The sequence below is a fragment of the Treponema denticola ATCC 35405 genome (assembly GCF_000008185.1).
Classification (GTDB): Bacteria; Spirochaetota; Spirochaetia; order Treponematales; family Treponemataceae; genus Treponema_B; species Treponema_B denticola.
In genome coordinates this window covers 2,591,998-2,707,340 of sequence record NC_002967.9, presented here as the reverse complement: position 1 = coordinate 2,707,340, position 115,343 = coordinate 2,591,998, and the positions used below count along the sequence as shown (strand labels likewise).

At 38.5% G+C, this 115,343-nt stretch carries 95 protein-coding genes, 4 tRNA genes and 1 pseudogene (2 of these 100 only partly in view); 44 read left to right on the top strand and 56 right to left on the bottom strand.

Features of this window, described 5'->3' with window-relative positions; genetic code table 11:
- The 4 genes from TDE_RS12575 to TDE_RS12560 all read left to right on the top strand — a co-directional run.
- Positions 1-284 carry the 3' end of an MraY family glycosyltransferase gene (locus TDE_RS12575; RefSeq protein WP_002680715.1) on the top strand. 784 nt of this gene lie to the left of the window's left edge, so only the last 284 of its 1,068 coding nucleotides appear in the window; its start codon lies beyond the left edge, outside the window; it ends in the stop codon at positions 282-284.
- 23 nt (positions 285-307) lie between these two features.
- On the top strand, positions 308-1,090 hold the full coding sequence (locus TDE_RS12570) for a CDP-alcohol phosphatidyltransferase family protein (protein ID WP_002680714.1): 783 nt from the start codon (positions 308-310) through the stop codon (positions 1,088-1,090).
- A 94-nt stretch (positions 1,091-1,184) separates the two neighbouring features.
- A complete protein-coding gene (locus TDE_RS12565) occupies positions 1,185-2,705 on the top strand; it encodes a glycine hydroxymethyltransferase (protein WP_002680713.1) in 1,521 nt (506 codons plus the stop codon).
- A 151-nt stretch (positions 2,706-2,856) separates the two neighbouring features.
- On the top strand, positions 2,857-3,588 hold the full coding sequence (locus TDE_RS12560; RefSeq protein WP_002680712.1) for a carbon-nitrogen hydrolase family protein: 732 nt from the start codon (positions 2,857-2,859) through the stop codon (positions 3,586-3,588).
- Between the two features lie 81 nt (positions 3,589-3,669).
- Here TDE_RS12560 and TDE_RS12555 read toward each other — a convergent pair whose 3' ends face one another.
- On the bottom strand, positions 3,670-5,184 hold the full coding sequence (locus tag TDE_RS12555) for an IMP dehydrogenase (protein WP_002680711.1): 1,515 nt from the start codon (positions 5,182-5,184) through the stop codon (positions 3,670-3,672).
- Between the two features lie 148 nt (positions 5,185-5,332).
- On the opposite strand from TDE_RS12555, the gene ileS reads away from it, so the two are divergent.
- Genes ileS through TDE_RS12535 form a run of 4 tightly spaced genes read left to right on the top strand, consistent with a single transcriptional unit; the run spans position 5,333 to position 10,093 of the window.
- The gene (gene ileS, locus TDE_RS12550; protein WP_002680710.1) at positions 5,333-8,635 is read left to right on the top strand and encodes an isoleucine--tRNA ligase; all 3,303 of its coding nucleotides are present in this window, start codon (positions 5,333-5,335) and stop codon (positions 8,633-8,635) included.
- The gene (locus tag TDE_RS12545) at positions 8,619-9,464 is read left to right on the top strand and encodes a hypothetical protein (RefSeq protein WP_245522428.1); all 846 of its coding nucleotides are present in this window, start codon (positions 8,619-8,621) and stop codon (positions 9,462-9,464) included. Before ileS ends, TDE_RS12545 begins: the two co-directional genes overlap by 17 nt.
- 14 nt (positions 9,465-9,478) lie before the next feature.
- Positions 9,479-9,727 (top strand): FmdB family zinc ribbon protein, encoded by a 249-nt coding sequence (locus tag TDE_RS12540; protein WP_002667146.1) that lies wholly within the window; start codon positions 9,479-9,481, stop codon positions 9,725-9,727.
- 6 nt (positions 9,728-9,733) lie between these two features.
- Complete coding sequence (locus TDE_RS12535) at positions 9,734-10,093, top strand: zinc ribbon domain-containing protein (protein WP_002667147.1); 360 nt, start codon at positions 9,734-9,736, stop codon at positions 10,091-10,093.
- A gap of 4 nt (positions 10,094-10,097) precedes the next feature.
- Here TDE_RS12535 and TDE_RS12530 read toward each other — a convergent pair whose 3' ends face one another.
- From TDE_RS12530 to TDE_RS12495, 8 genes are all read right to left on the bottom strand, one after another.
- Entirely contained in the window at positions 10,098-11,351 is a 1,254-nt protein-coding gene (locus tag TDE_RS12530; RefSeq protein WP_002673537.1) for an HD domain-containing phosphohydrolase, read from the bottom strand.
- 66 nt (positions 11,352-11,417) lie between these two features.
- Positions 11,418-12,707, bottom strand: coding sequence for a cobyrinate a,c-diamide synthase (locus TDE_RS12525; RefSeq protein ID WP_002680706.1), 1,290 nt, complete (start codon positions 12,705-12,707; stop codon positions 11,418-11,420).
- 3 nt (positions 12,708-12,710) lie between these two features.
- Positions 12,711-13,379, bottom strand: a complete 669-nt coding sequence (locus TDE_RS12520; protein WP_002680705.1) for a precorrin-2 C(20)-methyltransferase — start codon at positions 13,377-13,379, stop codon at positions 12,711-12,713.
- 1 nt (position 13,380) lies between these two features.
- Complete coding sequence (locus tag TDE_RS12515) at positions 13,381-14,136, bottom strand: sirohydrochlorin cobaltochelatase (RefSeq protein WP_002680703.1); 756 nt, start codon at positions 14,134-14,136, stop codon at positions 13,381-13,383.
- Positions 14,137-14,281: 145 nt separating this feature from the next.
- On the bottom strand, positions 14,282-15,526 hold the full coding sequence (locus TDE_RS12510; protein ID WP_002680701.1) for an MFS transporter: 1,245 nt from the start codon (positions 15,524-15,526) through the stop codon (positions 14,282-14,284).
- Between the two features lie 10 nt (positions 15,527-15,536).
- Complete coding sequence (locus TDE_RS12505) at positions 15,537-16,310, bottom strand: ABC-2 family transporter protein (RefSeq protein WP_002680699.1); 774 nt, start codon at positions 16,308-16,310, stop codon at positions 15,537-15,539.
- Positions 16,311-17,066: an ABC transporter permease gene (locus tag TDE_RS12500; protein WP_002680697.1), complete on the bottom strand. Its 756-nt coding sequence runs from the start codon at positions 17,064-17,066 to the stop codon at positions 16,311-16,313.
- The gene (locus TDE_RS12495) at positions 17,063-18,052 is read right to left on the bottom strand and encodes an ABC transporter ATP-binding protein (protein WP_002680695.1); all 990 of its coding nucleotides are present in this window, start codon (positions 18,050-18,052) and stop codon (positions 17,063-17,065) included. Before TDE_RS12495 ends, TDE_RS12500 begins: the two co-directional genes overlap by 4 nt.
- A gap of 80 nt (positions 18,053-18,132) precedes the next feature.
- On the opposite strand from TDE_RS12495, the gene TDE_RS12490 reads away from it, so the two are divergent.
- From TDE_RS12490 to TDE_RS12475, 4 genes are all read left to right on the top strand, one after another.
- A complete protein-coding gene (locus TDE_RS12490) occupies positions 18,133-18,585 on the top strand; it encodes a GntR family transcriptional regulator (protein WP_002680693.1) in 453 nt (150 codons plus the stop codon).
- 17 nt (positions 18,586-18,602) lie between these two features.
- Positions 18,603-19,472, top strand: a complete 870-nt coding sequence (locus TDE_RS12485) for an ABC transporter ATP-binding protein (protein WP_002680691.1) — start codon at positions 18,603-18,605, stop codon at positions 19,470-19,472.
- Between the two features lies 1 nt (position 19,473).
- Entirely contained in the window at positions 19,474-20,169 is a 696-nt protein-coding gene (locus TDE_RS12480; RefSeq protein ID WP_002680689.1) for a hypothetical protein, read from the top strand.
- An 84-nt stretch (positions 20,170-20,253) separates the two neighbouring features.
- Positions 20,254-21,249: a lipoate--protein ligase gene (locus TDE_RS12475; protein ID WP_002676110.1), complete on the top strand. Its 996-nt coding sequence runs from the start codon at positions 20,254-20,256 to the stop codon at positions 21,247-21,249.
- A 1-nt stretch (position 21,250) separates the two neighbouring features.
- Here TDE_RS12475 and TDE_RS12470 read toward each other — a convergent pair whose 3' ends face one another.
- The 4 genes from TDE_RS12470 to TDE_RS12455 are packed head-to-tail and all read right to left on the bottom strand — an operon-like array spanning position 21,251 to position 25,016.
- Entirely contained in the window at positions 21,251-21,853 is a 603-nt protein-coding gene (locus tag TDE_RS12470) for an ATP-binding cassette domain-containing protein (protein WP_002680678.1), read from the bottom strand.
- Entirely contained in the window at positions 21,837-22,229 is a 393-nt protein-coding gene (locus TDE_RS12465) for a DUF1667 domain-containing protein (RefSeq protein WP_002680676.1), read from the bottom strand. Before TDE_RS12465 ends, TDE_RS12470 begins: the two co-directional genes overlap by 17 nt.
- Positions 22,222-23,550 carry an NAD(P)/FAD-dependent oxidoreductase gene (locus TDE_RS12460; protein ID WP_002680674.1) on the bottom strand — a complete coding sequence of 443 codons (1,329 nt, stop codon included), beginning with the start codon at positions 23,548-23,550 and terminating at the stop codon, positions 22,222-22,224. Before TDE_RS12460 ends, TDE_RS12465 begins: the two co-directional genes overlap by 8 nt.
- Complete coding sequence (locus TDE_RS12455; RefSeq protein WP_010957284.1) at positions 23,547-25,016, bottom strand: NAD(P)/FAD-dependent oxidoreductase; 1,470 nt, start codon at positions 25,014-25,016, stop codon at positions 23,547-23,549. Before TDE_RS12455 ends, TDE_RS12460 begins: the two co-directional genes overlap by 4 nt.
- 114 nt (positions 25,017-25,130) lie before the next feature.
- Between TDE_RS12455 and TDE_RS12450 the strand changes: the two genes are divergently transcribed.
- A tRNA-Lys gene (locus TDE_RS12450) sits at positions 25,131-25,203 on the top strand.
- Positions 25,204-25,212: 9 nt separating this feature from the next.
- On the opposite strand, the gene TDE_RS12445 is transcribed toward TDE_RS12450, so the two are convergent.
- Genes TDE_RS12445 through TDE_RS12430 form a run of 4 tightly spaced genes read right to left on the bottom strand, consistent with a single transcriptional unit; the run spans position 25,213 to position 29,765 of the window.
- The gene (locus TDE_RS12445; RefSeq protein ID WP_002680669.1) at positions 25,213-26,205 is read right to left on the bottom strand and encodes a Fic family protein; all 993 of its coding nucleotides are present in this window, start codon (positions 26,203-26,205) and stop codon (positions 25,213-25,215) included.
- 44 nt (positions 26,206-26,249) lie between these two features.
- A complete protein-coding gene (locus tag TDE_RS12440) occupies positions 26,250-27,167 on the bottom strand; it encodes a M28 family peptidase (RefSeq protein WP_002680667.1) in 918 nt (305 codons plus the stop codon).
- A 24-nt stretch (positions 27,168-27,191) separates the two neighbouring features.
- Entirely contained in the window at positions 27,192-29,030 is a 1,839-nt protein-coding gene (pepF, locus tag TDE_RS12435) for an oligoendopeptidase F (RefSeq protein WP_044971600.1), read from the bottom strand.
- Between the two features lie 51 nt (positions 29,031-29,081).
- Positions 29,082-29,765 carry a DUF5714 domain-containing protein gene (locus TDE_RS12430; protein WP_002673563.1) on the bottom strand — a complete coding sequence of 228 codons (684 nt, stop codon included), beginning with the start codon at positions 29,763-29,765 and terminating at the stop codon, positions 29,082-29,084.
- Between the two features lie 121 nt (positions 29,766-29,886).
- Here TDE_RS12430 and TDE_RS12425 point away from each other — a divergent pair, with 121 nt between their 5' ends.
- Positions 29,887-30,459 carry a 2'-5' RNA ligase family protein gene (locus TDE_RS12425; protein WP_002680663.1) on the top strand — a complete coding sequence of 191 codons (573 nt, stop codon included), beginning with the start codon at positions 29,887-29,889 and terminating at the stop codon, positions 30,457-30,459.
- Between the two features lie 72 nt (positions 30,460-30,531).
- Here TDE_RS12425 and TDE_RS12420 read toward each other — a convergent pair whose 3' ends face one another.
- From TDE_RS12420 to TDE_RS12385, 8 genes are all read right to left on the bottom strand, one after another.
- Positions 30,532-31,131 (bottom strand): hypothetical protein, encoded by a 600-nt coding sequence (locus TDE_RS12420; protein WP_002680661.1) that lies wholly within the window; start codon positions 31,129-31,131, stop codon positions 30,532-30,534.
- Between the two features lie 116 nt (positions 31,132-31,247).
- Complete coding sequence (locus TDE_RS12415; RefSeq protein WP_002680658.1) at positions 31,248-31,748, bottom strand: GNAT family N-acetyltransferase; 501 nt, start codon at positions 31,746-31,748, stop codon at positions 31,248-31,250.
- A 21-nt stretch (positions 31,749-31,769) separates the two neighbouring features.
- Positions 31,770-32,576, bottom strand: coding sequence for a class I SAM-dependent methyltransferase (locus TDE_RS12410; RefSeq protein ID WP_002680656.1), 807 nt, complete (start codon positions 32,574-32,576; stop codon positions 31,770-31,772).
- Between the two features lie 2 nt (positions 32,577-32,578).
- Positions 32,579-32,842: a hypothetical protein gene (locus TDE_RS12405; RefSeq protein WP_002680654.1), complete on the bottom strand. Its 264-nt coding sequence runs from the start codon at positions 32,840-32,842 to the stop codon at positions 32,579-32,581.
- Between the two features lie 14 nt (positions 32,843-32,856).
- Entirely contained in the window at positions 32,857-34,551 is a 1,695-nt protein-coding gene (locus tag TDE_RS12400) for an ABC transporter ATP-binding protein (RefSeq protein ID WP_002680653.1), read from the bottom strand.
- Positions 34,548-35,315 carry an ABC transporter permease gene (locus tag TDE_RS12395; RefSeq protein ID WP_245522427.1) on the bottom strand — a complete coding sequence of 256 codons (768 nt, stop codon included), beginning with the start codon at positions 35,313-35,315 and terminating at the stop codon, positions 34,548-34,550. The genes TDE_RS12400 and TDE_RS12395 overlap by 4 nt, the downstream gene beginning before the upstream one ends.
- Before the next feature lie 53 nt (positions 35,316-35,368).
- Positions 35,369-36,322, bottom strand: a complete 954-nt coding sequence (locus TDE_RS12390) for an ABC transporter permease (protein WP_002680651.1) — start codon at positions 36,320-36,322, stop codon at positions 35,369-35,371.
- Positions 36,319-37,872 (bottom strand): ABC transporter substrate-binding protein, encoded by a 1,554-nt coding sequence (locus TDE_RS12385; RefSeq protein ID WP_002680650.1) that lies wholly within the window; start codon positions 37,870-37,872, stop codon positions 36,319-36,321. The genes TDE_RS12390 and TDE_RS12385 overlap by 4 nt, the downstream gene beginning before the upstream one ends.
- Positions 37,873-38,110: 238 nt before the next feature.
- Here TDE_RS12385 and TDE_RS12380 point away from each other — a divergent pair, with 238 nt between their 5' ends.
- The 6 genes from TDE_RS12380 (at position 38,111) to TDE_RS12355 (ending at position 45,073) form a co-directional block, all read left to right on the top strand.
- A complete protein-coding gene (locus tag TDE_RS12380) occupies positions 38,111-38,719 on the top strand; it encodes a TetR/AcrR family transcriptional regulator (protein WP_002680648.1) in 609 nt (202 codons plus the stop codon).
- A 129-nt stretch (positions 38,720-38,848) separates the two neighbouring features.
- Positions 38,849-40,594 carry an ABC transporter ATP-binding protein gene (locus tag TDE_RS12375; protein WP_002680646.1) on the top strand — a complete coding sequence of 582 codons (1,746 nt, stop codon included), beginning with the start codon at positions 38,849-38,851 and terminating at the stop codon, positions 40,592-40,594.
- The gene (locus TDE_RS12370) at positions 40,587-42,326 is read left to right on the top strand and encodes an ABC transporter ATP-binding protein (RefSeq protein WP_002680643.1); all 1,740 of its coding nucleotides are present in this window, start codon (positions 40,587-40,589) and stop codon (positions 42,324-42,326) included. The genes TDE_RS12375 and TDE_RS12370 overlap by 8 nt, the downstream gene beginning before the upstream one ends.
- 19 nt (positions 42,327-42,345) lie before the next feature.
- On the top strand, positions 42,346-42,930 hold the full coding sequence (locus TDE_RS12365) for an MptD family putative ECF transporter S component (RefSeq protein ID WP_002680633.1): 585 nt from the start codon (positions 42,346-42,348) through the stop codon (positions 42,928-42,930).
- Positions 42,931-43,025: 95 nt separating this feature from the next.
- The gene (locus TDE_RS12360; RefSeq protein ID WP_245522464.1) at positions 43,026-43,667 is read left to right on the top strand and encodes an energy-coupling factor transporter transmembrane component T; all 642 of its coding nucleotides are present in this window, start codon (positions 43,026-43,028) and stop codon (positions 43,665-43,667) included.
- Positions 43,661-45,073 (top strand): ABC transporter ATP-binding protein, encoded by a 1,413-nt coding sequence (locus TDE_RS12355; protein ID WP_002680630.1) that lies wholly within the window; start codon positions 43,661-43,663, stop codon positions 45,071-45,073. The genes TDE_RS12360 and TDE_RS12355 overlap by 7 nt, the downstream gene beginning before the upstream one ends.
- 194 nt (positions 45,074-45,267) lie before the next feature.
- Here the strand turns inward: TDE_RS12355 and TDE_RS12345 are convergent.
- From TDE_RS12345 to TDE_RS12335, 3 genes and pseudogenes are all read right to left on the bottom strand, one after another.
- Positions 45,268-45,663: pseudogene (locus tag TDE_RS12345) on the bottom strand (alpha/beta hydrolase); the annotation flags it as partial.
- Positions 45,664-45,706: 43 nt separating this feature from the next.
- Positions 45,707-46,921 (bottom strand): class I SAM-dependent RNA methyltransferase, encoded by a 1,215-nt coding sequence (locus tag TDE_RS12340; RefSeq protein ID WP_002680626.1) that lies wholly within the window; start codon positions 46,919-46,921, stop codon positions 45,707-45,709.
- 12 nt (positions 46,922-46,933) lie between these two features.
- Positions 46,934-47,809 carry a PHP domain-containing protein gene (locus tag TDE_RS12335; RefSeq protein ID WP_002680625.1) on the bottom strand — a complete coding sequence of 292 codons (876 nt, stop codon included), beginning with the start codon at positions 47,807-47,809 and terminating at the stop codon, positions 46,934-46,936.
- A gap of 97 nt (positions 47,810-47,906) precedes the next feature.
- Between TDE_RS12335 and TDE_RS12330 the strand changes: the two genes are divergently transcribed.
- Genes TDE_RS12330 through TDE_RS12315 form a run of 4 tightly spaced genes read left to right on the top strand, consistent with a single transcriptional unit; the run spans position 47,907 to position 51,233 of the window.
- A complete protein-coding gene (locus TDE_RS12330) occupies positions 47,907-48,908 on the top strand; it encodes a cyclic nucleotide-binding domain-containing protein (RefSeq protein ID WP_002673627.1) in 1,002 nt (333 codons plus the stop codon).
- A 3-nt stretch (positions 48,909-48,911) separates the two neighbouring features.
- A complete protein-coding gene (locus TDE_RS12325; protein ID WP_002667217.1) occupies positions 48,912-49,571 on the top strand; it encodes a Crp/Fnr family transcriptional regulator in 660 nt (219 codons plus the stop codon).
- A 12-nt stretch (positions 49,572-49,583) separates the two neighbouring features.
- Positions 49,584-50,105, top strand: a complete 522-nt coding sequence (gene lspA / locus TDE_RS12320) for a signal peptidase II (RefSeq protein ID WP_002680623.1) — start codon at positions 49,584-49,586, stop codon at positions 50,103-50,105.
- Between the two features lie 12 nt (positions 50,106-50,117).
- Positions 50,118-51,233: an FAD:protein FMN transferase gene (locus tag TDE_RS12315; protein ID WP_002680621.1), complete on the top strand. Its 1,116-nt coding sequence runs from the start codon at positions 50,118-50,120 to the stop codon at positions 51,231-51,233.
- 191 nt (positions 51,234-51,424) lie between these two features.
- Here TDE_RS12315 and TDE_RS12310 read toward each other — a convergent pair whose 3' ends face one another.
- The 8 genes from TDE_RS12310 to TDE_RS12275 all read right to left on the bottom strand — a co-directional run bounded on the left by TDE_RS12310 (position 51,425) and on the right by TDE_RS12275 (position 61,383).
- A complete protein-coding gene (locus TDE_RS12310; protein WP_002680619.1) occupies positions 51,425-51,829 on the bottom strand; it encodes a Holliday junction resolvase-like protein in 405 nt (134 codons plus the stop codon).
- A complete protein-coding gene (locus tag TDE_RS12305) occupies positions 51,822-53,021 on the bottom strand; it encodes a M15 family metallopeptidase (RefSeq protein ID WP_002680616.1) in 1,200 nt (399 codons plus the stop codon). The genes TDE_RS12310 and TDE_RS12305 overlap by 8 nt, the downstream gene beginning before the upstream one ends.
- Positions 53,002-55,221, bottom strand: coding sequence for a hypothetical protein (locus TDE_RS12300; protein WP_010957276.1), 2,220 nt, complete (start codon positions 55,219-55,221; stop codon positions 53,002-53,004). Before TDE_RS12300 ends, TDE_RS12305 begins: the two co-directional genes overlap by 20 nt.
- A gap of 155 nt (positions 55,222-55,376) precedes the next feature.
- The gene (gene rimO / locus TDE_RS12295; RefSeq protein ID WP_002680609.1) at positions 55,377-56,780 is read right to left on the bottom strand and encodes a 30S ribosomal protein S12 methylthiotransferase RimO; all 1,404 of its coding nucleotides are present in this window, start codon (positions 56,778-56,780) and stop codon (positions 55,377-55,379) included.
- A gap of 27 nt (positions 56,781-56,807) precedes the next feature.
- A complete protein-coding gene (locus TDE_RS12290) occupies positions 56,808-57,926 on the bottom strand; it encodes a helix-turn-helix domain-containing protein (RefSeq protein WP_002680601.1) in 1,119 nt (372 codons plus the stop codon).
- A 20-nt stretch (positions 57,927-57,946) separates the two neighbouring features.
- The gene (locus TDE_RS12285; protein ID WP_002673641.1) at positions 57,947-58,615 is read right to left on the bottom strand and encodes a LolA family protein; all 669 of its coding nucleotides are present in this window, start codon (positions 58,613-58,615) and stop codon (positions 57,947-57,949) included.
- A gap of 114 nt (positions 58,616-58,729) precedes the next feature.
- A complete protein-coding gene (locus TDE_RS12280) occupies positions 58,730-60,754 on the bottom strand; it encodes a urocanate hydratase (RefSeq protein ID WP_002680599.1) in 2,025 nt (674 codons plus the stop codon).
- An 86-nt stretch (positions 60,755-60,840) separates the two neighbouring features.
- A complete protein-coding gene (locus tag TDE_RS12275; RefSeq protein ID WP_002680597.1) occupies positions 60,841-61,383 on the bottom strand; it encodes a histidine phosphatase family protein in 543 nt (180 codons plus the stop codon).
- A 186-nt stretch (positions 61,384-61,569) separates the two neighbouring features.
- On the opposite strand from TDE_RS12275, the gene TDE_RS12270 reads away from it, so the two are divergent.
- Complete coding sequence (locus TDE_RS12270) at positions 61,570-63,027, top strand: S41 family peptidase (RefSeq protein ID WP_002680595.1); 1,458 nt, start codon at positions 61,570-61,572, stop codon at positions 63,025-63,027.
- Between the two features lie 22 nt (positions 63,028-63,049).
- On the opposite strand, the gene mutS is transcribed toward TDE_RS12270, so the two are convergent.
- The 4 genes from mutS to TDE_RS12250 are packed head-to-tail and all read right to left on the bottom strand — an operon-like array spanning position 63,050 to position 73,243.
- Positions 63,050-65,704, bottom strand: coding sequence for a DNA mismatch repair protein MutS (gene mutS, locus TDE_RS12265; protein ID WP_164920616.1), 2,655 nt, complete (start codon positions 65,702-65,704; stop codon positions 63,050-63,052).
- Positions 65,705-65,717: 13 nt separating this feature from the next.
- Complete coding sequence (locus tag TDE_RS12260) at positions 65,718-66,245, bottom strand: OmpH family outer membrane protein (protein ID WP_002667237.1); 528 nt, start codon at positions 66,243-66,245, stop codon at positions 65,718-65,720.
- A 9-nt stretch (positions 66,246-66,254) separates the two neighbouring features.
- On the bottom strand, positions 66,255-68,744 hold the full coding sequence (bamA, locus tag TDE_RS12255) for an outer membrane protein assembly factor BamA (protein ID WP_002680586.1): 2,490 nt from the start codon (positions 68,742-68,744) through the stop codon (positions 66,255-66,257).
- Positions 68,726-73,243, bottom strand: a complete 4,518-nt coding sequence (locus tag TDE_RS12250) for a translocation/assembly module TamB domain-containing protein (RefSeq protein WP_002680585.1) — start codon at positions 73,241-73,243, stop codon at positions 68,726-68,728. The genes bamA and TDE_RS12250 overlap by 19 nt, the downstream gene beginning before the upstream one ends.
- Before the next feature lie 32 nt (positions 73,244-73,275).
- Between TDE_RS12250 and tmk the strand changes: the two genes are divergently transcribed.
- From tmk to TDE_RS12220, 6 genes are read left to right on the top strand one after another with little or no spacing between them, the layout of a single operon-like run.
- Complete coding sequence (gene tmk, locus TDE_RS12245; protein ID WP_002680584.1) at positions 73,276-73,917, top strand: dTMP kinase; 642 nt, start codon at positions 73,276-73,278, stop codon at positions 73,915-73,917.
- A 3-nt stretch (positions 73,918-73,920) separates the two neighbouring features.
- Positions 73,921-74,532, top strand: a complete 612-nt coding sequence (locus TDE_RS12240) for a hypothetical protein (RefSeq protein ID WP_002680583.1) — start codon at positions 73,921-73,923, stop codon at positions 74,530-74,532.
- Positions 74,533-74,585: 53 nt separating this feature from the next.
- Positions 74,586-75,215, top strand: coding sequence for a ribulose-phosphate 3-epimerase (rpe, locus tag TDE_RS12235; RefSeq protein ID WP_010957271.1), 630 nt, complete (start codon positions 74,586-74,588; stop codon positions 75,213-75,215).
- Positions 75,212-76,174, top strand: coding sequence for a tetratricopeptide repeat protein (locus TDE_RS12230; protein WP_002667244.1), 963 nt, complete (start codon positions 75,212-75,214; stop codon positions 76,172-76,174). The genes rpe and TDE_RS12230 overlap by 4 nt, the downstream gene beginning before the upstream one ends.
- A complete protein-coding gene (locus TDE_RS12225; protein ID WP_002680579.1) occupies positions 76,171-77,217 on the top strand; it encodes a hypothetical protein in 1,047 nt (348 codons plus the stop codon). The genes TDE_RS12230 and TDE_RS12225 overlap by 4 nt, the downstream gene beginning before the upstream one ends.
- A 3-nt stretch (positions 77,218-77,220) precedes the next feature.
- Positions 77,221-78,321 (top strand): tetratricopeptide repeat protein, encoded by a 1,101-nt coding sequence (locus tag TDE_RS12220; RefSeq protein ID WP_002667248.1) that lies wholly within the window; start codon positions 77,221-77,223, stop codon positions 78,319-78,321.
- On the opposite strand, the gene TDE_RS12215 is transcribed toward TDE_RS12220, so the two are convergent.
- The 3 genes from TDE_RS12215 to TDE_RS12205 form a co-directional block, all read right to left on the bottom strand.
- Positions 78,318-79,454 carry a sigma 54-interacting transcriptional regulator gene (locus TDE_RS12215; protein ID WP_002680578.1) on the bottom strand — a complete coding sequence of 379 codons (1,137 nt, stop codon included), beginning with the start codon at positions 79,452-79,454 and terminating at the stop codon, positions 78,318-78,320. The genes TDE_RS12220 and TDE_RS12215 overlap by 4 nt on opposite strands.
- Positions 79,455-79,548: 94 nt before the next feature.
- The gene (locus TDE_RS12210; protein ID WP_002680577.1) at positions 79,549-80,175 is read right to left on the bottom strand and encodes a DbpA RNA binding domain-containing protein; all 627 of its coding nucleotides are present in this window, start codon (positions 80,173-80,175) and stop codon (positions 79,549-79,551) included.
- A gap of 96 nt (positions 80,176-80,271) precedes the next feature.
- Positions 80,272-80,667: a rhodanese-like domain-containing protein gene (locus TDE_RS12205; RefSeq protein ID WP_002673674.1), complete on the bottom strand. Its 396-nt coding sequence runs from the start codon at positions 80,665-80,667 to the stop codon at positions 80,272-80,274.
- Positions 80,668-80,844: 177 nt separating this feature from the next.
- Between TDE_RS12205 and TDE_RS12200 the strand changes: the two genes are divergently transcribed.
- A complete protein-coding gene (locus TDE_RS12200) occupies positions 80,845-82,251 on the top strand; it encodes an aminopeptidase (RefSeq protein WP_002667252.1) in 1,407 nt (468 codons plus the stop codon).
- Between the two features lie 251 nt (positions 82,252-82,502).
- Here the strand turns inward: TDE_RS12200 and TDE_RS12195 are convergent, their stop codons facing one another.
- Complete coding sequence (locus TDE_RS12195; protein WP_002680575.1) at positions 82,503-83,705, bottom strand: integrase catalytic domain-containing protein; 1,203 nt, start codon at positions 83,703-83,705, stop codon at positions 82,503-82,505.
- Between the two features lie 136 nt (positions 83,706-83,841).
- Here TDE_RS12195 and TDE_RS12190 point away from each other — a divergent pair.
- A tRNA-Leu gene (locus tag TDE_RS12190) sits at positions 83,842-83,924 on the top strand.
- Between the two features lie 66 nt (positions 83,925-83,990).
- Here the strand turns inward: TDE_RS12190 and TDE_RS12185 are convergent.
- Positions 83,991-85,010 (bottom strand): endonuclease/exonuclease/phosphatase family protein, encoded by a 1,020-nt coding sequence (locus TDE_RS12185; protein ID WP_002680574.1) that lies wholly within the window; start codon positions 85,008-85,010, stop codon positions 83,991-83,993.
- 151 nt (positions 85,011-85,161) lie between these two features.
- Between TDE_RS12185 and dnaX the strand changes: the two genes are divergently transcribed.
- Entirely contained in the window at positions 85,162-87,000 is a 1,839-nt protein-coding gene (gene dnaX, locus TDE_RS12180; protein WP_010957269.1) for a DNA polymerase III subunit gamma/tau, read from the top strand.
- A complete protein-coding gene (locus TDE_RS12175) occupies positions 86,948-89,275 on the top strand; it encodes a methyl-accepting chemotaxis protein (protein ID WP_002680571.1) in 2,328 nt (775 codons plus the stop codon). Before dnaX ends, TDE_RS12175 begins: the two co-directional genes overlap by 53 nt.
- Positions 89,276-89,336: 61 nt before the next feature.
- On the opposite strand, the gene TDE_RS12170 is transcribed toward TDE_RS12175, so the two are convergent.
- Positions 89,337-90,788, bottom strand: a complete 1,452-nt coding sequence (locus tag TDE_RS12170; protein WP_002680570.1) for a C69 family dipeptidase — start codon at positions 90,786-90,788, stop codon at positions 89,337-89,339.
- A gap of 126 nt (positions 90,789-90,914) precedes the next feature.
- On the opposite strand from TDE_RS12170, the gene TDE_RS12165 reads away from it, so the two are divergent.
- Together TDE_RS12165 and TDE_RS12160 are read left to right on the top strand one after the other, a co-directional pair.
- Positions 90,915-90,989: transfer RNA gene (locus TDE_RS12165), tRNA-Asp, on the top strand.
- Between the two features lie 54 nt (positions 90,990-91,043).
- Positions 91,044-91,115 (top strand) — tRNA-Pro (locus TDE_RS12160).
- A gap of 1 nt (position 91,116) precedes the next feature.
- On the opposite strand, the gene TDE_RS12155 is transcribed toward TDE_RS12160, so the two are convergent.
- The 3 genes from TDE_RS12155 to TDE_RS12150 form a co-directional block, all read right to left on the bottom strand.
- Positions 91,117-95,412 carry a diguanylate cyclase gene (locus TDE_RS12155; RefSeq protein WP_010957267.1) on the bottom strand — a complete coding sequence of 1,432 codons (4,296 nt, stop codon included), beginning with the start codon at positions 95,410-95,412 and terminating at the stop codon, positions 91,117-91,119.
- A 236-nt stretch (positions 95,413-95,648) separates the two neighbouring features.
- The gene (locus TDE_RS13325) at positions 95,649-96,419 is read right to left on the bottom strand and encodes a hypothetical protein (protein WP_002680565.1); all 771 of its coding nucleotides are present in this window, start codon (positions 96,417-96,419) and stop codon (positions 95,649-95,651) included.
- 11 nt (positions 96,420-96,430) lie between these two features.
- Positions 96,431-101,755, bottom strand: coding sequence for a diguanylate cyclase (locus tag TDE_RS12150; RefSeq protein WP_002680563.1), 5,325 nt, complete (start codon positions 101,753-101,755; stop codon positions 96,431-96,433).
- A gap of 171 nt (positions 101,756-101,926) precedes the next feature.
- Here TDE_RS12150 and recG point away from each other — a divergent pair, with 171 nt between their 5' ends.
- The 3 genes from recG (at position 101,927) to TDE_RS12135 (ending at position 104,761) form a co-directional block, all read left to right on the top strand.
- Positions 101,927-103,963 (top strand): ATP-dependent DNA helicase RecG, encoded by a 2,037-nt coding sequence (gene recG / locus TDE_RS12145; protein WP_002680562.1) that lies wholly within the window; start codon positions 101,927-101,929, stop codon positions 103,961-103,963.
- 133 nt (positions 103,964-104,096) lie between these two features.
- Positions 104,097-104,351 (top strand): DUF6364 family protein, encoded by a 255-nt coding sequence (locus tag TDE_RS12140; protein WP_002676042.1) that lies wholly within the window; start codon positions 104,097-104,099, stop codon positions 104,349-104,351.
- Complete coding sequence (locus TDE_RS12135; protein WP_002680561.1) at positions 104,348-104,761, top strand: PIN domain-containing protein; 414 nt, start codon at positions 104,348-104,350, stop codon at positions 104,759-104,761. Before TDE_RS12140 ends, TDE_RS12135 begins: the two co-directional genes overlap by 4 nt.
- A gap of 33 nt (positions 104,762-104,794) precedes the next feature.
- On the opposite strand, the gene TDE_RS12130 is transcribed toward TDE_RS12135, so the two are convergent.
- From TDE_RS12130 to TDE_RS12115, 4 genes are read right to left on the bottom strand one after another with little or no spacing between them, the layout of a single operon-like run.
- Entirely contained in the window at positions 104,795-105,529 is a 735-nt protein-coding gene (locus tag TDE_RS12130; RefSeq protein WP_002680560.1) for an RluA family pseudouridine synthase, read from the bottom strand.
- Between the two features lie 39 nt (positions 105,530-105,568).
- Complete coding sequence (locus TDE_RS12125) at positions 105,569-106,183, bottom strand: HutD family protein (protein WP_002680559.1); 615 nt, start codon at positions 106,181-106,183, stop codon at positions 105,569-105,571.
- Positions 106,184-106,186: 3 nt separating this feature from the next.
- Entirely contained in the window at positions 106,187-106,825 is a 639-nt protein-coding gene (gene yihA, locus TDE_RS12120) for a ribosome biogenesis GTP-binding protein YihA/YsxC (protein WP_002680558.1), read from the bottom strand.
- Positions 106,822-108,399 (bottom strand): glucose-6-phosphate isomerase, encoded by a 1,578-nt coding sequence (locus TDE_RS12115; RefSeq protein WP_002680556.1) that lies wholly within the window; start codon positions 108,397-108,399, stop codon positions 106,822-106,824. Before TDE_RS12115 ends, yihA begins: the two co-directional genes overlap by 4 nt.
- Positions 108,400-108,512: 113 nt before the next feature.
- Between TDE_RS12115 and pgsA the strand changes: the two genes are divergently transcribed.
- On the top strand, positions 108,513-109,106 hold the full coding sequence (pgsA, locus tag TDE_RS12110) for a CDP-diacylglycerol--glycerol-3-phosphate 3-phosphatidyltransferase (protein WP_002667297.1): 594 nt from the start codon (positions 108,513-108,515) through the stop codon (positions 109,104-109,106).
- Positions 109,099-109,329: a YdbC family protein gene (locus TDE_RS12105; RefSeq protein ID WP_002667298.1), complete on the top strand. Its 231-nt coding sequence runs from the start codon at positions 109,099-109,101 to the stop codon at positions 109,327-109,329. Before pgsA ends, TDE_RS12105 begins: the two co-directional genes overlap by 8 nt.
- A gap of 14 nt (positions 109,330-109,343) precedes the next feature.
- Here TDE_RS12105 and rnhA read toward each other — a convergent pair whose 3' ends face one another.
- The 3 genes from rnhA to thiI are packed head-to-tail and all read right to left on the bottom strand — an operon-like array spanning position 109,344 to position 112,059.
- Complete coding sequence (gene rnhA / locus TDE_RS12100; protein ID WP_002680554.1) at positions 109,344-109,826, bottom strand: ribonuclease HI; 483 nt, start codon at positions 109,824-109,826, stop codon at positions 109,344-109,346.
- Entirely contained in the window at positions 109,823-110,893 is a 1,071-nt protein-coding gene (locus TDE_RS12095; protein ID WP_002667301.1) for a 3-deoxy-7-phosphoheptulonate synthase, read from the bottom strand. Before TDE_RS12095 ends, rnhA begins: the two co-directional genes overlap by 4 nt.
- Before the next feature lie 2 nt (positions 110,894-110,895).
- Positions 110,896-112,059 carry a tRNA uracil 4-sulfurtransferase ThiI gene (thiI, locus tag TDE_RS12090; RefSeq protein ID WP_002680552.1) on the bottom strand — a complete coding sequence of 388 codons (1,164 nt, stop codon included), beginning with the start codon at positions 112,057-112,059 and terminating at the stop codon, positions 110,896-110,898.
- Positions 112,060-112,174: 115 nt separating this feature from the next.
- Between thiI and TDE_RS12085 the strand changes: the two genes are divergently transcribed.
- Both TDE_RS12085 and TDE_RS12080 read left to right on the top strand, forming a co-directional pair.
- Complete coding sequence (locus TDE_RS12085; protein ID WP_002680551.1) at positions 112,175-113,053, top strand: hypothetical protein; 879 nt, start codon at positions 112,175-112,177, stop codon at positions 113,051-113,053.
- A gap of 10 nt (positions 113,054-113,063) precedes the next feature.
- On the top strand, positions 113,064-115,343 hold the 5' portion of the coding sequence (locus TDE_RS12080; protein ID WP_010957266.1) for a hypothetical protein. The gene runs 576 nt beyond the window's last position; 2,280 of the gene's 2,856 nt are visible here — the first part of the coding sequence; the start codon lies at positions 113,064-113,066; its stop codon lies off the right edge, out of view.

Below are 115,343 nucleotides of genomic sequence, written 5' to 3'. Positions count from 1 at the left end.
TCGATACGGTTGCGGCGATATGGCGCAGAGTAAGGGAAAAACGTCCTATAGGTGAGGGAGATAAATTTCATCTTCATCATAAACTTATGCTTATAGGTTTTAGCCCTAGAGGGGCTTTGAGTGTTTTTATGATATTGCAGCTCATAATAAACCTTTTTGCCGGAATGGCTATAATCTTGCAAGGAGTTCGTGCTCTGGTTGTTTTGATAGGGCTCATACTTGTAGGATTATTATTTTTTACGTTGATTCATTATGAAAAAGAAAAAATTATAAATAAAAAATAGAATGCGGAGTTGTTTCTTTAATTATGGAAAAAAAAATCGGCAGATTGGTTTTACTTTTTTGGCTGTTCCAGTGTTCAGCTGTTTTTGCAATTTATAAAATATTTAATACGGATACTGAGATTTTTAGTGCATTTTTAATACATATAACTCTCTGGCATTCGTTACTTTTGTTTTTTTTGATTCTATACAAAGGAGATTTTATAAATGTTGGGACTAATCTTATACTTGAGAAAGTTAATCTTGCAAATGGGATTACCCTGCTGCGAATAAGCTCTGTCCCTTTAATAGCCTTTCTTTTAAAGCAGAATTCGATAGAACAGATAAAAATAATCTTGGCTGTTGTTTTAATCTTGGTTTTTTTGACGGACTTTTTTGACGGCTTTATAGCCCGTAAATTTAATCAAGAAACAAGGATCGGGCGTATGCTGGATTCCATGAGTGATTATTCCCTGCTTGCTCTTGTTTCAATTGTATACTATCAACTGGGGCTATTGCCTAATTGGTTTTTCTATTTGATTTTTGTAAGATTAATGTTTCAAGCTTTGGGAATGCTTTTTTTTATGTTATTAAAATTTCCGGTCGAAATAAAATCTACAAGGGGCGGTAAAATAACGATAGCGGCGACTATGATTCTTTACAGCCTCAAGATGCTGCAATTTTTTGTTCCTTTCTTTTATAACTTTAAACAATTATTTTTAATAGGAGAATATTCCTGCGGCTTTATTATTTTTGTATTTTTGTTTGAAAAGATATTTATTTTCTATGAGCATTATAAAAAATACCGCAAAAGAGACATAGAAACTTAGATATCAATACTAAAAAAGACTAGAATATAATTTTATAAATTGTTATAATATCGAAGTTATAGTATACAAACACAGTTTTGATAGGAGATATAAAATGAAAGAAGGTTTAAAGAAATACCTTGAGAGAGAAGGCTCAAATGCAAAGTTAGCTATGGTTGCATATTTGGCCAATTTGGATCAGGTTGCCTCCGTGTACCCTGAAGTTGCATCAAGCATTGTAAAAGAAATAGAAAATCAGCGAAGTCACTTAAAACTTATCGCCAGCGAAAACTATTCTTCATTGGCAGTTCAAGCTGCTATGGGGAACCTGCTTACCGATAAGTATGCAGAAGGTTTTCCTGAGCATAGATATTACGGAGGATGCGAAAACGTCGATGCCGTTGAAATGGCTGCTTGCGAAGAAGCATGTAAAATATTTGGAGCCGAACATGCCTATGTTCAGCCTCACTCCGGAGCTGATGCAAATATCGTAGCTTATTGGGCTATCTTAAATGCCAAGGTTGAGGAGCCCTTCTTAAAGAAATTTGAGACGGTTGTAGACGGAAAGGTTAAAAAGATGAGCCTTGAAGGTTTGAGCCATGAGGAGTGGGAAGAATTACGCCATGCTCTTGGAAATCAAAAACTTATGGGCTTGGATTACTATTCGGGCGGACACCTTACCCACGGCTATGTTCAAAACGTTTCTTCAAAAATGTTTAGAACATGCTCATATACGGTAAATAAAGAAACCGGTGAGCTTGATTATGCCGAAATCGAAAAAAGAGCAATGGAAGAAAAGCCCTTGATTCTTTTGGCCGGATACAGTGCCTATCCCCGAAAGATTAACTTTAAGAAATTTAGAGAAATTGCGGATAAATGCGGAGCCGTTTTAATGGTTGATATGGCCCACTTTGCCGGTCTTGTTGCAGGAAAGGTTTTTGAAGGTGAATATAACCCTGTTCTTTGGGCTGATGTGGTAACAACTACAACCCACAAAACTCTTCGAGGCCCCCGCGGTGCTATGATTCTTTGTAAAAAAGAATTTGCCGAATTCGTTGATAAGGGATGCCCCCTTGTAATCGGCGGACCTCTTCCTCATGTTATGGCTGCAAAGGCCGTTGCCTTCCGCGAAGCAAGCAGCAAGGAATATCAAGACTATGCCCACAAGGTAAGAGACAATGCTGTCGCCCTCGCTGAAGAATGTATGAAGCTCGGTATGAAGCTCCAGACAAACGGAACAGACAATCACTTAATGCTGATTAATGTAACAAAATACGGCTTAAACGGCCGCCAAGCAGAAACTGCAATGTCCGAGTGCGGTGTAACCCTTAACAGAAACAGCTTGCCCTTTGATCCGAACGGCCCCTGGTGGACAAGCGGTCTACGCGTAGGAACTCCTGCCGTAACAAGTCTTGGAATGGGAAAACCCGAAATGAAGCAGATTGCTTCAATTATAGACAGGGTATTAAAAGCTTCAAAGCCGGGTGTAACAAAGAGCGGAGCTCCCAGCAAGGCTAATGTAGTTGTAGACCCTGCCGTAAAAGCAGAGATACAAAAAGAAGTAGATGCTCTTTTACATAAATTTGTTCTTTATCCCGAATTGGATTTGGACTATTTAAAGAGCGTTTATTGCTAAGGATTGTTTTTTAAATTGAGATAAGGGGCTCCGAAAGGCTTTTGCTTTATATCGGATGCCCCTTTTTTATTGACTGAAATGATGGAGGATGGATAAACAGTTCGGCAGGAATTCAGCCTCACTGTTTATCGTTAGTGTATGGGAGGAAAGTATGAAAATCGGTCTTTGTGCATCGGAAAATAAAAACAATGATATTGATTTTAATATATCGCAGATTGAAGGCTTTATAGAAAAGACAAGGTCTGAAAAGCCCGATCTTCTTCTATTTGGAGAAAGTTTTTTACAGGGCTTTTATTCTCTTTGTTTTGAATATAAAAAAGATATTTTGACGGATCTTCAAATAAACTCGGAACCCATTGCAAAGATTCGTTCAATTGCCCAAAAAGAAAAAACAGCCATAGGTTTCGGCTTTATCGAAAACGACCATGGTGCTATTTTCAGCTCCTACATGATAGTAGGAAAAAACGGAGAAATGCTTTGCCTTTATAAAAGAGTTTCCCAAGGCTGGCGAATTGAAGGTACCTGTGCCGACTATCGTGAAGGAAAAGAATTTTTTGAGTTTGATTTTGGGGGTAAGCGCCTTGCCGTTTTTATCTGCGGGGACTTATGGGAAGATAATCTTTTAGAGCCTATTATAAGCCTCAATCCCGATGCCTTTTTATGGCCGGTATTTTGCGGTTATACAAAGGAAGAATGGAAAAACGGTGAAGCCGCTGCCTACGCCGAAAGAACTGCAATCCTCGATAAACCGGTTTTATTTATAAACTCCCTTGTAAATGAAAATGCTAAGGCTATAGGAGGAGGCGCCTTTGTTTGGCATCAGGGTAAACTTATAAAAGAAATACCTATGGGCGAAACAGGCTTTTTGTTATACGAAATTTAACATGACATTGGAAAAATATGAGCCGCTCTTTAATTAGTAATTTGAGCGGCTCTTTACTTAATAATTGGAGCGGCTTTCTACTTAATAATTTGAGCTTGAAGAATGGCTCATGTCTTTTAAGACGACATCGTGAGGGCCGCCTTCAATGATACTTGCCGAAGAGACTAAAGTTATTTTTGCGTCACGCTGGAATTCCGGAATGCTTAAAACCCCGCAATTACACATTGTTGAGCGTATCTTGTTTAAAGTTACCGCAACATTGTCGTGGAGTTTTCCTGCATAGGGAACATAGGAGTCTACACCCTCTTCAAAAGAAAGCTTTTTCTCTCCGCCCGAATCGTATCGCTGCCAGTTTCTGGCCCTCGCAGAACCTTCGCCCCAGTATTCTTTCATATAGTTTCCGTTAATCAATACCTTGTTGGTAGGGCTTTCGTCAAAGCGGGCAAAGTAGCGGCCGAGCATACAGAAGTCGCTTCCCATAGCGAGGGCTAGGGTTATGTGGTAATCAAAAACGATTCCGCCGTCGGAGCAGATAGGAATATAAACGCCCTTCTTTTTAAAATATTCATCCCGGGCCTTGGCAACCTCTATTAGGGCAGTGGCCTGACCTCTTCCTATTCCCTTTGTTTCACGGGTAATACAGATTGAACCGCCTCCTATTCCGACCTTTATAAAATCGGCTCCCGCATCCGCTAAAAAATTAAAGCCGTCAGCATCTACAACATTGCCGGCCCCTATGGGAATTGAATCCCCGTATTTTTCTTTTACAAATTGAATCGTTTGCTTTTGCCAATCGCTAAAGCCGTCCGATGAGTCTATACAAAGTACATCGGCACCTGCTTCCACAAGGGCGGGAACGCGTTCTTCATAGTCTCTTGTATTTATACCGGCTCCTACCATGTAGCGTTTTTTTTCATCAAGAAGTTCGAGCGGGTTTTCCGTATTACTTTCATAATCTTTCCTAAAAACAAAGGCAACAAGACAGCCTTTTTTATCAAGAATCGGAAGCGAATTAAGCTTAAATTCCCAGATAATGTCTTGGGCCTTTTTTAAGCTGATTCCTTCTTCGGCAACATGGAGGCGTTCGATAGGCGTCATAAATTCTTTTACCTTTGTATTTAAATCGGTATGGCCTATGCGGTAATCCCTGCCTGTAACTACACCTAAGAGTTTTCCGTGTCCTGTCCCGTCATGGGTTACGGCAACGGTAGTGTGATCTGTCCTGTCCTTTAAGTCTAAAACATCGCTTAAATGATGCTCAGGTGTGAGGTTTGAATCGCTTTCGACAAAACCTGCTCTATAGTTTTTTACTTTTGTGACCATCTTGGCTTCACTTTCAATTGATTGCGAGCCGAAGATAAAGGAAAGGCCGCCTTCCCGTGCAAGCGCAACAGCCATATTATGATCGGAAACAGACTGCATAATCGAAGAAACAAGAGGAATATTTAAACTGATTTTAGGCTCTTCACCTTTTTTATATTTTGTTAAAGGCGTTTTAAGAGAAACCGCCTGAGGAATGTGCTCGACTCCCGAAAGACGCGGGACCAATAAATATTCGCTGAATGTATGCGAAGGTTCATCATAAAAAAAAGCCATAGATCACCTCAAAAATAAATTTCTTAATACTATAATTTTTTTGAAAAAAAATCAAGGACTTTGAATTTTTTAGGTTGTCGGAGGCGTTGTACAATTTAAAAAAAAATAGTATAATTCTTAACTATAATTTTTTATTTTGGAGTTTTTAATGTATAAACCTGTAGATCCTAAGGTTGATTTTGCAAAACAAGAAGAAGATGTCTTAAAATTTTGGGAAAAAAACGATGTATTTAAAAAGTCCGTTTCATCACGTGACGGACGGGATAATTATATTTTTTTTGACGGCCCGCCATTTGCCACAGGGCTGCCTCACTTCGGCCACTTTGTTCCCGGAACAATTAAGGATATTATTCCGCGATATAAAACAATGAAGGGCTTTAGGGTTGAACGCCGCTTCGGGTGGGACTGCCACGGTCTTCCCGTTGAAAATCTAATCGAAAAAGAACTTGGGCTTAATTCAAAAACCGATATAGAAAAATACGGTATAGATAAATTTAACGAAGCCTGCCGTGCAAGCGTTTTGCGTTATGTAAAGGAATGGAAACAAACGATTACACGCTTAGGCCGCTGGGTTGACTTTGAAAACGATTATAAGACCATGGAACCGGCCTTTATGGAATCCATTTGGTGGGTAATGAAAAGTCTTTGGGAAAAAGGCCTCTTATATGAGGGCTACTATATTCTTCCTTATTGTCCGAGGTGTTCTACCGTTCTTTCAAACCATGAGCTTAACTTAGGCGGCTATAAGGATGTCCACGACCCTGCAATAACCGTACGCTTTAAGACTCTTTCGCCTGTAAAGACTTCTCCTGCAGGCAAGGCCTTTGAGGGAAAAAACGCTCTTCCTTCCGATACCTATCTTTTGGCATGGACAACCACTCCTTGGACCCTGCCGAGTAACCTCGGTCTTGCTGTGGGTGCGGATATCGACTATGCCTTAATAGAATATGATGGAGCTCACTATATAATGGCCGTGCCTCGGCTTGAAGCCTATTTTGCAAAGAGCGGAAAAGAAGAAGCAAAAGAGTATAAGCTGATTTGGACAAAGAAGGGTGCAGAACTTGAAGGCTTACGGTATGAGCCCCTCTTTCCTTATTTTAAAAACCTCGCTGCCGATGAAAACGGAAAAAATGCTGAAGCGGGGCAGGGTGCCTTTAGGGTTTTGATAGGCGACTTTGTTACAACCGAGGACGGAACGGGAATTGTTCACACGGCTCCCGGCTTCGGTGAAGACGATAACAGGATATTTAAAGATACGGGAGTTCCGACCGTTTGTCCTGTCGATGCCGAATGTAAATTCACTCACGAAGTTTCCGACTACCAAGGCCTTTTTGTAAAAGATGCAGACAAGCAAATTATGGAAAGGTTAAAAACCGAAGGTAAGCTCTTTAAGAAGGCTCAGATTTTACACTCCTATCCGCATTGCTGGAGATGCTCAAGCCCATTGATATACAGGGCCGTTGCAAGCTGGTTTGTTTCGGTTACAAAGATAAAGGATAAGCTTCTTAATGCTAACTCAAAAATAAATTGGCAGCCCGACCATATAAAAACAGGCCGCTTCGGAAAGTGGCTTGAGGGTGCCCGAGACTGGGCTATCAGCCGAAACCGATATTGGGGAAACCCCATTCCTATTTGGAAATGCCCCGATTGCGGCGAAACAATTTGTGTGGGAAGTAGGGAGGAATTAAAAGAGCTTTCAGGCGTATTCCCTGAAGATATGCACAAGCACTTTGTCGATAAGATAAGTATTCCCTGTAAAAAATGCGGCGGAACGATGAAACGTGTGTCTGAAGTTTTGGACTGCTGGTTTGAGTCGGGTTCGATGCCCTATGCTCAGCAGCACTATCCTTTTGAAAACAAAGAACACTTTGAAAAAAACTTTCCGGCCGATTTTATTTCAGAAGGCTTGGATCAGACCCGCGGATGGTTTTACACCCTAACGATTTTAGCGGCAGCTCTTTTTGATGAGCCGGCCTTTAAAAATTGTATTGTAAACGGCCTTGTGCTTGCAGAGGACGGTAAGAAGATGTCAAAGTCCTTACGCAACTACACCGATCCCAACGAGGTTATAAAACAATTCGGTGCTGATGCCCTCCGCCTCTTTTTGATGAACTCAAATGTTGTAAAGGCTGACGACTTAAAATATTCGGATGAAGGTGTGCGTGATGTTCTTAAAGGAATCTTAATTCCTTTTTGGAACAGCTACAGTTTCTATATAACCTATGCCAATATCGACGGAGTAAAGCCTCCTCATAATGCAAAGGTTGACGGAAAGGATGAGGGTGTAGAAGAATTTTTAGCTAAATTAAATAATCCCTTAGACTTGTGGATTTTATCGGTAACCGAAAAGCTTGTTGCCGATGTAACGGAAGCACTCGACAAATATGATCTATCACAGGCTATCCCGCCGATGGTTGAATATATTGACCTTTTAAATAACTGGTATATCCGCCGTTCCCGCCGCCGCTTTTGGAAAAGCGAAAATGACGGGGACAAGTCTCAAGCCTACGAGACCCTCTACCGTGCCTTAAAGAAATTTTCTCTTGTTGCAGCTCCGGTAGTGCCGTTTATTACGGAAAGCATTTGGCAGAATTTACGTACTGAAAGCGATGCTCTTTCTATCCATCTTGCAGACTATCCCGACTACAACGAAAAGATAAGAAACAGTGAGCTGGAATTTAAAATGAAGACGGTTCAAAAGGCCGTTTCAATGGGAAGAGCCCTGCGTTATCAGTTTAACTTAAAGATAAGGCAACCCCTAAAGGCAGTCGAAATAGTAACTCTCAATCCCGAAGAAAAAAGAGTTCTTTTGGAAATGGAAGAAAGCATAATCGAGGAGCTCAATGTTAAAGAGGTTATCTTCCACGAAAAAGAAGATGAGCTTGTAGAATATTCGGCCAAGGCTAATTTTAAAGTTCTCGGAAAAGAATTAGGCCCCCTTATGAAAAAGGCTGCTGCCATAATTGAACAGATGAATTCAAGTGAAATTCAAAACATAATGGAGGGAGCTACTTTAAGTATCGACATCGAAGGAAAATCGGTAGAAATAACCGCCGATAAAATTGTGATAAATAGAATCGAAAAGGCCTCCTTAAAAATAGTAAATGAAGGAACCCTAACCGTAGGTCTTAATACCGAGCTGACTGAAGAACTTTTAATGGAAGGTTATATCAGGGACTTGGTAAGAGGTATTCAGACCTTGCGTAAGGAATGCGGCCTTGATGTTACCGATAGAATTAAACTTTATCTTTCAGCCTCTCAAAAAAATGCCGATAATAAAGAGTTGGAAAAAGCTTTTGAGCTTTTTAAGGACTATGTTTGTGATGAAACCTTGACTGTGCAATCTTCTTGGCTTAAAACAGGAGAATTGACAAAGCTCGGTTCCATTAAAACAAGCCTTGTAGAAGCCGGCGATTATGAATGGGAGATTGGAATTGAAAAGAATAATTAGAAATACCCTTGCTGCACTCAGTTTTGTTTTGGTTTTTGCTTCATGTAAAACTGCACCGCCTCTTCCGGGGGTTGTAAGGCCCTTCGGTATGATAGGCGATGATGCCGATATGTATATTTATATGCCTATCGAGAAAAATAAAAAAATAGCGGAGCCTATTTTGACTTCCGTCGGCGGAGAGTCCATGAAGCAGGCCTTGAGCCGGACTACAGCCGTATATTCGGGGGTATTTGTAAAAGACAGGCTTACGGAAATCAGGATTTGTTCTACCGGTAAATATCCTTACGGAATGACTGACAGTATTTTTAAGAAGAAGAACGGATGGGAGCCTAAAAAAACAAAGGAGAAGTATAAGTATTATAAGTCGTCCTATGTTGATATTTCAATTCCGTCTCCTCAAATAGCCTGTCTTGTTATGGGCCCTGATAATAGACAAAATATGGAAGTTTTTTTAGGCAAATTGAGTAAGCCTGAAGAAGCCATGTTTTCTGAACGCTTTGGTACTCTTGTTAATTCAGGTTCGCAGGATATAGGGATATTTGTAACAAACGGAGACTTTTTTTTAGGACAGATAATAGGAGTTCAGCTTGGGCTTCCTGTCGGTGTAATAGAAATGTACTTAAAGAAGAATCCGGAAGTTGAAAATGAATATCTATACGATTTGAGTATCGAAACAAAAAATGTAATGACTGCTTCTTTATTGAAATTGTTTTTTAAAAAGCAGCTTAAGGCTGATGTAAGACTTGAAGAAAATAAGCTGATTATAGAAAACAGATCCGTTACCGAATCTAGAATTATTGAAATAATAAAGTCTTTATATAATTACTAATTAGGAGTTTAAAGATGCCAACGTATGAGTATGTCTGCGATTCTTGCGGTCATGATTTTGAGGTTTTTCAGAGAATGAGCGATGAACCCGTATCCGTTTGCCCTGAGTGCGGTAAGCCTGTAAGAAGAGTTATTTCCGGCGGCTTGGGAATTAATTTTAGAGGATCGGGTTTTTATGTAAACGATTCTTCTTCCGCTCCAAAAGCTGCATCAGGCGGCTGTTCAGGTTGTTCTTCATCTTCATGCTCAACATGTAAGCACTAGGATTTTATGGACAAGGTACAAAAAGGGCATTCGCCTAAGTTTTTTTGTGAAAACTGCGGGCAAGAGGTAAAGCGGAACACAAAGGTATGTCCACACTGCGGACGTTTTTTTGCCTCGGTAAGATGCCCTTCTTGTAATTATATGGGGCATACGGATGAATTTATAAACGGATGTCCCTCTTGCGGTTTTGCCGTAAGCTCCGACTCTAACAAGAACACAAAAAAATATCATAGGAATAAACTAAAAGAATACCGCGCAAAATATAAATCCAATAGATATGATGATCCGCTTCCTTGGTGGATTTACAGTCTTGTTATAGGTTCTTTGGCTCTATTGATTATCTATATATTTTATTTTAAGACTTAAAAAACTACTCATCTGCAAGATGGGCCTTAATTGCTTGGATTCTGTCAAGCACTTCAAAAAAGGCTTTTGCTATTTCCGGATCAAATTTCTTTCCGCTCATTTTTTTTAATTCTTTAAGTATGTCTTCTTCGGTCCATGAGTCTTTATAGGAACGCTTTGAAGAAAGGGCGTCGTAGACGTCGGCTATTGCAACAATTCTTGCGCCGAGAGGAATTTCTTCTCCTTTAAGTCCTTGCGGACATCCTGTTTTTTTATCCGTTTTTAGGGCTTCTCCCGTTTCTATATCAATATGTCCCGGGTAGCCTGTCCCGTCCCAGTTTTCGTGATGCCGCAAAGCTATTTCCATTGAGAGTTTATCAAGAGGGGAATCATTTCCACTAAACAAACGGGCTCCCAGCCATGTATGGGTTTTCATAACCGAGAATTCTTCGTCGGTTAATTTTCCGGCCTTTTTTAAAATCAGATCCGAAATTGCAACTTTTCCAATATCATGAAGCATCGATGCAATTTTTAGAGAGTCACGGTATTTTGTTTGTTCGGCCATAGGAATGCCGTTATTAAATGCCCACCTATCATAAATTTCAACGGAATAATTTGCAACCCTGTTTACATGCATTCCTGTTTCTCTCGGATCGCGTAGTTCAGCCGTTTTGATCATACGCATAACCATCGCCCTTGTTACAAAAGCATGTTCAAGAGCAATTCCCGCATTTGAAGCAAAATGACTTAGATAAATTTCATCATCATGGGAAAAGGTTTTCGGTTTGCCGTATTTATCAAGAGCATTTAAGACTTGAAGGACTCCCAAGAGCATTCCCGACATAGAAAGAATGGGAATGGTTAAATTGGAAACGGTCTTATAGCCTGTTTTTTCATCCGTAGCTTTACCGAACTTAAAAGGCTTATCGGCATCGATATTGTAAACATCCGGAATATTTATAAGTTTTTTTGTATTTGCGGCATATCCGGCTATTGTATAATTATCTATAGGAAAATCAAAAAAGATATAAGGAAGTTTTGTTCCTGCCGGACGTTTTTTTTGAAGGGTGTCGTTCTGGGCGTACCTTATGGCAAGCCTGTCCCCTTCAGCTATATATATTGAACCGGCGTCGGCATTTACAACACTCCGGGCTTCGGTAAGTATTTGCTCTAAAAGAACATCAACGTCTTGAACACTGTGTATCAAAGATTCCGTTTCAAGTATTTTGATTAGAATCTGTTCCTTTGACAGTTCTTTATATTTATTTTTTTCTGTCATACCTTATATTATATTGTATTATAAAGAAAAAGCCTATATTTTTTTTAGAAAAATAAAATTTACTATCTAACTTTGTATCAAGTTATAAAGATTTTCAATATTATATATAAAATGGATATTTTGAAAAAGGCCTAAACAGTTTTTATATACATAAGCATCTTTAAAACTTATGTTTGCGTAGGGTTTTTTAACTGTGAAAATGGGCGAAAGCTTAGTTGTTGCTTTTGATTTATGGTATTCGGCTGCATTTAAGAGTGTCCCTTTTTTTCCTAAAATACAGTCCTGCATAAATTCAAGCTGTTTATATCCGAAATTTTGCAGGGTGCTTGTGCTCTCAACGGAACCCTGAAAAATTCCGCACATTTTAAAACCGTCAAGATCTTCAAAAAGATAGGATAGACCTTCCCCTTCAGCTAGGATTTTTCCACCGGCTTCAGCAAATTTTTTGATTGCCGTTTTTATTTTAATATTTTGAGAAAGAGCATCCTTGTATTTATTTATTTGGCCGCTTCCGAGATATAGAAAGTTACAGTCAGGCAGCTCCGTATCTTTAAAGGGAGAAAAATAATTTACCTCAGTGCTGTTTTCAAGTAAAAAGATATTTTCGGAATAATATAAATTAAAGGCCTCATCCATTGCGATTGCAGTGCGTGTATTCGTTTTTTTTATTTCGATCTTGGTGTCTGTTTTAAGAGGCTGAAATAAATTTAAAAGTTTTTGAATGTCTATATTTTCTTTTACGATTTTATATAGAACATCTAAAAATTTTTTTTCCTTTAACCGTTCATCTATGTCGAGGCCGAGGCCTGATTCTTCAATTTCGAATTCGGAAACTTTAGGAAAAAAGCCTAAGACTTGCAGTTTAAGATTATCCTCAATCATCTTTTTATAAAGAGGAAAAAGTTTGGGGTTGAGTTTATTAAGTATAATTCCCCTTATTCTGTTTTTTGAAAATTCGATCATTCCTTTAAGTTTTGGAATAAGCGTAAACATTTCACCCTGAGGTGCGTAAACCAAAACAATATCGCTTCCGATTTTTTCTGCCGTATCAAAGGAAGAATTTTCCGAGGTAGTTCCCATTCCGTCGAAGCAGCCCATCACTCCCTCAATAAGGGCGTATTCCGAGTTTGAAATATTGAGAGAAAACTCTATTCCCTTTTGCCCCATCATAAAAGGGTCGAGGTTTCCGGCTCTTTTGCCTGAAATGATTTCCAGTATTTTTCGGTCAACCTGATCGGGGCCTGTTTTAAAAGCGGAAATATCAAAGCCTTCTTTTTTTAAAGAATAAAGGAGAGCTGCTGTAATTACCGTTTTCCCCGAATTGCTGTTCGGTGCAGAAATCATTATGCCTTTCATCTTCTAATTTCCTTTTTGTTTTCGGGCGATGATTAAGGATATATAATCTTCGTCTTCTAAAATTTTTTCTTTTTTATCTTTGGAGAGGATTGATTCATGTTCCATTGTTGCTCTTTTTATATAAACATAGTCAAACCCGTTTTTTTCAAATTCTTTTAGTATAAATTTTTTTTGTTTAGATGTTTTTAAAAGAGCTATAGATGAAGATGAATTTAAAATTTCTTCATTTAAATGATCTGTGATTGTAAGCACCTCAGCTTTTTCGGCAAGAGGAATTTGTGCTCTTCCTGCAGCAGCCACTGCAGAAGGAATTCCTGAAATAATTTGCAAATTGATTTCGGGTATTTTAAAATAGGGCATCATGTAAATAAATGTGCTGTATATCATAGGATCGCCTATAGTTAAAATAACGGTATTCGAATTTTCTTTTGTTTTTTTAAGTATTTTTTCGGCTTGAATTTTATAGTCTTCTTCAGATACAAAGCCCATAGGAAAATCAAGAAACAAAACTTCTTTGTTCTTTATAAAATCTTTTACCGTATCTAGGGCCATATTTTTTCCCTTATTGTTGGGAGCAAAAATAAGGTCTGCATTTTCAAGAGTTTTTACTGCCTGTAGTGTAAGATACTCCGGAGAGCCCGGACCTGTTCCTACTGCGAAAATATTTTTCATTTTAACCTCTACGGCAATTGATTGTATTTTCTAAAGACTTATAAAGTATTTCGCGGATCATAGGATATTCGCCCAAGCCTTTTAGATTGGCATTAACCTCGTAGCCCTCATTTTTTAAAATGGTGTACCAACTGTCTTCTTCATTTCCGGCCATATCGTTGTGGGCATGGTCGCCTGCAACCATCATAAAAGGATAAAGCTCAATTTTTTTTATTTTGCGTTCGGCAAGAATTGGTAAGATATCCTTTAGTTCTACGGAGCCTTCAACTGTTCCTATTAAGACATTTTCAAGGCCTTGAGAATTTAGTTTATTTTGCATGATCTCGTAGAATTTATCTGCCTCATGTGAAGAACCGTGTCCCATAAAAACTATTGCCGTATCATCTTCGGGCTTTTTTAATTCGAGAGCTTTTATAATTTCATCCAAGTCTGCATTTTCATGTAAGAGCGGTTGACCCAAAATCGTATTTTCAAATTGCAGCTTTTCATATTCTTCTCCGGGAATTATGTGCGTGGGCTGTATGTAAATTTCAGAAAAGCCTTTTTCTTGTAGTTCTTGGATAATCTCCTTGGGAGATGCAACATTGATGGAGTCTCTTTTTTTAAGAATGGCTCTAACCATGTTTGAAGTATAGGCTTTAAAAATTTCATAATCTTTAAACCTGCCGGCTGCTTCTTTTTCGATAGTATCAATAGTTTTTTCTCTTGTTTCGGCATAGCTTGTACCGAAACTTGCAATTACGATGGCCTTTTTCATTTTGTTTCCTTTAGCTGTTTTCAATCAACTATCTAACAAGTATAATGAGAATGGACTCAAAAATCAAGACCGATGAAAATTTTAACTCTTTAACCGGTCTTGATTTTCAATATAAGTTTTTACGATTGAGGGAGTGTTCGAATTCTTATTGATTGTCTACATAATCGGGAAGTCTTTTTTCGATGCTTGTTACGGTTTTGTTTAAGCGCATGAGAAAGCAGCTTATGATCAGCAAGATTCCAGATATAATAAAGATGAGGCCTATACCTCTGCCCTTTTCATTCATAAGAGGTTCAAAAACATAATCCGCAAGAGGGCCTGCGCATAGATAGGCAATCGGTGTAATTGCCGTTAAGATTGCAGTCATAAGGGCTCCGACTCGTCCTAAAACATTTCTTTCTATCTTGATTTGAAAAATAGACATGAGGAGGGTGTTTACATATGGAACAGGAAACATAAAGATAAAAAAGCCGGCTGTAATGATAATCCAATTAAGCGTTGCTCCTGAAATTATAGGCCCTATGCTGCACAAGGCTAATATTAAAAGAATTCGTTTTATTTTATTTTTAGTATCGGGAATGAGACTTGAACAAAGTCCTCCTAAAAGCATGGCTAGTCCTATACCGGCTTGTACATTACCGTAAACTTGAGAGTTGTAGACACTCATCATAAGCGGACCTAACAAAATCATTGAAAGGTTTGCAATAAAATTTAAAAAAGCAAAAAAAACTATCAGCTGCATTAAGCCTTCTTTTTGTATAAGATATTTCCATGCGTATTTCAGATCTTTAAGAGCCGCTAAAACTAAAGAGTCCTTTGTTTTTTCAATTAATGGCTGAGGTATTTTTATAAAAGCAATGGAAGCTAAAGCAAAAAAGAATGAAACAAAGTCGATGATAAATAATCCTTTTAATTCTATCAGCGGATATAAAAAACCTGCTATAACCGGAGCTAATAAATTTTGTATTGCAGATGAAAATTGTAAAAGTCCGTTAGCTCGTGTAAGCTTATCGGTAGGTACAAGCATGGGGATAGATGCACCAAAGGCCGGATTTTGAAATGTGCCCAATGTTCCTGAAATAAATACCAACGGGTAGACCATCCAGAGTTCAAGTTTGTTAAAGATGAGAAGAGTGACTATTAAAATTTTTAAAAAGGCATCGATACTGTCGGTAAGAAGAATAATAGCCTTACGTTTTTTTCTATCAGCAATTGAGCCTGCAAAAGGGGCAAACAATAAAGCCGGTAGGACCGTACATACTGCACTCATTGCAAAAGATGCTGCACTCCCCGTTTTTTGAAAAATCCATATTCCGAGTCCGAAAGCAGAAAGAGCCGAACCTAACATCGAAATAAATTGTCCGAACCAAATAACCATAAATGTCTTCATTGTGTTTCTCCTAAAACCCTGTTCCTTCATATTTTTTTATACTTTTTATAAATAATAGATATCCGATTATAAATATAATTATGGAATATATCGGCAAAAGAATAAACTTAATACTAAATGAATATTTGTTTAAACTAAAAGCTGCAGGATAAAATGCTATCATCGAAACGGGAAATACATAGGTTAAAATAAACCTGATAACCGCACTATAAATAGATATGGGATATTGAGCAAAATCAAGCATATCCATTAAGGGTGAAAAAGCTTCTTCTATTTTAGGATATTTTATAGAAAAAGATGAAACTATCAAAAATATGCCGATAATGCCGAGTGTTCCTGCACTTAAAAATAAGAATAAAGATAAGATAGTTACTATACCTAAATTTAGGGTATAAGCCGAATATATAAAGATTAATAAACCGGTAATAATTCCAAAAACTTCGGATAGAGCAAAATTATCAAATGTAATATACAAAAAAGGATTAACCGGAAGTTTTAATACCAAACTTAATTTACCTTGCAGTATATAAGTATTTGAATACCAAAGTGTCCAAGCAAAGAAACAATAAAAAACACCGACTGACATTGTATATAGAGAATAAATCAGCAAACACTCTTCTCTATTAAAGCCTTTTATTTCAAGAGTTTTGTTAAAAATAAAAACAAGAACCAATATTCCCATTATGGAATTTAAGACTCTAACAATTAACCATAAAATAGAATCATTTTTAAAAGAAAGCTGTTCTTTTATTTTTAAAACCAAAAGTTTATAACAATAATTCATTTATCCGCCCATTATCTCTATTTTTTTTATTGCCCTTCTATGAAAAATATAGGTAAACACCAAAAGAAAAAATATCCAATATAATTGCCTTGATATTAAACTAAACGATTTTAAATTGCTGTTGTTTAAAACTTCAATAGGAATCTGATACAGTATTCTAAACGGTAAATAATTTAATATTTTTTGTAAAACTTCAGGGAAAAAATCAACAGGAATCAAAGAACCTGAAAAAAATAAAAATAAAATATTTTTAATTTGAATAAAGCCTTCATTATTACCATAAAAAAATACGCATAAACCGATAATATAAGCCGTAAACCAATTAAATAAATATGCACAAAAAACCGAAAAAATAAATAAACATAAGTTTATGATGCCGTGATAGATGTTCACATCAAAAAATAAAATTAAAACTATAAGCAAGGGCAGGGATTTTAATATAAATCTTGTAAGAGCTGCCGCAGAATCTTGTAAAAAGATATTAATGCCGAAATTAATCGGTCTTAATAAAAGAAAGGAAATAGAACCGGTTTGATAAATCGTTTGAAAATATCTATCCGTATTTACGCTGATAAAAGAACCGACTATAGTTATAATTGCAAAATAAGAAATATAATCCGTATTTCCTATTTGAGACCAAACCGAAGATTTTATTAAAAATAAAAACAACAAGGAGAATATAGAAAAAACGGCCGATATTTTAAAATACAAGTGCTGTTTAATATTTAAAGAAATAATTCCCAGTAAATATTTCATTCCGATTTTTTATCCTTGTAATAATTTAATAAAATTTTAGAGAAATCTTCATTTTCAATTTTGATATCATAAATATTTTCTTTATCATCTAAAGAATTAAAAATTTCTTCCATTGTAATCTTTTTGTCAACTTCAAACGAAATACTGTTCTTTTGAAGATCTTTATCTATAATGTTAAAATTGCTTTGTAGTTTTTCGGTTAAATTAATATGCTTTTTATACAAAAGTGTAACAATTTTAGACTTATCATAATTTTCTATAAATTCATGAGTTCTTATATCTTCTTGTAATTTTCCGTTGTTTAAAACCAATAATCTTTCGGATAAATTGATTATATCATCGGAATTATGAGAAATTAAAATTAAAATAATATCATTAGATTGTTTATAAGTTTTTATCAGATTATAAAACTGTTCTTTTACTTCAAGATCCAGGCCTATTGTCGGCTCATCTAAAAGAAGGATTTTAGGATTATGAAACAAAACCAAGGCGATTTCGCACTTCATTTTTTGTCCTAAAGACATTTCTCTAATCGGCTTTTTTAAAAGATTTTCAAGTTTGAATAAATCAATAAGAGTGTTAAGTCTTTTATTTGCTTCATTTTTTTCAATTTTATAGATAAGCCTAAAAAGCTCTAAGGACTCTCTAAAAATCATATTTTGATAGAGCTGGCTTCTTTGACCGAAGATGACACCGATATTCCGTTTGTATTCTTTTTGATTTTCATAGATGTTTTTGTGATTGAATAAGATTTCTCCGCTCGTAGGCCGCAAAATACCCGAAATAATTTTTATTAAGGTAGATTTTCCCGAACCGTTTTTGCCGACTATCGCAACATTTTCATTATTCTCAATTTTAAAAGAAATATCCGTTAAAGCCTTAACTTCAGAATAATCGGGTTTAAACATATCTTTTACGATACCTAAAAGGCCGAATCTTCTTTCCTGTGTTTTATATGTTTTGTCAATATTTTTAAGTTCTATCATACTTTAAGGTAGATTATGACAAACATTATTAAAAATGTCAAGATTTTTGTCTTTAAGTAACTTTAAATTTTTATATTAAAATGTATCTTTTTTCAATTTCCCTCTTGACAAAGATTGTTATTCTGTATATATTTAATATATACAGAATAACAGGAGGCGGAGTAAGAGTGAATATTTTTTTAAATAATTCTTCAGGGGTTCCTCTTTATGAGCAGCTTTCAGAACAGATAAAAAATCAAATTTTATCAGGCTCTTTAAAAAAAGAGGAGCCGATGCCTTCGATGAGGGCATTGGCAGCCTCTTTGCGTGTGAGCGTCATCACTACAAAGCGGTCTTATGAAGACTTGGCCCGCGAGGGCTTTTTGTATTCGGTTTCTGCGAAGGGGTATTTTGTTGCCGATGTAAATTTTAAAAAGATTGAAAAATCAATAAAAAAAAGTATTGAAGAAAAATTAAAAGAAGTTTGCGGTCAAGCAAAAAAAATTAATCTAAATGCTGAGGATTTATATGAAATCCTTAGGCGTATTTATTAGGCTTATAGGGGGTGTTTATGATATCCGATGATGTATTAAAAATCGAAAAACTTAAATTTTCGATAGGACGCGGTAAAAAGGCTTTTTCGTTAAACGATATTTCTTTTTCGGTTCCGAGGGGCTGCGTTACGGGTTTGATAGGAGAAAACGGTGCAGGGAAAACAACCCTTATCCGCCTGCTTCTTGATATGTACTTGCCTGAAAGCGGAAAAGTTTTCCTCTTTGGTGAAGAGCTTAAAAGAGAGAATATAGAAATAAAGGAAAAGATAGGTTTTGTTATAAACGATAATTTCTTTTCTCCATTATATACGGCTAAAAAGGCAGGAAAATTTTTAGCGGGAATTTATAAAAATTGGAATCAGGAGCTTTATGAAAAATATCTAAACGATTTTAAAATTCATCCTTCAAGATTTTTGACTGCCTTGTCTTCGGGAACTATGCAAAAACTTCAAATTGCTATAGCCCTCTCCCACGGGGCAGAGCTTTTGATTTTAGATGAGCCTCTTAATTTTTTAGATCCCGTTTCTAAAAAAGAATTTTTAGATCTTTTAAGAAACTTTATGCTCGATGAAAATCATTCGATTTTAATTTCGAGCCATCAAACAAATGAACTTGAAAAAATTTGCGATGAGATTATTTTTATAAGCGAGGGTAAAAAAATTTTTGATTCTTCTTTAGAAAATATAAATAAAAATTACGGGCTTTTAAAAATAGATGAAAAAGCTTTTAAGTCATTGTATAGTAATGATTATATCGGTTATAGAAAAACCGACTATGCTTATGAGGTTTTGGTTTCGGATAAGGGAAATCAAAAATTTACCGGAATGGTTTGCGAAGATGCAAGTCTTGAAGATATTATGTATTTTTATACGAGGAGAAAAATCTAAAATGAAAAAAACAAAGGCTATAATATTTAATTCTATGCATAGTGTAAATTTTGTGTTAAGCGGAATTTTTTGTTTAATAGGTTTTATTGAAATGATTATCGGTATACTGATTCCAATACCGTTAGCAATGAAGATCTTGTTTTTTCAAGGTTTAATATTTTTTTGTTATGGTCTTATTATAAATCAGCTTAGTCTATATGATCAAATTTTAGTTTTTATCTTAACGCCGGTGAGGGGAAAAGAATTTTTTAAGGTTAAACTTATTTATTCGATTTTTACTTCCTTTTTTGCACTTATGTTTTTAGGTCTTATTTTATTTTTAATAAATATTTTTACCCCGATATGGGATCTTAAATTTATGATTTTTATAGGATCCGTTTTGTTTCCGTTTATAATTGCTTTTAGTATGATCTTATCAGCCTTGTCCATTAAAGGCGGACTTCTCAGATTTATTATTATTATGACTGTAGGATACGGCTTATTTCCTTCATTATCTATGATGATGATTTCAGATTTGCCTAATTTGGAATTGATAAAATCTTTTTTTGAAAGAGTATCGTATCCCTTGTTTATTCTTGCAGTTTATATTATTTCTTTAGTTATTATTTTAATTTCTTATTTTATAGGTAAAAGGAATTTTAACAAATTCAGGTTTAAAAGTTTTATGATTATGAATCAACGGAATAGGCAGGGATAAGGAGAGGTATTTTTGAATAGAGGTAAGATAATCGGATCGGGTGCTTATATTGAATAAAAATTTATTTTATTGTATAATGCTTTTATGAAATACTTAGAAACTTATTCAAATGATCCTGAATATAATTTGGCTTTTGAGGAATATTGTTTTAGGCATCTGCCGCTTGAAAACGATGAATACTTTTTTTTATGGCAGAATGGGCCTGCCGTAATTATAGGTAAAAATCAAAATGCTTATCAGGAAGTAAACGATGACTATGTGAGAGGACATAATCTTAAGGTTGTCCGCCGCATAACCGGAGGCGGGGCCGTATATCATGACCTCGGCAATTTAAATTTTTCTTTTGTTGCAAAAACAAAGGAAAATCAAACGATTGATTTTAAACGCTATTATATTCCGATTATAAATGCCTTGGAAAAAATCGGCGTTAAGGCGGAGCTTTCCGGCAGAAACGATGTTACTATCGACGGACAAAAATGTATCGGTGCTTCACAGTCTGTTTGGCAGGGCAGGGTTTTGAGTAACGGCTGTATTCTTTTTGATGTCCGCTTGGAAGAACTTTCAAAAGCTCTTAATGTGCGTAAAGAAAAGCTTGAATCAAAGGGCGTAAAAAGCGTTCGAGCCAGGGTTACAAATATAAAGCCCCACTTAAAGCGGGATATTTCGGTTTTGGATTTTAAGGCCGAATTATTAAAAGCTATCTTTGAGCTTGAAGGCCAAGAACCTGTAGAATACAAACTTTCCGCCTCGGAGCTTGAGGGTGTAAAAAAAATATATGCCGAAAGGTTTTCCCTTAAAGAATGGAACTATGGAGCTTCTCCCAAGGCCGAATACTCTCACTATGAAAGGTTCCCCATAGGAAGCATTGAGGTGTTTTTTAACGTTAAAAATGCAAAGATTTCCGGCTTAAAAATTCACGGAGACTTTTTCGGTACAGAGGATGTTGCCGAAATTGAAAAACTCTTGGAAGGCTGCGAATACGAAAAAAATGCCGTAAGCACAAAACTTGCAGAAATCGATTTAAAAGCCTATTTCGGTGCAATCGAAAAAGACGAATTTATTGAAATGTTTTTTAGATAAACTATAACTCAATTATCTTATCGGCGATTTTTTTTGCAAAGGGTGCATCGTGGGTTACGCAGACTGCGGTGCGCTTTTCTTTTTTGACAATCGATAAAAAAAGATCGGCAACCTTGTACTTATTTTTTTCGTCGAGGGAATCGAATGCTTCATCGAGAAGAAGAAGCGGAGCGGGATAGCTTAGCGCTCTGGCAAGTCCGGCTCTCCTTTGCATTCCTCCTGAAAGTTCGGTCGGTAAAAAGTTTTTAAAGCCGGAAAGGCCTAAAGCTTCTAAATAAAAAAGAGCCTTTTTTTTATTTTCTGTTTTTGAAGAAGGTTTTGAATCCAAAACATATTCTATATTTTCTACGGCAGTTAGATGAGGAATAAGGCGCATGTCTTGATAGGCCATTGCATAGCTTCCGCGATCCGGCCGGTTTTCTATTCTTCCCGATTTTAATTCAAGATTCCCTGAAATAATTTTTAAGAGGGTGCTTTTTCCCGCCCCCGATTCGCCTAAAATACAGGTAATTTTTTGTACAGGAATTTCAATATTGAGGTTTTGAAAAACCTTATGCTTTGAGTAATAAAAGGTTCCCTCGTGTATTTTAATCGGCTTTTCCATTTTTAACCCTTACTGAGCGGCTTGCGACTATATCTATTCCTGTGTTCAGCACATTTTCAATTATCACATCGCCCATCTTTTTAGGAGCTTGAGTTTTGACGGTGTTTATTTCTTTCATTACATCGAAGATTAAGGCCTTAGGAATTGGGCTTGAGGTTTTTACGGGAAGGGAGGGAATAACTCCGCCCTCGATTATTACGGTCGAGCTTATGTTTCTTCTAGGGTCCTTAATTTCCTGCATCGCGTAAAGTTCGCCGCCCTTGCATAAATTTCCTGTAACTGTAATTTCTCCCGACTCTTCTTTAAATACCGAAAGTTTACAGCCCCGAGGACAGGACACGCATGTAAATTTTTCTTTTATCAATTCTCTACTCATCTAAAATTACCTCCGCAGTTATGTCTTGGGTTAAGCCCCTTAAGGTAATAAAGTTTAGGGGAATGTTTATCATCTCGGACGGAACCATCTGACTTGTTTTCTTTTGTGCAAGAATTTGCTCTCCCGATTTGATTATCAGGCGGGCATTTTTATAAACCGAGTCGACTCTCATAAAGAGAGAAGCTCCGTCGATGTTCCCCGTATTTATTTTATTCGGAACAATGTAGCGGATTCCCTTTTTAGCTGTTGTTTTAATAAAAGTGGAACCGGAAGAGTTTGTGCCGAATTTATTTTCCGTGCTTTCTCCCTTTTTATTTTTTTGGGTAAAGAGGGCTGCGTTTTTTCCGGCAGTTCTGCTTTCTTTTGTAACAAAGTCTACAATGTCATGAACATGTAGAACATTTCCGCAGGCAAAGATTCCGCTTGTTTCGGTTTCCATTCCGTTATCGACAAAGGCTCCGTTCGTTATCGGATTGATAGCAATGCCTGCCTTTTGGGTAAGCTCGTTTTCGGGGATTAGGCCCACGGAAAGAAGCACCGTATCGCAGGAAAATTCTTTTTCGGTTTCGGGGATTTCCTTAAAGGAAGAATCTATTTGGGCTATTGTAACTCCCGTAACCCTGTCCTTTCCGTGGACGCAGGATATGCTGTGGCTTAAAAAAAGAGGAATACCGTAGTCTTCAAGGCATTGGGCTATGTTACGGTTTAGGCCGCTTGAGTAGGGCATGATTTCGACAACCGCCTTTACTTTGGCTCCTTCCAAGGTCATGCGGCGGGCCATGATTAAACCGATGTCTCCTGAGCCGTAGATTACTACTTCTTTTCCTACAGAAAAGCCTTCGATGTTCATAAGGCGTTGGGCCATGCCTGCATTAAAAACTCCCGATGGGCGGTAACCTTTTAGTGCGATAGCTCCTGCCGTGCGTTCTCGGCAGCCCATAGCAAGCACTACGGCTCCTGCTTTTATTTTTTTTAATCCTTGTGCGCCGATGAGGGTAATTTCTCTTTCCTTTGTTAAGTCTATTACCATTGTATTGAGGAGGATATCTATGTCCTCTTTTTTTACCATGTTTATAAAGCGTTCTGCATATTCGGGGCCGGTTAATTCTTCTTTAAATTCGTGAAGGCCGAAGCCTGCATGAATACATTGATTTAAGATGCCGCCGAGTTCAAAATCCCTTTCTACTATAAGAACGGAAGATGCTCCGTTTTTTTTGGCTTCGAGGGCTGCCGCCAAACCTGCAGGGCCTCCGCCTATAACGGCGACCTCGTATTCGTCATTGCAATTGCTGCAATCTTTTTTATCGTTTATGTTTATCATTCCGCACCGCCCTTTAGTTTTCCGTAAACAATCGGAGAATTTCTTCTGTCCTTTTGAATTTTTTCGATCGGGATTTTTAATTCTCTTGAAAGGATTTGGAGCACATGGGGCTCGCAAAAGCCTCCCTGACATCTTCCCGAACCGGGGCGTACCCGCCTTTTTATGCCGTCAACCGTGCGGGCTCCCGCAGGGCGGTGAATGGCCTCGACGATTTCGGCTTCGGTTACTGTTTCGCAGCGGCAGATAACATGGCCGTAGAGCGGATTTTCTTTTATAAGAGAATCCTGTTCTTCTGCACTAAGGCCGGCAAAATGTCCGATTGCTCTTCGATTTTCGTTAAAATTTTTCTTTTTATTGAAGGGGATTTTTAAGTCATCGGCTTCTTTTTTTACGAGCTCTGCAACATATTCTCCGATGGCCGGAGCTGAGCTCAACCCAGGCGATTCGATTCCGCCTGCGTGTATAATTCCCTTGGAATTTTTTGAAGCATATATCATAAAGTCTCCCGTATCGGGCCTTGCCCTAACCCCTGCAAAAATACGGATGGTGTTTTTAAAATTGAGGGAGGGTACGGTTTTTAGAGCCTTCTCTTCTACCTGAGCTAAACCTTGGTCTGAAACGGAGGTGTCTTCGGCATCGTCTATATTTTCTGCTGAAGGACCGGCCAAAAAATTCCCGTGATAGGAGGGAAGAACTAAGATGCCCTTTCCCATCTTTGATGGGGCCTGAAAACAGATGTGATTTACAAGATTGGTATAGCTTTTATCGAAGAGGCGGTATTCCCCGCGGCGGGGAAGAATTTTAAAATCTTCATCTCCTGCCATCTTTGCAATTTTATCGGAGTAAAGTCCCGCAGCATTTATCACCAGCTTGGTTTTAAAAACTCTTTGCTCCGTTTTGCTTGATTTGGTTTTGATTGTATAGGCTTCGTTTTCTTTTTCAATTGCGATAACCTCGTTTTCGGGAAGAAAGTCAATTCCGTTTATTACGGCATTTTCCATAAAGGCTGCCGTCATATCGAAGGGACAGATTACCCCTGCTGTTCCGCAGTAGAGTGCACCTACAGCTTCTTTTGAAAGATTGGGTTCTTCCTTTAAAAGCCTTTCCCTGTCCCAGATTTCCAAGCCTTCAACTCCGTTTTTTAAACCCCTTTCGTAGAGGGTGGAAAGTTCTTGTTTCTCTTCTTCGTTAAAGGCGATTACAAGAGAGCCTAATTGTTTAAAGCGCAGATCCAATTTTTCTTTTAAGCTGCGCACTAAAAAATTACCTCTTACATTTAGCTTTGCCTTTAAGGAGCCTTCCTTTGCGTCATAGCCTCCGTGAATAATTCCGCTATTGGCCTTGCTTGTACCGCAGCCGAATTCCAATTCTTTTTCGAGGACAGCAATTTTTAATTCGTACTTGGAAAGTTCCCGTGCAATGCAGGCGCCTACAACTCCTGCCCCAATGATGATTATGTCGTACATATCCTTTGATAATATCACTATTTTGAGGCTTAGTCTATATGAAAAAAAACGATTTTTCTTCGGTATAGCATTGACTTTTTTTTTAGATTTTTATATAATCAAGACTCGTTTTACGGGCCATTAGCTCAGCTGGTAGAGCAACAGACTCTTAATCTGTGGGTCGCAGGTTCGAAGCCTGCATGGCTCAAATTTTTAGCTATTTTTCATCTATGATTTGCCAATAGCCGCTTTTGTCGGCACCGATGCGTTTGATTATATTTTGTTCTTGCAACTTTTTCATATTTTTAATTATATTAAGGCGTGCTATTCCTACAATTTCGGCAAGTTCTTCTTGAGTTATGTATGGATTATTCTTTATTGAAGCTATAATTTTTTGTTGATTTACAGTAATCTTTTGAGTAATCTTTTGAGTAATCTTTAATTCGGTTGTAATTATTTCTTTTATCGTTTTTAAAATAATCGATAACATAAATTCAATAAATTCCGTGCTGTCTGCATTATTGTCACTAATTCCCAAAGCCTTGTAATATAGTTTTTGATTTTCTTTTATTAAAGTTTCAATAGGCAGCCATGCAAAAATCGGTTTCCATTCCGTTAAGATTACGGTTTGCCATAAGCGCCCCATCCTGCCGTTTCCGTCTTCAAACGGATGAATAAACTCAAACTCATAATGGAAAACGCAGCTTTTAATTAGGGGATGAACATCAGTGCTTTTAAGCCAGTCAAATAAGTCATTCATTAAAAAGGGGACTCTATCGGCAGGCGGGGCTACATGTACTACTCCTTTTCCGTCAAAAATACCGACTCCTCCTTTTCTGTATTTACCGCTGTGTTTTACGAGATCATTCATCATAAGTTGATGAGCTTTGAGTAAATCGTTTTGTTTATAAGGGTTCAGGTTTAAAAGTAATTCATAGGCTTGAACGGCATTTTTTACTTCCTGTATTTCGTTCGGCGGTCCAAGTACCCTTTTCCCTTCGATGATTGCAGTAATTTGTTCGATAGTCAAAGAATTATTTTCAATGGACAATGAAGAGTGGATTGTTTTAATTCGGTTTTTTTTCCTTAATTGGACTGTCCGCTCGGTATTTTCGAGGGCACTTATTTCTCCGATTTTTTCGGATATTTGAGAAATCAAATTTATAGCTTTTGACGTAATTTTAAATGGAGGTTCATAACTCATACCCATATATTATAGAAGATTTTTAAGATATAGTTAAGGGGTTTTAAATTTTAGCGGTAATTCTCCGCCAAGGCTGTAAGATATTTTTCGGTGAGGGTAAAGGCTTCGCTATTAAGAGTTTCAATCTTGTCATCAGCGGTATGCATTAGCTGCCATGTAAATGGAATTATTTTTTCGAAGGGGGAGCCTTGAGGCGGTTTTTGATTTTTTATTACCATGTCCGTGAGCTCGCTCATAGCTGTTTTGTTTTGGCCGGTGAGTTTTTCTTTCGGGAGGCAGTGTAAAAGAGTCTCGGCTTCTTTTCTTGGAAGAAGGGTTATAACTTGAGCAAAAAGGCCTGCGGCAATAAAGCCTGCATTGTCGCTATAAGCCGTCAACATTGAAAGCCATTGATTGGGACAAGCCCTTTGAGCTAGAAGTCCGGCCCTCTTATGCAGCTCGTCGAGCCTCTTTGTCTTTGCTTTATCCCGTCCGAAAATTCCGGAACGTGAAAGGATTAGGGTATCGCCCCTTCCGCACATGTCGAATACAAATATATCGTCCCCATCCATTTTAAGCTTTTTTAATCCTGTTCCGAGAGTGTATGCTCCTTGTTCTTTAAGGCCCTCAGCTCCTGCTTCTTCTCCGTCCGTAAAGATGATTTTTATGTTGTGGGGGCTTGTGTAGGAGCATAGTTTTTTTGCAAAGTTCATGAGGATAAAACAAGAGGCTGAATTGTCGTTAGCTCCCTGGGTATCGGGAGTCCTGTCATAGTGGGCCGTAAGGGTTTTCATTTTAAAGTTCTTATCGTAAAATTGGGCAGGGTATTTTACGATGATGTGTTTTTTTTGTGCAAGGTTTACTATGCTGTGCGGAACATTGTGAGCACTTAACCACTGCGATATAAAATCACAGCGGTTAAGGTCTTTTTTTAAAAAGGCTTTAAACAAATCGGAATTAAGCAGTTTATCTTCATTTTCCTTAATCATCTTTGTTAAAAGCCCCCTTGGGTTTTATTTTTTTAATTCTTCAAGAGCTTTTTCGAGTTCGTCTACAATCTTTGCAAAGTTATCGCATGCTGCCTGCACCGGAGCCGGGCTTGCCATATCGACACCTGCAAGTTTTAAGGATTCAATGGGATAGCGTGAGCCTCCCGATTTTAAGAACTTAAAGTAGTCTTCTCTTTCTTTGTCGCCGCCTGAGCAGACTCTTTCGGCAAGAGCCATCGAGGCTGAAATACCTGTTGAATATTTGTAAACATAGAAGGCTCTGTAAAAGTGCGGAATCCTCATTCCTTCCAAATCGCTTACATCTTCAAACACCATTTCGGGACCGAAATAGAGCTCCAAAAGTTTTCTGTATTCGCTTCTTAAATTTTCGACCGTAAGAGGTGTGCCGCTTTCGACGAGGGCGTGAGTAATTTTTTCGTACTCTGCAAACATGGTTTGTCTGTAGAGGGTTGCAAGAATATCAGAAGCTCTAACGCTCAAAAGATAGGCTCTCATTTTCGGGTCGGTACTTGTTTTAAGCATGTGCCTGAATAAAAGCTCCTCGTTAAAGGTAGAGGCAACTTCGGCTTCAAAGATTGTGTAGTGGTAGCAGGGGTAGGGATTGTTTCTTACCGAATACCACGAATGCATGGAGTGTCCGCCCTCGTGTACAAGGGTGAATACATCACGGATAACATCTTCTTTGTAGTTCATAAGAATGTAGGGATCGCTGTCATATCCGCCTGCAGAAAAGGCTCCTGAGCGTTTGCCTTCATTTTCGTACTTATCTACCCAGCCGTTTAAAAGACCGTTTCGGATTGTTTTAACATATTCTTCTCCGAGAGGTTTTAGGGCCTCGGTGATGATGTCAACGGCTTCGTTATATGGGGTAATTTTTTTTACTTCGCTGACTAAGGGCATGTAAACATCATAGTGGCGGAGTTCTTTTAGGCCTAAATGTTTTTTTAACATGCTGTAGAATTTATGCAAGGGTTTTAAATTCTTGTGAATGGTATCTACGAGGTTGTCATAAACGGCTGTAGGCACCTTGTCTACATAGAGGGATTTTTCTCTGGCAGAAGCATAGCCCCGTATTTTTGCAAGGGCGACATTTTGCTGAACCTGTCCCGTGTACAGACTTGCAATTGTGTTTTTATGTGCACCGTATACGCCGTAAAGCTGTTTATAGGCCTTTTCCCTCAAAGCTCTGTCGGGATTTTGCATAAACTTTGAATAAGAAGATTGAGTTAGTTTTATATCTCCTTCTTTTGTGGTGATTGTACCGAAATCAAAGTCTACGTTGGTTAGAACCGAAAAGGCTTGGCTAGGTGTACCATGGGGCTCGCTTAAAAGGCTTAAAATCTTTTCTTCTTTGTCGGAAAGGGTATGGGGTTTTAGGTACAAGGTCTTTTCCAAGGAAACCTTAAAATCGGCAAAGTCCTTTCCTGTGGGGCTTGAAGGATCAATCCATGAGCGGATTTTTTCTTCAGGGATTTCCATGATGGCGGGCATGAGCCAGCTGGTGGCAGCCGAAAGCTCTGTAACGGTCATCATGTATTTACTTATCCGTTTAATGTTTTCGGGATCTCCCTCGTTTGAAGATTTTTGCAAAAAGGCATAGTTTCCGACCTTTTCCGCAATTCTATCAACCCCAGTTGAAGCCTTTAGGCAGGCAAGCAGGGTTGCCGCATCGATTGTTTCAGGCTTGGAAAAAGCTTCTTTATATTTTAAGATTTCTTTTCCGCCTTCCGGAATAGAAGCAAGAGCTGCTTCCCATTCTTCTTCATTCTTAAAAAGTAATTCGATATTCCATTTGTCGCTTTTGGCGATCTCGGAACGTTTAGGTGTAGTTGAGTTTTTCATATCATTACTATACAACAATGCCGATAAATAGGCAAGAGTCTTAAATCCCATCTAGTTTCTGAATGGACATCTAGCACCTATACATTGATTGTTCTTTGTGTAGTGAGTACAATGTATTTCAGATTTTTCCATATTTATATTAAAAATTTCTTTAATAAAATCTATAGCCGTAAGCAGCGATATATAGGAATCTCTTTTGCAACATCTTGGTCCTCCAATATTTCCTATTGCTTCAAGCGATTTGGAAGTCATTTTATTTGAAAGTCCCCACGGCTCATTTTCAAGCGGTGTAGATTTAGAAATAATGGAAACAAACATGCCTGTACTTATTCCTGCGCCGCAGGCTCCCCAAAATCCGCAAACTCCGCCCGGCACACTTTTCCCCCGTTTTTGCATCTCAATTAGATCTTGTTCCAAATCAATATCTCCGCCTGCATTTTTATAGGCTGTCAATAGTGCAGAACCTACCATCACATGATGTTCAGGTCCGTGCATATGACAAAATGGTGCAGCCATCAGCTTTTCAATAATTTCAATAGGATTCTTACTTTTTTCACTTAAACAAATGCCTATAATTGAATCCATTCCTTTTGTATGACATTCATTACATACATAATGACCTTTTTCACATCTGGTTTTACTTAATTCTTTTTTGCGGCAAAGTACGCACTCCATCATCTCATCATATTCGAGATACTCCAGCGGTGCCTTACATACTATACATTCATCTTTCATATTTATTATTTTAGTTGTTTTTTATAAATTGTCTAGTATCGTAGGAGTGGGTGATTCAAAATGAGGAGATTAAAGAAAAAATATATAGAACGATATGTGATTCTATGCTATAATTACAAACATGAAACAAAACAACATTCCGCAGCAGACACATTTTATAGGTGTCTTGTTGCCGGAGGATATAAGCCTCAGTCTTGAAGATTGCCGGCGATATATGAACAGAGCTTATGGATGTAAGTCAGGGCATGGTACCCCAATCCATGTTACTCTCATACCTCCGTTCAGATTGCATAAAGACTATTCAACCGATGATTTAATAAGAGCGATTGAAAAAGAAGTCTTGCCTAAGGGCTTAGGTTTTACGGCTCATATAGATAATTTTGATGCGTTTGGAGATAGAACTCTTTTTGCAAAAGTAGTTGCAGATGAAAATTGGACAAGGCTCCGTGATGAAACCGTAAAAGCAATTTTGAACGCCTGTCCGGGCTGTACCAAAAAAGACAGGAGACCTTTTCAGCCTCATGCCACCGTTTCAAATCGGGATATTCCACCGGGGGTAACGGCAAAAGCCCTTCAGGTTATGAATGAACTGAATATTGCGGAAGACTTTCCGGTTGATAACATCACGATTTTTGAACGGAAGGCCAACAGGTGGGAAGCCGATGTTACTATGGAATTGTCCATATACGTCTAAATTCTCATAAACGATTCCTTTTTGCGAGTTTACTATGTATAAAGAAACCTGAAAATACGGGCGCAAGTATTTTTACGGATATTCTATGCGATATTCGCGCACAACTTTTTTGTACGCATACAGCATATATGCTCCGTAAATCATCGTTGCAAATGCGCCTCCGATTCCTGCCACGGCGTACACTTCAAGCCATGTCATTGTTGTCGTAAACGCTAAATACGAGGCCGCCAGCGAAAAGACAATCGGAACAGGCGCGATAAAATAATCGATTTTTCTGTTCATGATTTTTCCGAGCGGAATAAAGTGCAAGCCGATAATAAGGGTTACGGCAGGGAAAATCAATTTTACAAGATGAACAGCCGAAAGTGTCGCGGCAAAAACCGTAACCGCCGAATAGGTAATCGCGCTTACGATACTCATTTTTTTGACAATCTTTTTTCCCGCTTCGGACGGTACCACCTTAAAGCGCTTAGCGTGTTTAATATTTTTTATGCTCGCAAAAGCGATATATGCACCGTATATGACGGTCAGCGCGAATAAAATCAGGCCGACCGTGCCCCACGCAAAACAAAACCAAACGGAATAGCACAAAGTGAAAACCGCCATTATGATTCCGTAGGGCGCAATGTTTTGCGCAATCTCGCCGAATTCCTGCTTTGTTTCGTTATCCATATTTTTCCTCCGAACCGCACTGTAGCACAATCACCGCATTTTTTCCAGTACGTTAAATCTTTTTTTGTATAAAAATTTAACGAGCCGGCATGTTGTTTTTTTACCTTTTCGATTTTTCATTTTGCCGTACCTATGTCTTTATACATATATACTATTCCGATGTTCCTGCCGAATTTCCGCCAACAGTTCTTCAATCTTCCGTATTCAACAAATCCATGCTTCTTATGAAATGCAATACTTTTTTCATTTTCATCGGATATATCAACGACAAGCTTTTTTATTCCGTTTTGTTTTGCATCATTTTCAATGAGTGATAGCATATTCCTTCCTACACCTTTTCCGGTCATTTCCGATTTGATGAAATACATGCAATCACCAAGCTCATTAAATGTTCGGATGTTTTTATATTTTTCCAGCATGCAAAATCCGATAACATCGTTTGAATTATTCATTACCGCGTATGCACTGACAACATTTTCATCAACAAGCGCACTAAAAAAATCGTAGTCAACCTTTTCGGATCGGTATGCGGCGGTTGTGTGTTCGATATAATAATTGAAAATATCGATTGTTTCTTTTTTGTATTTTTCGGTCAGTTTGTTAAAATGAATATCCATAGATTTAATTTGCTCCCATCGCTAACCCTTAAGTTTTGTTTCCGTATCCCACAGGATGATCGCTTTTACCACAGACTCTTCCGCGGTTATTATACCGTCTTGTGCTTTTGTGTTTAAAAGCTGTATAACGGCTGTTTTTTCTTCATCGTTATATTCAGTACCATGCATATAGTCTTCGATAGAGTGGCTCGTGGTCCGGACTTGCTTATCAACCAGAACTTCGGGGCAGTAGCCCATAAGCCAGAGTATATTCCACACACCGTAAACATAGTTTTTATCATTATGCGGTAATCTAAAGAGCTTCCGTCCGAGGAGCTGCTCTATCTCTTCTTCTATGGAATCCTTTTCATAGACAGTCCGTTCCAGTATGCAGTATTTTTTTGAAATCATACACATCCGTTTTATATTATCGATGGAAGCAATTGCAGGTGTCATACAGGCAAACACAAAATCGAATTGATTTTCGGTTGTGAATGTGTCCATCCAGTTTCCATGGATCAGTTTTGCTTGCGGGATATGCCGTAGTTTTTCTTGCGCATATGCAAGCATTTTTGAAGAAATATCGATACCGGTAAGATACGGAGTATATGCGGCAAACTCCGATAAATGCCGCCCCGTCCCGCAGCCGATATCCAAAACTTTGGAATCCTCTTTGAGCAGCTGCCGGTCTTTTATAAGATGAAATACAAAATCATTGGCAAATTGTTTTTGTTTTTTTTCGGTACGTTTATAAAAGCTTTCACTTTTATTATCCCACATGCGCTCGGCATGAGCATCGTCCCGGTCTTTTTGAATGTACCGTTCAAAATCATACATTGTTAGTTCCATAATTATATCTTCCTTTCATTAAATTTTTGTAAAAATACTTTAAAATTATGTTTGCGGATTTCTATATCTTCTTTCCATATCGTTACCGAGCCTTCTCTTTTCAAACTTCTGAGGCAGCAATACACCGTAAACATGCCGATCGTAAAACCGGGAAAATCCTGCAGCTGTTCCGTGTCTATATCCCGCCGGTTACGCGGGTCTTCCGCAAGAATAACCAAGATAAATGCGGTTAAATGTTTGAACTTCGATTTTTGATTAATATTCACTGCATAACTCCCTATCAACTTTTACCGAACACTTTTCTTATGCTGCCTTCTTCTACGATGCAGCCTGCTTCCATGCGATACACATAGTCGGCAACTTTTTTTACAAGGTCGATGTCGTGTGTCACCAACAGCATCGAAAAACCGAGTTCGTATTGCAGCTGTTTTAAAAGCCGCATGATATTCACCTTGGAAGAATCGTCAAGCATGGCGTTTATTTCATCCGCAAGCAGCAAAACCGGCTGCATCGACAGCGCCCGTGCAATCGCCGTTTTTTGTCGCTGCCCGCCGGATAGTTCCCGTGCCCTTTTGTTCAGCATTGCCTCATCGGCAGGGAGACCGCACAGCTTTGCATATTTCATCACGGTTTTCGTAAAGGCAGCGGCGCTTTTGTGATACCGGATGACGGACGGTTCGGCGATAATTTCCCGTACGGTGAGCGAAGTGTTCATTGACGAAAACGCATCCTGCTCTACAATTTGCAGAGCGTGTTCCCGTGTGAGTAAATCGTTCTTTTCTATTTCGGTATTCTCAAACACGATGGAACCCGTATCTTTGTTCAAAAGCCCTGCGATAATATGCAGTACGGTAGTTTTTCCCGAGCCGGACTTCCCCAGCAGGGCAACGATTTCTCCGTGCCGTACCCGCAGCGAGCAGTCTTTGACGGCCTCTGTTTTTTCTTTTCCCGTATCAAATGTCTTTGAAAGATTCCGGACGCTTAAAACGGTTTGTATGCCGTTTTTTGCACAGGCGCATCCTTCACTGCAATCCGGCGGCAAATACGGCGTATAGGATAAACACTCGCTGCTTTTTTGTGTACACCGCTCGTAAAACGGGCAGCTCCGGCGTTCCTCTGCTTCTTTAATACCCCACAAATCCTTCCATGGATTAAGATAGGTACTTGATTGCAGCAGCGCAGATGTGTACGGGTGTTTTGCCTCTTCCAAGATGTTTTGCGTTTTACCTTTTTCGATGACATACCCGTGCAGCAGTACCATCAGATTATCGGTGAGCCTTTCGATCACTTCAAGATCATGGGAGACAATCAGCATTGTCGTGCCGTATTCGCTGTGAATGTTTCGTAAAAGCTGCAATATCTGCTGCTTTGATGCAGGATCCAGCGCGGTTGTCGGCTCGTCGATTAACAAAAGCGGCGGATGCAGGCAAATTGCCATTGCGATAAATACCCGCTGCCGCATACCGCCCGAAAGTTCATGCGGATATCGGTTTTTTACACTCGGTTCCAGTCCGACGGAACGGAGTACCGCTGCGAGTTTTTGTTCCGATAGCTTGGTATCGGTTATTTCTTTGCGCAGGACTTCGGTAATTTGTTCGCCGACTGTCAGTGCAGGGTTGAGTCGTTCGTCCTGATTTTGAAATACCAGTCCGATCTCTTTAAAACGGATATTTTTCCATTCGGTTTTTCCGGCGTTCTGTATCTCACGGCCGTTGTAGATAATCTTGCCGGTTACCTCTGCCGCACTACCGGCATTGAAAGCCCCGCCGCCGGATTTTTCTTGCAGCAATCCCATAATTGCCGAAAGCAGCGTGCTTTTCCCGCCGCCGGATTCCCCGATAATGCCGCAGAGTTCGCCCCGCTTGAGCGAAAAACCGACATTCCTTATTCCGGCTTCCGCTCTGTCTGTGTCTCCGGTACTGCTGCAGTATGTTACCGTGAGGTTTTCTACCCTTAGTATTTCTTCCGGCATCATGAGCGGGTACGCCCTCCAATGCTCAGCTCCATCCGTCTGCCGATTGCAGCAACGGAAAGCACGGTACAAACCATAACGGCGGTCGGAAACACGAGCCACCACTTCCAAAAATCAGTAAGATAAATATTCGGAAAATCCATTGCGCGGGTAATAGTCATACCCCAGCTTTTCGATAGCGGATCGCCGAGTCCCAAATACGCTAAAGAGGCTTCCGCCAAAATCGCTTTATTCATAATCTTAATCACACTCACCAGCATAATAGAAAAAAGTGGCTTCCAAAAATGCCACGCAAAGATATGCCAAAAATGCGCACCGTATACTTTTGAAAGCCGGATATACGGCTCTGTTTTCATTTTCAGTACTTCGCTTCTGACAATCTTGGCAGGCATTACCCATGACACAAGAGAAATAGCAAAGATAATATTCACCAATCCCGGTCCTAAAAAAACACCTAGCACTACCATGAGCAGCAGATCGGGAATGCCGATAAAAAAATCGATAATGCTGATGATCAGCGCATCGACGGCCCCGCCTGCATAACCTGCAAGCATTCCGATAATACTGCCGCCGATTGCCGCAACTAATGCGCTTCCAACCGATAAAAGCAGGCTGCTTTTTGCCCCATAGCAAACCGAGGCAAAAAGGTCGATGCCTAAGTCGTCAGTGCCGAACCAGTGTTCCGACGACGGCGGACAGAGCGCTTGCCCGCTCGGTACGGTGCCCGATTTTAAAAACGGAAAATACGGTAAGCAGGCTGCGCACACAACTGCCAACAGAAATAAGCACGGTACATACGGCAGCGTATTTCGAGGATTTTTCACTCTGCGCTCCTTCCCGTTCGCCGGTATATCGCTTCTCCCAATGCGCTGATGCACAAGATAAACACGGTAACAATAAAAAAAATACCTTGCAGCAAAAGATAATCCCGATAAAAGACGGCATCTCTAATCAGCCTGCCGATGCCCGGATATTTAAAAATATTTTCCACAATGAGCGCTCCGTTAAACAGCGTTTGCAGGCTGAGTAAAAAACGGGTAATAATCGGATTTGACGCATTCGGCAGGCAGTGTTTTACCGCAATGGTGAACGCCCCTAAGGATTTTGCCTGCGCGGTTTCTACATATTTTTTTTGCAGCTGCCGCAGCATTGCGCTCCGTGTTACAAAATAAAAATCCGGCGTTTTAAGTAACGATAAGGTCAGCGCAGGGAGTACTGCGTGTTTTATAATATCGGCAATAACAGGCAGCGTAAAGCTAAGCGGTAAAAACGGCGTTATACCGCCCGATGTAGGCAAAACCCTCCAGCGAATAATAAAAAGCATCAAAATAGCGTTCGCCGTTAAGAAAGAAGGAATCTCCGAAAGCCCTGTCATTGCGTGATACAAAAAACCGTCAAGTCGTTTACCTATAAACCATGCACTGAGGCTTCCCAAACACAGGCCCAGAACTAAACTGAACAGCAGCGAAACACATACAATTCCCGCCGTCCATATCAACCGCTTAAAGACAAGACGGACTACGGTATCCTTAAAATAAATGCTATAGCCTAAATTGCCGGAAGCAATACCTGCCAAGTAATGCAGATATTGCTTCCACAACGGTTTATCCAAACCGTAATACGCTTTGTATTTAGTGATTTCTTCCTCGCTGTAGCTTGCAACCTCCGTTCCGTCTGAAGAGATAAACACAAAGGGGTCCGCACGCATCAAGCGGGGAAGAAAAAAATGAGCCGTAATTAACGCAAAGAATAAAACGGCATATTTTATCCTCATGGACGAATGATATACGAAAGCTTGGGATGATCCAATTTAGCGTGATCGTACCTCACCGTCCATCGGTCGTATTTTGCCGGACGGTACACCGTATTATCGATTTTTCCGTAGAGCAGCAACATGGGAATTTCATCCGCTAAAATTTCCTGAATGGAATATATCAGCTGCTTCCGTGTTTCCGCATTCCGTTCTATAGATTGCCGGTATAAAAGATCATCCAACTGTGCGTTTGCATATCCTGCAAGGTGCGGCTTCTTCGTTTTGGAGGAATAAATTTCCCGCAGCATATCCGCATCACCGCCCATACCGCCCGATTCCACAATCGCAGTCTGATAGGTCTTATCCCGGATCATGCCGTCCCGCGCTTTAGAGTCGACACTGACAACATCCAGCGTAATCCCGATATCCGCCAATCTGATTTTAATCAACTCCGCCATCTTTACCTCTTTGGGCGAACTGCCCACGGTTAACTGTGCTGAAATCTTTTTACCCTTCATCAGCTCCTTTGCCTTTTCAGGGTTGAACTCATACTTAGGAAGATTGGGGTTGTACATCGGGTGCGCAGGGTGCAGATAGCCTTGACTGCCTTCCAGTCCCGAACCGCGTTCAAGCTTTTCGATTAGTTCATTACGGTCTATGGCATACGCGATTGCCTGACGAACCTCTTTGTCACGGAACGCAGGAATCTTATCAAAATTGAAATAGAAACGGAAATCGTGTAAGCCGAAATTCTTAACCACTTTGAATTCGCTGTTGTTTTCGTAATTTTTTACAAGGTCTGCAGGCAGGTTGGTAATATCGATTTCTTCGTTATTAAATGCCAAGATGTTGTCGCTAACGGGAATCCATTCGATTGCGGCAACGGCGGGTTTTAATCCCCAAAATTCGTCAAACCGCACCATTTTATAGGCACCCTGTTCGCTCTGATAGGAAACCAATTTATACGGACCGGATCCGACCACATCGCCTTCACCGGAAAATTTTGCAGGATCCTCGATATTTTCCCAGACATGCTTGGGAATGATGCGCATACTGCCGATTTTTTCCAACGCGGTCGGCGTATATTCCGGAATGTGAATCGTAACCGTATTGCCGTTGACTGTAACGGAATCCATCAGATACTTACCGTGCAGAATCAAGCCTCCGCGCATCGGCGGGTGTGCTTCAAAATACTTAACCGTGAACGCAACGTCCTCCGACGTCAGCGGTTTTCCGTCATGCCACGTTGCATTATCGACAATCGTGAACGTATAGGTTTGTCCGTCTTCGCTCACAGACCATTCCTTTGCAAGCCACGGGATAAGGCCTTTTTCATCCTTTTCCAAAAGCGAATCGTAAATCAATTCCATTTTGAAAAAGCCCGGCCCGCGGTTTTGATGCCTAAACGGGTTCGGATAGCCGAAATCTCCGCCTGCTTCTCTCAGCACAATATCTGCATCTTTTTTGGCGGCAGGACTCTGCATATCCGCAGTTTTCTCCTTGCTGCACGAAACCGTCAGCACTACACATAAAGCGCACAGTCCCAGTGCACGTATCGTTTTGTTTAGCATAAAGCCTCCGAATATTAAATAAGTTAATAATAGCTAACTTCTTGCTGCATGTTAGTACATTATACACTAGATTGTCAAGTAGTTTTGAGAACCGGTTTTTTGTGAATTTGTACGCGTGCTATTGGGTTTTGTAATGCCGGGTTTGTTTGCGACTTTTCCCTCACCGTCTTGACAACAAAACGGATTAGTTGTATATTTACATGTGTTAGCTAACGCTGTATACAAAAAGAGGAGACTTATGCCGAGGGACAAAACCGCCAATCATATAAAAATTATAGCCGCAGCAAAAGCCGAATTTATGGAGAAGGGCTTTGATAAGTCCTCCATGCGAAGTATCAGCAAACGCTGCGGTATGACGGCTGCGGGAATATATCGGCATTGTGTAGATAAAGAAGATCTCTTTGATCAAATTGTCGCTCCTGCAGTGGACCGCATAAATGCTTGGCTGGATGCACATGTTGCACGTTACGCAGAGGCAGTACAGAAGGAAAAGCATATACAGTGGCGGGATTCTGAAATCGATATGATGCGCGAGATAATCTATCCGAATATGGAGGAATATCATCTATTACTGGCAAAATCGCGGGGGAGTAAGTACGAGCATTTCCTTCACGATCTTACAGAGGGGCAGCAAACGCAGCTTTTAAAATATCTGCCGATGTTGAAAGCTCAAGGATACGCCGTGAAAGACATCGATTCAAAGGAGCTGCATCTTCTGCTTTCGGCATATACGACCGCTCTTTTTGAGCCGGTTATACATAATTACAGTTTGGAAGAAGCATTACATTGTCTGAAAGCGGTGGAGGCATTCTTTGTTCCGGGTTGGAAGCAGTTGTTCGGGTTTTAATAACTTGTATAATTGAATAGCGTTAAAAGGCTCATCGCCTGTCTTTGTTTATAAGAATGGGCGATGACTTTACATAAATGTTAGCTAACGCTAACTATTATTTGTTAGCTAACAAAAGGAAGTTTGCTTATGAAGGAAAAAGAAAAAAGTCCTTCGCCTATCGCGTGGGCGTTGGGACAAACAGGGGAACACAAGGGGCAATATGTTCTGAGTGTTATCCTCGCAGTCATCGGTGTGGCCTTTTCCATCGCACCGTATTTTGTTGTTGCCGGCATCGTACACGGTTTGATGAGCGGAAACAAAGACCTTTCGTATTATATGATACGTTGTCTGATTATTGCAGCGTTTTGGTTTTGCCGTGTACTGTTTCATGCGCTTAGCACATCGACAAGTCATAGAGCAACGTTTGCAGTGCTCGGGGAAATCCGAAAACGATGCACGGAAAAACTGACAAGAATGCCTCTGGGTGCGGTGTTGGAGCAAAGTTCCGGAGCGCTCAAAAATATACTCATCGAACGTATCGACAGCATTGAAACAACACTGGCGCATATCGTTCCGGAGTTCACCGCAAATTTACTGATCCCCGTCATCATTTTGATCTATATTTTTACCATTGACTGGCGTATGGGGCTGGCTTCTCTTGCAACGATACCGGTGGGCTTTTTCTGTTACGGTCTTATGATGAAGGGCAGTCCTCAATTCTATCAACGCACGGTTACAGCCACAAAGGCGCTCAATGATACGGCGGTTGAATATATCGGCGGTATTCAAGTCATCAAGGTTTTCGGGAATACAAAAAGTTCCTACGACCGCTTCGTGCATGACGCCTATGAAGCCGCTCACAGCTATATCGATTGGATGCGCTCCTGTATTCTCACCTTTACATTCGCCACGGTAATCATGCCCGCTACAATGGTTTCCGTGCTCCCCATCGGCGGTCTTTTGGTAAAGGGAGGATATCTTTCTCCGCAGAATCTCGTAACAATTATTATTCTGTCCGTCGGCATCATCACACCGCTTATAACCTTGATGAGTTATTCGGACGACTTTCGAACCATGGGAACCATCTTCGGTGAAGTTCAAAGTATTCTGTATGCTCCCGAAATGGAGCGCCCGTTAGACGGAGCTATTCCAAAAGAAAACACATTGAAGCTGCAGGATGTTCGTTTTTCGTATAAGGAAAAGGAAGTGCTTCATGGCATTTCTATGGAAATCCCGGAGGGCAGCTTTATTGCGCTGGTCGGTCCTTCCGGCAGCGGAAAGAGTACCATTGCGCGCCTTATCGCTTCGCTCTGGGATGTGAGCAGCGGGAAAATTTTGCTGGAGGATACGGACATTCGTGAAATTCCGCAAGAGGCCTATTCGGATAAGATCGCCTTTGTCTCGCAGGATAATTATCTATTCAATATGACGGTCAGAGAAAATATCCGCATTGGGCGAGCGGATGCAACGGATGCGGAAGTGGAGGAAGCGGCAAGACAAAGCGGTTGCCATGAATTCATTTTGGAACTGGAGCACGGTTACGATACCGTGGTAGGCACTTCCGGCGGGCATCTTTCCGGCGGTGAGCGGCAGCGTATCTCCATTGCAAGAGCAATGCTGAAAGCGGCACCTATTATCATTTTGGATGAGGCAACCGCCTACACCGATCCTGAAAACGAAGCGGTTATTCAGCGCTCTATCTCTAAGCTGACGGAGGGGAAGACGCTCATCGTGATTGCGCACCGGCTTTCGACGGTCTCCTCTGCGGATTGTATTTATGTCATTAAAGACGGCACCGTTGCAGACAGCGGAACCCATGATGAGCTTCTTTCTCATCACGGCTTATATGAAACGATGTGGAATGCACATATGGAGGTGAAAGATCATGCTTAAAGTTATTAGAAAGTTTTTTGCGTTTTGCGGTGAAGAAAACCGCCGGAAATTCATCACTTCCATTCGGCTCAATGTTATTCAGGCTCTATTTGAGGCGCTAAAGATTCCGGCGATTGCGGTGATGATTCGAGCGCTGATGAACGGAACGGTAGAAACAAAGGATATCCTGCTCTCGTTAGGGATTATGCTGATCAGCATTGCCGGATCGGGATTATTAAAATCAAAAGCCGTTATGTTGCAGACCGAAGGGGGCTATGACACCTGTGCGAAAAAACGGGTAGAGATTGCGGAGCACATGCGGTATCTTCCGATGGGATACTTTAATGCCAACAGCCTCGGGCAGATTACGTCTATCACAACTAACATAATGGAAAGCCTTGAAAATATTGCAACCCGTGTGGTAATGCTTGTCTGCGACGGCTTGCTTACAACCTCGCTTATTGTCATCATGTTGTTTTTCTTCGACTGGAGAATCGCCTGTGTGCTGCTTTGCGGTTTTTCGCTGTTTCTTTTTGCAAACAGCCGTCTCCGGATTGCTTCCGAAAAGGTATCGGGAAAAAAGATACGCGCAGATGAAAGGCTCGTAGAAAAAGTTCTGGAATACTTGCAGGGTATGACCGAGGTTAAGGCTTACCGGTTGACGGGAGTTAAGAGCAGGGAATTGAATGAGTCCATCTCGGAAAACTGTAAGATCAATATCGACATGGAAATGACACTGGTTCCCCGCATAGCATTGCAGAGTTTTATCGCCAAGCTTACCGGTGTGGCAATGGTAGCTTTTTCATGCGTATTTTATTGTGCCGGAAGCATGGACGCCTTGACTGCCGTTGTCATGGTAATCTCCGCATTTATCATCTACACGAGTCTGGAAACGGCAGGACAATATTCGTCACTACTGCGCGTGGTTGATATGAGCGTTGACCGGGCGCAGGAAATTCTGAACACGCCGCAGATGGATATATCCGGAGAAACGATTGAACCGGCAGTGCGTGATATTGTTGCGCAGGATATCGCGTTTTCTTATGAGAAGCGAAAGATCATCGACGGCATTTCATTGAAAATTCCGGAAAAAACCACGACGGCAATTGTCGGCCCTTCGGGCGGAGGAAAAACCACCTTGGTAAATCTGCTTGCACGGTTCTGGGATGTAGACGGGGGAACCGTTATGCTGGGCGGCCGGAATGTGAAGGATTACGATATGGATTCCTTGATGGCGAATTTCAGTTTTGTGTTCCAGTCGGTTTATTTATTCCACGACACCATCGCCAACAATATCCGCTTTGGTCAGCCCGATGCTGCGATGGAGGATGTGATCGCTGCGGCAAAAAAGGCCTGCTGCCATGACTTTATCTCAAGCCTTCCCCAAGGATACGATACGGTAGTCGGCGAAGGCGGCGCAAGTCTTTCCGGCGGCGAAAAGCAGCGCATCTCCATTGCCCGCGCTATGATGAAAAACGCACCGGTCATCTTTTTGGATGAGGCAACCGCCAACGTCGATCCCGAAAACGAAAACGAACTGGTGCACGCCATCCAGGCGCTCACCGCCGAAAAGACCGTCATCATGATAGCCCATCGGCTGAAAACCGTTGAGGGAGCCGATCAGATCATCGTCGTAGACCGCGGCAAGATTGTACAGCAGGGCACCCATACCCAACTGATGGATCAGGACGGCATATACCGAAACTTTATCGGCGAGAGGCGCGAAGCTGCAAGCTGGAAGGTACATAAATAATTATATGGAGGAATTTTAAATGAAAAGCGAAAGCAAACTGAAAGGTCGGGATTTGATTAACATCGGAATCTACAGCGCAATTTACTTTGTCATTTTATTTGCGGTTGCAATGTTGGGCATGATACCGATATTCTTACCGCTTCTGTCGGTATTTGTACCGATTATAGGCGGTATTCCTTTTATGCTTTTTTTAACGAAGGTGAAAAAGCCCGGAATGATTTTTATCATGGCTATGATTATGGGAATCTTAATGCTGCTTACCGGTATGGGACCGTGGCCGCTCCTTATCTGCGCAATCGCAGGAGGACTTGCGGAACTGTGTTTTAAGAGCGGAGAATACAAGAACGCCAAAAAAGCGGTTCTCTCTTATGGACTGTTCAGTGTGTGGATTTTCGGAAATTACTTACCGCTGTTTACGGACTACGAGGGATACTTTGCACAGAGAGCGGATTATGGTCAGGCATATATTGATGCGGTTTCAAAACTTATGCCCCTCTGGATGGCACCGGTACTACTGGCTGTTTGTTTAGTCTGCGGAATTCTCGGAGGTCTTCTTGGCAAGGCTCTTTTGAAAAAGCATTTTGAGAAAGCGGGTCTTGTGTGATAGCATACTCATCCGCACTATCGCAAGAAAAAAGGCGCGGCTTTCTTGATCCTCGCACAAAGCTTGCGCTCGTGCTTGTTTTAGCGGTATTTGTTATGGGCGGACTTGGCGGCTCTCAAATGAAATCGATTAAGATAATCTTGTCGGTTCTTCCGTTTTTATTGCTGCTCATAGAGCGGCAGTGGAAACGGTTTGGACGCGGGGTTATTATGCTTGCGGTCGGTTATGGGCTGCTGATCGCTATGCCGCATTTGCCGGGACTGCTGAATTTCATTGCTTTAATGTGCGGAGGAATTTTAACGCGCTTTGCAGTTACGGTAGTTATGGGCGGATATTTGATTGGAACAACATCCGTTAGTGAATTTATCTCCGCTATGGAGCGGCTTCATATTCCTCAAGCAATCACCATTCCCATGTCGGTGATGTTCAGGATGTTTCCGACCATTGGAGCGGAATGGAAATCCATCAGACGAGCGATGGGTATGCGAGGAATCCGGTTAGGCGGTGTAAGACCCGGAGAGGTTGTGGAGTACCAACTGGTTCCTATGATAACTTCAACCGTCCGTATCGGAGAAGACCTGTCTGCCGCTGCGTTGACACGCGGATTGGGCTCTCCGATAAAGCGTACTAACATCTGCCGTATCGGATTTCGAGTGCAGGATTTGATATTGCTGATTATCTGCCTCGCCGTTGTTGTCATGTGGATTTTGGAGCTTTGCAGAGTAGCGTTATGGTAGAACTTAAAAATGTCAGTTTTCGTTACGGCTCCGAAAATGTTGAGTGCAAGTATGCGAGTAGTTTGAAAAGTATCGATCTGACGGTAAAAACGGGAGAATGCGTCCTTTTGACGGGCCCGTCAGGGTGCGGAAAGACAACGATATTGCGGCTTATAAACGGTCTGATTCCGCACTTCTATCCCGGAGCGCTCAGTGGGGATATCCTCATTGACGGCGGCAGTGTTAAGGAGCGTGAGCTCTATGATACCGCACTCATCATAGGCACCGTTTTCCAAAATCCCAGAACCCAGTTTTACAATGTCGATACCACGGGGGAACTTGCATTCGGATGTGAAAACAGAGGGCTGCCTGAACAGGAAATCTATACCAGAATCGACCGTACCGTTGCTCATTTCCGTATGGCTTCTTTGATGGATCGCAATATCTTCCGCCTGTCTGACGGCGAAAAACAAAAAATAGCCTGCGCTTCCGTAAATGTATCCGAACCGAAAATCATACTGCTCGATGAGCCGTCTGCAAATCTTGACTATACTGCAACGCTGATGCTTCGAGAGCTTATCCTGCGCTGGAAGGCAGAGGGAAAAACCATTATCGCGGCGGAGCATCGCATTGCATACCTGTGGGACATCATTGATCGCGCTGTAGTTCTGCGTGACGGAGAGATTGTCGAAGAATTTACCGGAAACGGGAAAGAGGAGCTCACACAAAATCAGCTTACACAAATGGGGCTTCGTACAACCGTGATGGAATCTCCTGCGGAAATGCAAATGGATTCTTTCCGAGAGGGAGACAGACCAATCACACTGCGAAATTTCCACTTTGCCTATCACGGCGAAAAAAAGAACATTGTGGATATTCCAATGCTGCAAATCGCTGCAGGGCAAATTACGGCAATCGTGGGAGCAAACGGCGCAGGCAAGACCAGCTTTCTCAATTGTTTATGCGGACTGGAAAAACGGTGTAAAGGTACCTTGGAGTATGAGGGAAAACTTTACGACAGCAAATCTCGAAAGAAGCTTTGTTTTATGGTTATGCAAGATACCGGCAATCAGCTTTTTACAGAAAGTGTACTGGATGAGGTGCTTATCAGCCTGAAAAAAGGAACAGCAAACGAGAAAGAAACGGCAATGGAAATCATAAGAAATCTTGATTTGGCGGACTTTGCCGATCGTCATCCGCAGAGCCTTTCCGGCGGACAAAAACAGCGGCTCGCCATTGCCTGCGCCCTTGCATCCGGGCGGGAGTTACTGCTTCTTGACGAACCGACCAGCGGCCTTGATTATGCGCACATGAAAGAAACCGCCGCGTTGCTGGAAAAACTTCGATCGATGGGCACAACAATTCTTGTTGTAACCCACGACAGCGAACTTATCCGCGCCTGCTGCACGAGGCGTATAACCGTATAGCGGGAGACGGCTATTTTGGGCTGCCCCTGTGAATAATGTTGTTGCTGAAGCAAAACGGAAACAGTGTTATTGTTTTCATAGAAGCATTGTTTTTTATTCGTAAAACAATATAAAAGTTTTGGAGCAGTCTAAAACCCAGATGGAAAATGGGCAGCATTCAATCCGTGAACTCATCGAGGCGTAACAGGTGTATAAAGATATTTCCACGATGAGGGTTCGCCGAACTGAATGTTGATGACTTTTTTTAGTCTAAGTTCTTCTTCGGATATCTTTGCCCGTTTCATCATGTGTAAAATGATATTTTCCATATCGACAATGGGAGAAACAAACAGTGCTTTTTTGATCGGTTTTTCCGATAAGGCCAACATAGAAAAGTAAGCCCCTATACTGTTTGCAATTAATAAGATTTCATTATAATTTGGAATAAGGGAATCAAAATAGTTTTGAAATTCTTCACATGCCTGCCAAGGTAATTCCGATTTATAATCAAAGCCTAAAACCTCATAATCGTCATTAAAAAACTTTTTATAGTAAAGCGCTTCGTCGGCCGAACCGCCTTTTCCGTGTATATATACAACTGCATTTTTCATATAAAATACCTCTGACTATTTATATTAAGGGAACGCTTGAGAATTAATTTTTCCTAAAAATCCCCAGTGTTTCGATGTGATGGGTTTGAGGATAAAAATCGAATAGAAAATGCTTTTCTAACTTGTAGCCGGATACAAGGAGACTTGCCGTGTCGCGGGCGAAGGTTACGGGGTCGCAGGAGATATAAAAAATCTGACGGGTACCGCTTGAGCAAAGCCAAGACAGGGCTTCCTTGTCTATGCCGATCCTCGGAGGGTCTACAAATACCGTATCGAATTTCAGCTTTGATTCTTTTGTTTTTGCCCAATTTTTTCCGTCCAAGGCATGATAAAAAATTTTAGGAAATCCGTTTTCTTTTTTTTCTCTGACAATTCCGCTTGATGAGCTGTTTATCAAAAAATTTTCTTGGGCATAAGCGAGAGCGTGTTTATTATGTTCTACAAGATGAATCTCTTTTGCCTGATCATAAGCAAAGAGAGAAAATGTTCCCACACCGGAATAAAAGTCCAAAACAGAACTTGAAATTTCTGCGTACTCAAAAATCGTGTTTATCAGTTTTTCGGTCATTTCCAAATTAGATTGAAAAAAGCCCAAGGGATTAAATTTAATCCTTTTTCCTGCAAGCCTTACCTCGCAGTCTTTTGCATTATCTTGGGTAAAAATTTTTTCTCCGTCCGAAAAAATGTGGATTCTCGAATTCGGAGTATATTCTTTTAAATTCGATTTTAAAAGATTTCTTATTGCGGGTACTGCAATAGGGCAATCCTTTATCTTTACCGAACCGGAACTTTTATTTTCTTTTAAAGAAAGAGAACCGTCCTTGTCAATGTAAAACTGAAAGCGGGCTCTATAATCCCAGTCCGGGCCGCTTACAAAAATACTTTTTTCAAAAAAGCTCTTTTCAAGAGCTTGCTTTTCAAAAACAGCTTTTTCCTTATTTAAACTCAAGGCTCTATCGAGGGCTTCAAGGGCCATGCTTTTTCTTAAAAAATGCTGGTATTCGTCATCAGCTGTTTGGAGGTTGCAGCCTCCGCAAACATAAAAGTGTGGACACCTAGGTTCTACCCTGTGGGGCGAGACTTCTAAAATTTTTTCGATTTTTCCCTCGGTATAATTTTTATGTTCTTTTACGATGGAAATTTCCAAAACCTCATCGGGAAGAGAATAGGGAACAAAAACGGTTTTGCCGTCTTTTAAGGAAGCTATACATGAAGCACCGAAAACCATTTTTTTTGTTTTTACGATCTCTTTTTGCATAATTTTTATCTTCTAATGAGCCTGACTATCTTGCAGAGGCGGAAGGTCGGGATGGAGGGCTCGTAAATTTTCGTAAAACCTGTCTTCAATCTTTATACAGTTTTTTGAAGTTGTTCCGAGTTTTCTGTCCTTTCGGATTGAGCCGTGAAAATCGCTTCCGGCAGTTACAGGCATATCGAGGGATGCAGCCAGTTTTTCAAGCCTTTTACAATCATTGTATTTTGTCGAAGAATTCCAAGCTTCAAGCCCGACAAGGCCCTGCCTTTTAAAATCGGCTATAACATCGGGAAGGGAAGACCAAGACAAATACAGGGACATGGGATGAGCCAAAACGGGAATTCCTCCTGCTGATTTTACGGCAGAAATTGCCGCTGCAAGTTCTGCATTTTCTTTTTCTTCAAAAAAAGGCCTTCCCTTTGCAAAATACTTATCGAAGGCATCCTGATTTTTTTTGACCATTTTATGAGCTGCCATGTAGGCTGCAAAATGAGGCCGTCCCAAGCCCTTATCGCCGCCCGCAAAATCTCTCACCTTTTCGTATGAAATATCAAAGCCGGCTTTTTTTAATTTTTCGGCCATTCTTTGATTTCTGTTTATCCTTTCATCCTGCAGGTCCTGTAAGAGCGAGTTAAGCTCACGGGAATCTTTACGCAAATCAAGGCCCAATAAATGGAGCTCTCCGGGGCTCCATTTAACGCTTATCTCAACCCCGCGTATAAAAATAATACCCTGCCTTTTAGCTTCTGCAGCAGCTTCATCGAGTCCGCTTAAAATATCGTGATCGGTTAAGGCAAAGGCTGAAATACCCGCCTTTTTAACGGCTGCGGCAAGTTCCGCAGGGGTAAAGGTGCCGTCCGATGCCGTTGAATGAGTGTGTAAGTCCACCATAGAAAAAGATTATATCAAAAAAAACAAAGAAGGGCTAGGTTTTTCTTAAAAAATATGCTAGAATAATAGAACGCAAGTTTTGTATTGGGAGGCCGTAATGCCTAAGGCTATTAATTACAAGGCAAATTCAGTAGTTTATTTCTCGGGAGACTTTGATGAACGTGTCTTTCTTTTGAACACGGGCAGCATAGCTCTTACATCTATAGACATTGAAACCGGAGAACAGGTTACCGACTATATAAAGACCGGAGAATTTTTTGGAGTAAAGTCCGCATTGGGCAATTATCCAAGAGAAGAAAGCGCCATGGTTCTAACCGACTCCATAGTTTATTCTTTTACAAGCAAAGAATTTGAAGCCTTTGCACAGACGAATACCCGCATTATCTTACAGATGATAAAGGTTTTTTCCCGCCAGCTTAGGACTATTCATAAGCAGTTAGCCTCTCTTTTAGACAGCGAAGAAGAAAAAAACCCTGAAGAAGGGCTTTTTAATGTTATGAATGCCTTTTATTCTTCCCAACATTATAAGGCGGCAGGACAGGTTGGGACAAGGTATAAGGCTATTTATCCTAACGGAAAGTATATTTCACAAGTAGATCAGATTGTTAGAAGTACGGCGGAAGTTGCAGGCCGTTCTTTTGGAAATGCAGAAGGACACAATAATGATGCCGTTCTTGCTCATCACGAAAAACCGGCTGCGGTTACTGACGGCACTGTTCATCTTGCGTATAATAAGGCTGAAGATCTTTTTGAAAAGGGAGAATTTGAAGCTGCCTATGATCAATATCATGCCGTAATCGAAGCAGGGGCGGGAGATGAGATTACCGATAATGCCTATATCGGGGCGGGAAAGAGTTTGCACTCTCAAAAAGAATATGTACGCTGTTTACAGCTTTTAACGGGCTTTATTTCCCAGCATCCCAAGTCTTCAAAGATAGGAGATGCCCTTATGTATTTGGGTATGTGTTATATGGATATGGAAAGACCCGATAAGGCGATTGCCTTTTTTGATAAGGCTGCCATCTTGTCAGGCGCCGATATAATCGGAAAAATTCGGGAACTTCAAAAGGAATGCAGCAGCCGGCTGCAAGGAGCATAAACTATGTCGGATCTTTTTTCTTCATTTTCAAGATTTGCAAAAAGCTTTCCTAAAGGCTCTCTTATATTTGCAGAATTTGAACCCGGTTCATCATTCTATTTGATACAGTCTGGCCGTGTTCAGCTTATAAAAATTATCAACGGATTTGAAAAAAATCTTGACATTTTACAGCCCGGTGAAATCTTCGGTGAGATGGCCATTTTGGATAACTCTCCCCGTTCAGCTTCGGCTATAGCCTATGACGATGTGATGGCCCTCGAATTCAATAAAGAAAACTTTGAAATTTTGATGAAGGGAAATCCGGCCATTGCTATGAGGCTTTTAAAGACCTTTGTAAGGCGAATCTATGCCCAAAGACGCAGGTTTATGATTTTAACCATCGAAGACAGGCCTGCAAGAATTGCAGATGTTTTCTTAATGCTGGATGAAACCCAGCCCAATCTTGACCGCAGTACTGAGATGCGCTCCTTTGATACGACAATTGAAGAGGTTGCCCGCTGGGCCGGTCTTTCAAAAGAAGAAACCGAAGACAATATGCGGAAATTTATAGATCAGGGCAGAATTTCCGTCTATGACGATAGAATTATAGTACAAAACATGACCGACTTAACCCGTTATGTTAATACTCGCCGCTCAAAAGAGCAAAATCTATATGTATTATAAGGCAGGATCCTTGTGAACAATAAAAAAGATTATTATCTTCCTTTTTTGCTTACTGCAATAGTTATTGTTGTAGACCAAGTTACTAAAATTTTGGTTGTACAATATATGTCCGTGAATGAGGTAATTCCGGTGATAGGAGACCTTGTAAATTTGAGGTTTGTATACAATACCGGCGCGGCCTTTAGTCTTGGAGCCGGTTTTGGAGAAATTGCAAGAAAGATATTGTTGGTTTTTTTACCGTTTTTACTCTTGATAGCTCTTACCGGAGCATATCTAAAGTCTGCTGAATTGACAAGGGCTCAAAGATGGTTTATATGCGGAATACTGGGCGGAGGCTTTGGAAACCTTATAGACCGTTTTTTTAGATCTGAAGGTGTTGTGGATTTTATCGATGTAAAATTTTTCGGCATTTTGGGAATGGAGCGCTGGCCGACCTTTAACGCTGCCGATTCCTTTATCGTTTGCTGCGGAATAGGGCTTGGTGTAAATTTAATTTTACAGGGTATCAAACAAAAAAAACTTAAAGACAGCTAAACCGGAGCCATTATGTTTAAAAAATCTATCTTTCTCTTATTTTTAGCCTTTTACATCCTTTTAGCTTTTTCGTGCCGGCCGGCAATAAAAGAATATTCTAAAACATGGTTGTCTATTGGAACTGTTTGCAGAGTCCGCATCCTTACCTCCGAGCCTCAAAAAAAAGCGGAAGAAGTTTTGGAAAAGGTATATGCCGAGCTGATAAAACTTGATTCAATTTTTAATGCAAACACCGATAAGATTTCCGCAGAAAATAATAATCTAAAAGGTCTGACTACTGCAAACGAGTCGGAACTTGAGCGCTTAAACAAAGAGGCTGGGCTTTCTCCTTTAGAGGTTTCCCATGAATTATACGAGCTTTTGCAAATTTCCCTTATGATGGCAGAGCTTACCGATGGCGCCTTTAATCCGGCTATCGGCCCCTTGGTAAAACTTTGGAATATAGGCTTTGAAAATGAGTCCGTTCCTTCACCTGAGGACATTAAAGAGGTTCTGCCGCTTTTAGACTATAAAAACATAATCCTAAGTGAGGGAAATAAGGCCTTTTTACAAAAAGAAGGTATGAGGTTGGACCTTGGCGGGATTGCAAAAGGCTATGCCGCCGATAAAATTGCAAAAATACTTTTAGAGCATGGTATAAAAGATTTTCTAATAGACCTTGGCGGAAATATCCTGGTTTCCGGTAAAAATCCGTCGGGAAAAACTTGGAAGACTGCTTTACGGAATCCGATAATAGGAAAACAAAACCCTGTTGTAAGTATGAATCTTCAAGATGCTTCACTTGTAACATCAGGCAACTATGAAAGATTTATAGAAAAAGACGGGATAATTTATCATCATATCTTCGATTCAAAGACTGGTTATCCTGTACAAAACAGCTTAAATGCTTCTTCCATTGTAAGTGAAAGCTCTACCCTTGCCGATGCTCTTTCTACATCAAGCTATGTTTTGGGAGAAGAAAAAACAAGGGCTCTTTTACAAAAATTGATAACGGTGGATTTTCCCCTTATAGGTAAGCCTAAAATGCCCGCCTGCATTTTATTTTATAAAGATAATTCCATTTCCGTTTTTGGGAATGATGAGATTTCTGTTGAAATTATCGATCAGAATTTTTTTATAAAAAAGTAGATTAAATTTCGCTCAAAAAAAGAAAAGAACCCCCGAAAGGAGGATACGGGGGTTCTTTTGAAGTAGTATGTGTATCTTTTCTGTGTGTAGTCATAATTTATCAAATTAAATAAAAATTGTCAAGTGTTTTTAAGAAAAATATGTATTTTTATTCATTTTATTGCATTTTTATGCGGTTTAATCTAAAATATCTATTTTTTATTAAGATCTGCTCTATATTCTATATATTTTATTTTCTTTTTTTCGATAGCATCTTTTAAAGCTCGTTCAACAGGACTCAAAGCTGCTGAGCCTGTTTTTATTTCTATAAAGCTTATATCGGTAATAGTTCCTTGGGAAGCACCGTTAAAGGCAATGTAGTCTACAGGCTGACCTATAAAGCGTATTTCTGTGGGATTTGCAGGAAAATCGGGGAAAAAGGGAGCAAGCTGCTCTGAAAGTTGCCCGTTTAATACGGCCCTGGATCGTTTTACGGCATCTTTTCTTGCTTCATTTACCCTTTTTAGATTTAAACTCCTTTCCTTGTATTTTCCGATGACCAAACCGAGTAAAAAGAATATTAGAATTATAGATATCCCTAAAGCAATTTTAATCAATCATTTCCTCCAAATATTTGGGTTCCTGCGGCTCTTCTATATTTTCTTCTTTTTCAAATTTATCCTCCTCCGTTGCGCTGATACCGTAAAAAGATAGTATATTATGAGAAAAGGATGAAGTAAATTTTATCAATTCTGCCATTTTAAAAATATCGGCAAGTCGTTGAGATATTTGTTTCTCCGGTTCAATTTGAGGTGTTTGATATAGACCTTGTGTATCCTGCGCTATAAATTCATTAAATTCCGCCTTTAGAACAAAATTTCTAATATATAGGAGTTCGGGACGGTATTCAAAGTGCATATTATCCCAGAGCGTCCACTTTCCGCCCCAGATAAAACCTTCGCTTTCAAAGGCTTCTATTACGGCCTTAGGAGGTATCCATCTTCTGTAAGGCATTATTTTCATCCAATAATCATTACGGGCAGCTTCCCAAAACCAATAGATTTTTTTAGTCTTGTAGTTTGCCGGTAAAAGATCGATAGCCGATCCCCAGCTGTGGTTGCTCAGTTTACCGGAATCTGCTATAACCCTCCAATTAAAACTCCAACACTGGTTTAGTTCTTTTAAAAATTTTTTAACTTCTGTGTTTGTTTTTTGGGCTTCGTATATTTTTGTTTGAACACGCCTTAAAGGCTCTACAACTCGCTGATGGACCCATACATCATACCCCAAGAAACGGGAGCGGCGTATTTGTTTTATAATCTCGTTGCGGTTTTTTCCGTTGAATAAAAGCATAAAAAAAGTGTAATTTGGGGGAGGGGCAGCTTTTCTATTCTTTATTAGACTCTCCGGTTTTAATGCCGATATAAGTTCTTCAGAAAAGTCTTTAGGGTTTTGTACCTCATCGGAATAAAAGTAAGAAATTATGGGAGCCCATTTTTGCCGATTTTGAATATCTTTTTTTGGTAAAAGTCTTCCATCTGCCCAATACAAATTTTGATTTCTTATCGTTATAAACCAATCGTTTAATTCCGAATCAAAGGAAATATTCTTTACAAGGTCAGGATAGGCCGTTTGAATGGCTTTTAAACTAAGCCATGGATTATCAAGATTAACATTGAAGGCAGCAAGTTTGTCTCTGTTTTCGCATGGGACAATGCTTAAATTGCCTATAAAAAATAAAATAAAAAGAAGTTGTTTAAAATTGTTTAAAACTGTTTGCATTTTGGTGCTATCTAAGTACTGAGTCAACAAGAGCCTTAAAATCTTTATTTTCAGGTTTTATCGGTTCCGTTTTACGGATAATAAATACTCCGTCCTCGTTTACTATTGTTTGCTCTTCGTTTATATCAAGCAAAGGCACAGGCTCACTTTCTCCTACTACATCCAGAGTACCCAAGATTGGGCTTTCGTCATACTTTCCCCACATTGAACGTATAGGGCTATAATCTTCGGTAATGTATTCAACCTTTTTAGCTTCTGCCTTTTCCAATTCCGAAATAGGAACATCAAGTTCGGAAAAATCCAAACCTGAGATAGTATATCCTAAATCATTTAAACGGAGCATTGGGTCATCTATATCTTCTATTTCGCTGAGTTCTTCTACAGTCTCAGCATCGTCTACTTCGCTAAGCTCTTCGAGGGCATCGGCGTCTTCTATTTCATCGAGATCTTCTACAGCTTCAGCGTCTTCTACTTCATCGAGCTCTTCGACAGGCTCAGCTTCGTCTACTTTGCTGAGTTCTTCGACGGTTTCAGCTTCCTCTATTTCGCCGAGCTCTTCGACAGGCTCAGCTTCGTCTACTTCGCTGAGTTCTTCTACGGCTTCAGCGTCTTCTACTTCATCGAGCTCTTCGACAGGCTCAGCTTCGTCTACTTCATCGAGCTCTTCTACGGTTTCAGCTTCTTCTGCTTCATCGAGCTCTTCGACAGGCTCAGCGTCTTCGACTTCATCGAGATCTTCTACGGCTTCAGCTTCTTCTATTTCGCCGAGTTCTTCGACGGCATCAGCTTCTTCTATTTCGCCGAGTTCTTCGACGGCATCAGCTTCTTCTATTTCATCGAGTTCTTCTACAGTCTCAGCTTCTTCTGCTTCATCGGGTTCTTTGACAACTTTATCGACTTCCTTGACCTCAGCGGCCGGTTTTGGCTTATCGGAAACATCCTTTTGAGCTTTGACCGCCTCCATCAAAAGATTTATAAGCTCTTCAGCTTTTATATTTTTTAGATCTTGGGTAAGAGATTTGTTTCTTGAGGTTTTGTTTATAATATCAAATATTTCCTGCCAACTATTTTGTAAGAGATCATCTATTTCTTTTCCCTTAGTTTCAAGAATTTTTTTCCCTAATCCTTTTTTTATTTCTGCATTTACTTCATGCCGATGATACTCAAGTTCTTTTTGCAGCTCTGCCCAATTTTCGTTTTGAGATGTTTTTAAATAGTTTTTTAGAATTGACCAATGCAGCGCCTGAATTTTATTTTGAGCAATAAATAAGCGGTTTCTTTTTATATTTAATAATAAAAAGGACATTAAAAATATTGTCACAAAAACCGTAAATACCAAAAAATACTTAACGGTCATGGGGAACATAAAAACATCTTTTTCGGTTATCCGGCCTACATAACCAAAATCGGATTTTTTTGTAATAAGAACCCAGCGATCCTCGCCTTCAAGGCCTATTATGCGTACATTTTGAGGTAACCTTTCCCAGTCATTGAGAACGGCTTCCTTTAATTCCGGAGAAACAACATTATGGTTACCCGTCAAAAGCCCGATTATGGTATGGGATTCGTCGGCGAGGAGGGCTAAACCGTCGCTGATTGAAAGGATGTTTTCTGAAACCAAATGATATAAAAAGCTGTTCCCTGAGATATAAAAAACAGCCGTTCCCCTATATACATCATAGGTATCATAAAAAGGCAAACAATATAGAATCACATCAAAAGCTGTTGAAGCCGTGATTTTTACTTCCGACTTGTCTGCAGATGCTATATGTTGGTATGGAATTAAATTGCCTGCATCGTTGTACCTTTTATATGAAAGCATTGAGTTTGTCTTGCTTAGAATGTCTTCCGGAAAGGTACTAAAGTGAATTTTTTGATATTGTGAATCGATTATCCGCAATCCTGCAAATCCGGGGACTGTCGATATTATTTTTGAAATGATATTATTTCGTGCTTCTATGTCGGATTGGTCTTGATCCTGCTTTACTGCTGACATTAATGCTTCTTCACGAAGGAAATTTTTAAATAACTCGGTGTTTTCTTCATTCCAAGCTATAAAAGTTTTTTCAATCTCTTTTAGGTTTTCATTGATATGCCGTAATATGGAAGGTTTATATATTTTCGTTTCCGTAAAAGATTCATAATCTGAGGCCGTTAAATATAAAAGACCCGAAAATACGGCTAGAGAGATAACTAAACTTATAAAAACTTTTAAACTTGTGCGCAACTTAAATCTCCAATACCTATTTTATCATATTTATAAAGGATTAGTAAACCCTCTACAATATGCTAAATTCTAAGGCGGAATTAATTATACCTCATTACAGTATCGGCGTATTTTTACAAGTCTTTATACATTATGGAGGTTTTTATCGACAAGTTTTAAACGGCTACGGCTTCTAAATCAAAACCGTTTCGGGCTGCAATCCTTGCTTTTACAATGGAACCGGGAGCTATCGGGTTTCCATCAATGTCTTTTTTGTTTAAATTAAAGTTTAAAACAACAGCTCCGTCAACTTCCGGAGCTTGAAACCAAGCCCGTCCGAGAGCTAAAAATGTTTTATCTTCTGCCTGTATAAGTTCTTCTACTAAGACCTCTATTTCTTTTCCTATAAAGGAATCCAGTTTTTTTTCCGTTATGGAGGTTTGAGCATTTTGTATTTCGGCAAGACGGGCTTCCGCCGTTTTTTTGGGAACTTTTCCCTTAAAGGAATATGAAGGAGTATCCTCCTCTCTTGAATATGTAAAGCCGCCCGACCAAAGAGGCCTTAATTCCTTTAAAAACTTGATGGTCTCATTGAAATCTTCGTCAGTTTCGCCCGGAAAGCCTACCAAAAAGGTTGTCCGTATTTGCGGCTCTCCGTAAGGACTGTTTGTTTTTTCAAAAGCCTCCCGTATATTCTTTATGATATCTAGGTAAACCTCGGCAGCTCCATTTCGGTTCATAGCCCTTATTATTTTTTGTGCACCCGATTGAAATGGAATATCGAAATAGGGCAGGAATCTTTTATCTGCCGTCATTATAGGAAGAATATCAAGGGGAAAGTGATCGGGATGAATGTAAAGTAATCTGATTTTAAAATTACCCTTTATTTTCGAAATGCTCTTTAAAAGAAGGGCTAAACCCGAGCAGTTTTCTCTATGCAGTTCATCTTCACTTAAATCATCTTTTCCTGTTTGATAGGCAGCTAAGTCTTGACCTATCAGGTTGAACTCATAAAAGCTTTTTTTTAAAAAGGTTTTTATCTCATCGCAGATGTCTTTAATAGGGCGGCTTCTTAAGCGCCCCCTGATAATGGGTATGGCACAAAAACTGCAAAAGTTATCACAGCCTTCGGTTATTTTGATATAGGTAGACCGCGGAAAGTTAAGTATTTTAGGCCTTTCTCCTCCGCAGATGCCTATTTGCGGAGGAACAAGGGTCTTCTCAATGAATTTTTCATCCGAAGTTTTCTTAGGAAACATGGAGTCTATTAATTGAGGCAGTAGGGAAAGGTTTCCGTTTCCAAAAATACCGTCTGCTTCAGGTAAATCGTTTTTGAGGATATCGGCATAACGTTCGGCCAAACATCCGGCTAATAGAACCTTAGCCTTAGGGTGGGCCGCTTTAGCCTGTAAAACGGCATTTATCGATTCTTCTTTTGCAGAATTAATAAAGCCGCATGAATTGACTATAATAAGATCCGCCTCATCGGGATCGGAGGTGTTTTTCCATGATAAATTTTCCATTATCCCGATTATAAGTTCGGCATCAACCTGATTTTTTGCACAACCGTGCAAATCCATAAAAAATTTCTTTTGAAGCATCTTTAATTAATCGACATCTACAACTATGAATTTAAAGCGTTTGGTTTCATCATCCCGTATCCATTTGAGGTCTTTTACGATAACTTCTCCCGGCCGGCTGACTTCCAAATCAACGGTTTTGCCCCCAGCAACTACTTGAAGTTTTACGGCATTTCCGTTGGATGCCCAAATTCTTAAACCGTTATTGGCTTGAACGGTAAGCTGTTCGGCCTTTTGATAGTACCTTTCTTCACGGTTAGTCCTGTCTGCCTCATATCTGAATAAGCAGTAGCCCCTAAATGTGGCATTTAAGGTTACGGGGTAGGCTGAACCGCTTTCAAACAACACCTTGTAAGTTGCAGCGGCCTGAGAATCGTCTTCGGAAACGACTAAGTCTGTTTCTGTAGAAGGTTTTCCCTCTGAAATACTATTTCCGGTCAAGATAGATACCAGAGCTCCGGACTCCGGGTTATTTTTATCTATGTCTTCTAGGGTAATTTCAACATCAGGTATTAAATCGTTGTTGAGATCTATTTTAACGGTTTGTCCTAAGCTTATTATTTGATTTCCTGTTTCTGTCTTTAAATTTAATTTAGGACTTACTTTTTCTACTTCAATCTTGTATTCTTTATCTTCTATAGTTAATTTTAAGACATCGCCTTCAAATATTCTTTGTTCATATTTTTTCTGACTTATTTCGTGCGTTTTTGCTTCCCTTTTTTCCCGAACTTCGGTTCCTACATTTGCCTGACTGCGTTTTTGCTGTATGGCCGGTATCCAGCTTTTAAATGCAAAAAATACTACTGTAATTATTACGGCAATAGCCGCCAATACACCAAAGCCTATGATAAGGGGTTTAGACAAAGCAAATCCTCTTTTTTCCAATAGAGCATCCGGCGGTAGGGAAGTTTCTTGTATTTTAATCTGTTTATAAAGATTGGTTATTTCTTCGGGGTCAAGGTCTAAATATTCGCAATAATTTCTCAAAAAACCCACGATATACGGTTCTGCAGGGAAAACGCTGTAATCATCGCTTTCCAATGCTTCCAAATACCTTTTGGCTATATTTGTTTCTCTTGCAACCTGATCAAGCTCAAGATCTTTTTCTATTCTTGTTTCGGTGAGTAATTTTCCGATTTCGTTCATTATTTATCTCCCATACCAAATTAATCGACAAAAAGAAAATCATTAAAGGACTTTGCCGTAGAAGGAGCATCAAAAACAAAGTTTTTGCTGCCTACTCCTGCATTTATCCTGTAATTATAAAAATCGAATGTAATTTTACCGCCCGAAACAGGAATTGCCTCAATTCGGCGTATTAGTTTACCGTCAGGATAAATCATGACCCGCAGGGTTTTAAAGGTTTCGGTTGCAGATTTTCTATTCATCAACAAGATTATGACATTTTCAGAGGAGCCCTCTTCCAAGGGCTGCGGAGCCGATGTTGCATCGTATTGAATTGTGTAACCTCTTTTAATAAGGGAAAGGCCCTGAGGAGTCGCCAGCGAAGAACCTCCGGCATTGCTCTGTTCAACATCCTGAGTCAAAATGGTTCTGTATTGAGGCAGGTAAATTGAAAGAGTATTTCCATTAAAAACAATACATTGTTCTGCAGGTGATTTAAAGTCTAAGCGAAGTTTGTCCGGTCTCTTAAACATGGCTGTAGCCTGCTGTGTTGACGATCCGACGGTTATATTCATGTCGACAATATAGTCTTGTATTTGAGCGTATCTATCCGATACTGAAGAAAAAAAGTCCCCTGCAGTAGTAATATTTTGAGAAAAACAAAAAGAACTTATCAAAACAAATAAAATAGTAGTTATATTTTTTTTCATGAGGCATATAGTAAAGCAAAAAAAAGCTATAAAGTCAAGTAGAGGGCGTTTTAAGATTCCGGCTAAAGGCTCCAGGCAGCTTTAACTGCCCGGAGTCTTTTGGTATCAGCCGTTTTATTTTTTATATTTTTGCTCGACCAGTTTTTTTACAAACTCGTCTTTAGCAACATATGGAATAGTGATGTGTCCATTTGAATAGTTTTTGTTGTATTCGATACTGGTGGTAATGGAGTTTTCGTTGCGGGCCCAGTTTCGGCGGGCTACGCCTCCCATTACGTCCCACATAATGGCCGATTTGATGATTTCGTCAACACGCTCGCTTCCGTCAAGCACGAGGCCGAAACCTCCGTTGATGGATTTTCCGATACCTACACCGCCGCCGTTGTGGAGGGCTACAAGGCTCATTCCTCGGGCTGCGTTTCCGGCATAGCACTGTACTGCCATGTCTGCCATTACGTTACTTCCGTCTTTGATATTGGACGTTTCGCGGAAAGGTGAATCGGTGCCGCTTACGTCGTGGTGGTCGCGTCCCATCATAACGGGGCCGATTTCGCCCTTGCGAACCATTTCGTTAAACTTTAAGGCAATGTCGCGTCTTCCTTCAGCATCCTGATAAAGAATTCGAGCCTGAGTTCCTACAACCAGTTTATTCTTTTTGGCATCGCGTACCCAGTAGTAGTTATCCCTGTCCTGTCCTCGGCGGTCGGGATTGATACAGCTCATTGCGGCAGCATCCGTCTTGTCCAAGTCTTCAGGTTTTCCTGATAAGCATACCCAGCGGAAGGGGCCGTAACCGTAGTCAAAGAGTTCGGGACCCATAAGGTCTTCTACATAAGAGGGGAAGATAAAGCCGTCTTTTTCATCGATTCCGTTTTTGGAAACATCCTTTGCGCCCGCATCAAATACGGCTTTGAGGAAGGAGTTTCCGTAGTCGAAAAAGTATGTTCCTCTCGAAGAAAGAATTTTGATAAGCTCAAAGTGGTGCTTTAATGTAGAATCTACTCTCTTGCAGAATTCTTCACGGTTTTCATAGAGGAGCTTAGTTCTTTCTTCAAAGGTCATCTTTTCGGGGCAATAGCCGCCCTCATAGGGTGCGTGGCATGATGTTTGATCCGAAAGGAGGTCGATGTGAACGTTTTTGTCTACACAATATTGAAGAAGGTCTACAATGTTGCCGTGATAGGCGATTGAGATAGGCTCCTTCTTTTTTAGGTACTCGTCAACCTTTTTAAAGATTTCATCCAAGTTATCGGACATTTCGTGAACCCAGCCTTGTTCAAGACGGGTATTGATTCTCGATTTATCGACTTCGGCAAAAACACCGACGGCATTTGCAATTTCGCAGGCCTTGGGTTGGGCTCCGGACATTCCGCCCAAGCCGGAAGAAATAAAAAGTTTTCCCTTTAAGTCGCCGTCGCTTGCTACTCCCAGTTCCTTGCGGCCTGCTGTGAGGATTGTATTAAATGTTCCGTGAACGATACCCTGAGGGCCGATATACATCCAGCCGCCTGCCGTCATCTGGCCGTAGTTGGCAACGCCCATTTCTTCTGCGACTTCCCAGTCCTTATAATTATCGAACATGCCTATCATAAGGCCGTTTGTAATTATGACCCTCGGAGCTTCAGGTTTTGAAGGGAAGAGACCTAAGGGGTGCCCCGATTCCATAACGAGAGTTTGATCTTCGGTTAATTCTTCCAAATATTTTTTGATGAGGCGGTACTGGAGCCAGTCATGGCAGACCGAGCCCGTTTCACCGTAGGTTACAAGCTCATAGGGGTAGAGGGCGACATCGAAGTCAAGGTTGTTGTCTATCATAACCTGCATAGCCTTTGCTGCAAGACATTTGCCCTTGTACTCATCTATGGGTTTTCCGTAAATATTTCCGTGGGGCCTGTAGCGGTAAGCATAGATTCGGCCGTAGGTAAAAAGTTCGTCCAAAAACTCAGGAGCCAGCTTTTCGTGAAGTTCTTCCGGTACATAGCGGAGGGCGTTTTTTAAGGCCGTTTCCGTTTGAGACTTTGTCAAGTTAAAGCCTCGGCTTGGAGCCCGTCTGATTCCCTTTTCAAAAACAGGGTCGGGAGGAAGTGTTGCATCAAGTTTTATTGTCATCGCTTTTCCGATTTCTTTGTTTGTAATCATACTCATCATCTCCTTTTTAATAAATATTATATTGAATAGAATTATATCACAATAGTATTAAATTTTAAAGAGCTTAAAATTTATCCCTATAATTCAAACTGAAGAAGCTGGCAGTTTTTGATTTCTATCTTTTCCAATTCTTCTTGTGAATAAGATCTAAAATATGTGCAAATCATAGTGCTTATCATTCCGTGACAAACAAAAAGTACATTTTCATTTTTGTGTTTTATTTTGACCTCTTCAATTATACCATAGGCACGGTGTGCAGTTTGTACTAAGGACTCTCCTTGCGAAAATCTAAAAAAAGGATTGTCGGTTATTTTTAAAAATTCAGGCCTTCTCCAATCCTTTCCTTCAAAAGTTCCGAAATTTATTTCTTTTAAGCGGTCATCTATTACCGCTTTTATACCCAAAGCTTTTTCGATATAAGCTGCCGTTGCTACGGCTCTTTTAAGCGGAGACACATAGATAACTCTGATCTTATTTTTATCCTGTTCGGCAGCAAGGCGTTCAGCCAGTTCTTTTGCTTGGTTTTTTCCTTTTTCGGTAAGCAAGGCTTCGGAAACACCGCAAGCCAACATCTTAGAATTCCAGTCGGTTTCACCGTGGCGTACAACAAAAAGTTTCATACAAAAATTATATGGTTTTTAAGCTTAAAGGGCAAGTAGGAACCGTTTAATTTTAAAGGGATCTCCAAGCACAGGCCGCGGCCGTCGCAATTCTTGTGCCTGTTTACAAGCTCCCTGGCTCATGTTAAAATAACAACTATGAAGAGGTACTATAAAAGAATCATATTTATACTTTGTTTTACTGTAATGTATTTGGGCTGTTCCGATACTGATGCAGCTCTTGAAGGCTTAAAACCGGACCAAAATAAAAAACATATTATAAGTTTAGCCGAATTATATTCATATATCAAAGAATATTCTCCTTTTTTAAATGATGCTATTTTAAATAATCTTAATGAAAAATATTTTGAGCTTTCAAATAAAATTATGTATGAAAGCGATAAATATAAAATTTACACATACTTTGAAGAGTTATTAGCTGTAATAAATGACGGACATGCTGCCGTTTTTTATGAACAAGGCTCAAAGTCGCCCTTTTATTTTTTACCTGTCGGATTGGACTATGCTGACGGCAAATACTATCTTTTATATAAAGAGAACAATATAAAAATACCTCTAGGTTCAGAGCTTATAAAAATTAATGATGAAGATGTAAAAAAATATTTATTAAATAATATTGCAAAATATATTCCTGTAAAAACGCCTCATGCCTTTGAAAATTCAATGATAAAACGTCTTTTATATTCTTCACAAAATAAAAAAATAAAATTTACATTTAAGGTTGATAAAAATGAAGTTAATTTGGAATTGAAATATTCAATTCCGAGTGAAAAAATCGGCAATATAAAATTCAATAAAATCCCTGATTATTATGATAAACTGAATAGGATATATTCAAGCCGTAATTTTTCGATTTATAGTATTAAAGAAAAATATGCTTTGATACAAATACATAATTTTTTTGATTATCATATTATAGACGAATTTATCGAAAAAATTATTCCTTTGTTAGAAAATTCCGATCGTCTTATTTTAGATATTCGAAAAAATACCGGCGGTAATTCAAGTATAGGATTTGCAATTTTAAAAATACTTACAGGAAAAACAGATACTGAAATATTTTCCATCAATATTAAAGATTTTCAACGCAGATTAACGCCTTTTCTGATTACTTTAACTGCAATAAAAGATAAAAATTTAAAAACGCTAAACAATGATACGCTTACAAAACTAAATTCTTTTATTAACGACGGCAGGTTAATGAAGACTCATCAATTGTTAATGCCGTCAGAAGAAGATGAAGTATTACAAGAAATAAACAGACTTCTTATGCAAAGTAATGAAGTGGAAGAATTAGAAAAAAAACTTATTTCTGCTGCAAATAAATATAAAATCGAGAATAAAGATATAACCGTTTTTACATCTTACAAAAGCGGTTCCGCTTGCGATAATTTTGCATGTTTTTGTAAAGAATTAAACATAAGGCTAATCGGAACAAATACTAAAGGAGCTACAGGAAACATCGGAATATTTAAGCTTACAAATAATTTTTCAATTGTACTATCATTACACAAAACTATGTACAATAATATAGAAATTAACAATAAGGGCATATCGCCTGATGTTTTTATTATGGATACGATTGAAGATATTAAAAATCAAAACGATCCCTGCTTAAATTTCGTTCTGAAAGGGCGTTTTTGATATTACTACAGTTATATTTTTCTTATTTCCCTGAGAGCCTGTTTTTCCATGAGGCGATGAGCTGGAGGGCTTTTATTGGGGCGGTTTCGTCGGGATCGGTTGAAAGAATTTCGTTTAAGATAAGCTCTTCTTCAGGAAAGAGGGATAGACCTTTCTCAGCCGGACTTGAAGGAGTTTTTTCTTCGGAGCCTTGCGCAGAAGGTCTTGCTTCTTGGATAGTCCGTTCTTTTTGAAATTGGCTTCGCATGTATAAAAGGTTTTCGGCCCTTGTTAGAACACTTTGCGGGATACCGGCAAGGCCTGCAACATGGATGCCGTAAGAGTTTCCTGCAGCTCCGTGGACGACCTTTTTTAAAAAGACTATCTTTCCTTCCGCTTCAAGTACGTCCAATTTTAGGTTTATGATTTTTTCGTGCTCCAAGCGGGTAAGTTCATGGTAGTGGGTTGCAAAGAGAGTTTTTGCCTTTATGGTATTAAGAAGATGTTCGCTTACGGCCTGTGCAATTGCAAGACCGTCCTCCATAGAAGTTCCACGGCCGACCTCGTCCATAATAACAAGGCTGTTTCGAGTCGCCGAATTAAGGATGTAGGCCGTTTCTATCATCTCGACCAAAAAGGTTGATTCTCCTCGGGCAAGATTATCCGTAGCTCCCACCCTGCAAAAAATCTTATCCACCGGGCTCAAAACGGCCTTTTCGGCCGGAACAAAGGAGCCTATCTGTGCCAATAGGCAGATTAAGGCTGTCTGCCGCAAAAAGGTGCTTTTTCCCGCCATATTGGGTCCCGTAATGACGGCAAAAGACGGGATAGTTTCATCTTCAGGATTGGAATTTTCGCCGGATAATAGCTTAATGGAATTGGGTACAAAGTCTCCGGCTCTGAGATGATTTTCGACTACGGGATGCCTGCCACCGGTTATATTTAAGATGCCGGAATCGCTGCAAAGTTCGGGCCTTGTCCAAGCGTGTAAAACTGCGGCCTGTGCAAAGGATTGGTTTACATCCAGCTCAGCAACTTCTTCTGCAAGTTTTTGTAAAAAGCAGTGATGAGAGCCTATTTCGGTACAAACCTCATCAAAAACTTCTTTTTCGGCTTCAATCAGCCTTTCTTCCGAGTTATTTATATTATCTTCAATTTGTTTTAAGGATTCGGTGGTAAAACGGTCTGCATTTGACAGGGAGCGTTGGCGGATAAAATAATCGGGAACAGCCGAGATATTTCCTAAAGACACTTCCAAAAAATAGCCCATCATTCTGTTATATTTTATCTTTAGGTTATTGATGCCCGTTTTTTTCCGTTCATCGTCCAAATACTTTTCAAGAATCTCGTGGGCATTTTCTTTTATGTTTTTTATCGTGTCTACCTTTTTTGAAAAGCCTTTTTTTATAAGTTTTCCGTCATTTAAGGCTATGGTGCAGTCATCATCTATCGAATTTTCCAAAAGATCTCGGATTTCGGTCAGCAATTTTTTTTCTTCATCGTTAAGCTGTAAAAAATTGAGCTTCTTTTCTTCTATGAGGCTGCCCATCCTTATTACTGAGTTAAGACTTTGTTTGAGGGCAAGAAGATCCTTGCCGTGAGTTTTTTGCATTGCAATGCGGCCTGAAAGCCGTTCAATATCGAGTATGGAAGAAAGAGTCTCCCGTATAATGGCCGATGCTTTTCCGTCCTTAAAAAGACTGTTTACCTTATCAAGCCTTTTATCTATTTCATTCTTTGAGCGGAGCGGATAGCTTATCCTCCTCCTCAAAAGGCGGGTGCCCATGGCCGTTTTTGTATAATTTACGGATTCAAAAAGGCTGTACGAGGGGCTGTTATCCCTCAAGTTTGTCAAAAGCTCCAAATTTTTCCTTGTGGAATCGTCCAAGGAAACGAAGTCGCTTTCGGCATAGATTTTAATGCCGGAAATGTGGGAAATATCCCTCCCCGAAATCTCTTCCAAGTATTGAAGCAAGAGGCCGGCGGGCGGAACTTCGGGCGAATCGGTATTGAGTAAAAAGCCCTTTAAGTTTTCCGTCCCGAAGGTTGAGCAAAGTCTTTTTTCGGCTTGATCCGGGTTAAAGCTCCAATCGGGGTAAAAGTTTTGCATCATCGAAGGAAATTCCGAAAGGATTTGCTTTAAGGCCGGAAATTCGTTTTGAATCGACTGCTGAATTAAAATTTCTTTCGGATTAATTCTTCCTATTTCTTTTAAAAACTGCTCTTTAAAGTCTGTTTTGGGAAAGGATGTAGCAAAAAAATTGCCCGTGGTAACATCGATATAGGCAAGGCCTGCATAGTAGTCGAATCCGCTGTTGCCTTCCGTTTTTTTATTTGAGCAATAGACAGCGGCAAGGTAGTTATTGCTTCCCTGCTCTAAAAAATCGTCTTCGGCAACGGTACCGGGAGTAATAACTTCGACTACCTTGCGCTCGGTCAGGCCTCCTGCTACGGGTTCCGTAACTTGCTCGCATATAGCAATTTTTTTTCCTGCACGCAGGAGGCGAGCTATGTATATTTTTGCGGCATGATATGGAATACCGCACATAGGTACATCGTTTCTTTTTGTGAGGGTCAGGTTTAAGATTCGGCTTACTTCGACGGCCTCATCAAAAAACATCTCATAAAAATCGCCGAGCCTAAAAAAAAGTATCTCGTCTTTATATTTTGCCTTAATGCTGAGGTATTGCCTCATCATGGGCGTTTGAGGCTTATTCACTTCGTTTTCTTAATTCTTGAATAACCTTGTCCGTAATATCTACAGTAGGGCTGTACCATATGATACCTGCGTTATGCTCATAGCTTAAAACCATTGTGTAGCCTTCAGATTCTGCAACGCGGCGGACGGATTCGTATAGGTTGCTGTAAAAAACATCATCATTGATAAGATTTTTTCTGAGCATATTAAGTTCGTCATTGGAAGCCTTTACATATTCCATCAATAAGGTTATCTTGCTTTTTATTTTTTCTTCATATTTCTTTACTTCAGCTTCCTGTCCGTCGGCTTCGGCACTAACTTTTTTTTGCCTAAGCTGTATAATCTCGGATTCAAGGATCTTCTTTTGATTTTCAAACTTTTCCTTCTTTTCCTGATAGTCCCTCGCCGCCTTTGCATCACGCCTAAAGGTGTCAAAGATAAGTCCCGTATCTATAACTGCAAAGCGGGTAATCTGCTGTGCATAGATTCCAAGAGACATCAATAACATAACAATAATAATCAGGGTTCCTTTTTTATTCATACTAACCTCCTATAAATTGGGTATATTGAATGAAAGAACAAATCTCCAGTCGGCACCTTTTCCGTTGCCCCATACCGGTTTTCCGTTTACAGATTTAAAGGTATTTGCAAGCATCAGACGCAGAGGAAATTGGGGTATTGAAAAGCGCAATCCCGGGCCGAAACTGAAATAATAATCGTTTATGCTTAAGGATTTTAAATCCTGCAAGTCCTGTTTGACAGCTATAGCATCAAAGAAAAAGTCGAAAGATAAAATTCCGTGAGCTAAGGGCCATCTAAATTCTATCCAGTTATTTTGCATAACCGTTCCTGCACCTTGCGTGCCCATTCCAATCCAGCCTCGTCCTTTAAAGGCCCCGTCAATATAAAGCTTCCTGTCAAAACTGATCGGCTGTTTAGCAAGAGGAATTTGGAAGGAAAATCCCGAGTAAAAACCTAGAACAAATTTTAGATTCCAGATGTCGCTTACGGGGTAGTCTAAGAGTGTAATATAAAACTCACCCTTTGTATCCGACTGAAAAAAGTACTCATCTTCAATTTTTGGAAAAAGACCATAAAAACCTATTTCCTGACTTAAAAACCATCCCTTAGAAGGATCATATGTAAGGTCTCTGTCATCTACAGACAGCTTTATCTTTAAGGAGTTGCTTAAGCCCCATTTTGCTTGTTGCTTTCTGATTTTTTCTTCGGCAGGTCTATACAGCATACTGTCATAAAAATTCTTTACAAGACCGAAATTTAGTTCTCCTCTTAGAGTGATAATTGCAAATTTAGGAAACCACCTGTATCCCGAGTTCATACCTAAACCGAATTCGAGACGTTCATATTTCATTTTAAATGCATCGGATAAAGATGGGTTTTTATTAAATTCTTCCATAGTTGTATGAGGGTCAGGAACATTGTTAAAAGGATAAAGTATATCCTGATAAGTATATAGATTTTTATGAGATACCGAAAAATTAAAACCTACCGAAAGAGGCTTACCTAAAAACCAGTTTTCAGTGAGCCCTAAGATTAAGCTCTGTGTATCGCTTGCGGCATTGACACTAGCCGATAGTTCTCTTCCTGTTCCAAATAAATTTTTTTCTTCCCACTGTGCAAATACAGACATAGGAAAGGTATCAGGATCCGGCGAACCTGAAAAAGTAACACCGAATTGAATCCCTGCCGTCGATTGTTCCTCAACATTGATGACAATATCCACAAGATCAGGTTCCGAACCCTGTAAAACATCGGGTAAAACGGCCGAAAAATATCTTAGGTTCGCTAAGTTTCTAAAACTATTTATCAGTTTTGTTTTAGAGAATACATCCCCTTCCTTTAATAGGATTTCTCTTAAAATAACATTGTCTTTGGTTTTTGTATTCCCTTTTATTATTATATTTTCTACATGGCTTCGTTCGCGTTCCACGATTATAATCGTATAGGAAACTTCTTTAGTTGAAGTATTACGGTTTTCTTTTTTATCGATATAATTTCCGGTATAACCGTTTTCAAAATATAGGTTGGCTACATCTCCAAACCCTGTTTCAAATTTCCTTAAATTAAATACATCACCCTTTTTAAGCTTGAATTTTTCGCTTAATTCCTTGGTTGAAAAAATATAGTTTCCTTCAAAGTCTACTCCTGCATAGGTAAACTGTTCTCCTTCCATGATTACATAGGTAAGGGTAATTTGATCTTTTTGCGGATCGGATTCGGTATCTATATCTTTTTTTATGGTTTCAACATGGGCATCTATATATCCGTGCTCTCCATACAATAGCTTAATTGCATTTTTATCGGCTTGCAGGGCATCTTCTCTAAAAAAACCTTTTTGCAGTAACCATGCTTCTTTAGATACAAGCACCTTTTTTAAAGCCTTTTCGGGGAATTTTGAGTTTCCTTCAAATAGTATCTTAGTTATAACGGATGTTTTGCCTTCTTTTATAAAGAATTCGACATTTACACTGTTTTTTTCTTTATCTTCAGAAGTTTTACTTGATATTTCCGCCTTTGTAAATCCTTTTTCGATATAAAAGTCTTTTAAGGCTCTTTCGGCATTCTTTATATTAACTTCATTAAAAATGTCGCCTTTTTTTACCTTGATTGCTGAAAGTAAATCTGCTTTTCGGATATTGTTATTGCCTGTAAATACAATATTATTTACGGCAGGTTTTTCTTTGACTATAAATTCCAACAATACGTATTGATATTTTTCGTCTGCCGGTATTGCCTTAGGAACGATATCTGTAAAATAATCCAATGCATAGATTTTTTGTAATATTTCCCAATATAGCTCATCGGAAAAAGGCTTTTTTTTGTATGATTTGAAGATTTCATCTAATTCTGAGCTGGCGATATTTTGTAAACCTTTGAACTGAATCTCTAAAACAGGTTTTCCATTATACCATCCTTCAGGCTCTTGAGCAAAGCAATTTAAAGCAAATAAGATTAGCATAAAACCTATAATTTTTTTCTTCAACATTTTTATCCCCTTAATCAATAAGAAAATTTCCATGATAGTGTCAATCCTGTATCTGATACAAACAGAGAATCGAGGTTGCTCGGAGCTATGTGCCATCTAAGCTGGAAAAACGGAGTATTCATTTCAAAACCTATTTCCGGTTGAAACAGTAAATTCTCATAAACCGATTTTCTAACAACATCTGTTTTTGCAGAAAGCGGATCGTAATAGCTAAGATGCAGCATTGCATCTGCGTATATGGCAGAACCGAAATACTTACCAATGTAAACACTTGTATTATCAAAATAGTTACCGATTGTCAATGGCTTATCCTTTGAAGATCTAAATAAATTTTCCAAAATAACATTTTGTATAAGTAGACTTCTTAAGGAAAATACATCTACATGTAGAAAGTCTCTGACTTCTTGTTCAACTTTCTTCATGATACCTATATTTGTTAAAATATCCGAGGTATTGCGGAGCGTTTCTTTTAAAATGTTGCCGTTTTTCAAATCTCCTAAGGCAACCTGCCCCATCAAGTTCATTGTATCGGAATCCGACATAGCCATTGGGGGGGAGGTTGTGATTACCGGTCTAAACCGTTCAAGGTCAAGATGCTGATCTTTTGCCGTCAAATTTATTGTAAGGGGCTGGCCGTCGGCCATTTTATCCTTTATTTCTGCTCTTACCGATATTATGGGTTCAATTTGCTGAAAAGGCGAGTTAAGAATTTTTAATTCTCCTTCTTTTATATAGAAGTTTCTTTTTATATAGAATATTTCGCCTGTACGAATTTTTGCAGATCCCGACATTTCAAATTTTCCCGTACTTGTATCGAGGTTTAGGTTAAAAGGCTCATTTTCGGTATAAGCTAGGGCTCTTAAAACAGGTAATTCCGTTGATGGATACCTAAATTCGGATTTTTTCCCCAAATTTAAATTTAAATTCATGTAAAAAGCGGGGTGGATGCTGCCGGCTGATGTTCGTTCGCTTTGTTTTTGCAGATCTGCAAACGGAACCGAAAAATAGCCCTTATCGAAATATGCATCGCCTTCAAGGGTAATAAGTTCAGGGTTTATTTCAAGTTTTATTTTGCCTTCAGCTCTTCCGTCCGCATGAAAGGCTATATTTTTTGTTTTTATCAAGGCCTGTGTATTTTCAAGAACTCCGCAGTTTACAGTGGTATAATATGGAATCCATCCTATAAATTCCGATGAAGCCTCACCCCATAGGCTTCCGATTTTTCCATGTAGAATAGTATATGGTACGGATATAAGGGTTCCGTCAAATTGTATGGGAATGTCGACAGGGCCATAGGTATCGGGAGAATAGCCCGGCGATGTGCAGAAAAGCTCTTCTCCTTTAAGGGTTCCGTAAAACAGAGGATCTTTTTGAGTGCCGCTTATTTGGAGATCGCCTTGAACATTGCCGCCTGAAAATTTGATAATATTATTATTGGGTATAAGGTTTATTACCTTTGCAAGATCGATACCTATATTTGATACGGAAAGATTTATATTATCCTGTGACAGGTTACCATCAATGTTTAAATGGAACGGCAAAGATTCGTCTATATGGAGGGACACGAGCCCGTCATCTGTTTTAAAACCGTATATTTCGTCATTGTTACCGGCATACAGGGCTATAATATTTGGTTCTTTTACCAATGAAGCCTTGATGCTTCCTTCTCCTTTTTGACCGGCGAGGATCCAATCGGATATTTTCATGTCAATATTAAAATGAGAAGTCAAACCGATAGTGTTTTCGATTATGTTTTGGCTTTCCGTATTTTTTTTATCTGCCGTAGAGGTAAAATTAAAAGAAAAAGAAGCTTTTGTATCCGGATTTTCTTGATTGTCTTGCTTTTTTGTTTCTGCTTCATATAAAAATGTAAGAGCACCTTTTTGCTCTGAAGGATTTATAAAAGCTTCAATATTATCAATCTTATGGATTCCCCATTTAAAGGATGATTCGTAAAGATTCATCTTATCGTTATCGATAAAGGCAGATGCCTTTCCCTCAAGATTTTGACCGTTTAGATTAAACGATATATTTTTTACGTCGGCTTTTACCGAAAGAGAATCCTTATTCCCCAAAAATATAAATTCTGCGCCTATTTTATTTTCAGGTTTTTGTTTTTTAAAAAAACGGTTAAGAGATATATCCTTTATATTACATGTTCCGTCAAAGTAAATTTTATCCGAAAGCGTAAATAGTGAATTGAAAATAAAGCTCTCAGTTTTATTTTTATCTAAGAGAGAAAGATTAGTTGCATATTGACTAATATTTTTATCTGAAGAGGGAATTAAATTAATAGCTGCAGTGCCTTCAAGCTGCTTATTTTTTATTCCTGCTTTTACGTTATGAAAAAAAACTTCTGTAGGTTTTGCATAGCCTTCCGCATAAAATTCAAGGCCTTCATCGGTTTTTGTAATATCGGTTCCAAGATATTCCAATTTTGCATAATTGCAGGTAAGCTCCCAATCTTTATTATTGTCATATTCAAAAGAAGTATCGGCAGAAAAAAGAGAATCGATAAACGGCACGGGAAGTTCTTTTACCTGTATAGTTCCTTTTAATTTTTTTTCGACATTCTTTAGAATATTTACGTTTATATCATAATCTCCGTAAATGCTTATCATTTCATCAGTCAAGAGGCCTGAAACCTTATAGCTTATATCGTTTAAGGTTAAAAGTGAATCAAAAATCATACTGTCTTTTTCAAAGGCTGAATTTATGTTTCCTCGTAGATTCATATTATTAAAAAGAACATCGATGTCGCTTATGTTAAGAGAAGATTCATTCCCTTGCAGAGAAAACAAGCTGTAAAATCCGTTTTTAGATTTTGATGCAAGAACAGCCTGTATTATATTATACGAAAAGTGTTCAAAGTCGCTTGATATATAAAATTCGCTTGTCATTTGAACGGGTGAGATTGAAGTCTCCAATAATTTTTGCATAGGTACTGTTAATTCAGTAACAGAAACCGCTCCATTGTAAATGTTTTCAATACTTATGCTGTCTATAGTTCCATGAAGCTCTAAATAACCTTTATTTTTGCCGGATGATCCGTTTTTTGAAGGATGAGTCCATGTTCCGTCAATGCTGAAACCTCCGCTAGGATCTTTTCCGGAAAGATATATATCCGTTTTGCCCGTTTTTTTCTCAAATAAGCCCTGTATGTTTTCTAACGAGGCCTTTCCGATATCGGCACGGGGAATTTTTAAAAATATTTTATTTTTATTTGAAGAGACGTTTAGGTTCATAGCCATATTTTCGCCCGATGGTAATTTAAATTTTGAAATATTTAAATAAAAATTAGGTAAAATTTCTTTTATTTTGTAAGAGCCTTGGGCAGATAAATTTATATCGGAGTTAGTTAATTTTAAGTTTTTAAGGTTTATAAGGTCGTTGTTTCCATCGGCTTTAAAGCTGAGTATGGATTTTTCGATTTTGTTGCCGGCTATTTGAAATTTCGGCAGTTTAATCGAAAAAGCCGTATCCCACAGGAGTTTTTCAGGCCTGGCAAAGGTTAAATTAAACTGTCCTGTAAAAGCGGTATCCTTTAATTCTTTAAGAATATCCATTCTTTCGGAAGAGGAGACAACTGACAAAGGTTTTAGGTCATTACACTCAAGATTTATGCTGCCTGCATTTTCAGCCAGATTCCAAGAACCTTTTACGTCAATAGGCTGAATATCTTGCATGGTTGTAATGGATGCCGTCTTGTCTAGGTATGATGCAAATAGAGAAAATTTATCGATATAAATATTTCCCAGTCTTATATCCGAAAAGTTTAGTATCGACGAGGCCGACATATTGCCGGGATAAAACGAACCGTTTATATTTATGAGTGTGCTTAAGTCCGGAAAATTTGTTTGCATAAAATTACTATATCTAAGATTTGAATTTATATAAACGTCAATTTTACCGGAATCCAACGTAAGTTTTCCGCTTGAGGTATAAAAATCTATATTTGAATTTTTATTGCTGTAGTTTAAAGCAATATTTTTTAACTCGAGTTTTATGGGTTTTGTATTTTTAATTTTTTGTGAACCCGCTTCAATAATTGTCGATATATCTAACGAAGATTCGGTACTCTCATCTTTCTTTCGATCTTTTACCGTTTTATCTACGGCATTTTCTTCAATGTTTAATTTCGCTAAAATATTTTTATTTTTTTCAATGTTAAAGTCTATAATTCCGTCATAAACGCCTAAGGAGGCAATTACGGATGTAAAATCTTTTTTTATTAGAGAGATAAGTCTGTAGTCTATATAAAGTAACGAAAAATGAGCTATTTTTTCGTTTGTTGCAGCGTTGTAAATAGTAACATCCCGTATTTTTATTCTATCAAAAAAGGAAGGTGATATGGATTCATAGGTGATTTTTATTTCAAATTCGTCTTCCACAGTTTTGATAAGTTTGTCCCTTACATATACCAGCTGCTTTTCCAGTGCTTTGGCTGCCGGATAAAAAACTATCAATGAGCTTACAACTATTGCGAGAAAAACGATAATTTCTATTATGCGCCTTTTTTTTATATTTTCCACCAGCCTACTATTATATCAAAAAAAAAAATGTTATGATAGGCCTCATGATATTACCCAACTTTGTTGTATTTGAAGGTATAGACGGCTCAGGGACTACGAGCCAGATAAGGCTTTTAAAGGAAAGGTTTGAGTCTGAAGATAAGAGCTCCCTTGTTTCGTTTACACAAGAGCCCACATCGGGCCCCATAGGAACTTTAATCCGTTCGGCTCTTCAAGGTTCGTTTAAGCTTGCCCCTGAAACGATGACCCGTTTATTTGCAGCTGACCGCTGCGAGCATATTTACGGCTTACAAGGTATTCTTAAACAGGTAAATGATGGAAGGGCCGTTTTTTCGGATAGGTATGTTTTTTCGAGCCTTGCCTATCAAACTGCTGCAGGAGCTGCCGATCTTGCAAAACTTCAAAACGATGGTTTTCCCCTGCCTGAATTTCTATTCTTTTTTGATCTGCCCGTAGATATTTCCATGAATCGGGTAATGGGGCGCAGTAATGTTCTCGAAATATACGAAGAAAAAACTTTTCAATACAAGGTTCAGGACGAGTATAAGAAAATTATAGATGAGTACAGGCTAAAAGAACCCAATATGAACATAGTCATAATTAACGCTGTTGAACAAATTGAAGAAATTCACGAGAAATTATGGAGTATCCTAAAAGATTTGCCGAAAATATAATCGATGAAAAGGCGATTCTTCTTTTTTGTAATTTTATGTTTTTTTATTTTCTCCGGTCAGGTTTTTCCTTATTTTGTAGAATATAAAGAGCAATATTATAAGCTCTACCATATTCATTACGAGCAAGATCCCGATGATATCGTCGAAAATATTTATTGGCTTGAAAGGGCTATAAACGCCGATTTTTGTAATCCCCTCCATGCTCTAGGAAAGATTACTACCAAAAAAGAATGGGAAAAATATCGGTACATGTTTATGATGCACCTCAACCTTAAAATGGTCGAGCAGCATTTAAGATTGGGAAGTAAATACGATAAACAGGCTGCATACTTTTACAATTATCCTTGGAAAGAACAAAATATAGAAAGCCTGTCTAAGGCCGAAGAATTCTATGAAACAGCCCTTGTTTATTGGCATGAAGCGAAGCTATGGGCGGAAAAAGCCAATATGAGAGAATTCCAATTCTTATTTTTAGACAGCCTTCCTTTTTGGGAAAATGAAAGAGCCCGCATTGCTTCCGGAGACTTAAACTATGAGAGGACTATAAAAAGGGAGCTTCTCCGTCTTCAAAAGGTCAGAGAGGACTTTATGAATATGGACGATAGTACTTACTGATTTTTACTATTTACCTATTTACATATATTCATTTGTTTGCTAATATGGTATATATGGATAGGTGTTTTAAATTAAGTCCTTCGCTTTTAAGTGCGGATTTTTCAAAATTAGGTGAAGAATTGGCCTTTATAGAGAAGCACGGCGGCGATTGGGTTCACATAGATGTTATGGACGGGCAGTTTGTGCCTAATTTAACCTTTGGAGCTCCGGTAGTAAAATCTATACGCCCCTGTTCCAAGCTTGTTTTTGATGTGCATCTAATGGTTAATAATCCCGAAAATTTAGTCTCGGCCTTTGCAGATGCAGGTGCGGATTATTTTACCTTTCATGCTGAAGCATCTATTCATGCAGACAGACTTATTGCCGATATCCGTTCTCACGGGATGAAGGCCGGAGTAAGCATCGTACCGAGCACGCCCGTCGGAATACTTGAAGAAATAGCTCCCCTGGCCGATCTTATCTTGGTTATGAGTGTTAATCCCGGATTCGGAGGACAAAAGCTTATACCTTATTGTTTAGAAAAAGTTAAGCGGCTAAGGTCATTACGCGAAGAAAAAAACTATAATTATTTAATTTCTGTCGATGGCGGGATCGATTCAAAAAATGTGGGGTCGGTTATTGATGCCGGTGCCGACGTAATTGTGTCCGGTTCAGCTTTCTTTTCGGGAGATTTAAGAATATGAAAAAAATTTTAATTTTATTTTTTTTACTTTTTACTGTAAATGCCTTTACACAAAATTACGCCGATTATATGTCATCCGGCTTAGATGCCTATGCCCGGTCTGACTGGTCGTCTGCTCTCTTTTCTTTTCAAAAGGCAATGGAAGTTTCAAAAAATTCTTTGGATGAGCCGCTATATTGGCTCATAATGGCAAATGCCTCTGCCCGTAATTATACGGTTGCCCTAAACGATATTGAGACTTTTTTAAAACGATTCCCAAACAGTTCTAAAGCCGCAGAGGTGATTTATCAACAGGGAAGAATATGCTGCCTGTCTGCAAAGCATGATCAGTCCATAAATATTTTATACGGCTTTTTAAGAAAATATCCGAACCACAGACAAACCGCCTCGGCTTATTACTGGATAGGAGAAAATCTCTACATGGTAGGACGCCTAAAAGATGCAAGAACTATTTTTTCGCGCGTTATAATAGATTATCCATCTTCAGCCAAGGTTGAACCTTCCCGATATAAGATAGCCCTTATAGATCAAGCTTCTACACAGGATGAGCTTTTAAAACTTTTAAAAATAAGTCATGAGGAACTTTTAAAGCTTTCCGAAGAATCGGAAAAAAATAAAAAAATTTATGAGCAAACGATTGCTGCATATCAGAGGCAGTCTTCCGATGCCGGCGGAGATATGAGAATTGCCGAGCTTTCAGAGCAGCTAAAAATGGAAAGGAAGCATAATGAAGAACTGCATGACCAACTTGTAATGCTTGAGTTAAAAAATCAAGAGCTTTTGGCAACCTTAGCAAAAATGGATGCTAAATACACTTCAGAGATGGCTGCGGATGGGGAAACTCCTGCTGCAGATTACTCCGATCCAAAAGCCAAACGAGCTGCAATTGAGGCTTTAATAAAAAAAGCTAAAATTTTGCAGAGTATGTATAACCAACTTCTGGAGGGAAACGGTCAATGAAAGTAAAAAGATATTTTACGATTTTATTATTAGGTTTGACAACATTTTTTTTACATGCTAAATCACTGCCTGATTACGAACTTTTAAAAGATAATCTTAAGTTGGTGGTTTTTAGAAAGACGGGAAATTTTTGTCTTTATAATCTTTCTATCAGAGGAAAGGGAAAATATACTCCTCTTTATGATGATAGGTCCCTAGGCCGTACCAATAAATTCTATGTTTATAAGGATAATAAGGTCTATGAATTAAAAAAGAGAGTAGGAAAGCCCGTTACCATTGAAGCTGACGGAGATTCAATAAAAATCGTATATGATTTTGATGATTCTTTTTATGTTACTCAAAAATTATCGTTTACAGAACAAACTTACGGTACCGGCGGCCCTCTTTTAAAGATTGAAACTATAGTTGAAAATACAAGCGGTAGTACGGCAGAATTTGCATTAAAGGCTCTTTTTGACACTAAGCTCGGAGAAGACCGAAAAATTCCCCTTTATACCGATTTAAGAACGGGAATTTTTAGAGAAACGGTTTTAGAACCTAAATTTGAAAAAGATTCTGCCATTATTTCTGCAAATTCCGATTTAGCCTGTTTATTTTTACTCAATCATTCCGAAGCCAAAATACCGGCTCAAATTTATGTTGCCAACTGGGAAAGACTTCAAAGTATTAAGTGGCTGCCTAAAGCAGTTCAGGGAAGATTATTTAGTACCCAATATTCGCATAATGATTCAGCCTTGCTTTTTGTTTGGCCTAACGAGGTATTGGAGAACAGTGACAGCTTAAAGGTAACAATGTTTATAGGTTGTTATGACTTTTTACGAAAGAAAAACACTTCTGTAAAAGAGGATGTGTCCGATAAGACTAATAGCCCTGTTCCTCAGGATAAAGCCGAACCCCCTAAAAATGAAAAAGATTACCAATATATACAAGCCTTATTGGATAAAATTCTTGAAGTTGAATCAAATCCCGATATGGCTTCCGATGAATATATTGAAGATTTAATAAAACAGACAGATAATGCAATACAAAATATACAGGAATAAAAAATGGCTATTTCCGTTGTAGATCAAGGTAAAAAATTATTATCTAAAAAGAAATACAATGATGTTATCTCTTTATTGGAGCCTCATGTTGTTGAATACAGGGACTCTTTTGCCTTTCATTTTTATTTAGGTTTGGCGTCTTTTCATGTAGGTGATATCCAGGGTGCTATGGATTATTTTTTAAGAGCCAGACAAATAAAACCGACGGATTCCGACTTGCTGTCAACCTATGCTGCTATGGCCTTGAGACGCTCTCTTACAACAGAGGCCGTAGAATACTATTTACAAGCTCTTGAACACAACCCTAATTGTAAACTTGCAAAAAAAGGTTTGGACATTATTCGCAAAAATAATTCGCCCGAAAAATTAGGCAATTTTGTTCAGTCAGGTAAAATAAAAACTCTTTTCCCCAGACCGGGGCATGAAGAAAAAAAAGGAAGAAGTATTGCCGTTGCTCTTGTTTTAGGTATTTCGATAATTTCTTTTGTTTTTATTGTGCCGTACATAACTAAAACAAGGAATTTTTCAGACAGCGGAAGGGCTAATTTAGAAGAATTTAAATTGGACAGTAATGAAAGAAAGTATGCTGTCGACATGGAAGGCTCATATATTTATGTATTGACTCAAAGCCAAATATTAAAAGCGTATTCGGATGCTCAAACCTATTTTAATGCTCATAGAGATAATGCTGCTCAAGTTGAGATAAACAGGCTTCTTTCATCTAATGCTTCTTTTTCGATAAAACAAAAATCCAGGCTTTTGATGGATTATTTTGAAGAGCCCGGCTTTGATAATATACAGGATATTTATTCTTATGCTCAGGTAAAACAGGAGCCCCTTCTTTATCTTGATTGCTGGGTAGTATGGAAGGGAATGCCTGCCAATATACAAACCGGTACATATAGTACAGCCTTTAACCTTTTGGTCGGTTACGATACAAAGCAAATCCTTGAAGGTGTTGTTCCTGTTTTTTGTGATTTTGTGTCAAAAATAGATCCGGATAGACCGGTAAATGTATTGGGGCAAATAATTATAAAAGACGGTACGGTTTGTCTAAAAGGAAAGGGAATTCACCAAACCCAAAAGCCGGCTGAAAACGACTAGAATTTTATATGGCGGTTTTCTATTTTTTCTCCGTCTCCGGCAAGATTACAGGCCCTGTCCAGACAGTTGTATAATTCTCTTATGTTTCCGGGCCAGTTGTGAAAATTAAGTTTTGCTTGTGCCCTGTCGCTTATAGTTTTTTCTGCCTTGGTAAGATAGGCTTGAGCGATGTATTTTATGTCTTCTTTTCTGTTCCGCAGAGGCGGTATTTCATGGTGCAGAACATGAAGTCTATAGTAGAGGTCTTGGCGGAATTTTTTTTCGTCAATCATTTTTTGTAAATCTTCGTTTGCCGCTGCTATTAAACGGAATTCAACCTGCTTTGATTTTGTCGAGCCGACGGGTCTTATAAGACCTGATTCCAAGACATGCAGAAGTTTTGCCTGGATATCCGGTGAAAGGGTTTCCATTTCGTCTAAAAAGATTGTGCCGCCGGAGGCTTCAAAAAAAGCTCCTTCTTTTTTAACTGCGCCGGTAAAGCTTCCTTCTTCAGTGCCGAACAAAAAAGATTCTGCCAATGATTCCGGTATGCAGCTGACGTTTATCGGCAGGAATTTTTTGTTTTTGACCTGAGATAGCCTATGTATTAAATTTGCTGTCACCCCTTTTCCTACTCCTGTTTCTCCGGATAGGAGCACCGGCAGGTTTGAGTTGGCTGCTCTGTAGATAAATTCCCTAAGCTCGCAGATTTCCTTACTGATGCCGATTATTTCTTTTTTTATTATTTGTATATTTTCGTCTTCTTTTGTGTAGGCCGGTGTTTTTTCTTTGCACAGTTCTTCCGGAAAGAAATTTTCTATTTTGTCGTATATCCCCTTAAAATCTTTTGGAATTTCAAAAACTTCCGATACATGGGAATTTAATAGATTGTATTGTAAATCATTTTGTTTACAATGTATTATAATAAATATATGAATATGTGGAAATTCGTTTTTGATTAATTCAAGGGTATCGGGTAGAAAAAGGCCGCCTGATTCTGCATCGATAATTACAAAATCAAAATGTTTCTCTTTTAAAATATCTACTATTTTGCTGCTGTCAAAGGTTAAAGATACATTCCACAAACTCCCGACTTCTTTAATAAAATGCTTAGCATCTTCTTTTGAATATGCCGAGTAAACGCAATCTTTCATACCGCATTTTAGCAAATTTATTTTTTTCTTACAAGTCTGTTAAAAAAAAGCCCCTCTTTTTAAGAGGGGCTTTTCTGAAGTCTGTCTGAAAGACTTATACTTCGTTTTCAGTTTGACTATGGTTATTTTCTTCTTCTGCGTAATTTTCTATATGTTCAAAGGTTTCGGAATCTTCAAAATTGTCATCCTCCGGTCTCCTTGAATGACTGACCGTTAAATTCTTGCCTCGGTAATAGCTGTTGTTGAGTTTTTCGATAATAGTTTCAGCTTCATTCTGCATAACTTGTACAAAGCAGTAATTATCCAAAATTCTTATGTCGCCGATATGTTCACGTGAAATACCGGCTCCCTGAATCAACAATGTTATAATATCTTTTGGGAAAATTCCTCTTTTTCGGCCTACACCGATAAAAAGACTTGTTGACTCTTCTTCTGCCAATATGACTTTAGGCCTTGACGGTCTTGCAGAGTTTTGTTTAAAGGTACCTTTTCCTAAGCCGTTTCTATTGTCTTTTTTATAAATGCGGCTGCCTCCGATTCCCGCTTGCTTAATAAGGTAGGCGGCAACATAAGACCGCATCGTGAGCGGGACTGCTTTTTTAAAGATTCGGCGATATAAGTTTAATTCTTCAGGACTTTCCTGTGTTTTGATCGCCTCGATAAGATCTTTTAAGGAAGAAATTAATTGTTCTTCATCTTCAATTCTAATTTTGTTTGACACGATATATCTCCTAAAGGGCTATATTGCCATATAATCGCTTTTTAGGCAAGCCCTTTTAATGAGTTTTTTATAAAATCGACAGATTCCTACAGGGGGTTATTTTTCCAATTTATAGTTGTATTTGCTTACGCCGTCGGCATCAAATATTTTTTTAAATCCGTGCTTTACTAAAATTTCGGCTGCGGCTCTGCTTCTTCTGCCGCTGCGGCATATAACAATTACATTCTTTTCTTTCCAATCGGAAATTTCCGAAATTCGGCTTTCTATTTCTTGTACGCTTATATTTATTGAGTAAGGCACATGGCCTGCCTTATATTCATAGTCTTCACGGACATCGATTACAAGATACTTTCCCCGTTCCGTTTCATCGTTCAAAATTGCTTCCAGCCGGGAACCGTCCATTCTGATAATATTTTCTGTAGATTTTGCATTACATGAAACCGAAAAAATCACCATAAGTAAAAAGCTTAAAAATATACATGTTTTTTTCATCATCATACTCCTTGATTTGTACAAATCTACATAAATTCATATAATATGTCAAGATTTATTATTTTTTTATCATAAAAATGTGCATAAAAATTTGCCTGCTTTTCTAAAATTCAAAAAAGGTATATACTAAAACGGTATAAAAACCGTAAATGACGGTAAAAATCAAAGAGGTGCGTTATGGATTTATCTTATAAGCAGAAATCTGCTTGGGAAAATTTGACTAAGGCTGAACTTTCCGAGTTAGGGAAGCTTTCAGATAGTTATTTGGATTTTTTAGACAATGGAAAAACCGAAAGAGAATGTACTGTAGAGATTATAAAACAGGCTAAAAAGCATGGCTTTAAGTCTCTTGAAGAAGTCGTAAAAAGCGGTTCGGCAAAAAAAGGAACAAAGGTTTATCTAAACAATAAAGAAAAATCCGTTGTTTTGATGGTTTTGGGTGATGATATTACTCAGGGTATGAATATTATCGGAGCTCACATAGACAGCCCCCGTCTCGACTTAAAGCAAATGCCTCTTTTTGAAGAGTCAAATATGGCTTTTTTAAAGACTCATTATTACGGCGGTGTAAAAAAGTATCAGTGGACTACGATTCCTCTGGCTATTCATGGGGTTATCTTTACAAAAGAAGGGAAAAAAGTTGATATTTGCATAGGCGAAGACGAAAAGGACCCTGTTCTTTTTATAAATGACCTTTTGATACACCTTTCAAAAAAGCAGCTTCAGGAAACAATGTCTGAGGGTATAACCGGCGAGCAGCTTAATATTCTTGTAGGAAATCAAAAACCTTCTTCGAAAGAAAAAAAAGACGATAAAAAAGAAGAGTCAAAAAATCCGGTAAAGGACAATATCTTAAAAATCCTTAACGAAAAATACGGTATTATTGAGGAAGATTTTAGGGTTGCTGAGCTGGAAGTTGTTCCGGCAGGAAAGGCCCGAAATGTGGGTTTTGACAGTTCCCTCATTGCCGGTCACGGCCATGATGACAGGGTTTGTGCTTATACAAGCTTAAAAGCTATTTTGGAAGTAGAATCTCCAAAAAGGACTGCTGTTGCTCTTTTTGCCGATAAGGAAGAAATCGGTTCCGTAGGAAATACCGGTATGCAGGCTCTCTATTTTGAAAATATGGTTGCAGAAATAGCTGCCTTAAACAAAAACTATAGGGATATTGATGTTAGAAGGGCCTTTGCCAATTCATATATGCTTTCGGCCGATGTTTCTGCAGGTTTCGACCCTGCCTTCCCCTCCGTTTTTGAAAAGATGAATTCTGCCTATATAGGCAACGGTATCTGCATCAATAAGTATACGGGTTCGGGCGGCAAGGGCGGCTCAAATGATGCCAATGCAGAATTCTTACAAAGAATAAGAAAAATCTTTGATGATAACAAGGTTGTCTGGCAGACGGCTGAGCTCGGAAAAATAGATGCCGGCGGAGGCGGAACAATTGCCTATATTATCGCAAAATACGGTGCCGAAGTTGTAGACTGCGGTGTTCCCGTTCTTTCGATGCATGCTCCATTTGAAATTTTGAGTAAGGCCGACCTTTATATGGCCTATAAAGCTTATAGAGCTTTTTATAAATAATAATGCACATTTAACAATAGTATGTAACTTATGATTATCAGTTTTGTTGGATATGTGTAGTTTGATTCCGTAATCCTCCTTCGTACGGAATCGGACTTGCCCGCGTAAGCGGGCTTTTTTTTATAAACAGCCTTTTATAGTTTATAAACCAAATATTCACTTTAAAAAAGCCTTAAAAAAAGGGCCGTATTTCCTCACGTAAAAATCTAACCCAAATGATATGCGTTACTCAAGTAAAAATCTAACCGTAGCTATGTAGACCACCTCTGTGCCATTGAAATAAGTTTGCTTTGTAGCTCTTGCGTTTTATCAATCAGCTGTTGTAAATCCAAGCTATCTTTCCTACATTGCAGCTCATTTTTTTCAGCATCGCTTATATCAGAGCTTTCCATAAGCCTACGATACGGTGTCTTAGCTTCATCATATTTCTTTATGACCTTTGCGTCTACCCTATGCTTTGAAATAATCTTCATTGAAGGAAAAAAGAAGTTTACAAGCATGTTATATTGCTCATAAAGGTCAGCCATAACGCTTCGTGTCTCCTCTCCCTCAAATCGATAGTAGCCAACAATGCGTCTTACCACACTGTCATTTTTTTGTTCAACAAAACAATTATCATTTTTTTTACATGATCGGCTTCGAGTGAAGATCACATTATTGGTGTTGCACCATTGTAAAAGCTGTATATTCTTAAACTCGCTTCCGTTGTCGCTATCAATACCTTTCATCTGAAACGGTAAGTTTATTTTCACATCCTCTATCGCTTCTTTTACCCATCGGTGAGCTTTGTTTAAAAGGGCTCTATTTTCCGTCCATCCTGAATGAACATCAGTGAGGGTAAGTGTGCAAATATACTGTCCTTTAGTACTTATACCACAGTTTGCGACAGTGTCAACCTCAAAAAAGCCCGGTTTGCGTTCATCCCAGTCGAAAAAGGTGCGGATTGGAATGAGCTTATTAAGATTCTTTGCAGGCCGTGTTGTTGAAATACCTCGGATAGAATGTTTTGGAATTTCAGGCTTGAGAATCCTACCGACCGTTGCACTTGATATGCGAGCGAGTTTTGCTTTAAGTTGTTCAGAATAGCCGAACTTTTGAGCAAAGTAATCGATATTATCACGTATAAACGGCACGAGCCGTTTTGAACACAAGTACATCGAAAAAATCCACAGCCGGATGACTTGCTCTTGGACGTCTTGACCGTAGTATTTTTCATAGTTTCGCTTTTTTCGTGTCTCTTTAATGATCTGCACACTTTTTTTGGCAGCGTTGTTAAAGTGTGTTACTTTTACGTATGCACTATTTTTCAGAATATGAATTGCATATTTTCGGTTGTACTTGATAGTTGCAACAAACTCATCGAGGATTTTCGTCTTTTGTTTCTTTCCTGCAGTGCAGTACCGTTTAGCCGTTTCCTCGGTCAGCTTCTTTTTCATTTTCATATCTAACCCCATTTTGCCCTTCCTTAGGGCTTCTATTTTAGGTTAGATTTTTACGTGATGAACAGCTTTTTTTTCGGTTAGATTTAACTTGAGTCAATGCGAGGGCTTTACAAAGTTTTATTTTTATGATAGAATAAGCCTTCAATGAGCCGGCGTGGTGAAATGGTATACACGATAGACTCAAAATCTATTGGGGGCGACTCCGTAAGGGTTCAAGTCCCTTCGCCGGTATTTGTTTAACCGTTCATTTATATGAACGGTTTTTTTATCGGTACAAATAGAACCGCTTAAAAAACATTATTGCCTTTTGAGAATTATGCCTATCGGTAAATGATCCGAATAGCCCTTTCCTGAATAGACGGAATACTTATCGGGTTTTCCGGAAGTATCGGTCAGCGGTTTTAAGTTAATTACGCAAAAAAAGCTTAGATCGAAGTTTTTCCCATCGCTTAAATTATCCGAATAGAAAAAATGATCGATTCCTTCCCAGCTTTCCTTGTAAAAATAGCTTCCTGCGGGTTGACTTCCTTCTTGGGCTGCTGCCCGATAGGCTTCAATATTCCAGCAGTTGTCAAATTCGGATAAAAGAGAAAATTCCTCCAGAGTCTGATTAAAGTCGCCGCATATGATAAAGGGCGTTTGAGGCTCTGATGCTTTTAATTCTTTTAGTCTTTTATAGGCCTGTTCTTCCTGCTGCCTCCGAATGGAGTCTGTATCGGAGTTTCCTACCTTGGACTTCCAATGAACATTTAAGAGCACCAGTTCGTTATCCCCCGTAGAATTGCCTATCCGAATTCTGGTTTCAATCAGGGGCCGCAATGACCTTTTGCCTGAATATACATTAAAAACCTTTGTTTCGGTTATAGGAAATTTTGAAAGCAGGGCAGTGCTGAATGCCCCTCCGTTTTGGGGAGGAATAAAGACTGCGTATTTGTATGAGTTATTCATCGGGAGAATTTTACAAAAATCATCTATAACGGCACGGCTTTCTATTTCCTGTAAAACAAGGATATCCGGTATGGCCTTTTCCCCTAAACCAAGGGCAAGACATGAAAGATTAACAGCCTCTTTTAGCCGGAAAAGCCTTTCAGCATACTTTTCCTTAGACCATTTTGTCTTTGAACCCTTGAATTCTTTGAATTCCCGGCCGTCCTCTACGGCATCAAAAAAGGTCTGTGCATTATAGCTTACAATCGAAATCTCATCTTTTCCGATGTTTTGTAAGCGGAATACATTTGTACATCCCGTGCAGGCGCACAAAATGAAACAAAAACATATAAAAATAGATAAAGTCAAAATTTTCCTTAATTTTTTCATAACTATCACCTCTACTATTGTTGTATGTTTTTTTGTAAAAGAATATCAAAAATACTAAAAGAAAATATATTTTTTTTCAAGTAAGTTCTAATAGAAAATTGAATGTGTTGCCTAGTTTAATTTTGGACTAATTTATGCTATACTGTCAGCTATGGAATATCAAGTAACAGCGACACGGAGGCGGCCTCAGCGTTTTGAAGATTTGCTGGGTCAGGAATTCGTTGCCGCAACATTGCAAAAATCGATTGAGGCAGGTAAGATAGCCCATGCCTATCTTTTTTCGGGTCCGAGGGGATGCGGAAAGACAAGTTCGGCCAGGATTTTGGCCAAGGTGCTCAACTGTGCCGAGGGACCTAGGCCTACGCCTTGCGGCCATTGTACCTCTTGTGAGGAAATTACTGCCGGTTCGTGTTTGGATGTAATCGAAATTGACGGTGCTTCAAATACGAGTGTAAATGATGTAAGACAGATAAAAGATGAGATTTTATTTCCTCCGAATTCGAACAGGTATAAAATTTATATAATTGACGAAGTTCACATGCTTTCGACAAGTGCCTTTAATGCCCTATTAAAGACGATAGAGGAGCCTCCTCCTTATGTCGTGTTTATTTTTGCGACCACCGAAATTCATAAGGTTCCGGCAACAATTAAAAGCCGCTGTCAGCAGTTTAATTTTAAGCTCGTATCGATAGAGATACTAAAGCAGGCCTTGGCAGATGCCGCTGCAGAGCTGGGGATAAGTGCCGATGATGAGGCCCTTTATTGGATTGCCCGCGAGGCAACCGGAAGCGTAAGGGATGCTTACACTCTTTTTGACCAAGTTGCAGCCTTTTCGGACGGGCATATAACCTTTGAGAAGATACACGAAAAGCTCGGCCTTACAGGCGTCGATTCAATCAATAAGCTTGTGTCGGCCTGTGTTGCAAAAAACGGTCAAGAAGCCCTGTCTATCTTGGACGGAATTTTGCAGGGAGGAATCTCGGTCGAGCAGGTAGTTTCGGATTGTGCGGATTATTTTAGAAGCCTTTTACTTGTAAAGCACGGTATTACAAAGGAAGCTCTTATCGGGCAAAGAGCCGACCGCTTTCCGCAGGATATCCTGCAAGGCTGGGAGGCTGTGCAAATAGAAAGAGCCCTAAGTATAATGCTCCAACTTTTTAAGGACCTAAGGTTTTCTATTGATCAAAGATATGAGTTAGAGCTTGCCGTTTCGCGTCTTTCTTGGCTTGGCGATTATGTCTCACCTGCCGATTTAAAAACCGCCTTTGACGCAGCTAAGAGCCTTATTTCAAGCCGAAGGACGGATGTTGAAACAGGAAGACCTCTTCCGCATCGCGAGGAAAGTCGGCCTAAGGAGTCTCCGCGCCCTTTTGACAATGCGGGCAGTTTGACCGAACAATTTAAGGCCGTTTTAAGACGGGACAATAAATTGGACGTGTTTACCGAAAAAAAAAATGAAGAGAAACAGCCGGTTTCAAATAATGTGCCTTCAGATAATGTTTCTTTTGAAAAAAAAGATGAGGCACAAGAAACCGTACTTCAGACTGTCCGCAGTGTAGAGAACGCTTTTAATAATGTAGAGGAGTTAAAAGAACCTTTAATTGAAGCTCTTTTAGAAAAGAGCGGGATATTGTCTTCTGCTGTAGGTCAAAGTAAGGATTGGATTTTAAAAGAAGACAGCCTTACACTTTTTGCCCGCAGCTCGTTTGACTATACGCTGATTCAAAAACAAAAGGATACGGTTATCGACTCTATTTCTGAAATTACAGGAAAAAAAATTAAATTAATTTTAAAAGAATATATTCCGCCTCAACCGGAAAATAAAGTTGAGGAGACGGTTAAGGAACCGGAAAAAATCCGTACCATAACTGATGTGTTTATGGGAAAAATAGTTGAATGTAAGAATTTGATATCAGAAAGTGAAGAGGGAGAAGAAAATGAAGTTCAAAATGTGCAAAATCCTGCTGCAATACAGGAACAAAACTCTTAGAGATTTAAAAAACAAAGAAAAAAAGCCGATAAAATTTTTTGCGGCTTTATGCCTTTTTTTATCGATAGGCTTATCATGTTTTTCTGAAGAAATAAAACGAGGTATTTTAGACCTACGAAATGCCGATTTTAGGTCTTCACCGATTTTAACATTAAACGGTGAAACGGGCTTTTACAATAATAAGTTCGTTTTTTCAAAAGAGGATATTGAAAAAGCCGAAGTATTTATTCAATGTCCTATGGACTGGAACAAAGCTGTTCTTTCAGACGGAACAAAGCTTTCAAATTTAGGAAGCGGAACCTATACATTTAAAATTTTATTGCCGCAAAAAGCTCCTAAGCTTACCTTAAAAACTGCGTCCCCCGTTTCGGCCTGGGCCTTTTTTGTTGACGGAGAGGAAGTTATGAGGGCAGGTAATCCTGCTTCTTCAAAAGAAAATTCAAAAACCGGTATGGATGATATTATCTATGATATTCCTCATGGCCGTACCGAAATTTATATTGCAATTCAAGTTTCAAACTTTGCCCATTCACGCGGAGGAATTTATCATCCGATCAGTATAGGCACTAAAGAAGCTATGGAGAAATCGATTTTAGATAAACGTTTTGTAGACATCTTTGTTTTTGGTTTCTGTATTGCAATAATCTTTTATCACTTGGCTCTTTTTATCTTTCATCCTAAAAATAAAAGTCTTTTGTTTTTTATATTTTTTACTTTAGTTGTTGTACTTAGAAATCTTGTGCTAGGATATGCATTCAAGTATATCTTCCCTTCAGCCTCGTGGGAGCTCATCACAAAGTTGGATTATCTTACTTTTGCATCTGTAGGATTTTTTATATTCACATATTTTAGATCTCTTTATAAAGATGATACGAACGGTATTATCTATAAAATCATATCGATAGAAGCTCTTGCCTATTTTCTGTTTATCTTAGTTACACCTGCATACATTTACGGAAAATTGATTACATATCACCAAATAGTCATTCTTGCAGAGGTTTTTTATGCTTTTTATTTTGTGATAAAACTTTTAATCAGGAAGAGGGTAGGGAGTATTCCGATTTTTGTCGGTGTTCTGTTTTTAGTCATTTCATCGATAAACGATGTTCTTTACAGTATGATGCTTTCTAATGTAGGAAACCTTTTGCCTTTCGGATTTTCGGGATTCTTGTTCGCCCAAGCTTTTTGTCTTGCTTGGAGAAATTATCTTGAAACTAAAAAAGCTGAAGAACTCAGCTCTATGCTCATTGCCTCGAATAAGCAAAAAGGTTTGTTATTTGATGAAATAAAAAATACAAGCGGTGAACTAAAACAACATGAAGTTACTCTAGCGGAAAATATGGACATAGCTGAAGATGCAATGAAAAAACTTTCCGGATATGCCGAGTCTGTAAGACAAGAAATTACGGTACAAGATGGAGAATTAAGAGGAACTCAAACCGCTACAGACAGCCTTAATTTATTTTTGGAGAATATTTCGCAAGGAATTGAAAATCAATCAAGGGCTGTAGAAAATACTGTTTTACAAATAAAAGGGCTTAATAATTTAACGAATGATTTATCCGATAAATTTAAGACAATAAATGAAGGTTTTGCTTTGCTTTCAGATGCCAGCAAAACAGGCAAGGATAATTTGGCAAAAGTTACTGCAATTATAGGAAATATCTACCAAAGCTCCGAGGTACTTCTTGAAGCTAATCAGCTTATTACAGCCTTGGCAGAACAAACCAACCTTTTGGCAATGAATGCAGCTATAGAAGCGGCTCATGCGGGTGATGCGGGTAAGGGGTTTGCCGTTGTTGCCGATGAGATAAGAAAACTTGCAGAAGGCTCCGCATCGGAGGCGGATTCTACCGGCAAGATATTAAGCCGAATAAATAATACCATTCGGCAGTCGGCAGAGGCTTCCGGAGTACTTCAAAAAAGCTTTGACGATATAAATCAAAAAGTTTTTGATTTTCAAAATATTCTGGCTAATATTTCAAGCTTCATTTCCGATGTAAGCTCTCAAACGGAGAAAATGGATTCGATTATGAACACTCTTTTAGAAGAGTTTACTAATGTGCAAAAAGAGAAGGATAATATCAGCCGAACGCGTTCGGATATTTCAAACAGTTTTAAGAATCTTCTAGATGCGACGGAGCAAGTTAATTCTGAAATTTCAGAGATGCTGAACAGTATTAATACCTTGGATCAGGCTATTGTAAAAACCAGAGAGGTAGAATCTCAAACAGGTTCTTCAATATCCAAGTTAAATGTTCTAATTAGAGAATAAGTCAAAAGAACAAAAGCCCCAAGAAAATTCTTGGGGCTTTAATTTTACGGTTTGACATCCTTTAAAGGTTTTTATCCATTGTAAATGAAAGTTTTGAATACTTAAACGATTCCAACATCAAATCGGAAAGATATTCTTTTGTTCTTTTTAATACATGCTCTGCTGTTTTGCGGTTTTCTTCAGTTAAAAATTCGCTTAAAGATTTTGCAGGTATTTTAGCCGCTGCGTCGGTAATCTCTTTTACTCTGGCTCTTCCGTAACTTTGCATTTCGATAAGATAGGCATTATTATCATCCTTAAATGCGGAGTAATGGGCTTCAACAAAATGGCCGATTAGCTTAAATAACCAGTAAGCATTATCGGTAGAAACCATACGGGTCATTCTTTTATAGGCCGTCGGAGTATCCAAAATATTTGTAAAAAACGGAATATACGGAACAAATGCTGTTGTCCCGAGTGCCAGCCACTGTATTCCTTCAAGCCTTTTTGGAGATTTAGGTCTTAATTGTAAAATATGGGATTCGGCTGTACGTGAAAGAGAAATACCTCTAAAGCGTGTTTTATTAAACTCACTATTGCCTATGCCGATAGGATCAAATTCCGTTTCATTATAGTGAGAGCTTAGTATGTATTCGACATCTTCAACCGAGATAAGACGGTTTGCTTTTTGGATAAAAGGAATATCGTTGGATACCGGAGATTGCTCTATTTCGGGATTAAGATATTTTTGAGCAAACCAAGCTCTGGGAGTGTTGTAAACCCTGTCTTTTTCGCTTGATGTTCCAAAGATATGTCTAAAGTTAAAACCATCCCTGTCAGGATTCAGCTTATGCTCATTTACAAATTCCTTGATACCCTTTGACCACATATAATAATCGGGCTTTTTAAAATCGATTTTTTCGATTGAAACCTGATTTGGAGCTACGGCATAGCAGTCATCGGGAATTCTTACGGCAACCCAATGATGTCCGCAGGGAATTTCCATATACCAAATCTCATCGAGGTCGGCAAACAAAATACCGTTACCCTCTGCAGAACCGTATTTTTCGATGAGTTTTCCCAAATAGCTTACGCCTTCCCTTGCAGAGTTTATAAATGGGAGAACGATGTCGTTGATTGCATCTTCTGCAATTCCGTTTTTTACCAACGGGTCATATGCAAGTACCTTAGCGTTTCCGTAGACGCTTTCGGTAGAGCTCAAGGCTACGTTTTTTTCGTTGATTCCCGCTTCGCCGTAAACGCCTTGGTTTTCCTTATCATTCGGATAAGCTTGCGGAACGGAGGTGTAGCGGTATGCTTTTGCAGGGAGGGGAATTTCCACGCCTGTGTTTTTAGATTTATAAATGCGGTTTGCTTCGTTTACCGCCTTTTCTAAAACAAATATTTTGGGGCTTATTGCCAAGTGAAAATCCTCATTTCTTGCAATGAGAATTGAGCCGTCGATGCTGGCTTTTTTGCCTACCAGCACTGTTGTACAGTCGGTATGTGCCGAAAAAGATTTTACATTATTCATATTTTTCCTCATATGTTAAATTATATTTACAAATAAAACTATACTCTAAAAACGATATTTTTGCAATATTTTTCGTAAAAACTATTGACATTTTTTTTTATTTTTGATAGAATGGCTAAACCTTATGGGGGCGTAGCGAAGCTGGTTTATCGCGCTGGCCTGTCACGCCGGAGATCGCGGGTTCGAGCCCCGTCGCTCCCGAAAAAGCTCACCGCCTTTAGTGGTGAGCTTTTTGTTTTTATGGCTACCTATTTACGGGCAGTAGCGCAGGGGTAGCGCGCTTGGTTCGGGACCAAGAAGTCGGGGGTTCAAATCCCCCCTGCCCGACTTAAAAGAATGGAGCAATTAAGCCGGCAAATAGACTTGCTAAGTTTACCTCTTCCGTTCCGAACTTTCTTTTTCTGATTTCAACTACAAGATAGATTATAGCCTTTATTTCATCCTTTAGGATTACAGGTACAAGAATGGTAGAATTCCAGTTGGGGATTCCCGTTATAGCGCTTCTTCCCGAAATGTTTTCCCAGTCTATTTTGCATAGCTCTTTTTTTTCGGACATAACTTCGATTATAAAGTCTCTATTTACGGGAAATTCCAGCTTTGAAACAGGTTTATATTTAAAGATTCTTTTAGGCCTCTTTTCCTTGACAGGGCATATAAAGATTCCTGAATCGGCGCCTGTACTGTCTATTATTTTTTCAAGACAAATTTCGAGCCTTTGTGTTTTTGATATGGAATGCCGTATGAGTGAAGCCGTATCGATAAAGCTTAGAATATTTTTTGTATCGTTTATGGTATTGCCTGTTAATATTCCGGCTAACCTATCTGCCTTTTTTTTGATAGATTCAAGATCTTCTTCCCATACGACTGTTTGATTCCTTCCCCAATTTTTTGCAGCATATAAGGCTTGGTCTACTTTTGACAATAGATCTTTTTCTGCTGTACCATGTGTGGGAAATACAGCTATACCCATGCTGATAGTTATCCTAATAGCCGGATTATCAAAATGCAACGCTTCTACTTGTTTTCTGATTTTTTCTGCTATTATTAAAGCTTGTTTTTTTTCCGTATTCGGGAGTAGAATAACAAATTCTTCTCCGCCGACTCGTCCGAGTATTTGTCCTTTTTTTAATACACCCAATGCAGTTTTAGCTGTCGCTTTTAAAACCGTATCACCCATCTGGTGCCCGAAGGTGTCGTTTACTTTTTTAAATTTATCCAGATCATACATTAGGATACTGAACGAGCTGTTACTTATTTTGGAAGCCCTTAAAATATCGGTTAATGCATTTTCAGTGTATTTTTTTGTGAGTGCCGATGTCAGTTTATCTGTAGCTGCTTCCTGTTGTACCTTATAACTTTCTATTAAAAATGAAAATATATTTTCAATGTTTAGGCAGAAACGTATTCCAAAATTGCCGAAGTTATTTATTTCTTTATTTGATACAAAAACCAAATAACCTGTTACAGTATTTCCTGTTTGATGATTATAAGAATTTATCGGAATAACAAGGTGTGACGAAATTTCGCTTTCTGTTTTAATATTTACCGTATTATATGTAGATGATTCTATTAATCTTGCAATTTTTTCTATAGTTCTATTTTGACCGAAATTAAATAAGGATTCAATTTTATCATTGGTTGTCGTAATAAATACATCAGCCGCATTTGCAAGTAAATTTAAAGCCGTAAAATTTAGAAGGTTGTTTATATTTTGTAAAAAATCATCTGAAAATTTTTCTATTATGTCATCAATAGACTTATTTTTAAATATACCGGATTGTTTTGTTTGCGATATAATATTAAAAATAAAAGCCGGATTATTTTTTAATTTTTCGACAGCATTTTTGGATAAAAGTTTTGCTATCTGTTTATAGGATAATAGTTCGTTAAATTTTGTATATTCAGGTTTTATTTTTCTGTTGATATAATCGTCTATTATCAATGAAGGTAATCCGTAGTGGTGAGAATTAAAATAACTTGCTTTGAATTTTAACGGTATTTTTTTTATAAAAATATTAATTAATTTCTGAGCTTCAACAAAGTTAATCATTGCCATGTTAATATTATTTTTTTTCAAATGGATCATCCCAAGCTTAATATTTATATCTATACTTAAATCCGTCATGTATTTATTTTCAAGAAGATACAAGGCTTCTGTCAGTTTTTTTTCCGAATTTTCAGGATATATATAGGCTTCTAAAAATAAAAGAGGAGCCTTTATTAAAGGTTGATTACTGTGGCAATTTATTCCAAGTATAATTTTAACTATTTTTTTAAAATCAATATCAGAACGGAATATGATAATTTTTCTTATAAGATAGACTAACTCATAAAACAAAAGATATATTCTTTCTAAAAATACTTGAGTTGAGGTTATTACCAAGAGTTCTTCTTCGAGTTTTTCAATTGAATTTATTTTGCCTTCTGCAATTTCATTTAAAGTAATGCACAATGATGAAAAAACCTCTAAAAGATCTTTAACATCTTTTTGATATTCGACATTTTTCTCAAAAATTTCGATATCAGTTTCAAAATGTCCCATGGCATAGTAAAAGTTTCTCTTTGTTTGTTTAAAAATACTTATATCGAGCGGATCTTTGTATATGCTTTTATTTTTAAGTATCTTCGATATTTCCAATTCGGATTCATCCACTTTGTCATACATACATAGTGACAGATAAATTTCATAAATAATAGTGTGAGCAAAAAATATTCTATCTGTATCAAAATTTTGCATCATTTTTTTTATAGACTGATTGCAGGCCTCGTAGGCCTTTTCATAATTAAATAAATGTAAATAGGCGACGCTTAAATTAAGTAATGCTAGAATTTCTGCAACAGTGTTACCCGATACATTATTGTTTTTTAAAATTCTTTCATAATATACTACTGATGCATCAAAGTTTTTGTATGCTCGTTCTTGGATGACTGCCAGATTATTGCATGCAGTATCTTCAATATTTGTATTGCCTATTTTTTTTGCATTTCTAAGAGTTTCCAAGTAAGTCCTTTCTGCCTCTTTATAGTTGCCTGAATATAGAAGATTTGTACCCAGATTTAATAGTGCTTTTGTTTTGAGCGATGTAAATTCCTTTGAATTACCGCACTTTAATATAATTTTTTTTGCTTCATCGGCGGCTTCAGCATATTTTTTATTATACTGTAAAAATGCTATTTTCGCTTTATCAAGTAATAATTGAGTATAAGTATCATTTGTTTCGGCTGTAAACTTTTTGGCTGTAGCTAATGATTTCGCTATTTGTTCAGATTTTTCATTAGATTGAATTTCTTGAATTGCTTTTATTATAAGAACTTGTGCTGCTGCTATTTTGTTTGAATCGAAGTTGCTAATTATTTTTTCGGCTATCTCTATTTTCTTTCTGCATCCTATCATATCTTCATTTTCTAAATATGATTCTGCAAGAATGAGGAGTATATCAAGTTTACTGTTTTTGTCGGTATTTGGGACAAACAAATAGACTTTTTCAAATATCTCTATATAAGCTATATGAGTGCATTGTTTTTTTATCTTGTCTTTATATTTTATACAATAATTAACCGCTTCTTCAAATAATTCCGATTTTTCTGCATGCCAGATAAACTCATTAATATTTATTGTTTTTTTTGTTTTTATTCTTTGTATAATTTTTTTATGTACTTCCAGCCTATAAGCATAATCAAGCTCATCATACAATGTTTTTTGTAAGATTTTATTTATAATCGAGTACTCATTTGCATGCTGCTTTGTTGTTTTTTTTATGATATTTTGTTCTAAGAGTTTTGGTATATATTTTTTAACGTCAGAGTCTGTTACATTCAGCATTTTCGGTAAAGATTCAGCTTTAAAACTTGTTTGGAAGATACATAGGTCTTTTAAAAAATGTAATTCATCTTTATTCAGATTTTTTATCTGCTTTCGTACAGACTGTTGTATATTGGTAGATATCGGTATCGGAATAGAAGGGTTAGATAACCTATCGGAGAGCTTACATAACTCCATTGACTTGTCTTTTTTTAGCTCTCCCGAAATAGTAAGTTCTTTTAGTGCTTCATTAATAAATAAGGGATTGCCGCTGGTATTTGAGTATATTTTTTTTAATAATATCTCCGGGATGTTTCTTATATTTATCGTATTTCGTATTAAAGCTTCAGTTTCTGCTTCAGATAAGCTTTGGAGGTTTATTTTTTTTATAGAAGTTTGATTTGACAAGGTTTTAATAAGTGTTTTTGCATTTTGATTATTATTAATAAGACTTTCATTGGCAGATTGTATCAGTATTATATTTTTTTTATCGGAATTTTCTATTGTTAAGTACAATATTGCTTTTGTTATGAATTCACTTATCAAATGTATATCATCGATTATAAAAACTATGGGTTGTGATAATGCATTTTCTAGTATTAAACCTGTTATTAAGTTTATAAGCTTGTATTTAAGTGCTTTTATTCGCTGTATATCTTCATTAATTTCTATTTCAGATTTTAAAGCATCAATAATGCTAGTAAGTTTTTTTTCATGATCTTTTTGAATTAAAGAATTTTTTAAAAATAAACTTTTAATGAGATACAGAATAAAGGTAATGTCGTCTATATTATTCAGGTTAGGAATATAATAAACATCCATTTTTTCAAGTAATAGTAAAAAATATATTTCGGATAAGAAATATGTTTTTCCTATACCGAAAGGACCTGTTATTAATATATTTTTATTTTCAGCTTTAGACGTCTTTGCTTGTTTAAATACTGAGAAAATTTCATTTTTTTCTTTTTTACGATTTATAGGAAATTGTTGATTTTTTATAATATTAATCGGGGTTGAGATATTGTAATCGGTATTTATACTGTAATTAATATCCGATATTATTTCATAAAAGGGGTAGGGTTTTTTTTGAGTTTTCGTGTATTGATTTTATTATATATTTTAAAAAAACATTTGTAAAGGTGTTTTTCGTTTTCGTCATTTAACCGGTTGGTTTCAATCTGTTGTAGTTCTTGAAAATATTTTTCATGATTTTTTATTATATTCTTTTTTAAGAATAGGGATAAAATGATTGTTTTTAAAATATCATGATTATAATTAAATGTGTAAATTTCTTCATTTGATAAAAGACCTATTTGGTCTGAATATTGATTTTTTTCTGTAACAAGATCTTTTGCTTTTATAAAAATTCGGCCGTTATTTTTTATCACATATATATTGGTTAGATCAAAGTTATTATATACTATTCCGTATGTTAGTAAATAGTTTAACTCTTTAAGTATTGCTGCAAATAATTCAAAAATGTCTTTTGTTGTGGCATCGGGTAGAAAATCCAATATGGGGATTTTTTTTTCTATATGCTCTATTGTGTATAAGTATATATCCTCATCTATTATTTTATTGTGTATACTTATTAACCGTGTAAAATCATAATTTTTTATATGAACGCTTTCTTTTAATTGTTTGATAAGAAGAAATTTTTCTCTGATAAATTGCATAAAATCTTCATCTAAATCTGAAGCATATATCAGTCTTAATTCAAGTTGTTCTCTGTTATCGGAGCCTAAATCATGGACAACAAAACCTGTATTAGTTTTTAATTCTATCGGGAGCTCTTTAATAATTCTATATCTGTTATTTAATATTTTCATCTGATCCTCCCTTATATATTTGCAGATATTATATCAGTTAAAAATGTAAAAAAAATAAATTTATTTAGGTTAAATTTGACATGCTTTTCGGGAGCCGCCAAATAAAATACTCCTATGATAGCCTCATTCTTGATTATAGGAGCGATCATTACGGAATTCCATTCCGGCATATTGGTTATGCTGTTTCTTTTTGCTATTGAATCCCAATCCACTTGGTAAATACCCGTGCCGTCCTCAGTAACCGTGTGGACCAACTGGTAATTGATCGGATAAGATTCAAACCCTATTTTTGCATTAATTTTAAAATTTAATTCGTTATTTTTTTTATTCTTGGATTTAAGAATAATGGCTCCGCTCTCGGCTTCAAAGAATTTTATTATTTTTGATATTAAAGTTTTTGATAGCTCTGTTTTTTTAATATTTGTTTTTAATATATCGCATAATTCTATTGTTGCGGATATATTCTCATTAAAAGAAGATTCATCAGCTATAATAACAGCGGCTTGGCTTGTTTCCTTTTTATTAATTATAGACGGTGCCCATACGGTACTTTTATTTCTTCCTGTATTTTTGGAGTGGTATAAGGCTTGATCCGCATTTGAAAGCAGCTCTGAAGTCGTTTTTCCGTGTTCGGGAAAGGTTGCAATCCCAAGGCTTATTGTTATGGCTGTATCGAATTCCGTAAAAACCAAGTTTTCTATTTTTTTTCTAAAATATTCGGCTGTTTTTAAGGCTTTTTGTGAGTCCGTATCGGGTAGAATGACAGTGAATTCTTCACCACCATATCTTCCCAATATCTGCCCTTGGCTTAAGGAGTCTAAAATAGTCTGAGTTACTCTTTTAAGAACAATATCGCCTACAAGATGTCCATAGGTATCATTTATATTTTTGAATTTATCCAAGTCATATAAAATAAGGGAGAATTTGGAATTTGAGTTATATAAGTTTTTGATAATATTTTTGAAAAAAACTTCAAAATATTTTCTTGTATAGGCCCCGGTTAAAGTATCATATGATGCTGATTGTTGAAATCGTTTACTTTCGACAAGCAATGTTAAAAGGTTGGAGTGCTTTTTACAAAAATATCTTCCTTCCTGTGAAAAATCATTTATTACATTTTCCGATATAAAAACCATAAACCCTAAAAGTTTATAATGATTTGATCCGAAATTCTTTTTATTAACCGGAATCACCATGCATGGCTTCTGTAATATGGTTTCTATTTTAGCTGTGTTTTGATATCCGAATTTTATTATAAAATCAAATATGTTTTGTAAATCTTTGTTTTGATCTTCGTTGTGTAAGATAAAAGACGGTTTGCCCGATGTACTTATTTCTAAAAAATCATAGGATGTGGCGATTATATTTAAAGCTAAGAATTTCATTATTTCCGATATATTTTGTGTATAGTTATCGGTAAAATTATTAACGATTTCAACCGGTGAGATGTGTTCATAACCTTCATTTTTTAGAAAGGTTTGTACTAATTTGTTTTTTAAGTTTTTATCTTTTTTTATGATATTTATATGTTTAGATTTTAAGATTTCTTTTAGTTCTGAATTGGTTGTCTTTTGGTTATATCTTTTTTCCTTTTGCAGAGGCTTCCCTTTTATAAAGTCTGAAACTATATCGAATGCCCTATTAAATTGCCAATTATTAAATAATCTTGCCTTGCATTTTTCAGGGGTATTTTTTAGTATTTCTAATATTTTGTTTTGAGCTTCCAGATAGTATATAATGGCCAGGTTTTGGATTCCGGCAGCATAATAGTAATCACCTAATGTCATATTAAGGAATAATGCAATATTTATCAACTTCTTAGGTTTAATGAGTTGAAGATTTTCTTGTAAGATATGTTCTGTCTCTGTTTTGTTTAAATATATATTTAAATAGTTCATTCCTGACTGCTGAAAATCATATAGATCGGGCATATTGAATTTTACTATCTGTAGTATTAATGGAGTAAAATCAATATCAGGTCGTTTTATAGTCGCAGTAATGAGTGTATCAAAGAAGTTTTTGGTAAGCTGTCTTATATTTTTTGTGCTATAATTTTTTATATTTATATATAAGTTAAAGATTTTTATTAAATTATTTATATCGGATTTTTTTCTTTGAATGATTCGTAATGTTTCCAGCATAAAATATACTATAAATAGTTGATGATCCGGCAGATGTTTTTTTAGCTTTATGCTTCTTTGTAAACAGACAATTGCCTTATTGGTATATCCGAATTCTTGGTACATTCTTGCCATGATAACATAAAATACACAATTATGCTGGTTCGCAGACTTTTTTTTGTTTTCTCGTACTGTTTTTATATATTCTTTTCTATACTCGCAAAATTCTTTATATCTACTTAAGTTTTGGGTTATCTCCATAAGTGTTGTAATGCATGGAATCTTTAGCATTACCATGTTATTGGCAAGTATTTTGTTCTCTGCCTCTTTTGCATATTCATACGCTTCATGGTTGCTTTGAATTTCACTTAACATTCGTGCATAATTAATTATGGAAACAGTTTCAATAGTCAAAAATCCTAATTTTTTGGCCAAACTTATAACATTCTTTGTATATGTGAGAGTCTTTTCAATATTTGAATATCTCTTCCAATGCATTATCGAGATATTATACATTGAAATAAGTTCTGTTTTTATATTATTAGATAAAGATGAAAGCTCTTTTGCTTTTTGAAAGCATTTAAAAGATGCTTTCTTCTTATTTTTTTTATCATAAAGATATCCTAAGAATATATAAGCTTCAGTTCTATAGCTAATATATTCAGACCGGTTTTTTGTTAGATTAAATATTTTATGAGTAGATTCTTTAAAATCACGATATTGCCGTTTTAAATGGTAGTATAAACACTTTGCATGTTGTAATCTTAGATTTACTATATCTTTAGATATTTTTGTATGTAATTCCGCCAGTTTGTTTACATAAAAATTAACTTTTTCTTCATTTGAAGTTTCGTACTCATACCTAGCCATTAAATTGTAATAGCACGACAAAAGATTTGCATCTTTTATTTTAGGCAACATTTCTTCAAGGCTTAATATAATTTCCGCTTCCTTATTTGTAATATTCATCTGATTATATAGTTCGAATATTTTTAAGAGGATCTGAAATTTAGCCTTTGTGCTTTGACCGGATATCATTGAAGTAATCTTTTCGTAAATTTTTATTGCAGCGTCCGGATTTTTTTCCTTCATATTTTTATTCACTATATCCAGACAGTAGTTTAATGCAGCCTTTTTATTCCCCGATTCTTTTAGATACCAAATAAGCTCATTTACATCAGTATCGGGTTCCTTTTGAAGAATTTGACTTATTTTTTTATGCTGTAACATTTTATTCTTAGGCGGCACCATTTGATACAAAATATTATGCATAATTTTATTGGTAATAGTGTATTCCAGTTTGTCTCCTGTCTTTATAACGGTGATCAAACCTTTATTTATAAGTTTATTTATATTTTTATCTATTTGTTTTGGCGACATAGATAGAATCTTATATAAATATTCTATTTTGAACTTGTTTTGAAATAAGGATACTTCAAGAAATACTTTTTTCTCGCTTGGGGAAAGAACATTTAATTGATTGGTTAAAACTTCTTCAATCGATTTTGGTATTCTATTTTGAAGTTTTTCATTGTATATTTCCTCCTTAATGAGCCATAAGCCTGTCAGCTTGTCCCTGTATATTGTTCCGGCATTGACAAATTCTTTTATCATTTCAATAATAAAAGATGGACAACCTGATGTATGCTTATATAGGACAGGACCAAAACTTAAAGGAAGATATTTTAATAGCATGATATTTTTTAACATCTCTATGGTTTCTTCTTTTGAAAAATAATTTAGTTCAAAAGTTTGACATTTTTCATAATTGTTCAAGATGTTTAAAAAAGATTCGAATTTAGGTGAAACAGGGGTGACAGCTTCATCATAAGACAAAATAACTCCAAATCTTTCAAGCTCCGTAATTTCAGTGGCTAAATATAGAATCGTATCCAGCATAAAATCGTTTGCGAATTCTACATCATCTATAATTAGGAATACAGGCAGTTGTCCGATTGTTTTAAAAAATAAGTTTTTCCCTTCATTAAAAAGTTTAAACTTCATGTAATCATATTCTTTTTCCGTATTAATGGCAAGTTTACGATCCCGTATTAGTTTTGTATTTTTTATTAGATTTTCTCTTTCATCCATATCTTGGGCCGAATATGAATTTAAGAATATTTTTCCTAAAAAGTCATCCCAAAATTGATCCGGACTGGAATTCCTTAAATTATAATTAGCATATATATTTGTCCTTTCTAAGGCTAAACGGTATTCGGCTTCTTTTAAAAACCTTGTTTTACCTGTCCCCTGAGTACCCTTGATAAGAAATACCTGTTTCTTTGCCTTTCTTGACTGTATCTCAACTCTGGCCTGCGATACCATATTTATTTCTTTTTGTTTTCCTACTATTTTAGGACGGAAAGTTATACTGTTAAGGGGCAGAATAATATCTGCAAGGTAGTTTCTATTAAGTTTTCTATTTATATCTTGAATTATGGTGTGTATTCTAATTTTCTGATTTTTATCTTTATGATGAATGTATTTTTTTGCTATTTCATATAGTGCTGTAAAAATATCTTCATTTTTTTTATTAAACTTTTTATTTTTATAAACCGTTTTTAATTTGGTAAGCGTAGATGAAACGCTTGTTTTAAGTTCTTGTCCTGCAAGAAGTGTAACTATAAAAGAAATAACGGTATCTATATTTTCATTGGTTTCCGTGTAATCTTTGGTCTCGTTAAACCGTATTGATGTGCTGTTTTCAAGTTTCGCCGACACGATATCCTTTATTCTGACTGTAAAATCGTCTTTTTCTTTGACTATCATTACATTATCGTGAGCGAACATCTCATACTCAAATCCAATGTTACTCGCATGAACAAGACTCTGGCATACCGATACGACGATTTTGAGAATATCCTCCATTGAACATTTTTGTATAAATTCAAAAACCGGTACTGCATTTTCAAGATGCTCAGTAGTGAAAATATATAAAATTTCATCGGGATTTGAATGGGGCAAGGAAGGGTAGGACAAGTATAAACTGGAAAATCCGTAATTTTTAAGATGAAAATAATTATCGATAGTGCTTATGGTAATAAAATTGTCTTTAAAAAAATCAAGTACTTCTTTTTTTAGCTCTAGGGATGATACAATTTTTAAGTTGATTTTTTTGCTTTCCGACCATAAGTCTGCGGCCAGAAATTCCTGCACATAAGGCATTGAGTTGCTTATTTTTTTAATAATCTTGTATCGACTATTGATGATCTCCATAGACTAAACCAGGTCTGTGATTTAGTAAAAATGTAATCACAGCAACCAAATAATTTTATCATATTTTATCAAAAAAGTCTAGTCTTTTAAATCTTTGGATTTTTGATTTTCGAAAACTTACATGTTTGGAGCCCCTTTGTCAAATTTAAAAACTTGTGTTACAATAAACCTATGCTGATTTCCGAAATACAGGGTCCTCTTACAAATATTGCCGGAGTAGGTGCTGCCGCAGTCTCACAGCTAAAAAGGCTTGGCGTAGAAAATGCCGGAGACCTTTTAAGGCTTTTCCCGCGGGATTGGGAAGACCGCTCGAAGATAAACGTTCTTTTGGATTGGAACAAGTTTCAAAAAATTCACGTAGAAATTACAGTTGCAGGCCATGAATGGTTCGGCTTCGGAAAGATGAAAACCTTAAAGCTGATAGTTGCCGACAAAAACGGAATGACGGCCTCCCTTATATGCTTTAACCGCCCTTTTTTAGAAAAAAGCTTCCCTGTCGGGGCTCGCGCCTTTGTATATGGCTCTTTTTACCGCAAATACGGGGAGATTCAGTCCTCCGCATTCGATCTTGAAAAACCCGAAAACATGCAGTCAAAGATTCTTCCCGTTTATCCCCTGACTTCAGGGCTTGGACAGGCAAAACTGCGGAAAATAATTGCTTCCGCCCTAAAAATGTATGCCCACGGCATAGATTCCGAGCTTCCCGAGTCTATTTTACAAAAATACGGCCTTCCGCCTAAGCAGGAAGTGCTTTTTATGCTCCATACTCCAAAATCTATGGCTGAGGTAGAAAAAGGCCGCTATGCCCTCATCTTTGAAGAGTTTTTTTTGTTTCAATATGCCATAGGGATGCGCTCTATTGAAAGGCGAGGAAGGCTTCCCAATCTTGAAGATGAAAGAAATATAGATAAAACCGTCAAAAAAGAACCTGTTTTAAGGCCTCTTCAAAGTTCTCTTTTGGAAAGGCTCAACTTTAAGCTTACTCAAGACCAGCTTTCGGTTTGTGCCGAAATAAACGAAGACTTGGACGGCCCTAATCCCATGGCCCGCCTTATGCAGGGAGATGTCGGTTCGGGGAAGACCCTTGTTGCCTTTTTAGCCTGCTTAAAGGTAATAGAACAGGGGGGGCAAACGGCATTTTTAGCTCCTACGGAGCTTTTAGCCCGCCAACATGCCGAAAATGCTGCCCGTCTCTTGGAGCCCCTCGGTATCCGCCTTGCCTTTTTAACCGGAAATACCAAGGCCAAAGGAAGGAGCAGGCTTTTACAGGAATTGCAAAAGGGAAATATCGATTTGATAATCGGCACCCATTCTCTTTTTTCTCAAGGGGTGCAGTATAAAAATTTGAGGCTTGCCGTAATCGATGAGCAGCATCGTTTCGGCGTTCTCCAGCGCTCGGCCATAATACAAAAGGGAGCTGAGAGCAATGAAGAAAAGCGGAGTCCCCATCTTCTTATGATGAGTGCGACCCCCATTCCCCGCACCCTAGCTCTTTCTATCTTCGGAGATTTGGATATTTCGACCATTAAAACCATGCCGCCCGGAAGAAAGCCGATTATTACCTATGTTGCGGGGGAGGATAAGGCCGAAAGGGTTTATAACTTTATAGGACAAGAGATTCTACAGGGCAGACAGGCTTATTTTGTATACCCTTTAATAGAAGAAAATGAAGACCTTTCCTTAAAATCGGCCGAAAGGATGTTTGAGGAATTAAAGACGGGCTTTCCCAATCATAGTTTGGCTTTGATTCACTCCAAGGTTGCGGAAGAAGAACAAAAAAGAATTATGGAAGAATTTAGGTCTGGGAAACTTAATATACTCGTTGCGACCTCTGTGGTAGAAGTCGGTGTGGACGTTCCCAATGCAACCTGTATGGTAATAGAACATGCCGACAGGTTCGGTCTTTCAGCCCTTCATCAGCTTCGCGGAAGGGTCGGGCGTGGAGACCTGCAAGCCTATTGTTTTTTAATTTACGGAAAAAAAATTACCGAGGACGGAAGGGCTCGGCTAACCGTAATGAAGGAAACAAATGACGGCTTTATAATTGCCGAAGAAGATTTAAGGCTCCGCGGCCCGGGAGATATAGGAGGGGTTGAGCAGTCGGGCTATCACCTAGGCTTTACAATTGCCGATCCTGCCCGCGATTTTAAAATCTTGCAGGAAGCCCGCTCCGCTGCCTTTGAACTCCTCGAACAAACTAAATTTTAGAAAGATTCTGGCAACTGTTAGAAATACCGGTCTAACATAGATAGGTTTAACATCGTCTGTTGTTAATATATAAAATATATACTTATGGACTTACACGTATTTATATGCTATAATTATACGTGTGAGGTGATATATGTTGGCAAAGCTTACATTGACTATAGAGCAGTCTGTAATAGAACAGGCAAAGGAATATGCTCAAAAAAAGAATAGGAGTGTTTCTCGAATTGTAGAAGAGTATCTGAAAAATATCGTAACCAATCATGACATAGGTACTTCTTTTTCTAAAATGAAATCACCGATAACCGATAGCATTTCGGGAATGTTTCATGATAATGGAAAATCTTATAAAGATATGCTCAGTGAAGCATTGCAGGATAAATATTTATGATAAAAAGGGTCTTTATTGATACAGATATTATCCTTGATGTTGCATTAGCTCGGGAACCGTTTTTTACTGCCAGTAAAATCATATTAGCAATGGCAGAAAATAATATTATCATAGGAAATATTTCATCGAATTGTGTTGCCAATATTTATTATATATTGAGAAAATCCGGCGGTGATAATAAGGCGAGAAAATTTATACTAAATATAGTTAAGTATATAACCGTAATAGTAATCAATCACCGGAATGTATTAGACTCACTAAGATCAAAATTTTCTGATTTTGAAGATGCATTACAACACTCTTCGGCTGTAGAGAACCAATGCGAATATATAATAACCAGAAATATTGAAGACTACAAAAATGCAAAAATAAAAGTCCTGTTGCCGGAAGAATTTATCGGAATGTTCTAATACGGATAAAAAAATTCTTTTGCAAAACGTTTTTTATATTTTAGAAAGCTGGTTTATGAGGCCTGCCATATCCTTAGGGTAATCCGCACTTATTTCGATTTTTTCCTTGCTTATAGGATGAAAGAATTTTAAGGAATGAGCGTGGAGGGCAAGACGAGAGATTATAGGACGCTCCTCATATTTGTCGCCTCTCCAATTTTTTTTTAAGGCCGATATGTAGACGGGCTCTCCGTTTCCGTAAAGATTATCGCATAGGATAGGAAGCCCAAGGTGTTTTAGGTGAGCCCTTATTTGATGGGTTCTGCCCGTTATGGGACGGGCTTCCAAAAGGCAAAAGCGGCTGAATCTTTTAAGAAGGCTGAATTCGGTTAAAGACTCTTTTCCTTTTTTTTCGTCTATGACGGTGCGGTGCAGCTTGTCCCCATCTATTCTAAGTTTTTCCTCAGCCTTAAAATTTTCTTCTTGAGGAATACCGGCTGATACCGCATGATAGATTTTTTCGATTTTGCGGTTTTGAAAATCATCGTTTAAAGTTTTATGGGCTTCCGCATTTAGGGCATAGATGATGAGGCCTGAAGTTTCCTTATCGAGCCTGTGGACAGGATAAATTTTCCTCTCGCCCTTATCCTTGTAAAGTTCTTCAAGTATCTTATCAAGGCGGGGAGCTTCGCTGTCCCAGCGGTCGGCTCCTACGAGGAGGCCGGCATTTTTATTTACAATGAGAATATCCTTATCTTCATATAAGATTTCATAAAGTTTTTTTTTCATTATAATTCCAAGTTTGTGATTTTTAGTCTTGATTGCCGGTTAGAAAGCTGTCGGTACCTTTCCGTAAAAAAGGCTCAAGGCTCCATCGGCCGAAATTAAAACTTCTTCTTTTGTATCGCCGTTTGTGTCATCACCTGCCTCAAAAATAATCAAGTCCAATTTATCAAGATTAAAATCTTTTTTTTCGTTGACTGTTTCGGCACTAAGCAAGGCTTTGGTATTGTACAAAAAAATCCAGCCGATTTCTCCCTTCGATACCGAAAACTTTAAAACCGAATTTTTGTTTAGGGCAAAATTTTTTACTTCCGTTTCTACACCGTCTTTTACCATGAGGTTAAAATCCCTTACCCTTCCCATGCTGACCGTTTTTGCTCCGCCGTCAAAGGCATAGACTTCGTAGGGCTTAAGTTTGGTAAAGTTTTTTTCGTCATGGCTTATTTTTAAGTCCCCATTTAAGGGAGAAATAAAACGGAAAAATCCCGGAAGAGGGGTAAAGTCTGATCTATCCAAATCGACGGTAGCGGAGCTTAATCGGAATAAAAAATCCCTTTTTTTGTAATCGGCTTCACGCGGATAAATAAAAAGCTCCGTTGTGGTGCCTCCGCTCCAGTTTGAAGTTTTAAAATCTTTTTCTCTATAATGTGTAATTTTCATAAGTTAAATCCTTTTTGCGATTAACGATAAAATATTATCCCGTCCGGTTTTTTTTGCAGCAGAGCTTATTATAATGAGCTCTTCGTCAAAGTTAAAGAAGTCTGCCCAATCATTTTTTGCCTTTATCTGATCATTTTTGCCTATCTTATCGGCCTTGGTTCCGACTATTACAACCTCAATATTTAAGCCGTGAAAAAAGCCGATACTTTCTTTTTCGGTTTCTGTAGGTTCTCTCCTCATGTCCATTAAAAAAAAGATGATCTTTAAGAGGGGGCGGTTTGTACAATATTCATAGAGCATCTTGTCGATTTGCAAGGTCATGCCGCCTGAAAGTTTTGCATAGCCGTAGCCCGGAAGGTCTGTGAGCACAAACATATCTTTTGGAGCCGGCCCTGAAAACTTTTTTGTCTTGGGGTTAAAATTTAAAGAGGCCGGCCGGTTTACCAAGAAGAAATTTACTTCCCGCGTCATTCCGGGGCGGGAGCCTGTCTTGACCAAATTTTTTCTGTTGACAAGCATATTTATAAGGCTCGACTTTCCCGCATTGGAGCGCCCGAAAAAAGCGAATTCCGAAACACCGATTTCCGGAAACTGTTCCGCCTTAACGGCTCCCTTTATAAATTCAGCATTTATAATTTTCATAAAAGGAATTCCGAAAAGGCTTTGAGAGCAGGAGGCATGTCGTTTGAAAGCACCTTCTTTGCAAGGGTTTTTCCGAGCTGAACGCCCTCTTGGTCAAAGCTGTTTAAGTTCCAGATAAAACCTTGGAACATCACCTTGTTTTCGTAATGGGCAAGGAGGGCACCGAGGTTTTCGGGGTTTAGCTCTTCCCCATAGATTAAACTTGCGGGGCGGTTGCCTGCAAAGTCCTTGTTTTTGTTTTCATCGGTTTTTCCTGCTGCAAAGGCCATAATTTGGGCTGCCAAATTTGCATTCAGTTTTTGCATATTGGTTGAGCCCTCGCTTTCGATATCAAGACCGATTTGGCTTTTTTTAAAGCCTATAAACTGCAAGGGGATTATATCGCTTCCCTGATGAAGGAGCTGATAAAAAGAATGTTGTCCGTTTGTGCCCGGCTCTCCGAAAATTACAGGGCCCGTTTTATAGGAAACTTTTTCGCCGAAACGGTTTACCGTTTTTCCGTTCGATTCCATGTCCAGCTGCTGGAGGTGGGCAGGGAAGCGGGAAAGGGCCTGACTGTATGGAAGAATGGCTGTCGCCGAGCAGCCTAAAATGTTTCTTTCATAAACACCGAGGAGGGCATCCAAGAGGCTTGCATTTTCTTTTATGTTTTTGTTTAGTGAAAGCTTATCTCCTTCTGCAGCTCCTTTTAAAAAGGCCTCCACCGTTTCCATACCGAAGGCAAGAGCGAGCACTGCCGCTCCGCAAACCGAAGTTGAAGAATATCTTCCGCCTATAAAATCGTCCATATAAAAGGAAGTAAGATAGTCGGGGTTATTTGCTAGGGGGCTTGTTTCGCTTGTAACGGCAAGCATTTGTTTTTTGCAGTCAAGACCGTTTTTTTCGAGAACTGATTTTACAAATCTTTCGTTTGCCAGAGTTTCTTGAGTTGTGCCGCTTTTTGAAACGAGGATAAAAAGGGTGCTTGCAAGATTTATGGAGTTTAAAACTTCGGCTGCATCGTCGGGGTCTACATTGGAAATAAAATGAGCCCTCATCTTTTTCTTTGCCCGATTTTTTAAGGCTATGTACATGGCTCTGGGGCCTAAGTCCGAGCCGCCTATGCCGATCTGAACCACATCGGTAAAGACTTTTCCTTGAGAGGTTTTAATCTTGCCGGAATGAACAGCCTCGGAAAATTCTTTTATTTTTTTTAGCTCGTTGAGGTAAAAGCTCCTCATGTTTACGCCCTTATAAACTACATCATTTTTTAATTGGCCGCGGGTGAGCTGATGGAGTACCATACGGTTTTCGCCGGTATTTATAAAATCCCCGTTTAATAAGAGCTCATATTTTTCGATCAGCTTTTGCTCATCGGCGAGGGACTGCAAAGCCTTAAGAATTTCATCGTTTACAGGCTTGGCCGCATAATTGTATTTGAGGTTTCCGCCCATTTTAACCGAATAATTTTTTACTCTTTTAACCGAATTTTCAGTATCGAAAATATCTGCGAGTTTTAAATTTTCAGCTTGTTCTTTATGAGCTTTTTGTAATTGTGTAAAAGATGTACACTTATCTAAATTTTTCCATTCCATAAATTCTATTCTAACCCTTTTTGAGAAAAAAAACAACTCATAGATTAAAGTGCAAAGTTCAAGCTTACTTTTGCCTATTGACAAAAACGGATTAAAGCTACATCATATAAGGCATGAAGCTATCTAATATTTTTACATCATCGCGGCTGGTGCTGGCGCCCATCATCTATGTTTTGTATTTTCTGCCGGATTGGATTCCTTTTATAAGCCCTAAAATTACCATTCTTATTATAATTCCGATTTTTATCTTTATGGAATTTACCGATTTTTTGGACGGCTATTATGCAAGGCTGCATAATCAGGTGGATGATTTCGGAAAAATATTTGATCCCTTTGCGGATGTAGTTGCAAATGTAACGGTGTTATTTTGTTTTTTGATGGACGGCTTTTTGTTTGCTCCCTTCTTTTTGATTATAGTTTACCGCGAGTTCGGTATTATGTTTTTGAGGATGAAGGCCCGCGGCGAAGGCATAACGATAGGAGCCAAGATGGGCGGAAAAACGAAGACCGTTCTTTACATTATAGCGGCAAGCGTTTCGATGTTTTTAAAACTTGAAAAGATTTACACATTTTTACCGCCGGCCATTAGCCGATACATTCTTTATTTTAACTGGCTTCTTTATTTTGCGGCGGTCATCTTGTCGCTTGCTTCATTTACCGATTATATTACTTCATATTTAAATAAAAGGAGAACTGCTGATGAATAATCAGGACGAATTCAAATTTGAAATTACAAAAAGCTACGGAGTTATCTCCGCGGGAAAGGGCGGTTGGAACACCGAACTCAACGAGGTCTCATGGAACGGCCGAGATCCTAAATTCGATATAAGGCCTTGGTCTCCCGATCACCAAAAAATGGGAAAAGGAATTACCCTTACAAGGGATGAGCTTATAGCTTTAAAGAAACTTTTGGACGAGGCCGGGATCTAGCTTACGAGCGAGAATTACATCATTTTTTGGCAGGCTTCAACTGCAAGGCGATCGCAGGCTTCGTTTAAGGGATTTCCTGCGTGGCCTTTTACCCAAATCCATTCAGGCTTAATCGAGGCTGAAAGGGAATCCAGCTCTTGCCAAAGGTCTTGGTTTTTTACGGGCTGTTTGGAGGCCGTCTTCCAATTATTTTTTTTCCAGTTAAAGATCCACGAGCTTATGCCCTGCTGCACATATTGAGAATCGGTGTGTACCGAAATGCTTTTATAGTCCAAGGCTTTGCCGGACTTGTCTGCCAAGGATGCTGCTCCCTCTTTTATCTTTTTTAAGGCCCTTATAACAGCCATGAGTTCCATGCGGTTATTGGTAGTAGATTTTTCGCCCCCGTTTTCTCTGCATATTTCTTCTTTTGAATCTTTGTTTACCATTATGTAGGCCCATCCTCCGGGGCCGGGATTTTTGGAGCAGGCTCCATCCGTGTATATTTCAATATTCATTTTTGCTTTCTCCTTTTGTATTTTTCATAGATTTTTAGTATTTCTGTTTGAGTTTCTTCCCAGCCTAGGCAGGGGTCGGTTATGGATTTACCGTATTCGCTGCGTTCCTTTGCTTTTTCGATCGAGGTGCTTCCCTCTTGGATAAAGCTTTCAATCATACAGCCCCTTATATAGTCAAGAGGTTCATTCTTATCGAAGCGGAGTTTTAAGCTTTCTTCAAAGATGTTTATCTGTTTTTTCGGGTCCTTTCCCGAATTTCCGTGGGAGCAGTCTATTACTATGCTCGGTTTCAGCATTTTTTCCTTCATAAGAGAGGCTGCTTTTTCAATTTCTTCTCTATTATAATTGGGCTTTGAAACCCCTCCCCTTAAAACCAAGTGAGTGTCGGGATTTCCGGTTGTGTGCACTATTGCCGAAAGTCCGTTTCGGGCAATGCCTACAAAGGCATGGGGCAGGCGGGAAACAATAACTCCGTTTATAGCGGCCGTTATGTCTCCGTAGGTGGTATTTTTAAAGCCGACCGGCATTGAAAGTCCTGAGGCCAGTTCTCTGTGGATTTGACTTTCGGCTGAGCGTGCTCCTATCGAAGCCCAGCTTACAAGGTCGGCAATGTATTGGGGAATCATAGGGTCTACCATTTCGGAGGCTGCAGGAATGCCTATTTCGGCAAGTTTAATAAGAAATTTTCTTGTCTTTTGAATGCCGCCTTCAATATTGATAAAGCCGTCAAGTTCAGGTTCTACGATAAGGCCTCTCCAGCCTAAAACGGTTCTGGGTTTTTCAAAGTAGGTACGCATTATAATATAGAAAGAATCGGAGCATTTCTTTTTTAGCTCTAATAGGCGCATAGCATAATCCTCGGCTGCCTCCGTGTCATGAATCGAGCAGGGGCCGACTATGAGTAAAAAACGCTCATCCTTTCCGTTTATTATATTGCTGATAGTTTTTCGGGCTTCGGCTATAAAAGAATAAAGAGAATCCGAGGCGGGTATTTTTTCTACCATTTCGGCAGGAGAACTTATGCAATGAATCCTCTCGATTCGGAGGTCAATAAGGTTTTTTATCATCTTTAAAAACTCATCTTTTTTACTTCTCTTTGTGAGTATGCCTCTTCTAAAAGGCTGTCTATTTCCATTCTTTCGAAAATTTCGGCCGCATCTTTGAGGTTTGAGTGTAAAATAGGGTGCTTGGGTGAAAACATTACACAGCAATCTTCGTACGGCAAGATTGAGGTTTCATAGGTGCCTATTTCCTTGGCTTCTATAGTAATTTCTTCCTTATCGAGGCCGATGAGGGGCCTAAAAACAGGAAATTCCGCATAAGAGTTTGTTACAGTCAAGTTTTCTACCGTTTGGCTTGCAACCTGAGCAAGGCTTTCTCCCGTGATAAGGCATTTGGAATTTATACCCCTTGCCGTCATATTTGCTATTTTCATCATGCAGATTCTCATCATTAAAGTTAGATAGGCCTCGGGGCTTTTTTCTCTGATTTGGTGCTGCACCTTTGTAAAGGGAATTATATTGAGATATCCGCCGAGGCCGTAGCCCGCTAAAATGTCGGCCAGTTTTTCAACCTTAGCCTGGGCTTCGGGCGAGGTATAAGGATGGGAGTGAAAATAGATATAGTCCAGCTTCATTCCGCGGGTGAGCATTTTAAAGCCTGCAACGGGGGAGTCTATTCCTCCCGATAGGAGCAAAAGTCCCCTTCCCGAACAGCCGCAGGGAAGACCCCGCCGTCCCTTGTGTTCAAGGCCGTAGATAAAAGCTTTTTCTCTTACTTCGATAGAAATTACGATGTCGGGATTATGAACATCTACTTTTAAAATCCCTTCAGTATGAATTACCCCTCCGACTTCCCGTGAAATTTCGTAGGAGGTTAGAGGGAAGTTTTTTTCTCCTCGGCGGGATTCTATTTTAAAGGTCTTAGCCCCCGCATCCCGGGCCCTTATAGCCTCAGCTCTGGCTGTTTCGGTAATGGCTTCAATAGTTTTTTCGGCAGGAAGGGCCTGTGCCCAGCCTGTAATGCCTATGAGTTTATTTAGGGCTTCTTCGGTTTTTTCTTTAAATTCGGGCTTGATGCTTACATACATTCTTCCGGCTCTCACGCGTATATTGGGTTTAGCCTCCGGTAAATAGCTGCGTAAATTCTGCGAAAGCCGCATTTCAAAGTCTTTTAAATTACCTTTTTTTAGGTTAATTTCGCCTATTTTTGCAAGATAGAAAAGTTCTTCCATAAGTTCATATTCTAGCCAAAAAATGCAAAAAAGTCCATCAGTGAAAATCTATAATAATTTATCCTCTTATTGACATTTTTATAAAAAATTCGTACTCTCTACCCGAGAGGTGTTTATGAAACCGATTAAGAAACTTTTTTTTCTGGTTATGTTTGTGTTTGTAAGTTTTTCGGCCTTTGCTTTTGATGAAGGCTTTACTCTGGGACTTAGATCTAATTTTTCCGGCTCCTACACTGACCCCCATATAAATGAGGCCGATAAAGAATATCTGGGCGCCGCTTTTATGCGCGGTATGGCCGGTTTTATTATGAACGGAGAAGCCGAACTTACCTATATTTTTGATTCGAAAAGATACTTTAATTATACAAATAATAATATCTTTGGAGGACTCGGACTCGCCTTTAACCTGGGTGTAGGACAGGGTTTTTCAGGTCAGATTTCGGGGCAGTATAATGCAAGTTTAGGTAAGAATATAGAAGTTTATTGCCGCGTATATATGACGCCTGTTGTAACTTTTGGGACAACAGTTAAGGCCCTGCTTTTTAAAAACAGGCTTGCTGTCGGATTGGGCCTTGGCGGTAAGATGCTGGCTGACCCGCAGCCTACCTATGAGCTGTATACCAATTTGACAGATGAAGAAGCGGAAATGCTGAATAATGGCGGTACCGGCCCCGACTTTTTTCCTGAAACGGGAACGCTATACATACCGGGATCTATGACACGCAAAATGAATCCTCTGGGACTTACCCTGAAAGCTGTAATTGACTACAATATACCGCTTATTGAAAAAATGAATGTTACCATGGGTTCCTACGCCTCTTATACCATTTATAAACCCGGATATGTTTCTTTACCGAAAAAAATTGCAAAAGCAGCCATTGAGAACGGCAAACTAAAAGGCATAGATGTCAATTTTGAACGGGATTCCATAAAATCTTTTTTTATGAATAGTCTTGATTTTGGTATAAGTTTAGGACTCTTATTTAGAATTTAAGGAGTAGTTTATGAAAAAGGAAAAATTATTTGTTTTAAGTTTGCTTATTTTTACGGCGGCTTACGTATGTTTTTCATGTCAACCGGCCTTGGGTGCTTCATGGTATAAACGTTCCGTTAAAGATGCCGGAGATAAAAAAAAGTTGACCGTACAATCGATAACGGTATGCGGTGTAACGCTGTACCCCGAAGCCAATGGAGAAGACTTTGTTGGAAAAGTAAATGCAAAAGATGCGATACTTTATCCTGATGATGTAAGCGCCGCCGTAAAGGACAATACCGGTGCTGCCGTTGAAGTTTCGATAACGATAAAAGGACAAGGCGGACAGGCCAATTTAAAAGAAGGGGAACCTGTTACCGTGCCCATCACGCTGAAGACCATAGACGGTTCAAATCTTGAAATACAAAAATACCTCTTTTTAGAACAAGACAGTTCTATGGGCGGCAGCGGAGCTGATTATAACCCCAAAGATCCTCAGGGAAATAAAAAGTTTATTGTAAAAATCAAAACGGAACATATTGAAGCCGATCCGTGGGACTATTATAAGGAAGGTGAGCCCGATAGCAGTGATGACGGTAATTTTAATTCGGCCAAATTCGACGAATGGATTCTCAATATGCCCAGTATGGAAGGTATTATTGCTTCATATAAATTCAGAGAAGGAAGCTGGACCGGCAGTCCTGAAATGGTCGACAACGTTCCGTCCGGAATAGGCTCTGGTGTTAAAGCGATTTCAGATGTAAAAGTATACCGTTATAAAAACAGAACCGACCGATGGGCCGCAATAGGGTATACGCCGGCTCCCGATCCAAAAGATGAACGCTTTTATTTTTTTAAATTTACGGCACATTCTCTCGGAGGCGCAGTCGGCGGGAAGCACGGCAGCTCCATGTTCTGTGTAGACCGGTATTCCAAATTTTTATTTTATTACAGCGAACCGACTAAAATAAAGAGTGTTTTCGGGAATGCCGTTCCTGAGGATTGGACGGATTATGCGGCTCCTACAGAAGGACAACATACTCAATTTTCCGAACCCTTTTATATGACAGACCCGGTAGGCTTTGTAAAAGAAGACGGTTCCGTTGTTCTGTACCAATGGATAAAGGATAACATAAATAATGCCGACTACCACCCAAAACAGAATCCTGCTTATACACAGCCTGCCGGAAGAAAAGCCAACAAGGTGGGTTTTTCTCCATATAGAGAAAAGCTCAAAATAACAAAAAAGACAATAGCTAAAGATAAAAATCCGAAATATACGGCCGTTAAACCGGTTATTTTGGAACAGCCCAAAGACGGTTATGCAAAACTGAATAGCCCCGAACTCGTTTTTGAGGTAAAAACGGAACCTGTACCAGACGGCGAAACGCTTTCGTATCAATGGTATAAGGCCGAAAGCAAAACTGAAGCGGGAACCGCAATTCCGGATGCAACGGAATCATCATACAAAATAACCGATACCTCAACCGAAACCAAATGCTATTTTTACTGTATCGTCAAAAATACGAATACGGACAACAATAAATCGGAACAAACTGAAAGCGAACGGGCAAAATGCCACATAACTGACGGGCAAATTCAGTCCGATGCTTTAAACCCTGAAATAACTGAACAGCCTAAAAGCAAAACTCTTCGTCTTAACAGTACGGAACAGCTTACCCTAAGAGTAAAAGCCAAATCCAAAGATGACGGAACCTTATCGTACCAATGGTTTAAGGCCGTCTCATCTGAGGCGGAAGGAACGGCTGTAACGGATGCCGATAAAGCCGAGTACACCTTTACACCCGATACCTCCGCTGCCGGCATAACATACTATTATTGTCTGGTTACGAATACGAACAATACGGTTCAAGGTGAACAGTCTGCAAGCAAAAAAAGTACTTATGCTGCAATCGAGATCGAAGAGTCTTACAAGGTTGAATTTTCTGTTTTGGGAGAAGAAGGAGGCACTCTTGCTGCTCTGCACAACGGTAAGCCCATCAAATCCGGAGCGTATATAAAAAAGGGCGAACAAGTCAAATTTATTGCAACACCGGAGCCCAATTCTAGGTATAAGGTTAAAAAATGGTTTGGCGTACCGGAAGATGCATTTAAGGATCAAGATAAAACGTTTGCGGTTATGACTGTAGAATCTGCAAACCTAAATGTTTCCGTATCTTTTATTACAATGTTCCTTAAAATAACCCCCAAAATTCACAATGAAAGTTTACAGTCTTGGTCTACGGCAGACGGTGATCACTTCAATCATAAATATATTGATGGGGTTCATCTTTCTCATAAGAATACGGTT

What these genes read in the sequence shown, in the direction of transcription:
- TDE_RS12570 (WP_002680714.1), top strand. Translation starts at nt 308, where the DNA reads ATGGAAAAAAAAATCGGCAGATTGGTTTTACTTTTTTGGCTGTTCCAG.
- TDE_RS12565 (WP_002680713.1), top strand. Translation starts at nt 1,185, where the DNA reads ATGAAAGAAGGTTTAAAGAAATACCTTGAGAGAGAAGGCTCAAATGCA.
- TDE_RS12560 (WP_002680712.1), top strand. Translation starts at nt 2,857, where the DNA reads ATGAAAATCGGTCTTTGTGCATCGGAAAATAAAAACAATGATATTGAT.
- TDE_RS12555 (WP_002680711.1), bottom strand. Translation starts at nt 5,184, where the DNA reads ATGGCTTTTTTTTATGATGAACCTTCGCATACATTCAGCGAATATTTA.
- ileS (WP_002680710.1), top strand. Translation starts at nt 5,333, where the DNA reads ATGTATAAACCTGTAGATCCTAAGGTTGATTTTGCAAAACAAGAAGAA.
- TDE_RS12540 (WP_002667146.1), top strand. Translation starts at nt 9,479, where the DNA reads ATGCCAACGTATGAGTATGTCTGCGATTCTTGCGGTCATGATTTTGAG.
- TDE_RS12535 (WP_002667147.1), top strand. Translation starts at nt 9,734, where the DNA reads ATGGACAAGGTACAAAAAGGGCATTCGCCTAAGTTTTTTTGTGAAAAC.
- TDE_RS12530 (WP_002673537.1), bottom strand. Translation starts at nt 11,351, where the DNA reads ATGACAGAAAAAAATAAATATAAAGAACTGTCAAAGGAACAGATTCTA.
- TDE_RS12525 (WP_002680706.1), bottom strand. Translation starts at nt 12,707, where the DNA reads ATGAAAGGCATAATGATTTCTGCACCGAACAGCAATTCGGGGAAAACG.
- TDE_RS12520 (WP_002680705.1), bottom strand. Translation starts at nt 13,379, where the DNA reads ATGAAAAATATTTTCGCAGTAGGAACAGGTCCGGGCTCTCCGGAGTAT.
- TDE_RS12515 (WP_002680703.1), bottom strand. Translation starts at nt 14,136, where the DNA reads ATGAAAAAGGCCATCGTAATTGCAAGTTTCGGTACAAGCTATGCCGAA.
- TDE_RS12510 (WP_002680701.1), bottom strand. Translation starts at nt 15,526, where the DNA reads ATGAAGACATTTATGGTTATTTGGTTCGGACAATTTATTTCGATGTTA.
- TDE_RS12505 (WP_002680699.1), bottom strand. Translation starts at nt 16,310, where the DNA reads ATGAATTATTGTTATAAACTTTTGGTTTTAAAAATAAAAGAACAGCTT.
- TDE_RS12500 (WP_002680697.1), bottom strand. Translation starts at nt 17,066, where the DNA reads ATGAAATATTTACTGGGAATTATTTCTTTAAATATTAAACAGCACTTG.
- TDE_RS12495 (WP_002680695.1), bottom strand. Translation starts at nt 18,052, where the DNA reads ATGATAGAACTTAAAAATATTGACAAAACATATAAAACACAGGAAAGA.
- TDE_RS12490 (WP_002680693.1), top strand. Translation starts at nt 18,133, where the DNA reads ATGTATCTTTTTTCAATTTCCCTCTTGACAAAGATTGTTATTCTGTAT.
- TDE_RS12485 (WP_002680691.1), top strand. Translation starts at nt 18,603, where the DNA reads ATGATATCCGATGATGTATTAAAAATCGAAAAACTTAAATTTTCGATA.
- TDE_RS12480 (WP_002680689.1), top strand. Translation starts at nt 19,474, where the DNA reads ATGAAAAAAACAAAGGCTATAATATTTAATTCTATGCATAGTGTAAAT.
- TDE_RS12475 (WP_002676110.1), top strand. Translation starts at nt 20,254, where the DNA reads ATGAAATACTTAGAAACTTATTCAAATGATCCTGAATATAATTTGGCT.
- TDE_RS12470 (WP_002680678.1), bottom strand. Translation starts at nt 21,853, where the DNA reads ATGGAAAAGCCGATTAAAATACACGAGGGAACCTTTTATTACTCAAAG.
- TDE_RS12465 (WP_002680676.1), bottom strand. Translation starts at nt 22,229, where the DNA reads ATGAGTAGAGAATTGATAAAAGAAAAATTTACATGCGTGTCCTGTCCT.
- TDE_RS12460 (WP_002680674.1), bottom strand. Translation starts at nt 23,550, where the DNA reads ATGATAAACATAAACGATAAAAAAGATTGCAGCAATTGCAATGACGAA.
- TDE_RS12455 (WP_010957284.1), bottom strand. Translation starts at nt 25,016, where the DNA reads ATGTACGACATAATCATCATTGGGGCAGGAGTTGTAGGCGCCTGCATT.
- TDE_RS12445 (WP_002680669.1), bottom strand. Translation starts at nt 26,205, where the DNA reads ATGGGTATGAGTTATGAACCTCCATTTAAAATTACGTCAAAAGCTATA.
- TDE_RS12440 (WP_002680667.1), bottom strand. Translation starts at nt 27,167, where the DNA reads ATGATTAAGGAAAATGAAGATAAACTGCTTAATTCCGATTTGTTTAAA.
- pepF (WP_044971600.1), bottom strand. Translation starts at nt 29,030, where the DNA reads ATGAAAAACTCAACTACACCTAAACGTTCCGAGATCGCCAAAAGCGAC.
- TDE_RS12430 (WP_002673563.1), bottom strand. Translation starts at nt 29,765, where the DNA reads ATGAAAGATGAATGTATAGTATGTAAGGCACCGCTGGAGTATCTCGAA.
- TDE_RS12425 (WP_002680663.1), top strand. Translation starts at nt 29,887, where the DNA reads ATGAAACAAAACAACATTCCGCAGCAGACACATTTTATAGGTGTCTTG.
- TDE_RS12420 (WP_002680661.1), bottom strand. Translation starts at nt 31,131, where the DNA reads ATGGATAACGAAACAAAGCAGGAATTCGGCGAGATTGCGCAAAACATT.
- TDE_RS12415 (WP_002680658.1), bottom strand. Translation starts at nt 31,748, where the DNA reads ATGGATATTCATTTTAACAAACTGACCGAAAAATACAAAAAAGAAACA.
- TDE_RS12410 (WP_002680656.1), bottom strand. Translation starts at nt 32,576, where the DNA reads ATGGAACTAACAATGTATGATTTTGAACGGTACATTCAAAAAGACCGG.
- TDE_RS12400 (WP_002680653.1), bottom strand. Translation starts at nt 34,551, where the DNA reads ATGATGCCGGAAGAAATACTAAGGGTAGAAAACCTCACGGTAACATAC.
- TDE_RS12390 (WP_002680651.1), bottom strand. Translation starts at nt 36,322, where the DNA reads ATGAGGATAAAATATGCCGTTTTATTCTTTGCGTTAATTACGGCTCAT.
- TDE_RS12385 (WP_002680650.1), bottom strand. Translation starts at nt 37,872, where the DNA reads ATGCTAAACAAAACGATACGTGCACTGGGACTGTGCGCTTTATGTGTA.
- TDE_RS12380 (WP_002680648.1), top strand. Translation starts at nt 38,111, where the DNA reads ATGCCGAGGGACAAAACCGCCAATCATATAAAAATTATAGCCGCAGCA.
- TDE_RS12375 (WP_002680646.1), top strand. Translation starts at nt 38,849, where the DNA reads ATGAAGGAAAAAGAAAAAAGTCCTTCGCCTATCGCGTGGGCGTTGGGA.
- TDE_RS12370 (WP_002680643.1), top strand. Translation starts at nt 40,587, where the DNA reads ATGCTTAAAGTTATTAGAAAGTTTTTTGCGTTTTGCGGTGAAGAAAAC.
- TDE_RS12365 (WP_002680633.1), top strand. Translation starts at nt 42,346, where the DNA reads ATGAAAAGCGAAAGCAAACTGAAAGGTCGGGATTTGATTAACATCGGA.
- TDE_RS12360 (WP_245522464.1), top strand. Translation starts at nt 43,026, where the DNA reads ATGGGCGGACTTGGCGGCTCTCAAATGAAATCGATTAAGATAATCTTG.
- TDE_RS12355 (WP_002680630.1), top strand. Translation starts at nt 43,661, where the DNA reads ATGGTAGAACTTAAAAATGTCAGTTTTCGTTACGGCTCCGAAAATGTT.
- TDE_RS12340 (WP_002680626.1), bottom strand. Translation starts at nt 46,921, where the DNA reads ATGCAAAAAGAGATCGTAAAAACAAAAAAAATGGTTTTCGGTGCTTCA.
- TDE_RS12335 (WP_002680625.1), bottom strand. Translation starts at nt 47,809, where the DNA reads ATGGTGGACTTACACACTCATTCAACGGCATCGGACGGCACCTTTACC.
- TDE_RS12330 (WP_002673627.1), top strand. Translation starts at nt 47,907, where the DNA reads ATGCCTAAGGCTATTAATTACAAGGCAAATTCAGTAGTTTATTTCTCG.
- TDE_RS12325 (WP_002667217.1), top strand. Translation starts at nt 48,912, where the DNA reads ATGTCGGATCTTTTTTCTTCATTTTCAAGATTTGCAAAAAGCTTTCCT.
- TDE_RS12315 (WP_002680621.1), top strand. Translation starts at nt 50,118, where the DNA reads ATGTTTAAAAAATCTATCTTTCTCTTATTTTTAGCCTTTTACATCCTT.
- rimO (WP_002680609.1), bottom strand. Translation starts at nt 56,780, where the DNA reads ATGGATTTGCACGGTTGTGCAAAAAATCAGGTTGATGCCGAACTTATA.
- TDE_RS12290 (WP_002680601.1), bottom strand. Translation starts at nt 57,926, where the DNA reads ATGAACGAAATCGGAAAATTACTCACCGAAACAAGAATAGAAAAAGAT.
- TDE_RS12285 (WP_002673641.1), bottom strand. Translation starts at nt 58,615, where the DNA reads ATGAAAAAAAATATAACTACTATTTTATTTGTTTTGATAAGTTCTTTT.
- TDE_RS12280 (WP_002680599.1), bottom strand. Translation starts at nt 60,754, where the DNA reads ATGATTACAAACAAAGAAATCGGAAAAGCGATGACAATAAAACTTGAT.
- TDE_RS12275 (WP_002680597.1), bottom strand. Translation starts at nt 61,383, where the DNA reads ATGAAACTTTTTGTTGTACGCCACGGTGAAACCGACTGGAATTCTAAG.
- TDE_RS12270 (WP_002680595.1), top strand. Translation starts at nt 61,570, where the DNA reads ATGTATTTGGGCTGTTCCGATACTGATGCAGCTCTTGAAGGCTTAAAA.
- mutS (WP_164920616.1), bottom strand. Translation starts at nt 65,704, where the DNA reads ATGATGAGGCAATACCTCAGCATTAAGGCAAAATATAAAGACGAGATA.
- TDE_RS12260 (WP_002667237.1), bottom strand. Translation starts at nt 66,245, where the DNA reads ATGAATAAAAAAGGAACCCTGATTATTATTGTTATGTTATTGATGTCT.
- bamA (WP_002680586.1), bottom strand. Translation starts at nt 68,744, where the DNA reads ATGGAAATTTTCTTATTGATTAAGGGGATAAAAATGTTGAAGAAAAAA.
- tmk (WP_002680584.1), top strand. Translation starts at nt 73,276, where the DNA reads ATGATAGGCCTCATGATATTACCCAACTTTGTTGTATTTGAAGGTATA.
- TDE_RS12240 (WP_002680583.1), top strand. Translation starts at nt 73,921, where the DNA reads ATGAAAAGGCGATTCTTCTTTTTTGTAATTTTATGTTTTTTTATTTTC.
- rpe (WP_010957271.1), top strand. Translation starts at nt 74,586, where the DNA reads ATGGATAGGTGTTTTAAATTAAGTCCTTCGCTTTTAAGTGCGGATTTT.
- TDE_RS12230 (WP_002667244.1), top strand. Translation starts at nt 75,212, where the DNA reads ATGAAAAAAATTTTAATTTTATTTTTTTTACTTTTTACTGTAAATGCC.
- TDE_RS12225 (WP_002680579.1), top strand. Translation starts at nt 76,171, where the DNA reads ATGAAAGTAAAAAGATATTTTACGATTTTATTATTAGGTTTGACAACA.
- TDE_RS12220 (WP_002667248.1), top strand. Translation starts at nt 77,221, where the DNA reads ATGGCTATTTCCGTTGTAGATCAAGGTAAAAAATTATTATCTAAAAAG.
- TDE_RS12215 (WP_002680578.1), bottom strand. Translation starts at nt 79,454, where the DNA reads ATGAAAGATTGCGTTTACTCGGCATATTCAAAAGAAGATGCTAAGCAT.
- TDE_RS12205 (WP_002673674.1), bottom strand. Translation starts at nt 80,667, where the DNA reads ATGAAAAAAACATGTATATTTTTAAGCTTTTTACTTATGGTGATTTTT.
- TDE_RS12200 (WP_002667252.1), top strand. Translation starts at nt 80,845, where the DNA reads ATGGATTTATCTTATAAGCAGAAATCTGCTTGGGAAAATTTGACTAAG.
- TDE_RS12195 (WP_002680575.1), bottom strand. Translation starts at nt 83,705, where the DNA reads ATGGGGTTAGATATGAAAATGAAAAAGAAGCTGACCGAGGAAACGGCT.
- TDE_RS12185 (WP_002680574.1), bottom strand. Translation starts at nt 85,010, where the DNA reads ATGAAAAAATTAAGGAAAATTTTGACTTTATCTATTTTTATATGTTTT.
- dnaX (WP_010957269.1), top strand. Translation starts at nt 85,162, where the DNA reads ATGGAATATCAAGTAACAGCGACACGGAGGCGGCCTCAGCGTTTTGAA.
- TDE_RS12175 (WP_002680571.1), top strand. Translation starts at nt 86,948, where the DNA reads ATGAAGTTCAAAATGTGCAAAATCCTGCTGCAATACAGGAACAAAACT.
- TDE_RS12170 (WP_002680570.1), bottom strand. Translation starts at nt 90,788, where the DNA reads ATGAATAATGTAAAATCTTTTTCGGCACATACCGACTGTACAACAGTG.
- TDE_RS12155 (WP_010957267.1), bottom strand. Translation starts at nt 95,412, where the DNA reads ATGGATGTTTATTATATTCCTAACCTGAATAATATAGACGACATTACC.
- TDE_RS13325 (WP_002680565.1), bottom strand. Translation starts at nt 96,419, where the DNA reads ATGAAAATATTAAATAACAGATATAGAATTATTAAAGAGCTCCCGATA.
- TDE_RS12150 (WP_002680563.1), bottom strand. Translation starts at nt 101,755, where the DNA reads ATGGAGATCATCAATAGTCGATACAAGATTATTAAAAAAATAAGCAAC.
- recG (WP_002680562.1), top strand. Translation starts at nt 101,927, where the DNA reads ATGCTGATTTCCGAAATACAGGGTCCTCTTACAAATATTGCCGGAGTA.
- TDE_RS12140 (WP_002676042.1), top strand. Translation starts at nt 104,097, where the DNA reads ATGTTGGCAAAGCTTACATTGACTATAGAGCAGTCTGTAATAGAACAG.
- TDE_RS12135 (WP_002680561.1), top strand. Translation starts at nt 104,348, where the DNA reads ATGATAAAAAGGGTCTTTATTGATACAGATATTATCCTTGATGTTGCA.
- TDE_RS12130 (WP_002680560.1), bottom strand. Translation starts at nt 105,529, where the DNA reads ATGAAAAAAAAACTTTATGAAATCTTATATGAAGATAAGGATATTCTC.
- TDE_RS12125 (WP_002680559.1), bottom strand. Translation starts at nt 106,183, where the DNA reads ATGAAAATTACACATTATAGAGAAAAAGATTTTAAAACTTCAAACTGG.
- yihA (WP_002680558.1), bottom strand. Translation starts at nt 106,825, where the DNA reads ATGAAAATTATAAATGCTGAATTTATAAAGGGAGCCGTTAAGGCGGAA.
- TDE_RS12115 (WP_002680556.1), bottom strand. Translation starts at nt 108,399, where the DNA reads ATGGAATGGAAAAATTTAGATAAGTGTACATCTTTTACACAATTACAA.
- pgsA (WP_002667297.1), top strand. Translation starts at nt 108,513, where the DNA reads ATGAAGCTATCTAATATTTTTACATCATCGCGGCTGGTGCTGGCGCCC.
- TDE_RS12105 (WP_002667298.1), top strand. Translation starts at nt 109,099, where the DNA reads ATGAATAATCAGGACGAATTCAAATTTGAAATTACAAAAAGCTACGGA.
- rnhA (WP_002680554.1), bottom strand. Translation starts at nt 109,826, where the DNA reads ATGAATATTGAAATATACACGGATGGAGCCTGCTCCAAAAATCCCGGC.
- TDE_RS12095 (WP_002667301.1), bottom strand. Translation starts at nt 110,893, where the DNA reads ATGATAAAAAACCTTATTGACCTCCGAATCGAGAGGATTCATTGCATA.
- thiI (WP_002680552.1), bottom strand. Translation starts at nt 112,059, where the DNA reads ATGGAAGAACTTTTCTATCTTGCAAAAATAGGCGAAATTAACCTAAAA.
- TDE_RS12085 (WP_002680551.1), top strand. Translation starts at nt 112,175, where the DNA reads ATGAAACCGATTAAGAAACTTTTTTTTCTGGTTATGTTTGTGTTTGTA.